This is a genomic window from Devosia sp. BK (assembly GCF_032907385.1).
In the GTDB taxonomy this organism is placed as follows: Bacteria; Pseudomonadota; Alphaproteobacteria; order Rhizobiales; family Devosiaceae; genus Devosia.
Genome location: NZ_JAIMBX010000001.1, coordinates 2,331,288 through 2,430,794, shown reverse-complemented (window position 1 = coordinate 2,430,794; position 99,507 = coordinate 2,331,288). Strand labels below are relative to the sequence as shown.

Sequence of the window (99,507 nt, the reverse complement as noted above, 5' to 3'; positions counted from 1 at the left end):
CTTAAGCAGTTGCGACAGGATTGGGATAGCGGCCTCGAAGGCGGGAGCCCCTTGCTCGGTCAACTCACCTACAGCCTGGGCCATGCCGTGCATCTTGAGGCTTTTGAGCATGATGATAACGGCGCCGGCGGCGGGGTTATGACGCATGGCGGGTCTCCGCGGCTTTGCGCAGCGCGTCATAGCGCTCGACATTGGCCTTTGGCTCATTGATCAGCACCAAAGCCTGAGGCGCATTGATGGTCGGCGGCGTAATGGCCTTGCCGTCAACCAGGCGATGCAGCAGGTTCAACACGTGGGTCTTGGTGGGGACGCCTGCGGTCAGCGCCATCTCCACAGCTACGAGCACGGCATTTTCGTCGTGCTGCAACACCAGCGCCAGGATCTCCACCATCTGGCGGTCACCGCCCGGCTTCTTGAGCAGGTGCTGTTGCAGCGTTCTGAAGGCCTCCGGCAGTTCGGCAAAAGGCGCACCATTGCGCAGAGCACCGGGTTTGCGCTGCACTACGGCTAGGTAATGGCGCCAATCATAGACTGTCCGACCGGGCTGATCATGGGAGCGATCGATGATGCGATGGTGCTCGCAGATGACCATGCCCTCGGCTGCGACAACGATCCGATCGGGATAGACCCTGAGGCTGACCGCTCGATTGGCAAACGAGGCCGGCACGCTGTAGCGGTTGCGGTCCAGATGCACGAGGCAGGTTGGCGTCACCCGCTTGGTATATTCGATGAAGCCGTCAAATGGACGCGATGTCGGCATGAGGCTCGGCACTTCCTCAGCCCAGAGATCGGCGATAGTGCCGCCCATCTTGCCATGGGCAGTCTGGGTCCAAAGCTCTCGGCAACGGGTCTCCAGCCAGTCGTTAAGCGCGTCCAGCGTTGGAAAGCGGGGGGATGGGCTGCCAAAGCCGGTGTCGAGCGTCCTGCACGTTCTTTTCGACCTGACCCTTCTCCCAGCCTGAGGCGGGATTGCAGAACTCAGGTTCAAACAGATAGTGGCTCGCCATAGCGAGGAATCGGGCATTTACGTCCCGCTCCTTGCCGCGGCCGACCCTATCGATGGCAGTGCGCATATTGTCATAGATGCCGCGCTGCGGAATGCCGCCAAATACCCGGAAGGCGTGGGTGTGAGCATCGAACAGCATCTCGTGGGTTTGCAGCAAATAGGCCCGGACGATGAAGGCTCGGCTATAACTGAGCTTGGTATGCGCCACTTGCAACTTGGTGCGCTCACTGCCGATGATGGCCCAGTCTTCGGACCAGTCGAACTGGAAGGCCTCGCCGGGGGCAAAGCTCAGCGGCACGAATGTCCCGCGGCCTGTGGTCTGCAGCTCACGCTGCCGATCCGCTCGCCATTCCCGGGCAAAGGCCGCGACGCGATTGCAAGATCCCTCGAACCCCAGGCCCACCAGGTCAGCATGAAGCTGTTTGAGGGTACGCTTTTGCTTGCGCGGCCTATTGGCTTCGGTCTTCAACCATGCCGCCAGCCGATCCGCAAAGGGATCCAGTTTGCTTGGTCTATCTGGGACCTTGAACTGCGGCTCCACGCCGTCGGATCGAAGATATTTACGAATGGTGTTCCGGGATAGACCGGTCCTGCGGCCGATCTCCCGGATCGATAGATGCTCTCGAAAATGCCAGCGTCGGATAACGCTCAGTAACGCCATGTCGATCACTCCACAGCCCCCGCTGAAAACAGCCAGGGCACGGTTGAAACATGGGTCAAATCTCGATGGAAATATCCCCGCCTAACGGGTCACTTCTCAGCGGCAATCAACAGGCAAACATTGCCAAGTGTTCGCAGGATACCGCCCTGCGCGATATCGACGACCTGCTCGGCAAGAAAATCCTGGCAAAAGAAGCTGCTGGAGGCCGCAGCACCAGTTACGTACTGGCAGGAACCGCGGCATAGTTGTCTGTCAGGTGACCTGACGTGAGTTATAGAGCGCCGTTCTATAACTCACGCGGGGGGCCTTCGGACTTTGTCCTGTCTTTGTCGCGATCTTTCTGCGCCTTTGGGGCACTCCGTTCAGGGCGATTGTCGAGCGCGATATGCACGAACGCGCTCATGATCCGCCAGACCGACTCCAGATATTCCCGCTTCTTTTCGACCGGCATATCCCAGTCCTCAAGATAGGGCATGAATTCCTCAGGGTCGAACACAGCTCTTGCGTTACGCTATAGTTGGCAGCGCAAGAGACGCTTGAGCGGCATTGCCTGAGCGGAGGCAAGACGCGGTAAAGTATTGCGGTGTAAGCTCCCGCCGTCTGCTGAGGGGGCCTCGCCTTATGGCGCAATCGACCGAACTCTTCCGCCCCGAGGCGATGCAATCGCTGGCCTCGCAGGGCATTTATAAGGATGCCCTGCGCGTTATGCGGCCGCGTCTGTGGGGTGCGGGGCTCGTCGTGGCTGCGGTGATCGTCGGCGGGCTTGTGTGGAGCGCCTTTTTCACCATTCCCGTTTCGGTCAGTGGACAGGGCATACTCCTCTCATCCGGCGGCGTTGCCGATGTGGTCGCCGATGCGGGCGGGCAGGTGCATGAACTGGTCGTTGCGCCGGGCAGCATCGTCTCGGCCGACATGATCATTGCCCGCATCGCCCAACCCGATGTCGCGCTCGAACTTACCGTGGCCCAAGGACAGTTGGCCGACGCGCAGCGGTTTCAAAGCGAACTGATGCGCTTTCAGGAACAGGACCTGTCGACACGCAATGCAGCGCGAGACGCGCGTTTCAAATCGCTTGAGCAGCGTGTATCGGCCATGACGGAGCGGCGCGATGCGTTGGTGGAACAGCGTGAAGATCTGAGCCGGCTTGCCGGGACCGGTATCGTCACGCGCGACCGGCTGATGGGGGCCAATCAGGAGATTTTGGTCATTAATACCCAGATTGCCGACGCCCAGGACGAGCTGATCAGCCTCCAATCGAACGCCGCCATCGAAGCCACCGCCGAAGAACGCGAGCGGCTTGAAGCGGGCAGGGCGGTGACGGAAGCGGAACGCCGGGTGACGAGCCTGTCCGAACAGCTCGATCGCATGGGTGTTGTGCGGTCGCCCTTCGCCGGCCGGGTTGTCGAAGCCAAGGTCAATGTCGGCCAGATGGTGCAGCCGGGAACAGCCGTCGTCACGCTTGAGCGCGCACGGCCGGATCAAGCAGAGCTGACGCCTGTCGTCATAGCCTATGTCGGCTCCGCCGATGGCAAAAAAATCCTGCCCGGCATGAGCGTTGAGGTTTCGCCATCGACGACGCGGCGCGAAGAACACGGCTTTATCCGCGGCACCGTGACCCATGTCAGCGACGTGCCCGCCTCGAGCGCTGGCATGATGCGCACGCTGCAGAACGATCGGCTCGTGCAGTCTTTCGTTCAAACCCTCGTTGCGCCTTTCGAGGTGACAATCGCGCTCGAGACCGATGCGAATGGCCAGCCGGTCTGGTCGTCGCCACGACCTAATCCGCCCCAGATCGACATCGGCACCCTGGCAGACATCCGCGTCACCACCCGCTCCACCTCGCTTCTGGCGCTCGCCATTCCGGCGCTGCGCTATAGTGGCGGGGAAACCTCTGCCCCCGGTGCCGCCCCGTGACCCTCTTGCGCCGCCGCACCCCGACAATTTTGCAGATGGAAGCGGCCGAATGCGGCGCGGCGTGCCTTGGAATCATCCTGGCGCACTGGGGAAGGTGGAAGACGCTTGAAGAGCTGCGCACCAGTTGCAACGTTTCGCGCGATGGTAGCTCGGCGCGCTCTATCGTGCGCGCAGCGCGGGCCGAAGGGCTCGAGGTGCAGGCGCTCAAGATGGAGCCGACACATTTGCGCCAATCGCCGCTACCGGCCATCGTCCATTGGGGCATGAACCACTTTGTGGTGGTCGAAAAATTCAGCCGCGGCAAGGTATTCCTCAACGATCCCGCGGTCGGACCGCGTGTCGTCAGCGTTAGCGAGTTCGACGAGAATTTTACCGGCATTGCTCTCCTGATGAAGCCGGGCAGCACTTTCGCCCGTCAGGGCAGCAAGCCTTCATTGCGCCAAGCGGTGGTGGGGCGCCTCAAAGGCAGCGGTGATGCTTTCGCCTTTACCGTTCTTGTGTCCGTGCTGCTCGTCGTGCCGGGCCTCCTCGTGCCAGTCTTTTCACAACTGTTTATCGACCAGATCCTCGTCAACCGGTTCGACAACTGGCTCCTGCCGTTGATTGCAAGCATGGCCGGCTGCGCGGTGCTGATGGCATTTCTCACCTGGTTACAGCGCGAAACGCTGCTGCGACTCGAAACGCGGCTAGCGCTGACTGGTGCCCTGCGGTTCGTCGATCACCTCATGCGCCTGCCGGTCGGCTATTTCAGCCAGCGGCATGCCGGCGAAGTGGCGAGCCGGGTTATGCTCAACGATCGCGTCGCGCAGTTGATGGCAAGCGAAGTCGGCCTCGTTATCTTCAATCTCTTTTCGGCAAGTGCCTATCTCGTCGCTATGACGCTCTATGCGCCCCCGCTTGCCGCCATCATCGCCATCTTCGCGCTCGCCAATTTTTCAATGCTCGTCTGGTCCTCGCGGCAACTTGCCGACGAAAACCGCCGGCTGCTGTCCACCAGCAGCATGCAGTCCGGCTTTGCCAAGCAGGGCATGCAGATGATCGAGAGCTACAAGGCGAGCGGCAACGAGCATTTGTTGCGTGAGCGGCTTTCTGCCATGCAGATGCGGGTGCTCAACCTGCGCCAGGCAATCGCCGGCGCGCAATTGCGGCTAAACGCCATGCCCGGCCTGTCGGCAGTTTTGCTTGGCGGCATCGTGCTGATCGTGGGTGGCAATATGGTGATTGCCGGCGAGATGACGCTCGGCATGCTCGTCGCTTTCCAGGCATTGATGGCAGGCTTTCTCGCCCCGATGACCCAGCTCGTGCAACTGGGCGGCAAGATCCAGGATGGCCAGGCCTATCTGCGCATTCTCGACGATACGCTCAAGCATCCCACCGCGCCCGAATTCGCTGCACCTGCAGCGGCAAAAACGAGCCGCAAGCGGTTGCGTGGCGCAATCACCCTTCGCAATGTGTCCTTTGCCTATTCCCCCGGTGCACCTCTCCTTCTCGACGACATCAGCTTCGAACTTCTCGCGGGCGAGCGGCTAGGCATTGTCGGGGCGTCCGGTTCGGGCAAGTCGACGCTTGGGGGCCTCCTTGCCGGGCTCTACCAGCCGACAAGCGGCAGCATCCTGATCGATGGCGTCGATATAGCGACGTTATCCCGAGACCAGTTGCGACAGTCCCTCGCCTTTGTGGATCAGCGCTCGGCAATCCTTGAAGCCAGTGTGCGCGACAATATCAGCCTCTTCGATCATAGCCTGCCCGATGATCGGATTGTTCAAGCCTCGCGACTTGCCATGCTGCACCAGGTGGTATTGGCGCGACCGGGTGGCTATGGCGCCATGCTGGCCGAAGGGGGCAGCGATCTGGCCGGGGGGCAACGGGCACGGCTCGAACTTGCCCGAGCGCTAGTGCGCGATCCGCGTATTCTCATCATGGACGAGGCGACAGCCGCGCTCGACAATGCCACCGAGGCACAGCTTTTCGCCAACCTCCGGCAGTTGGGCGCCACCCAGATCGTGATCGCCCATCGCTTCACCGCCATTAGGGAATGCGACCGCGTTCTTGTTCTCGATAAGGGGCGCATCGTGCAGACCGGGCGCCCCGACGAATTGCTGAGCACTTCGGGACCGCTCCGCGATTTGATGGCGGAGCCAGCATGAGCACTCAAGCCATCGAACGCGACGACATCGGCTCCGAACCGCAACCGCTGAGCGGTCCGCTCTTTCTGGAAGACCTAGGTCACTGCTATATCGTTGCTGGCGGCGATGTTGGGCTCTTTGCCTCGGACGCGGCTCAAAAACTTGCGCGCCTTCCCGTGGGTCAAATCCCGGCTGGGGGTCTGCTTTTTGGCGCGGCTCCAGGCCTTCTCGGGGAAGAAGGCCTGCTTGGGGTCGGCAGTCCCGATGCCAGAATATTCGAGCTGCCGCAGAACTGGCGCTTTCCGGCGCCCCCCGCCGCCTTTGCTGCCGGGCTCGGGATTTGGCTTACGACGCTTGCTAACGGGATCGGGCAGCGCATCGAGCCGCGACCACGCCCGGAACATCTTGTTTCGGGCAGCCGCTCATCTAGCGGGATCGTCGCCGGGATCGTCGGCTGCGCCGAGGGCATCGCCTGGATAGATTTGCCGAAGGGCGGCGGCCAGCTTTTTGGCATCGAGCCCGTGGAAGGCCTGGTGCCGCTGCCTGCCGGCGCCTGGCTCACCCTCGACAAGGGCGAAGCCTATTCGAGCCTGACTTGGGCCGAAGGCCTGGCGCTCGAGGGCTGGCCCGACGCGGTCGACTGCTTCAACACCGCCGTCAATGAACTCCTGCCCCTCGCACGTGGCTTCACCGAGGCCGATGAGTTCAATCGCATTCGCTCGCGCCAGGCGGCCGAGGATTTGGACGGCCGCCTCGTCCTTGACCGTTTTGCTTCGATCCTTGGAAACCGCACGGATCCCGGGCAGGAGGCCGAGAGCGACGGCCTAATCGACGTCTTACGGCTGATCGGCACCAAGCTGGGTGTGACCATCAAGCGCCCGAGCAAGTCGCGCCTTGCGCAGATGGATTTGGCGCCAAGTCTTGACGAAATTGCCCGCGCCTCGAACATCCGTCTCCAGGCCGTCGCGCTCGAAAACGCTTGGTGGACGAGCGAAAGCGGCACCATGCTTGGGCACCGTCTGTCTGGCGACCCCGTTGCCTTGGTCTGGAACCGCGGCTATGTGGCGCTTGACCGGACTGGCAAGGCGACCCGGATCAACCAACGCAACGCGTCCGAATTCGCTCGAGACGCCCAGCTCGTCTTTGCTCCGCAGCCGGCCAAGCTCAGCTTTACCGAGATGATCCTCTCAAGCACCGCCAATGGCTTGGGCGATATCATCGCGCTGCTTCTTGCCATTGCGCTGGGCAGTCTTATTGCCCAAGTTCTGCCCATGGCGACGAGCCTGGTTTTCGGGGTCTTGGTGCCCGGCGCCATGCACGATGCGCTGCTGCAAGTGGGCATTCTGATCGTCGTCATTGGGATTGCTGGTTTTGCCGTGCAACTTTCTGGCGATGTCGCCCGGCAGCGGCTGAGCGCACGGGGCGATGCGGCGGTTCACCGGCAGGTCTGGGACAGGGTGACAAGCCTGCCGCTTCCTGTGCTGCGCCGGTTTGCCAGCGCCGACATTGCTGCCCGCCTGTCCTCGGCGATAGCGGTGACCTCCGGCGTCCGTCAATTCGCCTTTGGCGCGGCGGCAACCCTGGGCACGGTGGTCTCGAGCCTTTGGGTCATCGCATCGAACAGCCTGCCGCTGGCGCTGCTTGCTGCGGTGCTCGTAGGCTTGCATGTCCTGGTGGCGAGCCTTGCAGGCTGGTTGCAGGCGCGCGCCTTCTCGCAGGGCGAGCAGATGATGGGAACGGCCGATAGCCAGATGGTGCAGATGGTCAATGCCATCACCAAGCTGCGCAGCGCGGCAGCGGAAGAGCGGGCGGTGATGCGCTGGGGCGAACGCTTTGCACTGCTGCGCGGCAAGCTTGTGAACTCGCGCCGGGTGATGAATTTTTATGAGAGCTGGCTTTCGGCCTACCCAATCCTTGGTTCTGCGGCCCTCTTTGCACTCGTCCACACCATGACAGTATCTACCCCTGCCGGGCAGCCCACCCTTTCTATGGCAGCGGTCGTCGCCTCGATCACCGCGTTCGGACTGATGTTTGCAACGGTAGGCTCTTTCATGCGCTCGGTGCTTTCGGTCGCCTTGCAAAAGCCGAGCTGGGTCTATGCCAAGGGGCTTTTGGAACAGCTACCCGAGCCGATGGCAGGGCTTTCCGATCCGGGCCGATTGGATGGCGATATCGAATTTGCGGCAGTCGCGTTCGAATATGCGCCGGGCCAAACGGTGCTGCGCAGCGTCAGCTTCCGTGCAGCGCCCGGCGAGATGATCGCGGTCGTCGGCGCCTCAGGCAGCGGTAAATCGACCCTCGCGCGCCTCCTTCTCGGCACCGAAAAACCGGCCGCTGGCGCTGTCTATATTGACGGGCATGATTTGCGCTCTCTCCATCCCAATGCGCTCCGAAGCCAGATGGGCGTCGTGCTGCAGGATGAGAAACTGCCGCCTGGCACCATTCTCGAAGTGGTGCGAGGCGTCACCGGCGCAAGTCTTGAGGCTGTCTGGACAGCCTTAGCCAAGGCAGCGATCGCCGAAGAAATTGCGGCCATGCCGCTTGGCCTTCACACCATGCTGACCGATGCGGGCCGGGCTTTGTCCGGCGGGCAAGTGCAGCGCCTAGCTCTGGCGCGCGCATTGCTGTCCAATCCGGCAATCCTCATTCTCGACGAAGCCACCAGTGCGCTCGACAATCGCACGCAGGCTCGAGCGATGCAGGCCATCCTCGATCTTCGGATCACCCGCTTCGTCATCGCCCATCGCATCAGTACGGTGCGGCACGCCCATCGCATCTTGGTGCTCGATGGCGGCATGGTTGTGGAGGCAGGTACCTATGAAGACCTGATCGCCGCCGATGGCGCCTTTGCGCGCATTGCCAAGGCACAGGCATAAAAAAGCGCGGAAACAAAGCTTCCGCGCTCAAAGCAGTTTTGAAACGGCTCAGACGCGGGTGATGGCGCGCATCTGCGCCGTTTCCGCGTCCTTGAGTTCCTTGATGAAATCAATAACCTTCTGCATCATCTCAGTTGTCTGCTGCATCACTTCTTGACGACTGTCAGTCACCTGCTGCTGATACTGGGCCTCTGCGGCGTCGACATGGCCACTAGCCTCATTCTGCTTGGACTCGAATTGGGACGTGTGGCCCATGGTTGAAGTCTGGCCCATGCCTGAAAATGCCTGGCTCATTCCCTGCATCTTTTCCAGGTCCACAGCGTGCTTTTGCTGGCTGAAAGACTGGTCCTGCATCATGCCCGCCTTGTGGGTCATCTTCTCGCTTGCCAGGTCGTTCTTGTCGAAAGCATCCTTCATATCGGCGTGGTCAAAGCCCTTAATCGCGTGCGAGGAACCAGCGATACCAACGCCAGCGCCGATCACCGATGTGATCATCTGCGTGATCGCGCCCTGCATCATAGTGCCTGCCTGATCTTTCATGTGCTCGGCGGCACTCATCAATTCTTTCGTCGCAGCATCGCGCGCTGCGAGACGATCGTTAAGCGCATCATGACGTTGGGATCCCGCCATTTCGACCATGAATTTTTCGAGCATCTTGACGCTTTCGCCGCTGATGCCACCGGGGAACTGCTTCTCGATCATCGCCAGCGCCGCCGCTTGCAGCTCAGCGTGTTCGTCTTCACGCGCATTTTTCGCGCCAACGCCGCCGGTGACCTGGTCGAGTTGGTCGTCATTAAGAGATATAGGTTGGTTGGACACAGTTTCCTCCTGGCTTTGTGCAGCCAAACATAATGCTGGATCTAGACGCCGCGCTTACTTGCGGCCGCAAGTCTTGAAGCCTCAACGACGCTTTCGACGCCGTTTATCGCTTGCGCTTGCGGGGCCATGATTTTGCTGAACATGGCCTCGAACTGGCTGATGACCTGCGCGCGCGCGCTTTCGGGCACTGTCTGAAGGTTCTCGAGGACAAATCCCTTGAGCGCGGCAGCATCCGTGGGGTCAAAGCCAAGGGCCTGCTTGAACTGGTCATTCATGTGCTGCGGGATTTTATCTGGCCCGAGACCCTGGGCCTGCGCGGCCGCAACGACGGAGAAATAGGCCCCAAGCCATTCCATCGAGGCCCCAAGCTTGTCGAAGGCGCTGTTGCTGCGCAGCTTATCCTGCGCCTCGTCAATCTTGCTTTGGGCTTCCTCGAGCTTGTCATGCTTTTCCTGAGCCTGCAGCTTCGCGACCTCATGGTCGGCCTCGATCTTGTGCTGCTGCGTGTTCAGGTCGGCATCGCGCATGCTCATGGCAATCCCGACCAACAAGGCGTCGTTATCGGTAGAAGCAAGCCCGGGCATAGTGGAGATGAACTGGTGCATGGAGGACTGCACGTCCTTGGGCGCCGGAGGCGATGCCTCGGCATCGGGTTGCCGCGAGGTTAGCTCAGCCAATTTGTGCGCCTCGGAAAGATCTTCCCGATCCCCCATCTTGCCAGTGCCACCGGTGATGGCTTCGAGATCCTCGTCCGTCAATTCCATCGGTGGGTTGGTCATTCTGGCCCCTGCTGATCGACGATTATCTTGTGCCAGAAAATCGGAAATCTTTCCATCCCAGATATTTCATCAATATTTCCCGATGAAATCGAGCGTGAAGCAAAACCTCAGTGATCGAAGTTAAGGCGCAGCTCGGCCCGGCCGGATTTCTCGGAAGATTGTACGCGGTCCGCGAGGCGGGTCACGAGCACCGATGAAAGCTGGAGCATGGCAAGATCGAGCGCTGCGTCATCGTCCTCCTCAAGAAGAGCCGACGCATCGATACTGCCGCCTGAGCGGATGGGCAGGGCGACGCCGAGATAAACGAGCCGGCAGGCAAGATTAAATTCATCGAAGCTGGCCTGGAGCGTCACCGGGCCTTTGACCACACCTGCTTCAATTAAGGCTTCGAGCGATTCGCCAAGGGCGATGCCGGCGCGCATGACGACATCCTTGCGCGCGCCCCAGGCCTTGCCATGATGCTCTAGAAAGTCCGTCGCGGCACGTGCGCCATCGCCATCGGGCAGGTCGATCGCAGCGCTTTGCTTGATGCCGATGCGAAAGAGCGCGTTGAGAGCGATTGCAGTCAACGATCCCACAGTAAGGCCGGATTCAACAATCGTCAGGCTCCAGGCGGGTGCCTGGTCGACCAATTGCGGCAGCACCATTACCGAGGTGCCGAGCACGACCGACAAGCCGACCACAAAGGTGCGTTGGGTGTTAAGGAGACGCGAAAGGATGAGGTCCATACCCGCAACGATCAGGAAGCTTGCCGTATAGATCAGGATGCCGCCGATCACCGGCGCGGGGGTGAAGGCTATCAAGCCCGATAGAATGGGAAGGAACCCAACCACGCAAAGCGCCCCGCCCGCCACGAAGCCCACATGGCGGGACATGATGCCCGACGAGTGCGAGAGGCCGATATTGGCGCTCGAAGAGCCGCTCGTCAGCTGGCCCGATAGACCATGAAGCACATTGGCGATGCCGGAGGCCATGATGGAACGAGACACCATAGGCATATCGGCCCGGCGCCATCTGGCATCGTTCAGCTTGTCGAGCGTCAAGGCACAGGCGAACTGGTCCATCGCCGAAAGCAGTTCGGTCAGAAAGATCGGGGCTATGGCAGCTGGGATCAGGACCGGCCAGGGCAGGGGTGTGCTGATGATCGGCACGCCCAGCACCGGCAATTCGGCAATGCCGCTGAACGCATCGAGATCGGTCGTCCCGGCGAGGAACGCAGCCGCAACCCCGCAAATCGTGCCCATCAGCACGGCCATGGTGCGCATCTGCGCGCTGCCCCAAACCGAAAGGGCGACTACAATGGCAACGGTGATCCCGGCAACGATCACCGCGCCGGATGAGACGACGTCTCCGTTGCCAAGACCCGTGCTCCGCTCGACGCCGCCCGCGACCATGGACAGCCCTAGCATCAACACCACGACGCCGATGACTTCCGGCGGGAAAACGGCACGCAGCCGCGGCAAAAACCGCGCCAGGAGGATCACCGCGAGGTTGGAGACAATGATCGCGCCCATGGCCGCGCCAAGGCCGAACTGTACGACCACCGCCACATAAGCGGCGAGCGATAGGGAATTTGGCATGGACACAAGCGGCACGCCGGGGGTGAAGCGCGTCCGCATTGCCTGCAGCATCGTACCAAGGCCAAGTACAAAAAAGCAGGACGCGACATAGTGTGCCGTCTGCGCACTGCCAAGGCCGATGCTTTGGCCCGCGATGACCGCATAGATGCCGAGCATCAGCGAAAGCGCTGCATGCTGCAGGCCGATCAAGATAAGCGTGCCAAGCGGCGGGCGCTCATCGAGCCCGTAGAGGATTTCCTCTGGCTTGTGCCGCTTGCCGCGCGGCGGCGGCATCAGAAGCGCACCGACCTGACGCGCCAGTTGTTCCCCTACCCCCAAAAGAACCGCCGGTCAGCTGATGACGAGTTCGAGTGCGGGGTAGAGCTTTTTCAAGTTCGGCAGGGATTTGGACTGCCACGGAACGCGGGTCGCGCCCTTGACCGTCAAACCCACATCGGCCCGCTTGCGCACCTCGATGGTGAATTTGGCGAGAAGGTTGATGCCGGACGAATTGAGGAACTCGAGCTCGGTGAGGTCCAGAACAATGGCGTCCGGCTTGGAATTGAGCACTTGTTCCATCAGTTCCAGAATGGGTGCATAGGCCTCAACGCCCGAAAGGCGCATAGTGCCTTCGTAATGGATGATCGAGCCCTCGCTCCAGACTCGATAATCGTTGGTCTTAGTTTCCATGATAAGGTGCGTTCCGAAAAGAATGTGTCAGTAAAGATTGAGACTGGCATATGTCTCGAGGCGGACGGCGTCTGCGTTGGGGGTAAAGACCCAACCCAGTTCGGCGCCATAATCGTTCATCAGCGTCAGCAGACCCAATCCCGATCCCGAAGAGGACGAAGCCGCCGCATTTGCTTCGATCCGCTCTATCAGCAAGTCGCCGGGATCGCGAGATGTCAGCTCGCTGAGGAGCAACTGGAACCGCGTTGCGACATCCTCCGCCACCAGATTGGTCACTTTGATTTCAAAGCGTGCATCTTCGAGCGAGCATTCGACCTGGATATTGCCCGGCTGGCGGAACTTGATCGCATTTTCCAGCAATTCGTTAGCCAGGTAGCCGATGCCGTGGCGCGTCTCGTTGAATTGGGTGCTGTTGCCCCGCCGCTGCAGCGCAAAAAACTCGCCTAAAAAATCCGAGGTGGTGGTGCAATGGTGCCAACTGAGATCGAGCGGCCCATCGGCGAGCTGCACGCGGTTGGCTACGGCCTCGGGGCCATTGGAAAAGCCGATGGTGCCGAATTGGACGGGAGCGCTCATTTGTGCCTCATGACCACGAGGGTGATGTCGTCATGCACCTTCTGGGTGCCGATAAAACTCATCAGGTCGCCGATAATGCCGGCCTTAATCTGCTCAGCACTGCCCTGGCGGTGCCGCAGGGCGCTGTCGAGCATGCGGTCGAACCCAAAAAGGCTGCCATCGGGCCCCTCAGCTTCGGTGACGCCATCGGTGTGCAGCACGATAAAGTCGCCGGTGGTAAAGGCGATCTCGAGCGTGTCGATGAACGGCCCAATCTCGCTTTCAAGACCGACAGGGAAGCCGAGATCCATGGTTTCCACTCGCTCGCTCGTGCCGTCGGCGCGGATCACCAGCACTTCTTCGTGCTGCCCGGAGAGGGTCACACGGTTGTCGTCATAGTCGAGGAATGCCAGCGACAAGTGCTTGTCGGTGCGGGTGCGCTCGATATTCTTGTAGATGGCGCGGTTCAGCACTTCGAGGAATTCGCGGGGGTTCGAATTGCCGCTTTCCTGCAGACCGCGGGCGACCGATTGTACCATCAGCATCAGCACGCCGCTTTCAAGCCCGTGGCCGGTGACATCGCCGATGCCGACCTTGACGCGCGAACCGGCGTGCAGCACGTCGTAATAGTCCCCGCCCACCTCGTCGGCCGGCGACATATAGCCGGCGATCTCGAGCCGCTCGACGGTGCCGAGTTCGTCTTCCTTGGGCAGGACCATCATCTGTATCTTGCGGGCGATATCGAGTTCGGCGCCAAGGCGGAAATTCTCCGATTCCAGCCGCTGGTTGAGCGTCGAAATCGCCAGGTTTGCCTTCTCTAGATCGCGCGTGCGCTCGGCAACCAGGCCCTCGAGATTTTCCGTGTGGTAGCTGATCTCTTCGGCCATCTTGTTAAAGGCGACGCCCACGGCCGCTACTTCGTCGCGCCCCGGAATAGCGACGCGGACCGAATAATCTTTATCCTGCAGGCGACGTGCCGTCGTTGCCAGAGCACGAAGGCCGGCCGTGATACGGCCTGAAACGGCATAGATGGCTGCCAGAACGACAAGCAGGCTTAGGAGGGCGACGATGAGCTGGTAGTTGATGATCGAGCGCGTCGCTTCGGAAATATTGCCCTGGGCGGAAATCAGCGAGTGATAGATGTCGCGCTCAGAGACGACGAAGCCAAGCGTCATGGTTTCGGCCGCGATGTTCTGGCCATTCCAGAGATTAGTGGGCGCAAGCTGGCGCAGGACGACGAGGTAAGGGACTTCTTCGCCGTCTTCTTGGAGGAAGATGTGACGCAGAACGGTATTCTGGTCGCCTGGCAGTTCCAGCTCGGCAATCGAAGTTTGGGTGCTTTGGCGCAGCGAGCGATCAAGCCCCGTCACGCCCTGGCCTTCGCGATCGCTCGCAACAAGACCAAGCGTGCGCTCGCCAAGCTGATTGGTCGCCAGCACATTGCCATTGGAAGTGGCGAGAAAGCCAAAGCCGGTCTCGGCGATATTGACGCTTTCGACCAGCGTCACCAATTGGTCGAGCGTCAGGTCGACAGCGACCCCGCCCGAAACATCGGATCGATCCGGCGTGTAAATGGGGATAAAGTAGGAGACGACCATGCTGCCCGTCGTCGCGTCGCGATAGGGCACGGTGGTGACGATATCGCTCTCGGTCGGGCGCAGGGACGGATTGGCGATCCAGCTCTGCCAGCCTTCATAGATGCCGGGAAAGAAAAAGTCCCAAAAGCTAGGACCTTCGTTATGCCCAGGATAGATCTGGTCGAGCGTCGTTGCCTGATCCGAATAGGGGACGGAGCGGGTGATGGAGGCCGCCTTTGAGCCGATGTAGTACATCTGTAGCTTGGGCGAACCGGTCGCCATCAGCGAGGGACCCAAAAGGTCCATTATGACGCTTTTCTCGATCTCGTTTTCAGCAGCCGGCGTCGGCCTGCCCGCTTGATCGAGAAGATAGCCCCAGACGCTGACGGCGGTCGGTGCCGTGGGCGCATTTTGCGCCCAATCGGCTGCGGCATTGTAGATCAACTGGTCCGACAGCGTCGGGTCGCGGCGCAAGGATTCCCCGATGGCCGCGCTGGTCTGCGGATTATCGGTGAGATATTGGATAGTGCTGCTTAGGGTCTGGAGTTGCGCCTGGACGCCATCGAGCAACAGGTCGGCGCGTTGCGCAGTGGTTTCGATATAGGTGCGCAGATATTCTTCGTTGACGCTGGTCAGCCCCTCACCAACCTGGCTCGCCACGTCTTCGGACAGGCGCTGCACGTTAAAAATGGCGACGCCAGAGCTGAGCAGCAGGTTGAACAGCACTGCCGCGCCCGCCACGAGCACGAACTTCGCGCGAAAACTCGACAGCGAAAAGCCCCCGCTGCTGGCAGGCTGGTTGATAACGGTCATAGCGGCTTTTGTCCCGATGCAACCCAGATCGGCCAGCCGGCATAACCCTTGGGATGAAGCGCTGCAAAGATGTGGTCGTCAAAGCCTTGGCAAAAGCGTTTGATGAAGTCCGGATCGTCGCCACGCATGGTCGCCATCTTGCCGGCAAACAGGTTCTTCCAGGCTTCGATGATGTCGGCAAAGTCCTGCGGGTCGCCATCCATATTGGTGACCATGAAGGATTCCATCTTTACATCCTTGAACCCAGTGTCGAGCATCAAGCGGCGGCTCTTAGGTCCGATCTCGATATCGTGGTTGAAGTGCGCCACGATTTTGGCGACTTCGTTATAGGTCCACTGGATGCTTTCGCCGCGCGGCTCGCCCAGGCAATGGGAATTCTTTTCGTTGGTCACATAGACCCGGCCGCCCGGCTTGCAGATGCGGAAGAGCTCTTTCAAGATCAGTTCGGGCCGGTCGAAAATCTGCAGCGAATGGCGGCAGGTGACGAAGTCAAATTGGTCGTCCTCGAGCAGCATTTCCGAAGCGTCGCCATAGACATATTCGATGCCGTCGACGCCGAAGTCCTTGGCGACCTGGCGGGCATAATCAAGGCTTGGCTTGGCATGGTCGAGCGCGACGAGCCGACCGGGCTCGAACTCCTTTTGCAAGAGGACGGCAAAATCGCCAATGCCGCAGCAAATATCGGCGACCGCCATGTCCGGCTTGAGGCCGTGTCGAGCCAACATCGAGCGTTCGTGGCGCCAGGTGAGCTTGGTCTGGGTGCGCAGCAGCGAGATGATAGCATCGTCTTCGACGAAGGCCTGGCCGGGATAGAAATCGGCGTCATATTGCTCGACGATGATATTATCGTTGACCGCAGAGAGGGTGCCGAACTTGCGGGTGGACCAGCCGACAACGCTCGAGGTGATCACCGAAATCTTGAGCCCGGGCTTGTTCTCGCACGCGTCGATCAGGAGGTCGGCAAGAACGCGAAAGCCGATATTGTTGAGCCTGACGAGGCGTTTGACATTGAGATAGAGCGTGCCGCGGACAGTGCGCAGCGATTGCTCAAAGAGCGCGGTACAGCCGGCAAGCTCGGCGGCGCTTTCTGGGCGCATGGCGCCGATGATTGAGAATTCCTGGTTGTTCTCGTCAAAGACGACATCGAACGAAGTTTGCGGGGTGGCCATCAGATCTTCGCCTTGTCAAGGGCCAGATCGGCCGTGATGTGAAGCATGTCTGGGATCTCGAGATCGAGGCTGAAGCGGGCGTCATAGTCGACCGCCAATTCGAACAGCCCAATGCTGAGATCGAGCGGCCCTTCGGAAAAGAGCGATGCCCGATATTGCTCGGGCGCATCGCTTTGGGTCAGCCTTGCCAGGGCCGTATCGTAGAATGCCTTGACCTCGGCATCGGCCGGCAGGCTCAACCGCACGCGGTCTATCTCGCCGGAACGCGCCACCGAGCAGGTGAAGCGTCCTGAAGGGGAATGGGTCCGAAAAATTGTTTCGAGCAGTTCGTTGATCGCCGAGGAGAAAAGATTGGCGAACAGCAGCGAGTCGGTGCGGTTGTGGCTGATCATGCGCGCGACATAGGACGATAGCCTGTCGCAATAGGCCCAATTGCTTCCGAATACCCCTATGTCCATATCCACGGACAAAAGTGGCTGGAACGTGTTCAGCCCGGCTTGATCTGCCCCAGCGCGCATGGCGCAATCCCCCAACTTTGCGGCACCCCGGTTAGGGCTAAGCCCTAAGCCGCATTCCGGCCAGATAAACTGATTTCACGCCACGGTGTTAAGACTTTTTCCTTAACAGTCTTGCGCATTTTTGTTTGGCATCATGCTGTTCCCGCCAATTTTACGCCATTCGCCGCGTGTTTTTCTCCTTGCGTATGATCGGGTTGTTTACCTCTATGGCTCAATTGGGCTGTAGATCTGTAACAGCTCGATAGGTCGGAAAGGCCGAGATCATGTCTGATAGGGCATCGGAAGCAGAAGAACTGTCCACCCAGCTTGCAAGCCTGCGAGCCGACTACGAGGATCTTAAGCTCCTTTACGACGCCATGATCGAGCATGGCGAAGCCGTGGAAGACCAACTCGCCGAAATCAATCTGGCGCTACAAAAGACACAGAAGCGCCTCGAGGCCGAGCTCGACGATGCGGCGCGCTATGTCATGTCGATCCTGCCCGAACCGCGGTCGACCATACCCTACGCCGATTGGCTGCTCGTGCCCTCGACCGAACTTGGCGGCGACAGTTTTGGCTATCACGACATCGACGAGGATCACCTCGCTACGTATCTGCTCGATGTGTGCGGGCATGGAGTGGGCGCAGCCCTGCTTTCGGTCACGGTCATCAATGTGCTGCGTGCCTCAGCCCTGCGCGGTGCCGAGTTCCGCGACCCTTCAAGTGTTCTCGAAGCGCTCAATGACGCATTCCCGATGGAAAAGCAGAACGATATGTTTTTCACCATCTGGTACGGCGTTTATCAGCGTTCCACCAGCACGCTGATCTTTGCAACGGGCGGTCATCCGCCTGCCATACACATCAAAGACGAGGGCAATGGCCCTCGGGCAGCTTTACTCTCAACGCCGGGCCGGCTCGCCATTGGTGCCCTCGAAGGCATGCAATATGCCGCGCGACAGGTTGCAATAGCGCCGGGGGACGTGTTGCTGCTCCTCAGCGACGGAACGTTTGAAATCGACGGGATCGGCAGCGACATGCTCAGCGTCGACCGACTGGCCGAATTTGCCCTAACCGACCATGAGCCTAAAGCCATCCATGCCTGGGTCCGCAGTTTTGGCGATGGCGGTCCCTTGCCCGATGACTTCTCTCTTCTTCGTCTCCGTTTCTAACAGCGCGCGGAAATTGCCATGCTGATCGAATTGGCCGTGAAGATGAGCGAACTGGATCGCCTTGCCGAAGCGGTAGAGCGCTTTTGCGAAGATAATGACGTGCCGCCAAAGGCAGCGATGCAGCTTAATCTCGTGCTCGAGGAACTGTTCACCAATACCGTCTCCCACGGCTATCATGGGCGCGGTTACGATGGCCTGCCCATCCGCGTTGCGCTCAAGCGCGAAGGGAGCAGTGTTCTCGTCGATGTGTCGGATGGCGGATCCGCCTTCGATCCGCTCGGCGCCTCGGAGCCCGATCTCGAGCTCGACGTCGAGGATCGTCCGATCGGCGGCCTCGGTATACATTTTCTGCGTACCATGATGACCGACTTGCGCTATAGCCGCGAGGGCGAGCGCAACCGGCTTTCATTCAGCAAGGCTTTGGACAGCTAGGAGTTTTCCATGAACATCACCCAACATCAGGACGGCGCCGTGCTGCGCGTGGAAGTGTCCGGGCGGCTCGATAGCAACACCGCACAGACCCTCGATGACGCGCTGGCTGGAGACGGCGTGCGCAGTCATCCCGCCCTGCTGCTCGATCTTGCCGACGTGCAATATGTCAGCTCCGCCGGGCTGCGCGTGCTGCTCAAGGCGGCAAAGGCAGCCCGTGCCGGGAAGACCAAATTGGCCTTATCCGGGCTTACCCCGCAGGTCACCGAGGTCTTCGAGGTTAGCGGTTTCAGCTCGATCTTCGACATCCACGCAACCGCGCGCGACGCCGTCGCCGCACTACAGTAAGCGCTAGCGCCCCATCTCCAAAGGGACGGGGCGTCGCGCGTTAGCCGGTAGGGTTCGCGTCCTGATTAGCGCATATTGCCGATGATGCTGGCCCGTGCGTCCTGCATTTTCGCAAGGAAATTTGTCATGACGTCGAATGCTTCGTTGCGCTTGTTAGAAAGGCTCTGCAGGCGCAGCATGTCCATTTGCTGACTGTTGCTCATCGAATCGAGTTCGCGCTTTGCCTCAAGAATTGATGACTTCAGCTCGCCTAGCGAGACCATTCCGTCCTTGTTGGCATCTACCTTGAGGTCATTGTTGAGAGATTCGAGCACGGCGCCGACTGTCGTATCGCCGAGCTTTGTCGCCAGCGACACCTTCTGATCATCGCCCTTGCTCGGCTCGAACAGGCTATTGATCCTTTCAAGCGCAACTTTATCCGCGTTGAGCTCGCTGACTTCGGTGTTGCGCTCCTGCACGGATTTGATCTGCTCGGACAGTTGTGTATCGAGCAGTGCGGCGCGGTTGGACTGAACGGCCATCATCGCCGTTTCGAGGTCCATCGAGCCAATATCTATATTCCCGATCGCGCCGGTCCGATTGCTGGAGCCGACGGCAGCAACGCCGCCATTGACGTTGTCGAGATCGGCATCGCTAAGCGGAACAGGCGTGTCGTTTGACATAAAGACTCCATGGGATTTGGTGTTGGGCATGATCGTGCTGGCCAGACGTAGCGAGAGACCAGCTGGGCGATCGATGGCATTCTGTGCGCCTGCTCAAACTCGTTCTGGCTCGATACCGATCATCATGAACCCGAAGCTGGTCGATTGCCAATACACAAGCGTCAGGTAGTTACTCCATCATTGACTGGTCTGGAATTCATGAAGTGTCTGCTCGCTAGGGGGAGTACCAAAGTCTATGGTGAGCTTCCGCCTTCGAACAATATCATGAGACACCCCTGGCCTCTCGCCGGTGACCAAAAGCGCCATCGAAGCGATGATTACCTCAAGGTTTCAGAGGGCTTACCGTCCCATTTCGACCATCGGTCCAGCGGCACCTTTGGGCTATTCTCGAGCACGATCATAATGCAACGAGTTGCTGCCCTACCGCCCAAAGGAAGCCAACAATGTCCTCGAGATCGTCTCTGTTGGCAAAAAAGAAGATCCGCAGAACAGCCAGATCGACGCACGGGAAAACCAATTCTTCTGACTGTCATAGGGCGAGGGTTAGCTGTTCCATGTTACTCGCTCGGTCCGGCGGTTCAAATCCAGAAATTGAGATGCCGAGCAACCGTATCCCTTTCGAGGTTGGGAACACTGGCGCCAATAATGCGTGTGCAGTGCGCTCCACGATTTCCCGGGTGCCCAGTGGCACTTGCTCGGTTCGGCTGCGGGTAATGATCTCGAAATCGGCGAACTTCACCTTCAGAGTGAGAGTTCGGCCATACAGGGCCTTCTGCTCTGCGTGTCGCCAGACTTTATCGATGATCGGCGAGAGTTTTTCTAAAGCCGCCGCGAGATCATGGACGTCATCGAAGAAGGTGTTCTCGCCACCCACACTCTTCCGAACGCGATCCGGCTTGACCCGGCGATAGTCGATGCCGCGCGCAATCCAGTAATAATACTCTCCACTTGATCGGAAATGCCGCTGCAGGAACTCGAGGCTTTGGGCTTCAAGATCCGCTCCGGTTTCGATTCCAAGCGCTTTCATTTTTGAGGCCGTCGCCGGTCCGACGCCGTGGAATTTGGCGACCGGCAAGGTTCGCACGAAGCCTTGCCCTTTGGCGGGTGGAATAACGAATTGGCCATTGGGTTTTTTGTGTCCCGAGGCCATCTTCGCCAAGAACTTGTTGTAGGAAATGCCGGCCGAGGCCGTCAGACCTGTGACTGCGAAGATCTTGGCCCGGATCTCTTCGGCGATCGCGCTGGCGATGGTCATGCCTTTCAAATTTTCCGTCACATCGAGATAGGCTTCATCGAGCGAAAGCGGCTCGATGAGTGGCGTGTACTCGGCAAAGATCTCATGAATCTGCGCCGAAACCGATTTGTAGACGTCGAAACGCGGCTTTACGAAAATCAGCTCAGGGCATTTCCGTGCTGCAGTCACCGACGGCATAGCCGATCGAACACCGAAAACCCTGGCCTCATAACTGGCGGCAGCGACGACACCACGCTGGCGCGCACCACCAACTGCCACAGGCTTGCCTCTCAGACTCGGATCATCCCGCTGTTCGACCGATGCGAAAAAGGCATCCATGTCGACATGGACGATTTTACGAATGCGCTCACTGTCCAGCGGGTTTTCCCCAAGCCGCTCCGAGCCGCAAGCCCCTGAATTCTCTGACATGATCATCCACCAAGAGTGCAACGCAGGGCAGTTCAAACCTACAGTCAGGCAAACTGCATTGACTCCAACCCGAGTCTGATAGAACAAAGAGGGAACATATTCCCTGTCTGCACGCTTGAAAAGGCGGGTGGAGAAATACGAACTAAAAAATGAACCAGGCCATCGACACCGCGATGATCGCCGAGCTTCGCGAGAAGATCGGACGCCTTGAAGGCAGGCCTGCCTCGCAACGGGTGGTCCTTCCATTTGGGGTCGATGTCATTGATCGGCACTTGCCGGGTGGCGGTTTGTCCCTAGGAGCCCTGCATGAAGTCGCAGGCGGCGGGAATGGCGCGATCGATGGTGCAGCGGCGGCCCTTTTTGCAGCAGGCATCGTCGCGCGAACCAAAGGCAAGGTTCTCTGGTGCGTCACGCGACAGGACCTCTTCGCGCCAGCGATTGCTCAGGTCGGGTTGAGCGCCAACCGGGTCATCTATGTCGAGGCTGGTGACGAGCAATCGGTCCTCGAGGCTTTCGAGGAGGGTATGCGGTACGGGGGGCTCGGTGGAATCGTCGCCGAGGTTGCCAAGTTGACGATGACCGCATCGCGCAGACTACAGCTGGCTGCAGAAACGTCAGGCGCCATTGGGATCGCGATCAGACGTTGGCGACGTCAAACGGAGGCAGCTGATTTCGGGCAGCCGACAGCGGCTGTCACCCGATGGCGCGTCAGCACACTGCCATCGCGTCCATTGCCGGTGCCGGGTGTGGGGAGAGCGCGCTGGCAGGTTGAACTCATCAGGTGCCGCGGTGCTGAAGCGGCAGATTTCGAAGTTGAGGCTTGTGATGGCAAGGGTCGTCTCTCTCTATTTTCCGACCTTCCCAACCGACCGGTTTCGACGCGTTCGGGGAAGCGCAGCGCCGCCGGCTGAAGAGCCCGTGGTGCTCGTAACGCGTCGCGGCAGCCGTCGCGAAATTGCGGCCCTCGATCATGCAGCCCTGTCCGTCGGGCTCCGCAAGGGCATGCCGGTGAGCAAGGCGCAAGCGATGATAAAGTCATTGCATGTTGCCGAGCTCGACGCGGCAGGCGACAGGGAGGCGATCGAGCGCTTGGCACTTTGGGCGTTGCAGCGCTTTTCGCCTCTTGTTGCCGCGGATCATCCAGATGGCATCATCATGGATATTGCGGGCGCCGACCATCTCCATGGCGGCGAGGAAATGGTGCTCGAGAAAATCCTGTCGCAGTTCAAAGCGGCAGAGCTTCTGGGGAAGGCAGCCTTGGCAGACACCTGGGGACAGGCCCACGCTTTGGCACGATACCACAAGCACCCTGCTGTCCTGGTTGAGCCGGGGCAGGGGGCTTCGATCATTCACGACCTGCCATTGCCTGCCTTGCGATTGCCGGAGGCAACAGTGGCGGCCCTAAGAGGGCTTGGCTTTAAAACTATCAAAGATCTCAGCGTCGCGCCACGAGCCACCCTGACGCTTCGGTTTGGCCCAGAAGTCGGCCGGCGTCTTGATCAGGCCATGGGGTTAGTCGGTGAACCCATTGAGCCAATGGAGCTGCCTGAAATCATTGAGGTCGTCCGACCTTTCGGCGAGCCGATTGGCGCTGCGGACACCATCGCAAAGTATATCGGCCAGTTGGTCGAGCGTCTGGTTGGCGCTCTCGAACTGAAGGGACTAGGAGCGAAGCGTGTCGATCTCCTGGCACACCGCGTGGACAACACCACGGTGACGGTCCGGGTCGGCACCGCCTTGCCGATCAGAGACACCAAAAGGTTGACCCGGCTCTTAACCGACAAGATCGAAAAAATTGATCCCGGCTTCGGCATTGAGCAATTGCGGCTGCGCGCCATTCAGGCAGAGCCACTCGATCCAACGCAGATGATCAACTCGCTTGTTGACGGTGATGATCAGGATGTTTCTGCCCTAATCGATCTTTTGACCAATAGGATGGGGCAGGGTGCGCTTTATCGCTTTGCGCCGATCGCCAGTGACATTCCTGAGCGGTCCGTCCAGAAGGTCGCCCCTCTTTCGCAGGAGGCGCTCAGCGATTGGCCAAGCAAATGGCCTCGACCGACAAGGCTCCTTCCCTATCCTGAGCCGATCGACACCATGGCATTGCTGCCCGATCATCCGCCGGTCTGGTTCACCTGGCGCGGCATTCGACGCCGGATCAAAGCCGCGGATGGCCCCGAGCGCATTTTTGGCGAGTGGTGGAAAACCGATTCCGAGATTGCCGCAGTGCGCGACTATTTTCGCGTCGAGGATGAGGCAGGTGAACGATTCTGGATTTATCGGGCCGGCGACGGCGAAGATCCTGAGACCGGCAGCCACAAATGGTATCTTCATGGCGTCTTCGGATGAGATACGCCGAGCTTCAGGTCACGAGCCATTTCAGCTTTCTGAGGGGAGCTAGCTCCGCCGAAGAGCTGTTCGCGACCGCCGCGATCCTTGGCATCGAAGCTTTGGCTGTTGTCGATCGCAACAGTCTTGCCGGCATCGTCAGAGCTCATGTGGCTGCCAAGACCACTGGCGTCAGGCTGATCGTTGGCTGCCGACTCGATCTCGTCGATGGGACATCAGTTCTCGTGTATCCGAGAGATCGCTTAGCCTATGGCCGGCTATGCCGACTTCTCTCGTTGGGTAAGGCCCGCGGCGGGAAGGGCAAATGCGATCTGCACTGGTCGGATGTCGCTACGTACAAAGAGGGATTGGTCGCGATCCTTGTCCCCGACGAGGCAGATGAGGCGTCGGCAATGCAGCTCCGGCGCCTCAAAGAAACATTTGGGGATGAAGGCTATCTCGCACTGACCTTGAGGCGAAGGCCCAACGACCAGCTCAGGCTCTATGAGCTCCAGACCATGGCAGACGCCTTGGGTGTTTTCACCATCGTGACGAACGACGTTCTGTTCCATGAACCGTCCCGCCGGATTCTGCAGGATGTTGTCACCTGCATTCGTACTGGCGCGACCATCGACGATGTCGGTTTTGATCGAGAACGCCATGCCGACCGCTATCTGAAACCGCCCGCCGAAATGGTTCGTCTGTTTCCGCGGAACCGGGATGCGGTCGAGCGGACCATCGCGGTGATGAACAAATGTCGCTTTAGTCTCGAAGAACTCGCCTATCAATATCCAGAGGAAGCCGCGATCCCGGGATTTACGCCACAGCAGGCGTTGGAAAAACTGACCTGGGAAGGCGCCGAGAAGCGATATCCAGAAGGTGTTCCGGAACGTGTCGTCGGCATCATCAAGCATGAGCTCGATCTGATCGAAAAGCTCAACTACGCGCCATATTTCCTCACCGTAAATTCGATCGTCGCCTTCGCTCGCAGCCGGGACATTCTCTGCCAGGGTAGGGGATCTGCCGCGAATTCCGCAGTATGCTTCGTGCTGGGGATCACCAGCATCGATCCTGACCGCAATGATCTACTGTTCGAGCGCTTCGTCTCCATGGAGCGCCGCGAACCGCCAGATATCGACGTCGACTTCGAGCACGAGCGGCGGGAGATCGTGATGCAGTGGGTATACGAAACCTATGGGCGCGACCACGCGGCGCTCACGTCAACGGTGATCCGCTATCGGTCAAAAGGTGCTCTTCGTGACGTCGGCAAAGCATTGGGGTTACCCGAGGATATGATCAAGCTCTTGTCGAGCCAGGTCTGGGGCTGGTCGAAAGACGGCGTCAGCCAGAAGCAGGCCGAAGAGCTGAACTTCAACCTAAGCGATCGCCGCCTCGTTCTCGCGCTCGAGCTGGCCAAGCAACTCATGGGCGCACCACGGCACCTAAGCCAACACCCTGGCGGGTTCGTCCTGACCAATGATCGGCTCGACGAACTTGTGCCGATTGAACCGGCACGAATGATCAATCGCCAGGTGATCGAATGGGACAAGGACGATATCGATGCCCTGAAATTCATGAAAGTCGACATCCTTGCCCTCGGGATGATGACCTGCATGAAGCGGAGCTTTGATCTCCTCGCCGAGCACAAGGGCATTGATCTCGATATGGCGACGATCCCGCCTGAGGATCCCAAGACCTATGCCATGATCCGCAAGGCGGACACTTTGGGTGTCTTCCAGATCGAGAGCCGGGCGCAGATGTCGATGCTGCCACGGATCAAGCCACGGACATTTTATGACCTCGTGATCGAAGTTGCCATTGTTCGTCCCGGGCCAATCCAGGGCGATATGGTCCATCCCTATCTTCGACGCCGCGAAGGCAATGAAGAGATCGTCTATCCAAAGCCAGAGCTTGAGAAGGTACTCGGCAAAACGCTCGGTGTGCCTTTGTTTCAAGAGCAAGCGATGCGGGTCGCAATCGAATGCGCGGGGTTCACGCCGGGCGAAGCCGATCAGCTCCGGCGTGCCATGGCGACGTTCAAGTTCACCGGTGGCGTCTCGCATTTCAGGGACAAACTGGTCGGCGGCATGGTCGCGAACGGATACGATCAGGACTATGCCGAACGCACCTTCAAACAGCTCGAGGGCTTTGGCTCATACGGGTTTCCTGAGAGCCATGCGGCGAGCTTTGCATTGATCGCCTACGCGTCCTCCTGGATGAAATGCCACCATCCGGAGATCTTCTGCGCTGCGCTGCTCAATAGCCAACCGATGGGTTTCTATGCCCCGGCCCAGATCGTCCGAGATGCGATCGAGCATGGCGTCGAAGTCAGACCGATCTGCGTGAACGCCTCTCGGTGGGACTGCACGCTGGAGGAGCTGGGCGATGACCGTTTTGCGGTCCGCCTGGGTTTTCGGATGATCAAGGGGTTGCCGAATGCGGATGCGGCCGCCCTTATCGGGGCACGTCCCAATCGAGGATATCAATCCATCGACGAACTTTGGCACCGGGCCGGGGTGTCAGCACGCACCTTGGTGCTTTTGGCGAAGGCCGACGCCTTTAATCCCTCCATGGCTGTGACACGTCGACAGGCACTCTGGAGCATTCGAGCGCTCCGCGATGAGCCGCTGCCATTGTTTGCTGCAGCGGCCGATGCCGAAAAGCGGTTTATCACCGAATTGTCCGAGCCAGAGTTCACGGTCAAACCCATGACGTCTGGGGGGGAGGTCGTTCAGGACTATTCGAGCGTCAGCCTCAGCCTTCGATCACACCCCGTGGCGTTCTTGCGTAATGAGCTCGCAAGCCGACGCATTCTTTCCTGCGCCGAGGCAATGGCGACACCGAACAACCATTGGATTTCAACGGCAGGGCTGGTGCTGGTTAGGCAAATGCCCGGCAGCGCTAAAGGGGTTATGTTCATTACCATCGAAGACGAGACAGGCACCGCCAATCTCATCGTTTGGCCCAAGGTCTTCGAACAGCACCGCCGGATCGTGCTCGGCGCATCGATGATGTCCATTTATGGCAAGCTGCAAAGAGAAGGAGAGGTGGTCCATCTCATTGCGAGGTCCATGACAGACATGACCGCTGAACTTGCAACCGTCGGTGGCAGGGATGGGCAGTTTTCCGTTCGACCCGGTCGCGGCGATGAATTCGCTCATGGCGGGTCATCCGGCGACTCCAGGACAAGAGAACGGGACGGGTTCCGTCAGCGCGATATCTTTGTGCCGGATCTGCACATCGACACGTTGAAGGTCAAAGGCCGAAATTTTCATTGACCGGCACAAGTGGCTAAGCCTCCTTGATTTGCGGGAATGGCCACCCTGTCCTCACTCATCACCATTCTCATAAAGGGGCAGCAGCTCATCCTCGAAAAGGCCACCGATCGCTTCGAACGGTTCGCCTGCCGCTTGAAAGTCGCCCAGCTTCAGGTTTGGGAAGACGAAGTATTTGCCAGCGACCTTCTCCTGTGTCGCGCCGAAAATAACCCTTTTGATCCCTGCGAAGCGCATAGCCGAAAGGCACATTTCGCAGGGTTGCAGTGTTGAAATCATCACGCAGGAGGATAGGTCGGTCGTGCCCATGGATTTGGCAGCCTCGGTGAGCGCGACCATTTCGGCGTGCTTGGTTGGGTCTGACTGCAGCCGAACCTCGTTCTCACCGCGGCCGACCACCTGACCATCAAGAACAATGGCCGCAGCAATGCCCGCTTTGCCGCTTTGTGCTCGTGCTTGAAGCGCACGATTAACAGCTTCGCGCATCGAGGCATTCTCGGCATTCGAGATCGCCTGCCTAGACAGGGCGCTATCGGATGCACGGTAACTGTCTTCCGTATGGTGGGCTGAACGAGAGGCATCAGATCCGAAACGCATTGGCAGCTCCAAAAATGTCATAGCGAAATCCGCAATAGCGATATGGGTTGCCTAGCGTGCATCAGGTGCAGCTTAGCCAACAGGATTCCGAAGAGGGGTAGGAACCAGTCAGCGTTGATGTGATCCAGCTTAGTACTTCGAGCGTTTGACAACATGCTGTCAAACCAAATGCGGTGGCCTAGATGCCTTCAAGAGACCCTGACGTGCGAAAATTGGCGCTAACAATTTTCGCGGCCAACAGCCAGCTGCTGCATGCCGGGAATCAACTTGTTGCGCATCTCGGGCTGAGTAGTGCGTGGTGGCAGGTTTTGACGGCGCTTCGAGCGTCAGAGGCGCCGCTGACCACAGCGGGCCTGTCACGCAAGATGGGCCTGAGCCGACAAGCTGTTCAGCGCATCGTGGATCTGCTCGAACTCCATGACTTAGTGAAGCTTCAGCCCAATGCGCGACATCAACGCGCGAAACTCGTGGTTTTGACCGAGGCCGGCTTTGCGGCCGTTGGACGAGCTGAAAGGGCCGTTGGCCCCATCGATAAAGTCATTGCCGACCGGCTTGGCGCCGAGCGAATCCGCAATGCGATCAACACCCTCGAAGAGCTCAACGATGTCATCGCGGGAAACTTGGCAGCGGAAGTGGAAAAGCTCTCAAAGAAAGAATGAACTGATGATTTTGGTTACTGGTGCAACCGGCGGCATTGGCGGTGAACTCTGCAAATTGCTCGCTGAATCTGGAGTTCCGTTCCGGGCCATGGCGAGAAAACCCGACCAGATCGACCGGCTGCGGGAGCGCGGCTGGGACGTGGTGCAGGCGGATTTCTCCAAGCCCAGTTCAATTGTTGCCGCAGCGAAGGGGTGTGATCAGATGTTCCTGATTTCCCCACCGACAGAGGAGCAGGTGCAGCGGGAGACCGATGCGATCGATGCCGCAAAGCAGGCTGGCGTGGCGCGGGTCGTCAAGATTTCTGCATCGGACAGTAATGTACGATCGCCGGTGCCCTGGGCGAAGTCTCATGCGCTCATCGACCACCATCTGCGGGCCAGCGGCCTCAATTGGACGATTCTGAAGCCCACGGCCTTCATGCAGAATTTTCTCTGGTTCAAAGAGCCGATATCCAAGGGATTTCTGCCGCAGGTGACGGGCAACGGGAGTGTCTCTTGGGTGGACACCAGAGACGTGGCGCGCGTGGCGAAGTCTGTGCTCATCCAGGATGGGCATGACGGCGCGACCTATTTCCTGACTGGACCTCAGACCCTCGACATGAAGACCATTGCCGGCCGACTCTCGGAACTGGTGGGGCACAAGGTTCGATATCTCAACCTGCCGACTCCTGCCTTCAAGGCCATTCTGCGCCTGGCCGGGAATTCGAACTGGATGGCGAGGGGACTGGTCGTTCAGTTTGCCGATGTCGTTGCTGGTCACCACGACATCGACCCAACTTTTGAAATCGAGCGGCTGACGGGGGCCCCCGCGCATGATTTCGAGAGCTTTGCCGCCGAGCATATTGGCGCGTTCAGAAAAGCGGCCTGATATTGGCGTGACGCTGAAGGGTGGCGGCTCATAATTCCCCCTCCAGCGTCATTCCTACGCTATTTGCGCAAAAAAGAGTCGGGTGAGGGCTGTTTTTAAATCCCAATTGAGGAGGCTATCTTTTCCAGTCGATCACTTACTCCCAGGACGGCAAAGGTTTAACATCAGAAGACGCTGGACACGCCACTGCGGAAACGCCGAGGATTCAACGGGATAATTCGTCGCGCGCTTTTTCCAGTTCTTCGGCGTAGCGTCGCAGCAGATGGCTCTCGGTGAGCGTGCCGATGACTTTCCGCCCAACCAAGTCCGAAACAACGACCAGGGCGTCCGCATTGCTCTTTTCGAAAAGGGCCTCAGCGTCCACTGCGCTCAATGCGGGATGGAGCATTACCTCTCCATGGCGAAGGATGTTCTTGACCGCTGCCGAATTGTCCGCGGTACCCTCGCCGTAGGCATCAGCCACATCGATCATCCAAGCATAGCTTCCATCGTCACGCAGGGCTATGACCCGTGTAGCTGATCCGAGCGGATAAAGCCGGCGGAACTCATCCAAGCTGATGAGCTCGGGTACCGACTTGGTATCACGTCGCATCATCTTGCCTACCGTCAGATTGCGCATCCAGCCCACGTCATGGGCGCTACGGATAGTTTCACCACGCAAGTGAAAGCGCCAAGTCGTAAAGGAATAGCCAAAGGTCTCGCGTACGAGCATTGACGACGCGACCGCGGCGACCAAAACAGCGATCGTGAGTGGCAGACTGCCGGAGGTTTCAAGCGCCAGAAACGCCATGGTCAGTGGCCCACCAACTATGGCAGCAGCTAGTCCCGTCATTCCCACCAGCATAAAGACTTCGGGATACGGGAGCAGTGTCGGATAGACCAGCTCCGTCAGCTGGTAAAACACTTGGCCGAGAACTGCACCGATAAAGAGCGATGCGAAAAACAGGCCACCGCGAAACCCCGAACCGAGCGAAATCGCCGATGCCAGAACTTTCAGGATGACCACGGAAACCGCCAGCGCGAGTGGAAACGGGGGTTGGGAGAACGCACTTTGGACTGCACCGTGCCCCGCAGACAGCACGGCGGGACTTACCAGCGCCAGCCCTCCAACCAACAGGCCTCCAATCGCAGGACGAGACCAGCTCGGAGCGCGAAGCCGCTGGAAAGCGACTTCCACCAGGCCGACCAGCCGCATGAGCAGTATGCCGATCCCTCCCATTGCCAGTCCGATCAACAAGATCAGCAGCACCTGGGGCATACCAATGTCCACCACCCGCGTGATCGTAACAATTGGCTCGCCATGGCCGAACAGCGATGCAACCAAGATGGCTGCAATGGACGCAGCAACAACCGGGCTAAGTGTGGAAATAGTATATGTGCCGATAATAAGCTCAAAGGCATAAAAGGCACCCGTCAATGGAGCGCCAAAGGCTGCTGCGATCGCCCCTGCCGCACCGCAACCGACAAGTTTTCGCATGTCGCCGCGGCGTAGCTGAAACAAGTCGCCAAGCTTGGATGCAACACCGCCGCCCATCTGGGTATAGGCCGCTTCCAGCCCGACGGACGCGCCGAAACCGTTCGAGATCAGTGTCTGTCCGGTAATGATGAAACTATCGAGCATGGAGAGCTTTCCGCCATGCAAGGCATTTGCTTCCACCAGATCGACATTGCGCGACTTGCGTTGGCGAAGCAGCAAGGCGATGGCACCCAGCACAATGCCTCCTGCTGCTGGGATAAAAGCAGCGTCGAAAGGCAAATGGTCCAGGGCGCTCAGGCGTTGGTTTGGTTCCAATTGATACAGCAACTGCTGTAGCCCGTAGGCAAGTTCACGCAGGATCAACACCATCATACCCGCCAGGGCGCCCACGATGACGGCCAGAAGCACCAGCCAGCCTTCCCGGCGACGGACCATGGTGCGAAGCCGCACGAGCGAGGCCTCGAGTCGTATGTTTGCGACCCACCAGCCTGTAATTCGGGACCAAGCTTCCCCGACGCTGGACATGGCAAAGATATGCCGCGCCGACGATGGCGAAGCATCAGGCTGCTGATCTTGGTTGGGAAGCTCGGGCATTCGCTATCGGTCTACCTTCATGTGAGAAGAGGATCAACCATTGCAGGTCACCAGCACCCTTTGGGCAGCGAATTCGGGTGTTCGAACCTGCTCTGGTGACAGCTAGACGACGGCCTCTACGGTTCAACGCCCGGATGTGGACTGGCTCCGCTTGTCTCCATGGACTGGATGTGACCGATCGATTGCGGTCATGGCATGTGGACATTGATTGTTCTTAAAGCCGCCCTTTGATCGGATTAGTTTTCCTAAAAGATACCGAGCTTGCCCAAGTATGAAATCCTTACTTCGGTGACAGCCTAACGCGTGGTGCGGACCCTGGCGCGGGCCAAAGGCACAAATTCGATGACAGGTGGCCCAATGTCCTTCAGGCCGGACTGCAAGGGTTTGCGCACGTTATAGCTGAAGGGCTTGGCGGCAGGACAACGGCTTATGATGATCCGGACGGCGGCCCCGATCTGAATGGCGCAAAAGTCTTGCCTTTGTTGTTGGCGAGCCACGCTCCACTCGACCTGACTATGATCATGCTCGGGACCAATGACCTCAAGCCAACCATCCACGGTCAAGCTGAGGGTGTGGCAGCGGGCATTGAGGTGCTGATCGACATCGTAAGAGCCCTTAAGGCCTCCATGAAGATCATGCTTGTCTCGCCGCCACACTTCACGGCGTCACCCAACCATGGAGGTCAACCCCGTGCTGGTCGTTCAACTGAGGAATCCCGCCGTGTCGCACCGCTACTGGAAGAGATAGCTCGTCGCCGACTTCTTAGATTTTTGATGCTTCGACCGTTACGATTGGATCAGCAGTCGACGGTGTCCACCTGGACAGGGAAAACACACGCGCATTGGGAATGGCGTTGATACCCGTGGTGCGAGACATACTTTCCGAGCCTTGATGCCCCGGCGAAATCTCAAGGTAGGTGGCCGCATTGGGCGCTTCTGACTCCGAAGCTGCCGTTCCGCTTACCACCCAATGTTACCATCAACAGGACGATCTTATGCAACCATACTGTCGATAATAAGGTGTTATCGACAGTATAGGTTGGAGCTGACGACGGAGTTGTCCGATTGATGCAGCCCGCATATCACCGTTTCAGGCACTCATCGCTGATTTGACGTTGAGCCAAGCACAAAGTGGGTCGCCCGTTTAAAAGCGTCAATCGAACTTCCGTTGCCGGGACGACTTGGTGGTGCCAACCCCATCGTCCATGCGAATGCTATGTCGTGACCCGGAGAATACAAAGCACCTCTCAAGAGGCACACTAAGCACTTAGTGCGGCCCTAGCAATCCGACGTTTTCGGCATTTGCTTGTTCAAGAGCATGCTCGTTCTGACTGAGCGTTTCATGTCCGCCAGTTGATCGAAGATTAAATTGTCCGACGCGCTGCCGTTGCTTGGTGCCGAATTGCAGGCCGCCGTCAGACAGGTAGCGAGCGAGTTTGGACAAAGCAGTCCGCAGATTGGCAATCTGATTAACAGACCAGCGCGGCCACTCTCCTTGACCCTTCTGGTGAGAGGAGCCTGGATCAGCCGACCGCCGAAAGAGGTGGCGATAGAGCCAATTCGGAATCCAGCCCGCGGTGGGCTGGCTTCCAAAGCGTGCTGCTTCTTGGAGCTCCGCGCCGCTCCTTGACTTCATCTTGTCAAGAGTGGCAGCTTTTGCGGTGTAGTATCGAGAATGTCCCCGGTCCGGCGTCGGTACCGGCTGGAGCACCCTTTCCAAGTCTGCTACAAAATCTGACGCATTGGCTTTGCTGTCCGGGCGAAGGCTCTCCTCGAAAAACGCCCGTCGCTTGCCTTCCAATTGGACAGCATAACTTGCATGCTTCCTCTGCGTCCGATTCAGCAAGGCCATTAGCGCGTTGGACAAGCCCTCCGTCTTTTCTGCCCGAAGCCGGCTTGTGTCTACGAAAAGTTGGGCGACATGGCGGTGGCGGGTCATTGCCACGTACATTGCTTCACGCGACATGGCATGAATGCTCGCGACATAGGCGCGATCCACGGTACGGCCTTGCGCAAAGTGCACCGTACCGGCGTAAGCGTGGCGGAGAAGGGGAAGGCAAGGATCGTGGACTTCCCGATAGCCAACCAGATCGCCTATGCCGCAGCTTAGCTGGTACCCATCAGCTTCGAACTCAAAGCTAATGAGTGGTGGCGGCCCGGCAACAGCGATTACCTTGGCGATATCGGCATTGCGGATCGTGCGTCCGGCCAGAACAACGGTCTCACCAAACACGATGCGATCGCCGACTGCCAGCCTTATGGTGCCAGCCTCTTTCTTCTTATTGCGTCCTCCGAGGCGCAGCGCCACACCCACCTCTATCAAATCGCCGCTTAATAGCCCGGCGCTCTGCATCCGGCTTCGGATTTCACGGTTGAGATCAGCAACATCTTCATTGCGGCTCGTGATGGCAAGACAAGAGGGGGCGGAGCCTTCCGGCGAGACTGCGCGATCGGCCAGCAAGTCGGTGACATATCGATCAGCGAGCGCTGTCAGCGTAGAGGATCTGCCTGAGATCCAGTCGATATGGCCACGTGCCTGATAGATCATAAGCGCATCATCCGTTTTGCCTTTGGCAAAGGCCATGCTAGCTGCGCGGCTCCAGGCCAGCTTCTGGCGCCGGATTTCCAGCATCCGTGATGTCCCGAGCAGACGGGCGAGGAGGCGCATCGGTGAACCGGCTGCGACGGGGGACAGCTGCATTGTGTCCCCGCTTAGGATCAGTTTGCACCCCGCATCCTGCACCGCTGTCACCAGGCGAAACAGATCTCTTGTGCCGGCCAAGCCAGCTTCATCCAGAATGATTACCGTCCGGTCGTTGAGCTGGATGCGCCCCGACTCGACATCGATCAAAAACCCGGCCAGAGCCCGTTTGCGGTCATCGCGTGTTTTGGTGTCCAGGGCCAAGACCTGTGCCGACGACCAGGACGGCCCCAGAGCCCAGACATCGAGGCGCGCGCTGCGGCTGGCCTCGGCCACGACAGAGAGCTTGAACGACTTTCCGCTGCCTGCGGACCCTTCGGTGATAGCTATCTGGTCGTCGTTGAGAGCATGGCGAACGGCGTCGCGCTGTTCATCTGAAAGGGTAGGACCGGCTGCAATGGCAGTCTCGACAATGTCAATCGGCACGAACCGACGCAGTGCCCGGCCTCCACGTGCCCGCCGCAACAACTCGAGTTCCATTTCCACTATCTCGCGGGTAGAAAATTGCGTGTTGCCAGTCGTCTCATTTCCCAAGAGAGCGACGACTTGATCTGGAACCGAGTGCAGCAGGACATTCTCGATTTCACCCGCGTCGCAATGGCCAATAAGTGTCTCCGCTACAGAGGCAAAGAGCCTGGACTTGGAAACTACGGCATTGTTTTCGAAGGTCGCGGCTATGGCTTCATTCACCCGCTCTGCTAGGGAACTATCAGGCTGCTCGGCTGGGCCACTCGGCGTCGGGAGGTCGCTATTCATGAACCCGGCATCTTGGAACTGCTTTATCCAGCGTGCTTCAAGCTGATCCGGGCGAAGTTCGATCGACTTCGGGGAGCGTGTGTTCAACGCGATCAAATCAGCCGCGGCCCGGTTGCGCGACAGGTCGACGCCCATCTCTTTTGCAGCGCGCTCAATGGCAGATCGGCGCTTGGAAAACTGCTGGATCAGCTGCCTCGGAACATTGCGGACCTCGAAGGCGCGTCCACGCCTGTCCAGGCTAAAGCCCATCCTTACGAGCCCGTGGGCAAGCTGCGTCTGGTAAATGGCTCCGACCAAAAGCTGGAAGCACTGCGCCCGAAAATTGTCGAGAGCACCTACTGAGCCATCGCGACGAACTGCCACATTTGGTACGAAGGCGTGCGAGTGCAGCTGAGGATCGTCGTCCCGGGACGTGAACTCGGTGAATATGGCGGCCACGAATGCCGCCGCGTTTTGACGGTCCTTGCCAGCGCTGCCGCGACGCGCATCGATAAGCGACCAGTCAAACAAGAATTGCAGCGCCCTGCGGACAGCCTGGTGGTGAAGCTCGACCAGTTGCCGGCGGATGGCTTCGTTGGAGAAGGCGAAGACGACCGATACCGACTTTGGTGGCGCAAAGTGGCAATCATAGCCTGGCATGCGAACGCCGCTGCCGTTTCGCATCACCAATGTTCCATCGGGCAGTACTCCCGCAGCTAGTTCGGTGAACGCCTCGATGTCGATCGGTGCGCCGTCCACGCAGTTGCTAAAGCGGGCGAGATCGGAAGCACTAACGCCGGTGGGCGTCCACCAGACCCCCTGCTTTCCGCCCCAATAATATTCCAGCTGGTCGCCCTCGGAGCCCGACAGATAGTACTCCACCGACCGTGCAGGCACGCATGAGAACACGATTACTCACCTTGCTCCGCATCTGCCATGTCCAGCGCATATCGGTCGGCAATGAAGTCGCTGATCGCGTCGATCTTGCCTGCCAACATCGCCAGTTCGGCAGTGCTGTGGATGGCGATGTCCCTTAAGAATTTGGTGGCGTCTTGGTTAAGGATCAGCTGGCGCATTGCCAAAGCAATGACGTCCTGATTGCTCATACCCACAGCCTTGCCAGCGGATTCGACTAGCTGATGCACCTCCGGGTTTAGCTGAACACGCGGCAGCGACTTAGCCATTGAGATGACCTCCTGGCATGTAAGAGACAAACATAGTCAGGAAGTTAGGCCGCCAGGTGGCCGCTAGAGCAGCACCGCAGGTGCGTAGTGTGTGAAAGAAAAAGCGACGGTTCGCCGCCGATACGATACTGTTACGATAATGATACGAAGGTGAGACGGTACTGCTATGGCGAAGATACCAAAAGGAAACAAACCGGATAAGATCACCGCAGCGCTTGAAGCACTGCTGGAAACGCGGCCCGATGCCGAGCCGACCCTGCTCAGCCAAGTTGCTAGGCAATTCGAACTCATCGAGAAGCTGCGTGTACAGGGACATAGCTTTGCCCGTATTGCTGAAGCTCTCCGGCAGGTCGACGTGGATATCTCTGAGAATACCCTGATGCAATATGTCGGTCGCCTGCGGCGGCAGGGATCCCAAGCGCGCGCTACGAAGCCAACGTTCGACGCAGTTATCAAGCCAACACACCGGAAGGCCATCTCGGTGCCTGCAGCCATCAAGCCTGCCGATCTGCCTTCCGCCAGGAGCGGGGCACGTAAGGGCGATGACATGGAGGCTTGGCTGACCGCTGAGCCGGATGAAACGCAGATTTGACATCACGGCTTGCCCCAGCGCCAGAGCAGGAGCCCTGAGATGACGAGTCCTAAGAGGCAACCCAGCGCACCGACTACAACAAAGGGGTGACGCCCAAAAAGTAGCGCAGGGGCGTTCATAAGTTTGTCGATCGAGTTAAGTTTCACGGCAGAAGCTGGCGTCAACCACAGTGTAGTACGGCAGGCGATACGTGAATTTTGGTGTGCCGCACGGGTAACGTCCGAGCCACATGCAGCCAGGTCACCCGGTAATTGCGGGTTACGCTCGATAATTCGCTGCCAGTCACCGGCAGCACCCTGTTCGATGACCTCAGTCCAGAACAGCGTGGCGTGAAGGTTTTCACGTTCGGCAAGAGACCAGCCCAAGGAAACCGAAACCAGCATCGAAATACAAAAGGTGAGTGCCAACCACGGCCAGTTCTTCCGCTGTTCGCGGCGAGCGAGTTCGTCCAAAGCTTTGGTGACCGCGCTCCCGATCCGGTCCCCGGTGATCTCGGCGGCACGCTCGATGGAAGCATCAAACTGAGGCTTCACTGCCGTTGCCGCTTTGTTAATAGCTTCACGAACTTGGGCGGGAACGGTGGTCATATACTCCTTGCTCGTGGTGAGGGCGGTAGTAACCACTTCTCCGACCACAAGATAGACATGGGCAGGCTCATCCTCGTTGAGGCCCATGGCGTTGGAGATGGTCCGCAAATAGTGCCGACGGTCTTCAGAGATACGAGCCGCATCGCATGCGCGGTCGAAAAAGGTGCGAGGGGGGCGCGTTTTCACTAGAACACCCAATCGGCAATGGTGTTCAGTTCGGCGATGAAGGCGTTACGAAAGGCCAGTAGGTTGCCACCCTCGGACACGGTGAGCTTGGGATGCGGGATGTTGACAGTGATGGGGAGATGCTCTCTGTCGAGCTTGGCCAGAACCGAAGGCTTGAGTGCGGGCAGGTTCATTTCCCGTCCACCCAAAGCCAGCAACTCCTTGCGGGTGCGGCTGCCAAACCAGACCCCAAAGTCCTCATTGTCCGACCCAAAGGCGCGATTAAGCACAGCAACGTGCCGCGCTTCACCACCAAACGCCCGCATATACTGCGCGACGCTGTGCATCGTAGAAATTTCGGGGGTGACGAGATGGAGCAAGGTCAGCTCATAGCCGTATGCAGCCACGGTAGACAAAAACGTGTCGAAACGACCATCCCGCCCACCATCAACGACCTTGGCCATGTCAAGCATGGCACCGCCAGGCAAATCGTGGACAAGAGTGGACGTACCGGTTGCAAGCGAGTTCAGCAGCTCTTCTCGCTGGCTGTCTAGCCGAAGGCTGTACCGGCCGGCGCCGATCAGGGGATCCTGCTCAGCCAAGAGCTTGCCGCTATGGTCGCGGGATCCGAGGGCTCGGTGGGTAGTTCCGATTAACGAGTCCCCGTCGTAAACAGCTACATCGTGACCCTGGTACCGACCAGTCTGAACCAGGCAGCGGGTTCCAAAGGACTTGCCGCACCCTCCTTTCTGGCTCGCTACTGCGATGATTTTTTTGGTGATCCTTGCAATAACCTTATCATTCATAGTCTGCCTCTCCTTCTGAAGATTGGTTGTCAAAGGGGCAGGGCTTCCGCTGCAATAGCTCTTCAAGCAGAGCATCTTCAGCACGTGCGGCTTCCAGCTCGGCCCTCAGCCGGACCACTAGCGGCAGCAGCTTACGTGCCTCTTCCAGACCGGCTTTGCGCATCACTGCTGCAAGAAGATCCAGATAGATCTCGCATTGTTGAACTGATCTGGCCTTTGGCCGCGGCGGGAACATCCGAAACCCTTCGACGATGGTTGACGTCGAGGAGCATACGGGTTGCGAAGATTCAAAAACTGGGGCACCCGCCGGCCCAAAATGGATCGTTTTTTAATCAAACCCGACAGATACTTGGCAATCCAACAATGGGGGTTTCGATGGGTATTTACGGTCCAGTGGTTTGTTACCAGGTGCCGCCGAGCGTTCGGACAAAAGCTGAACAAGAACTAGTTGACCTGCAGGCGGTGGCCGCCGCGTTGGACCAGCGCCCGCCGCCGATAATCGATTTCGACGACGGCTACGAAGGGAATAGATCGCAGTACATGCATCGAGATGTATCTGGAAGAATTCGAGTGCATGTTGAGAGGAATTTGCTCGAGCGGACCACCCTTAGAGAAAATATATTTAAGAAAGTTAGCCCAGGTTCATTTACTCTTCTAGTTCCAAACATTGATGCTTTATTCAGAGGATCTGTTTATCCGGCTGCTATGCTGGCAGCAATGAACCTATGGCACGGGATTCAGTTGTTATCTTTGCAATTAGAAACCGAGAGGAAGGGAGTGCTGTGGGAGGACTGCCTCACAGTTCAAGGACTCAAGGGTCTCTCGGCCTTAGAAGTCGAAAATCTAATAATGGCAAACAGTAGAATATGCCAAGATAAGTCTACAGTTTGGCTTGATGGCAATAGGCATTTATATGAAGACATAGAAGTGATAGAGAAAGCAGCTAAAAAACATCTAAGGAACAAAGATATGCTTGAAATACTATCGTCTGTTGAGATTGGTCCGAAAAACAAATCGGATAGACGGGATTATGAACCTTTCAGGCGTCGGCGTTGATCGTGGAGAACATTGTTTCGGTGGCGTATAAGGGGCAGGAAACGGCCTGTCCGCTCTGGGTGACCGCACAATGGAATCAGCCATTCGGTCCGGGGGTTCGCCAACGGCTCAGTTGGGGCCGAAAGCGATCTGTCCGCTATTGTTCGATCAGAACCAAAAGCAGACAAATCGTGAATAAGCGTTGAGGTTCAAAGCTCGCCCTTATCTGCTGGTCTGTTAATGTCCTTTAACAGGGCTATGTCCTGTTCGACTATCGTTTCTCAACCGCACCACCGTTCGTCTCTTGCGGCCGAGCTTTATCAGGGCGTCCGCGCTGATTTGCAGCAGGAGTAACGAACTTCGACTCCCATCTGCAACCGGCGCCGATCCTGTTTGCAACTTTATAAATGCCCACCCATATGATCTAACCTGACGTTGTGGAGTAGGCGGGCAATCCATGGCACGGGCGTTGATTAACAGCGGAATGTTGGAGTGGGCAATTGCTCGCGCCGAGATGCCCGTTGATACCCTTGCTGAGCGCTTGCATGTGCGGCCGGACCAGATAGAGCTTTGGCTCTCTGGCGAAGAACGCCCCACATTCGTCCAAGCCCAAAAGGCAGCCGCAATCCTCGCGATCCCGTTCGGCTACCTCTATATGCAGAAGCCGCCGAGGGAGGATGAGCCGATCCCGGATCTTCGGACCGTTGGCGGCAAAGTTGGACATTGGGATGTGAACCTGCGCAGCCTGATGACCGACATTCTTTACAAGCAGGAATGGTACAAGGACTTTCGCCAGCAAAATGGCGAAGAGGCGCTGCCGTTCGTCAAGAAGTTCTCCTTGGCCGACAAGCCTGAAGCGATCGCGGCCGACATGCATGCCGTTTTACACGGCGAAAGCGGACGGCCGCGAACCGGCACATTCGAGAACTATCTCCAAAGCATCATGCTAGCTGCGGAAGACGCCGGCATATGGGTGATGAGAACAGGTATCGTCGGCAACAACACCCATCGCCCGCTGGCTGTCAGCAACTTTCGAGGTCTTGCTGTTGCGGATCCGATTGTTCCGTTGGTTCTGATCAACGGGCAGGACAGCAAGGCAGCGCAGATATTCACGTTGGCTCATGAACTCGCTCATCTGTGGCTAGGCGAGTCTGGGGTCTCTAATGTCCAACTGGGCGACGACGACTACGGTGCGCATAGAAAGATTGAGCAGCATTGCAACAAAGTCGCTGCAGAGTTTCTGACACCTCGGGACGAGTTTGTCCTGAACTGGCGCCCCCATATGTCCCTCAACGACCAAGTGGACGGGTTATCCCGCCATTTCAAGGTGAGCCGCGTTGTCATCGCCCGACGAGCATACGACCTCGGCTACGTTGATCAACGGACCTACGCCGATTTCTACCTTCTCGAGCGGCGCCGCTGGAGCGATGTGAACCGAGACAGCGGTGGCGACTTCTTCAACACGCTCCCTGTTCGAAACGGTCGTCGCTTTACCAAGTCGGTTATCTCGGAAGCTATGCGAGGCACCCTGCTTTTGCGCCATGCCGGTTCCTTATTGGGAATCCAACCGGGCAAAATCAGAAAGATGCATGAGAGGTTGGCCACCTCGTGATCTATCTTCTCGATGCGAACGTCTTCATTGAAGCCAAGAACAGGTACTACGCGTTCGACATCGTTCCAGCGTTCTGGACATGGATGGACAATGTCGTCGCTCAGAACGTGCGGACCATCACCATGGTGAGAGACGAGCTCATGGTGAAGGACGATCCGCTTGGAGAGTGGATGCGAGATCGAAAGGATGCCGACTGGGTTCTTCCAGTCGATGATGAGGCCACTCAGCTCGCCTTTGCCGAGATCGTCGTTGAGCTTGGGAATTCGAGTTACCTTCAACCCGGGATCGACAAGTTCCTATCTGGTGCGGATCCATGGTTGATAGCGAAAGCCAAAGCGCTTGGTGCCACGATTGTTACCCACGAAGTGGCCGACGAACACATCCGCAAGCGTGTGCCAATTCCTAACCTTTGCGGATCGCGTTCGATTGTGTGCCTGAACACCTTCGAGACGATGCGCGATCTTCAGGCGAAGTTCGAGCACCACGGGTAGCCAGATGCCCCCGGTTCCGAAGCGGCATCACTTCGTCCCAGAATTCATAGTTCGAAACTTTCGAGGGCCTGACGGTCTCGTAGCGTTTTACGACAAGGAGAACGCAGGTGACGGAGTAGTTGATCGCAACCCAAGCAAAGTTTTCTATAGGGACCATCTATACACCAAAACCGATGCGAACGGGACGCGCGACGTCTCCCAGGAACTCGCGTTCAGTGCGGTCGAGAGCGATGCCGCGAAGGTCGTCCAGAAGGTTGTTCTCGCTGCCCGCGATGGGAGCTTGGCCAGTCTTTCGCCGGCGGAGAAGTATCAATGGGACATCTTCTTTTACGACCAGTGGCGTCGTGTTCCTGATATGAGGACCAGCTTATTCTCGCCTGACTACCTCGAAGAGTTGAAGGCCAGCGCCCTGAGCGATTTCGAACGTGACTATCGGCCGATGACCGACGAGGAGCGAGCGCACTTCTCAGATCATTCGGTTGTCGAACGAATGAACCAGTATGCCATGGTGGGGATGCTTGAAAAACGCAGCCCTATGATCTTGGATGCGCTCCGAAGGCGGGGGCTGGGCGTTGTTCGCTTAGAGAAGTCGAGCAAGAGCTTCATTTTGGGCAGCCGGCCCGTGGTCAAGTTGACACAACCAGGCCAGACTAGCCTTGACGATCCGACAGTGGAAATGTGGATGCCAGTTGCACCCGACGTGATGATTGGCATGGGTAAGCCTGGGCGCGAGGACGTGATGGCCTATGCCAATGATGCTTGGGTCCGCGGGTTCAATATGTCGGTCGTGAGCAATAGTTCTCAGATCGTCTCGTGTTCAGCGGCATTGATCAAATCTCTGCTGAAGCCGCGGTAGTACACAGAAAGCTGGCCACGAGGCCAATTTTTAAGAACCGCCACGTCCCAACGCCATAACATGACCCGACGCACCGGCACGTGTGATCTTCTCCCAATCTCGATGCACGCCGATTCACAAGTCGAAGCGTTTTTCGTGCTCGCGCTCCATAACAATACGGCGTTCAAGACTATGGTACTCGTCCTGCGCCCAAGTGGCTAACTGCGGGTTCTGGTTGTTGAACCAGGTCTTCAGAGGGGCGAAGTACAGCTCGAGCAATGGCACAATCGAGCCTGACCAGGAACTTGGGCGCAGGCGTCTGCTCAATGCGGCTCGAAACGTCGCCAAGTGGCCATACCGTTGTGCAACTTCGTCGAGCGCAGGATGCCAACCAGCTTGATTCTCACCTTTTTCGAGGACGGGAAAGAACGCCAGCAAGAATCCTGGACGATCTTCAGCGAGGTCCGCCCATGCAAGAAGCATGTCGTTTGGGAGTCCAAAAAGCAGCCCTGCTTCTGATCTACCCATGCCACCGTAGCGATCACTGCTGGGTGCAATCAGGCGTTCCATTCGGTTGAGGTCGATCGGCGTCGCCTTCTCATAAAAGCGACTGATATGGGCCCATATCACTTGCGGCATATCCTGTCTCAGGAGGACCACAATGCGCCTCATCGCTCCGGTCAAATCGCTGAACACATCGTAGTTTTCGGTCATAGCCAGACCAACTATGTGTCCAGCCAGTGCATCTGCGAGTTCGGTGTCAATGCCGATCACTGCACGAACTGCGTCGACCATCGTTTCAAGGATGTGCCGATCACGCCCCTTACCCTTTGTTTTGCCAAGCAATTGGGGGTGGGCCAATAAGCCTGCGACATTTCTGGCATGCTCAGGAGCCATGGGCTTGCCGTGTCGATACATAAGGGCAATTTCAAGAGCAGCCCATATGCCATCGGATCCTTGTCCAGCCAGCGCGGACATAAGACGACCAATCTCGTCGGCCTCCATGCCTTCAAGTCCTCGACCATATGACAGAACAACCGCGTGGGCAGGCCTAATTACGCCGCGCTCGATGTCTGTGATGACCTTCTGGAGCCTTGCAGTCTGCATCGGAAGGGCTGTGTAAAGGTCGATACTGGGTACCTTTTCCTGAAGCCTTTCATTTGCCTCGTTGAAGCACCGGTCCGCCAAGTCTTCGTCTGCGACGTTGATGCCGCTCAGCAGCCCCCTCAGCATCGGCATTGCCTTTTGATCTTGCTCCGCCTTGAGCAACGACGCGTCAAAAAGCTCCGATCGGTTCACACAAACCTCACCTAGCCTTGCTGCGAAGGCATGCACAGTCTTGAGATCAAGTGACGCCATCACGTCTACTGCCTTCAGCGCCAGTGGTGAATCCTGGGCAATCTGGTCTGCCACCTGCACAGCCATTCGGGCGGAATATTCAAAGTCGCTGGTATGATCGTCAGCATATCGTATCTCTGGATCGCGAATGTCGGATTGCCAGAACTGCGTGAAAACTATCGCACGTTCGATGAGGTCGGTTGGGAACAATCTATCATAGAGATCGCGCACAAACTGATCATGGTCAGGGTTGGCGCCGGAGCGGTCAAAGAAGAGCCAGTCGCCAACAGCTTCAATAGCTTCTGGCCATGTACCTTTTTCTTCAGCAGTCTTGGAAACAGCATCGGCCCATTCACGGTAGATTGATGAACCCATCATCATTCGGGTTGCGGAGGCCATAATAGCCTCACATCTCGCTTTCGCTGACGGTAGCTGGCTGCGAAGAGAAACTAGTCGTTTCAAGCCGTTTCGATAGAAGTCGTCAACTTCATCCCAGCTTTGCGGATGCCAGTCTTCCAAGGCGGGTCCGGAGCCGATTTGCCCGGCCTCACCAGCTCGTGAGAAACTGCTGCTAAACACCTCTGCAAGAACGTCGATGCAAAGGGCGCGCACATCAGCATCGCCGCTCGCCAACCCCTCATCCAAGATCGCAAAACGCATCGGCGGTGGTACTTCCGTTCCACTGAGATAGAGCCGGAAAAGCTGTTTGAACGTTGCCGATGCGCTGTCACCCCACTCCTCGGTTTCTATCGAACCAAGTTTCATCAGGAGCCGGGCAGCGGTACGAAAAGAGTGCGAGCGGAAAGCGAGTTTGGACAGGGCTTCAACCAAGTTCCGCCGCGTCGGAGCGTCCATTGTGAGTTGGTCCCGGCTCAGCGGGATCAGAACATCAGCGAGCCTGTCCGCGATCTTGTCCGGAATGACGTGTACCAAAGCGTCGAGGATCGATGAGCCGTAGGCACTCATAATTTCATCGGCCGTCTCAAGCCCGCGCCCGGAATGCAGAAAACGCAAAGCCATGTCGCGGACCAATGGAACTGTGTCGAGATCACGCCAACGCGACAACATCGAAAGCAACAGTTCATGATCGGCACTGTCGACGAACCGTTGAAATAGTGATGGTCTGATAACCTCTAACCGGCGCCGCGCGAGTTCCAGAGCAATGGGGGGTGGCTGAGCATTAAACCGACCTCGTTTAGTCCCAACCAACTCCTGCTGACGGGCTTTGGCGAGATGCTCGTACATCTCGTCGCCAGTCATGCGTGCGAGGCTTTGCGCCACGACGTCCAACTGCGCCGGCGCGCCGTCCCCTTCAATCGCAACGTTTTCAAATAGGCTCAGACACTGCAAAGCTCGGGTTTCGTCGGCCCCGATAATTGAAGCACCCTCGAGAATGCGTGTAACGATATCCCCGGCGGTTTCAAATATCGAGGGCCCACGGTCCATATTACCGGCCGCCAAAACCGCAAACCGCGGAAAGCCTCCGCAAATCTCTTTCAAGCGCATAAGCGCTGGACCTTCGATTTCTGGGCTTCGTTGCCTGATAATCTCCTCGGCCAGTTCGCCTTTGCTGTCCGGATAGACGGTGAAGTGCAGAACCTCGCCCTCCTCGAGGGGCATGATGTCAGTGTCAATAGTAATGACGCGCAATTTGCTCGTCGTTCCGGTGGCTATCTTGCCCAGTTCCACGGCGATGCCGCGCGGGCACTCATCAACAACGAGCAGTGCATGGCGTCCGGCGTCTGCCAGGACACTCGCCGTAGAGAGCAAGGTCGTGGTCGCCGTTCGATAGTCCACGTAGATCGCAGAAGCATTTACGATCTTGTCTAGGTGCGAGGCTGATGTCTGCAGTGACTGATACACAAACCGGCTTTTGCCGAGTCCCGAGGCCCCGGCAACGCGTACCACACGTCGGGATGGAGTGATGTGGTCGAGGATCGAAGCCCAAACTTTACTCGAGGAGATTAGATTGCTCGCACCATCATCTCCAACCTTCTTCTTCGCGCCTTTGGAAAAACGCTCACTGCTGTCCGCCACATATGGGTTCTGAACAAAGTCGTCTCGTGTTCCCCACCAGTCGAGCGTTCTAAAGCCGGCGAACACGTGCCCGTGCGTCTGTTCAGCTAGCCAGATTGCCACTGCGGGGTGGCGCTGTGCCCACTGTGCGATCTCATTGGCACCGTATATTTTGATAGCCGCCAACTTGGTTGGATCGCCACCAGCCTCCGTTATCCCCTCTCGGATACCGGCAATGCAGCTCTTCCGCTTTTGCTCGTTCAATGGATCGATCGTAAAGCCGATATAGCTGCCACCTGCTGCGATGATATCGGTGAGGCCGGGAGTTAGCGCGCGTGGCCCCTTCCCTCTTTGCGTGGACTTGACCCAGCACTCCTTCTTCCAGCCCGCCTTCGCGAGCCTGCCAGCCTTGCATTGGAACACATTATATCTGCCCGGAAGGTATTCCGTGTTTGCTGGTCCACCGGTCCAATTTATGAGGCCATCCACCCCACCATCGGCGACGGTAATCTGGAGTGGCACGGAGATGCCGCCCAAATGCAGATCCGCGGCCTGCGCCTCTGCATGCAATAGCCTGCCCAATAATAGCACCAGGCTATCGCTTTTGAGCTTTTCAACCTGATCGGGGTGAACTGCAAACATGGAAATTGCGCCGGCCTGCTGCCTCTTGTAGTCCTCTGCACAACGCGCATGCGGCGCAGAGATAAGGTGCGCAGATTTTTATCGATCGGCGACTTCCAGTCTCGCCCATAATGCGAATGACCACAGGTTGTTGTGGCCCTCCGGCTTCATCAGACTAGTCTTTGTCTCGTCCGTTCAGGCGCTTGAGATCAGCTTTTCAGCTTTGAAAAAACGCCGTCCTTATGATTTCAGCGATCCCTGTATTACGGACGCGCCTTCCCGGAAGGACTTAGGGCATAAAAAGGTAAAGGTAAGTGGGAGGGGGTCCCCCGACTTGCAGATCGTTCCGACGTTCCAACGTCCGCTTTCGGGACTGCGTGACGGTTGAGTGGATGGCCGGAATGGGGCGCATTGCCGATCGGCAGCTTCCGACCCCAAAGTTGCCATTTGTTGCGTCCTGCATGATCATCCAAAGCGGACACCGTTACGGGTGTGGCTCCCATAGTTCGTCGGGAAGCAGACGTGCCATAAGCAGTACGTCCACCGGCGTACCGTTCTTCACCCGTGCCCGTCGCTTTCGCCCTTCGTCCACGAAACCGAATGCCCGATAAAGCGCGGCCGCCACCGGATTGTCCGAATGGACGCTGAGTTCGAGGCGCAGGAAGCCGTTTGCATCGGCAGCAGCGACAGTGTCGACGAGCAGCTGCCTTCCAATTCCCCGGCCACGGAAGTCGGCCACCACGCCCATACCCAGCTCGCCCACATGGCTCTCGTGCCGACCGCGAGCACGAACAATGTCGCACCAGCCAATCACTTGCCCCTGCTCGTCGACGGCCACAAATTGCGGATTCTGGTTTTCGATGTTCTGCCGCACGAAGGCTGCGACAGCTTCGATGGGCGGGGCCCCATCGCTGCGAAGGAAATTCGACTCTCGCGCCACGGAGTCGAGCACTGCATGGAAGCCAGGGATATCAGCCTCCGTTATCTGTCGAACTAGCATTTTGGCCCCCTAAATCGACATCACGCTACAAGGATGCACTGCTGGTTTCGACCCCATATCGGTCATCAGCGAGCTTCGGTGCAACATCCAAAAGCTGCCGTCGTTAAACGAGTGCCTCGCCGCCAACATGGCGGCAAGGCAGTGCTAGCGTGTTAGGCCGTCATGCCGCCATCGATGGTGACCGCTGCGCCGTTTATGAAGCCGGCATCCGGGCCGGCAAGATAAGCAACCAGCGCCGCGGGTTCGGACGCGTTGGCCAACCGACCGGCAGGTACCCTCCCGATGATGAAGTCTTCCATACCCGATGTCATGTCGGTGGTCGTCGGCCCAGGCTGGATGGCGTTGACGGTGATGCCCCTTGGGGCAAATTCGTGCGCCAGAGCGCGCGTCATGGCGGTCAGCGCCGACTTGGACAGGCCATAGACGCTGGCGCCTGGCACCGCCGCGCTCACCGCGACATTGCTCGACACGTTAATGATGCGCCCGCCCGACTGCAGGTGGCGCCCAGCCTCCTGCATGGCGAAGAATGGCGCCCGCACGTTGATTGCCATGGTGCGGTCGAAGTCGGCCTGGGTGAAGTCGTCGATCAGAGCATGAACCAGCGTGCCGGCATTATTGACCAGAATATCCAATCCGCCGAGGCGCTCGACTGCCTGGCGAATGGCCGCCTGCAAACCTGCCGGGTCGGCGCTATCGGCCTTGATGGCGAAGGACAAGCCGCCGCCGTGAATGATCTCTTCGACCAAGGTTAGGGCGGCATCAGGACTGGCCGAATACGTAAATGCCACCTGGGCGCCTTGCTCGGCCAGCTTGCGGACAATGGCGGCGCCAATCCCACGCGAGCCTCCTGTTACAATGGCGCGTTTGTTGAGCAGAGGAAGATTTGCCGACATGGTTTGTCCTTTCGTCAGGCAGGGAGATGTAATTTCTGGACTGAGTAGTCCAGAATTGAGCAAACTTGTGGATGAACGCGGTTCGAGGCGCGGCTACATGGCGGAGAGTGCCTTTATGGCGAAGTCGGCAACGGCGGCCAGTTCATCGCGGCTGGCGCCCGCCTGTGCTCGAACCGTTAGACCCTGTAGCGTGGCATAGAGAAAACCAGCCGCTGCGGTCGCATTGACCGACTTGCTGAGGTCGCCCCGTTCCTTGGCTGCCTGGACGAGCCCGGCCAGCATGGTCTGGACGCTGGTCGCCGTGCCACGGGCCAGCGCGGTGACCTCCGGCTGGGCACTGCCGAGGGCCGTGGTGGCATTGATGCCCATACAGCCGCGGGCGTTTTCTTCGGCACTGCGCCGGGTGAAGATAGCAAGAAAACCGTGCAGCACGTCGAGCGGCGACGGATTGCCCCCCAGGTGATCGAAGAAGTTCTTGTTGTCGAGCTTGTGGTAGCAGCGCAGGCTTTCGAGGAACAAAGCCTGCTTGTCGCCAAAGGTGTCGTACATCGACTGACGGCCGATTTTCATGCCCTTGAGCAGATCGTCCGTTGACGCACCCTCGTAGCCTTTGGTCCAGAACACCTCCAGTGCTCCGGCCAACGCTGCGTCCCGATCGAATTCCTTGCTTCTAGCCATATCGATCAATTAGCTATTCTGGACTGAATAGTCAATAAAGGCATTTCGACTTGTTCCGCGCTTGGCTTCAGCTGATCGACGTGCCCGTCATGTCTTCGGAGACCTGCCACAGACGTTCGGCCAAGGCGGGATCGGCGGCCCACGGCGCGACGCCATTGCGGCCGGCTTCGGCATTGTTGATGGCGGCAATCTCGCAGTCTTCGAGATAGACACCGCCTAGACCTGACAAGAGCGGACTGGTGGCAGCCCACACCGATGTGGCGGCGGCCTGGGGCACGGTCTTCATGCCGCGTGCCGGATCGACGCGAAGCTCGCCCTGCTCGTCCCGCGCGTCGAAGCCGGCGATTTCCTCTTCGGACAGATGCCTAGCCAGCGCAGTGAGAACTTGGCCCGGATGAAGCGAGAAGGCCCGCACCCCACTTGCCTTGCCACGCTCGTCCAGCGCCATGGCAAACAGCGCATTGGCCGTCTTGGATTGGCCATAGGCGGCCCACTTGTCATAGGGGCGCGTGTGAAAGTCGATATCGTCGAAATCCACGCCCGCAATCTGGTGGCCGCGTGAGGACACGCTGACTACACGCGAATTGCCGCTCTGGACCAAAGCGGGCCACAGCGCGGCGGTCAGCCGGAAATGGCCAAGATGGTTGGTAGCGAACTGGCTTTCGTGACCTTCGGCGTCGCGCGATAGAGGCGTCGCCATGATGCCAGCGCTGTTGATCAGCATGTCGATGGCTACCCCGCTTGCCACAACGCGCTGCCCAAAAGCGGCAATGGACGCAGCGTCGGCCAGGTCAAGCTGGTCTACCTCTATGTTAGCGATCCCCTCTAGGGCGGCCCTGGCACGATCCGGGTCGCGCGCGGGGACCAATACCAATGCGCCGGCCCCGGACAGGGCGCGCACGGTTTCGAGGCCGAGGCCAGAATGACCGCCGGTGACAATGGCCCTCTGGCCGGACAAGTCGATGCCCCGAACCACTTCAGTGGCCGTGCTGGCGGCGGAAAAGGGTGAGCCGATTGGATGTTGACGCTGGGTCATCTGTGTCTCCACTGGTAATGACCCCAGATATTGCCTATTTCTATGGATAATCCAGTCAGCTAAATCCGAGATACTATCGTGATCGTCCAAACCATGCCCGGCGATGCCCTGTCGAGCATCCTCACCACCATCAATGCCGTGGCACTGTGCTCGATTAGCCTGCAGGCGGGCGGAGAGTGGGGCATCCGCTTCGCCGCACCTGCCAACATCAAGTTCAACGTAGTGCGCCGCGGCACCTGCTGGCTGCTCACCGCTGATCAGGCACCGATGCTGCTCGAGGCCGGTGATTGCTTCGTCGTCGCCAACACGCCGTTCGATCTGGCCAGCACGCCTGACGCCCGGATGCTGCCTGCCCATGATGTCTTCGCCGACTCCGGGATGGCGGCTCAGTTAGGCGATGGCGGCGATGTCGCCGTTCTGGGGGGTAGCGTGAGGCTCGACACCGTTGATGGTGTGGTGCTGTCCGAGGCCCTGCCGCCCATTCTGGTCATCAAAGGGGGCGCGGCAGCCCCCATCGGCTGGCTGCTCGACCAGCTGGATCGCGAGTGGGATTCAGGCGCGCCGGGGGCACAATTGATGTGCAATGACCTGTTGCGCCTCGCCTTCATCCACGTGCTGCGCGCCCATCTGGCCCAACGCGCCGCCGATGCTGAAGGATGGCTGAGTGGCCTGACCGACCGCCACATTGCTCCTGTCTTGCAGGCAGTGCACGCGGAGCCGCACCGCAACTGGACACTCACCGAACTGTCGCGGCTTGCCGGCCAGTCGCGGTCCAGTTTTGCTGCGCGGTTCAAGCAGCGCGTCGGCGTCGCGCCATTGGATTATCTGACGCGCTGGCGCATGCGGCTGGCCGCGGGCAAGCTGCGGCGCGGCGGCGAGCCGGTCTCCAGCATTGGCGCGGCGCTGGGCTATCGCTCAGACAGCGCCTTCGGCGCCAGCTTCCGCCGGATCTACGGTACGTCGCCTGCCCGCTATCGCAGCGATCACCGACAGAACGCTTCAGGCGCGACGCTCGAAAGGGCCTGAGACGCGTCACAAGCGGTCAGTGTTCAATGTGTGCCAGCTTGTCGGGATTGCGCATCATGTAGATGGCGACGATTTTGCCGTCCTCGATGGCGAAGGCGGTGGTCTGCAGGATAGCGCCCCGCTCGCGGCTGACATAGCCGGGCAGTCCATCGATCCATGCCGCACGAATGAACTCGGTCCAGTCGGGGCCAAGCTTGCGAGAGAGCCCCTCATACATGCGCAGCACGTGCTCCACGCCGATGATTGGGCGCAGGAATGCGAAAACCTTGCCGCCGCCGTCCGAGTGCAGCACGACATCGTCAGCCAGGAGGGCCCGCAGCGCGGTGACATCGCCCGTATGGGCCGCGGCAAAGAACGCCTGCGCAATACGATCGCCATCCTCTCGGGCAACAGGAAAGCGTGGGCGGGCCTGCTGCACATGCTTTCGGGCGCGTGAAGCGAGCTGACGCACGGCAGGCGCATCGCGGCCAAGCGTCGTGGCAATCTCGTCCAGCGGTTGGCCGAACACGTCGTGCAACAGGAATGCCGCCCGTTCGAGCGGGGACAGGCGTTCCAGCGCGAGCATCAGCGTCATGGTCAGCTCGTCGGTGTCGAGTTCAGGCTCTTCTGGTTCGATGATCGGCTCTGGCAGCCAACTGCCGACATAGAGCTCACGCCGGGCGCGGGCGGACTTCATCTCGTCGAGGCAGAGCCTTGTAACGATGCGGGCCAGAAAGGCGCCGACATTGTTGACGGCGGACTGGTCGGTCTTGGACCAGCGCAACCAGGCATCCTGCACGATGTCCTCGGCCGCGGCCCGACCGCCAAGCATGCGATAGCCGAGACGCACCAACCGGGGCCGGTGCGTCTCGAACAGCTCTGAGGCGAGGTCAGGCGTCACGGGCATCTTCTGGGAGGGGAGGAGACACGGCAAAGCCAACCTGCAGGCGGTTCCATGCATTGATGGCCCCGATGGCGAGGGTCAGGTTCACTTGCTCCTCCGGCGTAAACGCTGCCTCGAGGATCTCATACTCCGCCTCGTTGACGGAGGTTTCTGAGAGCCGCGTCAGAGTCTCGGTCCAGGCCAGCGCCGCTCTTTCACGGGCCGTATAGTGGGGCGCCTCGCGCCATGCGTTGAGGAGGTAAAGTCGCATTTCACTTTCGCCAGACGTGCGTAGGGATGTCGCGTGCATATGGATGCAGTAAGCGCAGCCATTAATCTGGGACGCGCGCAATTTGATCAGTTCGAGCAGGCCCGCTTCGAGACTACTCTGCTTGAGGGCTGCTTCAAGCGCCATCATGGCCTTGATAGCCGCGGGAGCCTTGGCGAGGTGATCGTCCAGTCTTGCTTTCATCGCCGGTCTCCTCAGCGCCCGGTCTGGCTGGCGAGCCAGTCTGCGTAGCCAATGGTGCCGAGACGGGCAGTGCCGCGCGGCAGCAGAGTGTCGTCGTCGAGAGTGGCGCCAAAATAGGGGGCCTCCGGTATCCCGATGACGGCACGGCTATCGCTAGTGTCGAGCAGATACTGGGTCAGCAGATCGGACATGCGGACCTTTTCGGGACCGGCGATTTCGAGCGTTCCATTGAGCGGTGCTGCCAGGGCAATATCGGCCATCACTGCGGCGACATCGGGCGAAGCGATGGGCTGGATGAAGGCGGTCGACAGGGTGATGGTCCCAGCCTCGCCGGCCGATTTGGCAATGCCACCCAGAAACTCGAAGAACTGGGTGGAATGGACGATGGTAAAGGGAATGGGCGAGGCCTTAACCAAGGCTTCCTGCGCCTGCTTGCCCCGGAAATAGCCGCTGGCGCCGAGGTCCTGCGTGCCCACGACCGAGAGTGCGACGTGATGGCGAACACCAGCCGCCTCTTCTGCGGCGAGCAGATTGCGTCCCGCGGTCTGGAAGAAGTCGAGCACGGCCGCATCCTCGAAGGAGGGCGAGTTGGCCAGGTCGAGCACCACGTCGGTGCCGACCATGGCTTGGGCAAGGCCCTCTCCGGTGATGGTGTTTACGCCCGAACTGGGTGAGGCGGCGATGACCTCGTGGCCCCGATCGAGAAGAAGGCGAACGGTCTTGGAGCCGATGAGGCCGGTGCCGCCAATAACGAGGATCTTCATGCTTCTATCCTGATGACTGACGCCATGCCGCAAGTGGCAGCGTCTTCGACAACAAGACGAGATGGCGGTGACGCCGTGTGACATCGGCGGCCGGAAGATTCTGCGCCGGCCGTGTCACACCGATGCCGACAATATCGTCCTGCATGCATCAACCCTGATCTTGAGGCCTCCAATGCATGTCGGAAAATCGTATCGGCCAGTCGAATTCGCGCTGTGGTCGCGCGGCAGCATTGCCTTCATGGTCGCAGTAAGCCTCTGTGCAATCGGGGTGTACAACATCCCCTCGATCGCCGGCTTCTCCGTGCCTTGGCCGATTGTCGTTGTTCTCGGCACGACGGTGTCATTGATGGCCGGCTTCAAGAACTCCCAGGTCCTGGCGCGCAGTGGTGAGGCGCTTCAGGCTTTCGCTCAGATATCCGCCAGCAGCCGTATGTTGTCGCGCTTCTGCTGCGATTTTACCGACGAAGCCACCAAGCAGGCGCTGGTCTATCGCCACATCGCCTGGATGACGGCATTGCGCTTCAGTTTGCGCCGCTCCATGCCCTGGGAGTCGATGGGGCGCAAAGCCAATGCGGAGTTCCGCAAGCGCTATCATATCATGGAAGACACGACGTCTCTCGTTGACGAGCTGGCGGCGTTACTGGGCCCTGAGGACGCGGCGAATATCCTCGATGGCGGTATGTTATCCGCGCCCTTGCAACTGCTCAACCAGCAGGGGCATCAGATCAACACGCTGTTTCGCGACAAGGGTCTGGCGCCTCAGGTCTATACCGAACTGCTCAAGCTGATGCGGGACTTACATGACCAGCAGGCGCGCTGCGACCGCATTAAGAACAGTCCGTATCCACGCCAATATGCCATCGTCAGTTCCATGTTCGTAGCCATCTTCTGCACGCTGCTGCCATTTGGCGCGGTGCCGGTCTTTGCCGAGATGAGCAAGCTCGGCGGAATCTGGAGTGTCATTTCGATCTGGCTGACTATACCGTTCAGTGCGCTCCTGGGTTGGATGTACATGTCTCTCGATCAAGTTGGAGAGAGCACCTCCAACCCCTTCGAAGGCGGCGCTAACGACGTTCCCATCTCTCAGATCTGTCGTGAGCTCGAGATAGAGCTACGGGCAGCTATGGGGGAAATTGACCTGCCGGCGCCGCTGCTGCCACGCAATGGCATAGCGACCTAATGGCCGGTACCATCATAAAGGCGCAGATGAGGGTAACTCAATGTCAGCTTTTCTTTTCGACGTGGTAAGCAGAATATCAACTCCCCATCCCGCGCACGTCAACGGGCGACCATTAAGCCCCCAAAGGGCACTTTTGATTTTATTCGTCGATGGCCAGGGACTTGGACAGCTAGCGGTAGACCGCGATTTCCTTTTGCAGCGTCGCTATCTTCGGCTTAGCAGTGGCGATGCTTTCAGTTTGCATATGGATCCGTATAGCTCGCGGCCGAAATGCGGCCGAGGTTATCGGGACTGCAAGTCTAGCAGTTCGGCGGCCACCCAACAGAGTAGCGCCCAGGCGGCGCCCAGCGACCAGCCGGCAATCACGTCGGTCGGATAATGCACCCCCAGATAGACTCGTGAAACGCCCACGGTCAGCGTGAGGAAAATGCCTGTGGCAAGACACAGGACGGCCAACTTGCGATTGGTACACAGCCGGGCCAGCAGCGCCGCCAGGGTCAGATAGACCACGGCCGAGACTGTGGCGTGGCCGCTCGGAAAACTCGAGGTGAAGACCCGCATGGCCTGGAGCATTTCCGGCCTGGGACGATCAAATACCTGTTTGAGTTCGGTTGAAAGCACGGTGCCGGAAACCACGGCGAAGCCAACATACCCCGCCGCGCGCGGACGCCGGATGATCAAAAGAGAAATCAGCACCATGGTCACGACGAGCCCGAGGATGGAAAAGCTGCCAAGAGAAGTGATGTCACGGCCCGCCTCCTCCAGCCAGGCGGGGCCGAATGGGTTCATGATGTCGCCATTGTCGCGGAACACCAGTGTCACCGCCCGGTCGAAGTTGACCGTGTCGCCCTCAATGACCTCGTCCGCGACGAAGCTGAACGGCCCGAGCAAGGCGGCCAGGGCAACAAAGGACATCAGTATGGTGCGTCGGGCGGGGGTGGGATGGGGGAACTGCATCCCAATTCTATGCCACGGCGCGGCCCGCTCGTCGCGCGGCGGGAGCAATTCTTACAGCGATGTATAAATCGCGACAGGTGGCCGTGAGGTCGCGGGTGGAAAACGTTGGCATCGATGTTCCAACCAACGAGCCCGACATGAAACTTTCTCACCTTGCCCTCGCCGCCTGCCTCTTTGCGCTGCCGGTCGCCGGCATGGCCAGCTTCGTCCTCCCGAGTGCCGCCGCGGCGACCGTGAGCGAACTGGGTGACCTGTCCGCCATGCGCGCTATTGTTGCCGACACCCAGGCCCTGGTTGCCGCCAAGGACGGCAATGCTGCCAAGGTCAAAATCACCGAATTTGAAACCGCTTGGGACCGGGCCGCCGGCGATCTGCGCGGCAAGAGCGCGCCCAAATGGGACGCCATCGACAAGGCCGCCGACGCCGCGCTTAACGCAGTTCGCAATGACGCGGCCACGGCCGACGCCACCCTGACGACCCTACTGGCACAGCTCGACAATCCGGGCGTCGCCGATGCCGCAGGTGTCGCCACGACCGATGTGTCGGGCAAGCCGCTGCCCTGTGAGGACATGCTCGCGCAATACCGCGCGGAACAGGGCAAGGGCCCGGTGCTCAACGACGCGACCAAGGCCAAGGTGTCCGAACTCGAGACCAAGGGGATCGAGCGCTGCAATGCCGATGATGACAAGCGGGCGGATGACTTTTTCGCCCAGGCAATCCAGTTGATGGGTGCGTGATGGAAACCGTAACCAAACTCGCCGCCGTGCCTGAAACGGCGATGGTGAATGGCGTCGAAGCCTATAACCGCGTGCCCCGCGTTACCGTCGACTTCTGGCTCATCAAGCTCATGGCCGTCACCGTTGGCGAAACCGCGGCCGATTTCCTGGCGGTCAATATGGGCATTGGCCTGCAAACTACCACACTGGTCATGATGGCGGTCCTGGTGGTCGCCTTGGGCCTGCAGTTCAGTCGCAAGCGCTACGTGCCCTGGACCTATTGGTTGGCCGTGGTGCTGGTCAGCGTCGTCGGCACTTTGATCACCGACAACCTCGTCGACACCTTCAACGTGCCGCTGCTGACGACGACGATCGGCTGCACCATTTTACTGGCCGCCACCTTTGCCGCGTGGTTCGCCAGCGAAAAGACCCTGTCGATCCACACCATCGTTACCACGCGGCGAGAAATCTTTTACTGGCTCGCCATTCTGTTCACCTTCGCACTGGGCACGGCCGTAGGCGACTATATCGCTGAGACGCTGGGGCTGGGATATCTGGCGACAGGGTTGCTCTTCCTCGCTATCATCGCCGTCATCGCCATCGCCCATCTGGTGTTCAAGGCCGATGCCATCCTGACCTTCTGGCTGGCCTATATCCTGACCCGGCCGCTCGGCGCCTCCTTCGGGGATCTGCTGTCGCAGCCGATGGAATATGGTGGGCTCGGCCTGGGGACGATCGTCACCAGCGTGCTGTTCCTCGCCGTCATTGCCGCTCTCGTCGCTTACATGACCCTGGTCGCGCCCAGGCGAGATGGCAGGATCACGGTCGCCTGACTGAGCCGGGGCGGCGGCCTGTGGCCGCCGCCCGCATTGACGCTGCGCCCCTTGTGACCGAGACTTGACCCATGCGTATCCTGTTCGTCGAAGATGATGCCCGCACCGCTGACTATGTGAGCCGCGGTTTCACCGAGGCGGGGCATGTTGCCGACGTGCTCAGCGATGGCCGCGATGCGCTGATGCACGGCATGAATGAGCGCTTCGACGTCATGGTGATCGATCGCATGCTGCCGGGTCTCGACGGACTGTCGCTGGTCAAGGCGCTGCGTGCCTCGGGCAATACGACGCCCGTGCTGTTCCTGACCGCAGTGGGCGGTGTCGATGATCGGGTGGATGGCTTGGAGGCCGGCGGCGACGACTACTTGGTCAAGCCCTTTGCCTTTTCTGAACTGCTGGCACGGCTCAACGCCCTGGCGCGCCGCCCGCCACCGACCGCCGAAAAGACCAAACTGCAGGTCGCCGACCTAGAGATTGATTTGATCCGCCACGCCTGTCGGCGCGGCGGCATTGCGATCGATTTGCTGCCGCGGGAATTTGCCCTGCTGACTTACCTTATGCAGAACGAAAACCGTGTTCTCACCCGCACCATGCTCCTCGAACGTGTATGGGATTTCCATTTCGATCCCCAGACCAGCGTGGTCGAAACCCATATCAGCCGGTTGCGCGCCAAGATCGACAAGCCCTTCGCCAAGCCCTTGCTGCACACCATCCGCAGCACCGGTTATAGCATCCATGCTTAGGGCCCTCTATCGCAGTACGGCGATCCGGCTGATCGCGCCGCTGGGCCTGGCCTTCATGGTGTTTCTGCTGCTGGCCGGCCTTGCCGCTTTTCTGCTTACTCAGGCTGAACTCAACGATCGCATGCGGCAGCAGCTCGAACAGACTTTTGCCGTGATCACCCAGTCCTACGCGGAAAGCGACCTCACCGACCTTACTGAACTGGTGCGCAGCCACGCGGCGGCCAATCCGCACGAAGAACGGGTCTTTCTGCTGCGCAGCGGCGGCGGGCAAAAGCTGGCAGGCAATATCGACCAGGCCCCCGGCGACACTGGCTGGGCTGTTGTGCCGGGTTCGGCGCTGGGTCTCGATGCCGACGACAGCTACCAGATCTATTCTGGCCTAGTCGCGAACAATACGCTGGTGGTCGGCGCCAGCTTTGAGGAGAACGACGCTGTCGGGGCCATCGTACGCAATAGCCTGGGCGTCGCCGGTATCGCCTTCATCCTCCTCATTGTCATGGTCGGACTGGTCATTGCGATCCGTGGTCAGCGGCGGATCGACGGTATCGCGGCCACCATGGATCGGGTCGGGCGAGGTGACTTGGCCTCTCGCATTCCGCTGCGCGGCAATCACGACGATCTCGATGATCTGTCTGCCCAGATCAACCAGGCGCTCGACCGACTCGCGGGACTCGTCGAAGGCATGAGGCAGGTCAGTGTCGATATCGCCCATGATCTCAAGACGCCGCTCAATCGACTGAGCTTCATCGTGCAGAACGCCATCGACGATGACGAGGCCGGCAAGCCTGTCGCTGACCTGCTGCAGCAGGCACAAGAAGAGTCGCACCAGATCAACACGACGTTCGATGCTTTGCTGCGCATTGCCCAGATCGAGTCCGGTGCCCGGCGCGCGCGCTTTAAAGCCATGTCGATCCAACCGGTGCTTGAAACGCTCTACGATGCCTATGAAGAGGTGGCGCAGGAACATGGGCAGACCCTGGTGTTCGTTGGCACGCCCTTGCCAACCATTGTCGGCGACCGCGACCTGCTCACCCAGTTGTTCGCCAATCTGATCGAAAATGCGATCCGCCATTGCCCGCCGGGAACGCAGATCACGCTGGCCGCCGCATCGGGGCCGGATCAGGTCTTCAGCGTCATCGTCTCGGACACTGGGCCGGGCATTCCAGAGACCGAGCGCGAGCGGGTGTTTCAGCGGCTTTACCGGCTTGATAAAAGCCGCAGCACGCCCGGCCATGGACTGGGTCTAAGCCTGGTCAAGGCTATCGCCGACCTGCATGGAGCGAGCATCGCAGTCGAAGACAACAAACCTGGCCTATGCATCACCGTGCGGTTCGTCCCTCAAGCCGAGACGACGCTCGGGTCCTAAAGCCTACACCACCACCGAAAGTTCAACGTCATGGAAGCACCACTCACGTCCTGGCTGTTCTGGGCCCTCCTGTCGGCAGGGTTTGCCGCGCTGACCGCCATTTTCGCCAAGGTCGGCATCGAGAACGTGAATTCGGATTTCGCCACCCTGATCCGCACGGTGGTCATCCTGATCGTCGCCGCCGGTATCGTGGTGGCCACCGGTCATTGGCAGGCGCCCGGATCGCTGTCTGGAAAGACATGGGGCTTCCTCGTGCTGTCCGGCGTGGCGACCGGCCTGTCCTGGCTGTGCTATTTCCGGGCCCTGCAACTGGGCAAGGCGGCACAGGTCGCGCCTATCGACAAACTCAGCGTCGTGTTGGTGGCTGTGTTCTCGGCGATCCTGCTCGGTGAGCGCCTGCCGTTGACCGGCTGGCTCGGCATCGGCCTGATTGCCAGCGGCGCTGTGCTGGTTGCGGTGTCGTGAGCGGTCTCGGCGTTGGCCAGAGTATCCTCGTCCGCTTTCCCGTGTGATTGACCGAAAGCTGACTGTCGCCTTTCCACCCCGTTATGGGCGTGCGAAACCGACCGAACTGGATCATACAAGCGTCGCAGCTCATGCCTTCAAAACAGCCGACCGTATTCTACAGCATCATTGGATTACTCAGCCCGCAAGTTGCTCATCCTCAACCGAAACACCCCAGGCGTTCATGGCATTCAGCACCCCACTCAGCGTCATGCCCAGTGCCGTCAGTTCATAAACGACCCGTGGCGGTGTTTCGGCAAAAGCAGTTCGGGTGACAATGCCGTGTTGCTCGAAACGTTTGAGACGATGGGTAAGCGTGTGGGCGCTGATGCCATCTAGAGCCGTTTTCAGTTCATTGAACCGGCGCGGCCCCACCAGCAGCTCTCGAACAATCAGCGTTGCCCAAGGACCATCCAGCAACAGTAGACATCGTTCGACCCCACATTCGGGAAGACAGTGATCCGCCATGTTCGCTCTCGCTTTCCGCTCAAAATAATTTTGCGCGACGTCCATTAGTGCATTTGACGTAACCGATGCACAGAATGCACTCATGCGCCTTTCTAACAGCTTAGCGAGATTATTCCTATGTCCTTCATCATTCACGGCGCCACCGGCGCACAAGGTGCTCCCCTGTTCGACCGCCTCAAAGCGGCAGGAAAATCCGTTAAGGCGGCGTCGCGAAATGCTGAGAACAGCGACCATACCGTTACAGCAGACGCCGCTTCTGCCGACTCGCTGACCAGCGCATACAACAAAGCAGAAGGCGTTTTTGTGCACCTGCCCCAGGCTCCAGAAGATCTGCGTCTCAGCTACGCCAACAATATCGTTGCGGCGATCCGCGCTGCGCAGCCTGCGCGCGTCGTGATTTCGACCAGCGGCGCGGTTGTCGACGCCCCAGATAGCCCGCTGCAGTCGCCTGCCGATTCCGCCATCATGACACTGATCAATGGTGTCAAGGACAGTGGCGTTTCAAACTCTGTGGTCGCCCCCCGGCTGTACCTTGAAAACCTGCTGCTGCCGATGGTTTCCGCACCCGTCACGGCCGAGGGCGTGTTGCGATACCCGGTTCGGTCCGATTATGCCGTTTCGTGGAGTACTCATGCCGACGTGGCCAAGGTGGCGGAACGACTGCTGATGGACCACACATTGACGGGCGTTGTCGGCATCGGCCATTTGCCGGGTCTGCTGGGCGCGGATCTGGCCGCCGGTTTCAGCAAGCATTTTGGCCGCGACGTGAGATTTGAAGCGCTGACACCTGAAGCGTTTGGGGATCTGATCGAGCCGTTCTTCGGCCCGGCCTTTGCGGGTGTCGTCGGCTTCTACAAAGCACATTGGCAGGCTCCGGCAAATACCATCGAGCCAAAGACCAGTGCGCAGACCTTGTTGGGTATCGAGCCTGACAACGTGCAAACCTGGCTCGCCCACGCTTTGGGCAGTTAACCCGTCACAATTGTCTCACCTTCCGTGCAGACACGGACGGCTTAGAGGACATTGTCGGGTGGGTTGCGCCTGTGCGGGTAAGCGTCCCGCACGGGCGCAATTGCTTACTTCACGTATTCATCGGATTTCACGACCTTGCCGTAAGCAAAGCCCAGGGCCGACATGAACGCCGCGTGCACCTGAGCTGCCGGAACGGTCATACCGTCGAACTCGGCGTCGCGGGTTGCGGCAGCATCTTCGACCACAGTCACGTTGAACCCGTAGTCGGCGGCGGCCCTGGCGGTGGCGTCGATGCACATGTGGCTCATGGCCCCGATGATGACCACATCCTTTGTACCCGCGGCGTCCAGCTTGGCCTTGAGGTCAGTGCCGCGGAACGCGTTCGGGAAGTTCTTAACGACGACCTGCTCACCGTGCTTGGGCGCTACGGCGGGGATGATCTCGGCTCCGGGTGTCCCGATGACGAAGAACGGCGAGCCTGCAGGGCTCTCATGCCGGACATGGATGACGGGAATGCCCTTGGCTCGAGAGGCTTCGATCACCCTGACCGCATTTTTTACGGCGACATCCACACCGACCAATGGCCAGGAACCGGATGCAAGGTAGTCGTTCTGTAAATCCACGACGATGACAGCTTTGTTGCTCATGATTGGGGTCCTTTCGATGCGTGTTTATGGACGCTCGCTGAAAACCACGCTATTGGCGGTACCGACAATTTTCGGGCTGAAAACGACAAATGAGCGACAACATCGAAATAGCGCTTCTCGAGTATTCCGGTGCTCAGGAAGCTGCCTTGCTCGGGCTGGCAGACTTGTTCGAGATGGCAAATCAGCCTGATCGACCTCAGCTCAGTGTGACAAGGTGGCGAGCTGAAGGCGATGAGCTAGTACCCGGCAGGAATACCGGGGCGCCGGTCGTCATGATCATACCTCCCGGCAAGCTGGGGCCGGTTGCTGCCAAGGTGGCTCGACCTGTGGCCTCGGCGTTGCGGCGGCTGCATGGCAGCGGCACCACATTGGCGTCCGTATGTGTTGGGGCTTTTATTTTAGGTGAAACAGGATTGCTGGACGGGCGATCCGCGACGACGCACTGGGGAACAGCCGAGGTTTTTCGATCCCGCTTTCCGAAGGTGGACCTCGACGTCGATCGACTGGTGATCGATGACGGAGACATCATGACTGCCGGAGGCATGATGGCGTGGACGGACCTGGGCTTGAAGCTGGTTGACCGATATCTGGGCACTACGGCCATGATGGATACCGCAGGAACTTTGCTGATCGATCCTCCTGGTCGTGAACAGCGCTACTACAGCTCCTTCGTCCCAACACTGACCCACGGCGACGCTGCCATCTTGGTGGCGCAGCATTGGCTTCATGCAGAATTTGCCGACAGCATCAGTCTTTCAGATATGGCCAGCAAGTCAGGCTTGGAGGAGAGAACCTTCCTGAGGCGGTTTCGGAAGGCGACGCACATGACTGCAACCGAGTACCTTCAACGATTTCGCGTCAACAAGGCCCGCGAGATGCTTCAGTTCGGAGCTGACGCCGTTGAAGCGATTGCATGGGCAGTTGGCTACAATGATGCCAGCGCCTTCCGGAAGGTCTTTTTTCAGATCGTAGGCTTGTCGCCGTCTGATTATCGGAGGCGATTTCGCGCCTAACGTATCTCCAGCTTTGCATCGCTCATGCGCTGACGGAAACTATTTGATGATCAATCGCCCGTCTGCTTTGTGGGATCTTTCGTCAAAACCGGTCGGACTGCATCCCACCCCGACACGGTCGCTCATTTCGTCGCATGGCAATGTCTGCTTTTATGAAAGCTGAAGGGAGGCCTGAGTGGCCGGAATGGGGCGCTTTCCAACAAACGGACGCTTAGCTAAAGCCGGCTAGCATCATGGCGATGCGCTTGCGGACGGCGGACGAGTGGCCGACTGTAGAAAGCGTGGTGTCACGGAACCAGCGCATCGCGGGGGAGCGGAGCGTGGCCATACGGGTGAGCCGGTCGGTTCGCTCGAGCACCTGGCCAGCAAGGGCGCGCCGTTTGGTGTCGTAGGTGTCCAACATATCCTTTTCGCCGTTGAGGAAACCTGCCAACGCCGTGGCCAGTGCTTCGGCATCGCGCAGGCCCAGGTTCATGCCCTGCCCACCGGCCGGGCTGTGCACGTGAGCGGCGTCGCCGACAAGGAGAAAGGGACCGGCGTGGAAGCGGTCGGCGAGCTTGTGGTGGACTTGAAAGCGCGACCCCCACAGCACCTCCTGCACACGGGCGCCGCTGGTGGGGCCACGCTGGTCAATGACACGCTGGACATCGGCGACTGTGGGCAAGGATGGCGCATCGGCCAGTTGGGCTACCACACGGTACCGCTGGCGGCTCATCGGCGCAACAACTAGGGTGCCTTGGGCGGCAAAGAACAGACCCACCTCGTGCTGGCCGATGGGCCAATCCATGTGGACGTCGGCCAACATAAAGGAGCCGTAGGTGGCCCCCGGAAAGGCAATGCCCGCCTGAGCACGGACGAAGCTTTTTTCGCCGTCGGCACCAACGACGAAACGTGCCTGGAGACTGTATTCCTCGCCTAGCTGGTCGAGCGTGGCGAGGACGCCATTGGCGTGCTGGTCCAACTGCGTGATCAGGGCCGGCCTAAGGATATCGTGCCCCATTTCCTGCAGCCGCGCGGAGAGGATGGCTTCGGTTTCGTCCTGGGGGATCATCAGGGCAAAGGGACTCTCGCCACCAAGAACAGAGAAGGCTACTTCGAGCAGGACTCGGTCGCGATCGCGGACCCGGAAATCGGGTGCCTTGATACCCTGTGCGATCAACCGATCCGCGACACCTAGGCGTCCGAGCGTTTGGAGGGTTGCAGCGTGGATGACAGCGGCGCGTGAGGTATTCTGCGCTGCGGGCAGGGCATCGACGATGCGGAAGTCCACCCCTACCTGGGCAAGGCCAATGGCAGTGGCAAGGCCGGCAGGACCGGCACCGACAATCAATACATCCGTTTGCTTGATCATGGCTTCTCACTCTCTATGTAAACGCTTGATTACATCTCGGGTGGCGCGTAAGTCAACAAGTGTTTACAAGGGGGCGACGATGCGGGATGCGACGGCGACACAGGAGCGGTTGTTGCTGGCGGCTCGCCGCCGCTTTGCCGCGCAGGGTTTCGAGCGGACCACGGTCCGCGAGATTGCTGACGATGCAGGGGTTAATGTCGCCCTGATCAACCGTTATTTTGGCGGTAAGGACGATCTGTTTGCCCAAGCGGTCGCGATCGACCTTCAACTGCCCGATCTCAGCGCAGTGCCGCCGGAGCGGATTGGGACGCGTCTGGTGGAACACTTCTTTCGCCGCTGGGAAGGCGAGCCAGCAGACGACCTGCTGCGCGTGCTGGTGCGGACGGCGGCCACCCATCCGGCAGCGGCAGCCCGCGTTGTTGACATCTTTAACAATCAGGTACGGCCGCTAGTTGCCGTGCTGGCGGGCGAGGGGGAAGCAGCGCAACGCGCCAGCCTTGTGGCGACGCAGGTGCTGGGGCTGGCCTATTGCCGGTATGTTCTGAGCCTGGGAGCGAACGAGCTTACGCTGGCGTCAACGCGTTTCATAATCGGCGAAACGATCCAACGCTACCTTTTCGCGCCGCTCGAAGCCTGATCTCTCTGGAAGAGAGGCATTGTAGTGCTGCACCTTCGCGCCACCCGGTAAAGTCACCGAGCACTGTGGCCGTCTGCCAAAGACATGGAAGCTCTCAACGTCAATCAAGCGGTCCGGAGAACAAACAATCGATGTAAACTTTAGGGAAGCCGGCGGGAGGAGTCGAATGACCGAATTGGGGCGCGTTTCAGTCGCCACTGATTTGGCAGAATGCGGCAGTGCGAGCGTTAGATTGTAGCTCCCATCACTCACGGTTGCGCAAATATTGTTCCATGTTGAAGCTCGGCAGCCAGTGCTCGCGGCGCACTGTCCATAATTCATACGTGGGCGTGAAACGATTGATTTCGTCTAGCGTCCCTAATGGCACCTCGACCTCATCCTCCCACCGAGCAAAAACCGAAGACCCACATACAGGGCAGAAATGGCGGTCTTTGAAGGAATGGACCATCCCGGTGATTAGCACTTGGTTTTGATCGAAAATGGCGGATGCATAGAACGCCGCTCCATGATGCTTTCGGCAGTCCAGACAATGGCAGACGCCGACGCGTTTAGGATATCCTGTCGCTATCAATCGCACTGCTCCGCATAGGCAGCCGCCCTCCACACTGTTCTCCATCCATACCTCCATTGCCCGGTGAACGAGTTCTCGCAGTGGCTCCAGCGCTAGCCGCGTCAAAGATGTCCGATCGCGCTTCTTACTGCGACCTGTAGCGGCTGAAGTCGCAACTATGAACAGCTGAAGGATCCATGACGGTCCGGTAGTTATACGTCGCGCAGTCGATATGGGTGCCGATGCTAATTCTGCTTTTAGACCGTTCAAGCACGCCTTTGCTCGGACCGTCGGAGCCGATGCCCGCCCGGTGAACGCACCACTCGATATCGAGTGCTTGCGTTGCTAGATAGGTCATCACCGCCTCATTATCGCGGTGTTGGCCATCGAAACTTCGACCAACAGTGTTTCTGAGCACCCACATGATTGGCGATAGCCGGCGTCCATGAGGGCGGCTGAACCCTCCAGCCTGATAAAGAAACCGTTTGACGCCGTGGCGTCGCATCGATGGGATTAGCTTCTCAACGAAAGCGGTGTTGATCTTGGCTTGCTCCTGAAGCTTTCGGTCGCCCAACATACAGACAATGAAGTCGACACCGGCAACAAGCGCATCAGTGTCGACAGCTTCGGTCACCGATCCGTACACCACCTCGAGATTGGGGCCGGCTATCAGCTTTCCTGGCGTCCTGACCAAGGCTCTGACCCTGTGTCCGTCAGCTAGGACTCGAGCGAGGAAGTGCTTTCCGGTTCCGCCAGTCGCGCCTAGCACAAGGAATGTCGCTTGCTTGAACATCGTGTTTAGCTCCGCTTGGTCAGGATTATCTTTCCACTGTCTAGTTCATGTAGACATCGCATAAGAGCCGGTTGTCAATGACAATCTTTCTGGTGTAAAGATTGGCTATGGCTTCTTACCATCATGGGTCGTTGCGGACGGCTCTGCTCTCTGCCGCCGAAAAAATTTTGCAACGCGAGGGGATCAACGCCCTGACCTTGCGGGCCGCCGCTCGTGAGGCTGGTGTCTCCCACACAGCGCCGGCGCATCACTTCAACGACCTTGCTGGACTGTTGAGCGCGTTGGCCGCATTGGGATTCAGCCGCCTTCATGATTTCGCACGCGCAGAGGCTGGAAATGTGGAAATCCCGGATCAACTTCTCGCCCATGCAAGGGGATACATCGCGTTTGCCCGCGCTCATCCTGAATTGTTCAAGTTGATGTTTCGCTCGGAGCGCTTGGATTGGGACCACCCTGACCTCGCAAGCGCCGCCGCACATGCATACTCGCTTCTGACGCCTGCGGCTGGTGAACGGCCGGCGCATATCGGGCATAGCCAAGACGCGCTCGCAGATACGATGGCGCGGTGGTCCTATGTCCATGGTCTAGCAATGCTGCTCATAGACGGGCGGCTATCGGCAGGCGTGAGCATGTCGCCAGGGGCCGATGAAGACACACTCATCGCCGATTTAATCAAGCGTCTGGAACTTCTAGAGGGGCGCGGCCGTGGATAAGACCGTCATCAGCTCTTGATATGTCGAAGCCTTAAGCTGCCGGTCTCTTTCCAACCCCCACTTAAGCCTTAGCGGCGGCCGACGCGGACTGGCAGCTTTCGGGAAATCAGAAACGCGGTCTGAATGGCGGGAATGGGGCGCGTTGCCGTCCGGCGGCTTGCGACCCCACAGCGGACATAGGTTGCCAATTCCACAAAGCCTGCAAGTTGCCGCTTGCCGCAGTTATCTTTGGGTCGCTAGAACAGTGTTGCCGTCCTGCGCGGTCAGAGCTACGTAAGAGGTTTCATGCGTTTCGTCGTGTCTTACTTGCTCTTAGGTGTTTTCCTAGTGGGTTGCGCTCGAATGCCTAACCCTATGGTTTCCGATATAGGGTCCTCCATTAGATTTACGGGCGCTACCAGCTTCACATATAGTCGAAGTGATCAAGCGCCGGTCCTTTGCGAACGAACTCCTGATAATTTTGACACGCCGTTCTTTGAGGGAACTGCACGGTGCGATGATGGCGTAACGAGGTCTTTCATGCGCTTCACTGCCATTTACTATGCAGCGACCCAAGTCGAGTTTGATGATCAAACGTTTACAGAGCCTGGGCAGGCGCCTTGGCGACAGCCGAGCGGCACTGTGAATCAAGATGCCGAAGAGCTTTGGCAACGGGTTCAGGCCGTCCAGAAAGGGCGTTAGAACCGATAGAATTCCCCCGACGGTGGACCGGCGACATTTGTTCTATCTGCTTCTTTCTTGGCCAAGTCTCACTCAACTTCTCAAGGGAAATCAACAACGTCCGGTTTTGTAGATCACAAACGGAAAGCAGCCATTCTGCAAACCACCCCTAAGTGGCGGTCGGCTTCTAACCCCAATTTTTCCGTTGGCAGCTAGAACTAGAAATCCCGAAAGTACCCACAGCCGATTGCATCAAGGATACCCTTCCTTCAACACGCGACCTTTGTTGAAGTCCAATCAAGCCCCGAGGAGTTGGAGTTTTGAATGGTGAGCGACACGAACGCTGTGGTGGTCAGGCGGATTTTCGAGTTGCCTGAGAATTTTGAACAATTCCTCCACGAGGCTGCTGCCGAGGGTTTTGACAGGCAGAAGAACTCTGGGGCGTGGCGCTTGTTGTCCTGGTCTGTGAAACATGCTGAACTTACAAAATGATGAAGGCAACCTTTCGTATTCCAGCCTATGTGGCAGCAGCGAGCGTGGGTTCTCTTACCATGGGCATGCTCCTCGGCCTGCCAATAGGTCTGTTTGGCATAATATTCGGAGCAGTTATGGCAGTGCCTGCCATTCCAGTCGTCATGCTTGCTATGTGGCCCGCGCTCATGCTTTGGTTATACTTGGCCAATCGTTTCGCATGGCAAACGAGATCGAATTATTTCTGGTACTCAGGAGCGTCTTCAGTCGTCACCGCAGGTGTTTTTCTCGTTCTTCGCCTTTTCGTCGGAGCGATCGAACCACCATCATTTCTTGTCCTGTTTGTCGGTACAGCATTGCTAATTTTTTGCGGCGGGTTGGCTGGTTTAGCCTATCGTGCTGTCATGCTGTGGGATCAAAACTCGGGCGGATTGACGCTCTTCTAGGATATGGCATGCGCCGTAAAAGCCGCTGTTTGTAGACTGCATCATCTGCGATGGGCGAAAGTGCCCATTTGTGGTGCAAAACGACTACACTCGGGCTGACCGCTTCCCAACCTACTAAAGTCGACGGCTGACAACGAAAGCGCCTGACGGGGCGATTGACGGATGAAACTTCGAAAGTTCGCAGCCGATGATTGGCCTTGGGTGCAGGAGTGGTTTCAGGATGCGCTTCTGAATCTCGAGCTCGGGCCGATGGACCAAGCGTGGTTGGAGGCGGTCCTTGGTGACCACAATGGAGTGCAACTGGTCGCGTCGATTGAAGACGTGCCGGTCGCTCTTATCGGATGTATTTGGGGCGCAGATGAACATCCCTCTCACTACATTACGGACATAGCCGTATCTCCGAAATTGCGCGGCCAGGGCTTTGGGCTCAGGGCGCTACAATTAGTGATGGCTTGGCCAGCACATCCGCCGACTTCCAAGTGGACCGCTTTCGTAAATCCGCAGAACCACCGGGCACAGTCGCTGCTCAGAAAAGCCTCATGGTTAGAATTTGGCATGTCCGACGGCATGTTGAAATTCGAAACCAGTTAGGTCCGCTTCCCTGCCGCAGATCCCAAAACCCGCCAGTCCGCATTCCACCCCGAAGAGACCGGTCTGCGGCCGACCCCTTGTCAGACATTTCGGCCAAATCTTGCCTTCGCTGTTTGCGGACAATCTCGGTCTAGACTCTGCTGTCCTCTAGGGTGAACTTGCTTAGCCTGACTTATTGGCCAAGCATCACGCGGGTTCACCGTCCGACTTTGGCAGGGGATCGACGACGTGGATGATACTCTCGGGCAACGGGCCTGTCCGAGCGAACTCTTCCAGGCGATCGATAAGGCCAGCACGCGCTTCTGTCCAACGGTCCAGCCATTTTGCCTGGTAACGCATTTTGATGTTCAGCGATCTCCAGGAAAAGTAGTGGGTGCAGTGGGGGACGAGTACTGACCCCTCAGGATTACAGATGATCCAGTTACCGCCTGATGTGGATCGATAAAGGGCTTCGCTCCCGCCGATTGAAGCAAAATCGCCGACATGATCCAGGCCCGTCGGCGCATCGCCGCTGGAATTCGGAATCAGCCTCGATTCCCAGGACTTGCCGCCGCCAAGTTCGTGTTCAACATACCAGTCGAGGGTGCGACAGCCGCCACTCGTTGGGCAAGACGGCCGAGCAAGTGCGGTCGCGGTATTGGGTGCAAGACCCTCGAATTCCATGTTATTACCAATGGAGCGCGGCGCGAAACCCGGCAACAGCCCTTTAAGATAAAGGTCTGACACTTCTCCTGGGGTGTGCTCGTCATTGCTTAGACCCATATAGATGTTGTTTGCTGGTATGATCATGCGAATGCCGGCAATCGTTGCGAGATAAAGTCTCGGGTCGGGCTGCCGTGGTTCGCCAGGCCCTGTCGTACAAATGAGATCGGCCGGACATTTGCCGCGTCTTGCTTCGGCTCGGTCCTTGAAGTTGTTTCCTATCGTTCCGAAAAGTCCGGTTACGGTCGCTGTCGCCACAGCGACTGACAGCACCGAAACAAGGGTAGCTGGCATGCCACCCGCAGGGCGTCTTGGCAGGACCGGGAGAGGAGGCATGGGGTTAGGCAAGACTCCGGCCAGCCTCGCAACCAACCAGCCTACTATCCAGCCGACCGGCAATATGGACGCGAGCACGAGGCCATATCCGACCCAAATGTCGTTACCCGAAGCGATCTCGCGGCAGAGGAGTCCGGCAGAGACGGCCGTTCCTGCCAGAAAGAACTGTCCGAACGTAAAATAGCCGACACATCGCGAAACGACGACTGCCAGGATCACAGTCCAAACAGTCGGCCAGATTGCGATCGGGGCGCCTATGTAAATGCCCATCCCAATGGCGAACAGTCCCGCAACAGGTTCGCGGGCTGCAAAGAACAAGGCGATCGGCACAGTGATGAAGGCCAGGTTGAAAACAAAGCAGAACGCGAGCAGCTTCGCCCAATCGTCCCACCTCATACGAAAGCGTGCAGCTGGAAAACGCATTCGTGGTCACCGTCCGCGAAATTTTGACTAGTCTGGCAGCAAGTCTCTCAGCCGCAAGGAGCAAAGGGGACTTTGGTTACCAAGGTGCAAGCAAGAAGCACGGCGAATTCATTCGCTGTCCACCGCCGACCCCTTTGCTGCCATTCGGGTTTTTAAGTGGCCTGCCCGAAAGCAGTCGCCATTTTGGTAGTAGCGGGCGCTCGAGACATGCCGCGTGATCTGTCGCGAAAGAATAGGTGGCGCAGGGCTGCGCCACCTGTCACGCGTATTGTTAGGATTGGCTCGGCTACTCGGTGGCTAACGCGTCGCTCGCTAGCGGATAGTCCACATAACCGGCTTCGCCACCGCCATAATAGGTGTCACGATCGCCTGGACTCAGCGCCAGGTTGTTGCGGAAGCGATCGACTAGGTCAGGATTGGAGATGAATGGCGCACCGTAGGCCACTGCGTCGGCGATACCATCCTCCACAAGCGCATTGCCGGTCTCGAAGCTGTAGCCGCCGTTGGCAATCAGCGAGCCGGCGTACATTGGCCTGAAATATCTGGCGACATCCTGCCCGAGCCGTTCGAGATGAGTGCCGGTCAGATCGTTGATCGGGTTCATCAACTGCAGGTAGGCAAGCTGACGTGTCGACAGTTGTCTGATCAGATATTCATAGGTCGCAAGCGTTTCGGGGCTGGCCACATAGGCGCCGACATTGTTGAGGCCGGGACTGAGCTTGATCCCGATGCGGCCAGGCGACCAGGCACCCGCGACAGCATCAACAATCTCCAGCACGATGCGGCTGCGGTTTTCCGCCGAACCACCGTAAGCGTCGGTCCTGCGGTTGAGGTTGTCATGCAGGAATGCCGGGATCAGGAAGGTGTTTATGCCATGGATCTCGACTCCGTCGAACCCGGCCAACTGGGCCAGGCGGGTCGCTTTGGCATAGTCATCAACCGTCCGGGCAATATCGGTCAACTCCATCGCCCGCGGCGTCACTGTGTCGGTGAGGCCAGTCGGCGTGAACGCCTGCAGGCCTGGGTTGACGGCAGAAGCGGCAAGCGGCAGGGCTCCATCGAGGAGTGCGGGGTGTGATGCCGGGCCGGTGTGGCCCAATTGAACGAAGATGCGTCCGCCTGCCGAATGGACCGCATCGGTCACCTGGCGCCAGCCCTCGCTCTGCTTCTCGGTATAGATGCCAGGCACGTTGATGAAGCCGACGCCTTCACGGCTTGGCCATGTACCCTCAGTGAGGAGCAAGCCAGCTGATGCGCGTTGCGCGTAATATTGCGCCTGAAGGGCATTGGGAATGAAATCCGGGTCATGCGTCCGGGCCCGGGTCATGGAGGCCATGATGATGCGATTGGGAAGGTCGATGTCGCCCAGCCGGATGGGATCCAGCAAAGAATGGGTTGAAGTGCTCATGTCTGCTCGCGATGCGGCGGGGCTGTCCATGGCCAGCGCCTCAGGAAGGACCATGCCCGACGACATCGTCGTGCAACCGAGATAAGACGATGCGCACTTTCAATCCAGTACCGACTATTTGGTAAGTATTAAATTGCGCGAGGCTACGATGAGCGAGAAAAATTTCAGCTGCGGGCTTGAGGCGGTGCTGGCAATCCTGGGGGGCAAGTGGAAACCCCTCATTGTCTTCCAGCTGGCCGGTGGCGCGAAGCGCACCGGCCAACTGCGGCGACTGGTCACCAATGTCAGCGAGAAAATGCTGATCCAGCATCTGCGGGAATTGACCGATGACGGCGTCATTTGCCGCATCGATTTCCAGACAGTGCCGCCGCGCGTCGAATATGAACTGACCGACTTCGGCCAAAGCCTGGCCAGAGTTCTGGCTCCTCTGTGCGAATGGGGAACGCGGCACACGGAGGAAGTGGCCATGATTGTGCAAAATCGTCAGCGCTCGGTAGCGGCGGCCTAACGGTGTGGACCTCTGTCAAGAAACCATGTCTGTATCTGGCCAAGTCCGCTGTTAAGCACATTGACCGCTAACCACCCCTTTTCACCATGGCTTGGCGTCAGCGGACCGGCTGCTTTTAGGAATTCGAAATGTTAGTCTGAACGGCAGAAATGGGGCGCTCAGCGGCCATAAGCCGCTTTTCCGGTTTGAAGATTGATGCAGCTTGCAAGTGAAATATTGGCCCTCCGCCCTTAAGCAAAGGGCCGGACATTAATTGAGATTAGCGCTGAAGAAGTCTGCGAACGAGCTTTCAACCAGCGCGCTCACTTCAGGCTGATCGCTGTAAAAACCATAGCCGTGGTCGGCGTTCGGGATGAGCACGATGCTACCCTTCGGGTAGGCCGAAATAACGGCTTCGTTCTCCGCCGGCAGGATAGTGACGTCTTTGTCGCCGTGAACAACAAGCATGGGGCCCTTGTAGGCGCCGATGCCGTCGAGCGGGCTTGATGCCAGCATCTCGTCGAACCACATGAGGCTCAACTGCTGCTTTTGCCCGTATTGGGTGGTGTAGTCTGCATAGCCTTTGTCGCTCTTGGCCTCCGCGTAGAGCCGTTCATATTCGGCCTCGCTCCCCGCAAGGAGCAGGAGCAAACTCTTGCCCGGATTGGCTGATGGTGCGAGCAACCCGACGGCATTATAGGGATTGTCCGCCGACTGCGCGATGGTAAGGGCGACGCGGCCGCCCATGCTGTAGCCGAGAATGCCGAGGCGATCGGGATCGACCGGATAATTGGCCAGAAGATGAGCCAGACTGGCATTGGAATCCGAAATCATGCTGGACAGCGACTGGTCGGTCCAGGGTGCCTTGCTGTCGCCCGTGCCCGCAAAGTCCATGCGAATGGTGACGATGCCGACTTTTGCCAACGCGTCGGCGAGCCTCGCAAAGCCGCCGCCTTCCTGCCGCCCGCCACCATGGCCGTGATTCATGACTACCGCTGGAAACGGCCCTGCGCCGTCCGGCACAACAACCGTTGCAGGTACGGCGCGTTCACCATTCATTATGGTGATATCAGTGCTCGTTTGCGCCTGAGCCGCCGATGCCAAGGCCATGGCTAAGGAGGCAGCAATCAAGAGACCCGTAGCAGACTTGAGCAGGTGCATGCGCGTGAGCTTTCAACTGGGATGTTTCGCCAATCGCTCAGATTAGTGACCTGCGGGTTGCCGGTGTCAAGCTTGCTGCACTGCAGGTCTGTCGGCGCATGCCGTGTGCGCGAGTCCGCTTTACAGCGTTGCTCGAAGTGTCGGCAATGTCCGGAATGGGGCGCAAACCTGCTCAACTACCCGCGCCAAACACCCGGTCGGTTTGCCTCTGTCTCGGTGAAGTTTAAAGATCGATCACGCTAACCGGAGGTGGGCTTTGAATCATCGTTTAACGACAGCAATTCGAATACATGAGGCTGCCAAAGCTGTGCTTCACAAGACCAGAACATTTCCTAATCAAGCGCTCAGCGGTCATGGCCAGTTGCCTGCTATGAGGGAAATGGGCGTCGAACCAATGCTCCTAGCTCTGTCGATGGAGCTAGCATTAAAAGCGTGGTTTGTTTTCGACTTCGATGACCCGGAACATTCCAAGTCGCATGATCTCTCCAGGCTGTTCTCGCGGCTTAAGCCCGAGAGCCAGAAAAAGCTGGGCGAGACGTTTAAAAGCACCGTTGCACCGCACCACCCCAATATTTTCCACGTCGATTACGGTATTGAACACTTGCTATACCAACACAAAGACGCCTTTGTGGATTGGCGCTATATGCATGAGTCCAAGTCGACGATGTTTGAGCGTAGTGCGTTCGAAGCTACGCTCGATATGGTTCTCAGGGAATTCGATAAGCGATATTACACGGTGCCGGCGCCGCTGCCGTGGCTATCTTGACGTTGCGAATGCCCTGTCGTTCAGGTGCGACATCCGCAATGAGCGGCGCTGTGAGCATCAATTGGATCGCGCAACAAAACTCGTATGGACGCTTAGGCGCGCTTCGTCTTATGTCCCAGTGAACTCAATCCATCGCAACAACGAAACGAAGCTGGGCCGTCACAGTCAACGCACCCATATTGGCTCTTTAGCTCCCTTCCGGGACCTCAAACCACGCACGGCTCCTTTTTGGCATGAGCCACTGGAGACCTCTCACCCAAAATGTGTGGAAATCATCCTTTCGCTTCAGAAGTTTAACTTCATGCAGCCATGATCTTTCCCCATGCGCCATCCTCCAATTTCATGGAGGTTGATGATGCAGAACACCCGCTCCCTGACCCCGCGAATGATCTCGGATTTCTGCAGGCTCAGGTTGAAATCCGTTCTCGATGACTCCGAAATAAATCTCATGACAAGCTATCTTGTCGGGCTAATCGAGCTGAAGTCGTATCCACCCTATAGAGGCAGCAAAGCCGATTGGGTCATGCTGGCCGAGGCCTCGGGGATCGAAGCAAACAGGCTCAAGGCGGCAGGGTCCAAGCTGCAGCCGGTTCTCGACGCGGTAGCGCGTTCCGTTGCCATGAGTGGTCATGCGGCTCTCACTCCCCCCAAGACTCGCTCGAAGCCAACCTTGAAGAGCTCATCTTCAGGCAACGGATCTCGAAGAGGGCCAGCGCCCAAACCGATTGTCGAATTCCCGGATCCGCTGCTCGGCGAATGGGAAGATCCAGCAGGCTTCAGCGACGCGCTCAATCTCCACATGCGCAGGCATGGAGACAGCGTCCGGCACCTTTATCTCTCGCTGGTGTCCAGAGGAGAGGCGCAGGATCAACGCACATTGATGAAATGGTGCACCGGCCAGCTGATGCCGATGACCGCACGCAGCTTCGTCGTCCTCAACAACATCGAACGGCGCTATCGTTTGCCGCTCGGCTACTTCAAGGCGAAACTGCCGCATCAAGCCCGTGCCATTCGCGGGGTGACGCTGGCGGGTCTTCCGGCTGCGGAACGACGGCGCCTTGCCTGGCATCTGCCGGACGATTTCCTGACGCGACCCAAGGCGGAGCAGGAGGAGATCCTCGCATGGGTTCGCCGGGTGATCATTTCCGGATCCACCGATTATCGTCAGTTCCAGGCCGCCGCGATGCGACATCGCTATGCGGTTCGATTCACAGCCTTTCAGAATGCACCGCGGCGGCCGGCACGGAAGCCGGAAGATGAACTCAGCGAACTCGACGACGAACTACGGTCGGCGGTGATGGACGCGCCGGCTGCACTCGATGCGGAGATGAATGCGCTGCTGCGGTTCAAGACCGCCACCCTTACCGCCTTCGGCTTCCAGCGAAACGGCGTCTGGAACGAGGAGACGGCATCCCAAAAAGTCGAGCACCTTGGGCTGATGTTCGGTGCGCTTGCCTCCGATCCGCGAAGCACGGTCAAGGGCGCTGGCGTCCCGCTCGAGAGCTTGTGCTTCGGCATGCTGATCTTCCCCGCCGTCTGGGACTGGTACCTGCAATGGCGGGAGCAGCGGCGCGGCTTCTACACCAAGTGGGAGGTCGACATGCTCAGTGTCGTCTTGAGCATGTCGCGCGCCGAGACGGGCTGGATACGCCAGACACCATCTCTGGCCGATCGGCTCCGGCCTATCCCCGGAATGATCGCCGAGGCTGACATCGATCGCGCGAGGTCCGACTGGGAAGCTGCGTGCGAACTCTTCCACAAGCATGCCCGACATCGAATTCGCGAAATTGAGCGTGTCGCTCGGGTCCACAGGGATCCGTTCGAGCCGATCCTGCCGATCCTCGAGGCTGCCAGCCCTGTCGGCGAGTATCGCAAGATCACCGACGAGATCATGAGGCTGATGCCCGACGAACGTCGCTACCCCCGGCAGGCGGCAGAGGCGGTGAGGTCGTTCCTGATGCTGCGGCTGGGCATGCACACGGGCCTCCGCCAGCGCAACCTGCGCGAGCTCCTTGTCTGTCCGCGCGGCGCCATGCCGACGTCCGAGCGCCACCTCGAGGACAGGAAACGTGGCGAACTCCGCTGGAGCAATCGCGACAACGGGTGGGAAGTGCTGATCCCCTCCGTCGCCTTCAAAAACTCGACCTCTTCGTTTTTCGGGTCGAAGCCATTCAGGTTGGTCCTGCCAGATCTGGCAGGGCTCTATGACGCGATAGAAGCCTACGTCGACCGCCATCGCGCCGGGCTCATCGGAGATGCAGACGACCCCGGGACTTTTTTCGTGAAAACCTGCAAACGCACCAGCGCTGACGCCTCATACAACCAGAACACCTTCTACGAAGCGTGGCGGCTGACGATTCAGCGATATGGGATCTACAACCCATGGACTGGCCGTGGCGCCATCAAGGGCCTGCTGCCTCATGGACCCCACAATATCCGCGATGTGCTCGCAACCCATATTCTCAAGCAGACTGGATCGTTCGAACAGGCTTCGTATGCAATCCAGGATACGCCAGACATGGTTGCAAAGCACTATGGCCGGTTTCTGCCTCAAGATAAGTCGGCAATAGCTGCGAAAATCTTGAATCAGGTGTGGGAGGCTGCCTGATATATACACCTGCGCCGAACATCCGAGTTTGAGGTTCGGCTGCGGCCGGCTTTAGCCAGCAGCTAAGGCGGTGATTATATCATGCTGCCGGCTATCGTCGCTGTTATCGTGGTGGATTGTTCCGCTCCAAGCGTCTTGTGCATGACTGTGGGATCGGGCTACCGCGTATGTAGCGGCTGCTTTTGGGATGTGCCGATTGACCGATCAATGGCGGGAATGGGGCGCAAGTTTCCCTGTGAGGACATAAGGGGCGCTCATCCAAAAACTTTGATGGCGTGCTCAGAAGCTCACGCAAGCCCTCTGTATCAAACGCGCTAAATATGATGATGTTAAACTACTGCTGGATCATATTTCAGCGCCATTCCCGCCAGTAAGTCCCGCTGCCAAGTAAGTCCGCCGCCGGATCCATAATTTGGGCGAGAGATCGTATGTCCAAACAATCCCATCCGAACCTCGTAATCAATGTCGGCTCGTTTCATGCGATCTTCGAAAGTATGCCGCAACCCGTAAAGAGTGTGCTCCTGGCTGGGTAGCAGGGCGTTTTCGTCGAGATATGAATTGATAGTCTGACACGCCGTCCCGGTCCTATCCATGTAGCGCGGGAAGCCACCGGGAAAGCGTTTGAACACCTCTAACGCAACGCCAACCAAGGGTATGCTCCGTACCGATGCAGAGCTCTTTACCTCATGAGGACCAAACTCCTTAACATCCGAGTTTTTGCGATCATTAGCTCGCCGAGGTCGGATCGAAATATGAGGAACTTCTGCATCGAGGATGATGGCGCTTGGCGTCAAGTTGCAGATCTCAGAAGGACGGCAACCTGTTTCGATAATGGCAAGAAGGATCGCTCTCGCTTCAGCGTTCAATCCAGCGAGCGGTCCAACGGTGAGAAACTTTTGCTCAAGCCAAGCGATGGGGAAGGGCGGACGAGGATCTGAACCATCCTCTGGGAAGCCAAGCGCCAGAAACGGGTTCAGCCTTTCCTTGTCATTGTGCTCGAATGAGAAATACTCTCGATAAAGCTTGCGCAGTTCCCCGATCTCGCGATTACCAGAGCTGGGGTGCATTGGCGCCACTTCGTCTTCTGGCATGATCCGATTGAGCCAGTACCGGTAGAACTTGACGGCGTCTCCACGTGTGATTTCCGCAAGCGGTTTGTCACCGACAATCTCGACGAACCGTGCGATTGCGCGCTTTGGAATGTTCTTCCAGATCCGGAGTTGATTGGGACTCTTGTTTGCCAGCGCCAACTTGCCTGGCCCTTCGACGTAGATTCTCAATGCATCTTCGAAGCGGTCTTCTGGCGGCGGAATGGTGCCGAGAACGGCCTGCTCCACTGCGCGTGGTGTACTCTCGGGGAGTATCGCCTCAAATCGGCTGGATAACTCCTCCCAACGCGCTTCTCGGCCAAGTTCTTCGGCTGAAACATACCCAACAAACCCCATGGCCTTTACCCGCTTCAGAGCTGCTGCGTACCGGCTTCTTGAGCGATCGACATGTTCATTGAGGGTCAACGCTGCCCAAAGTTCATCATCAGCGGCAGCCAGCAGGTCGCGGGCACGGCGGGCGACAGCCAAGTCGCGAGTGCCAAGAGCTTGCCTTATCAGAGGAGCGCGCGCGTCTAAGGCTAGGAGTGCTGTCGGTACGCGTCGGTAATAAACCCAGCTGTGACCGCGGCGCTTCAGGTACTGGTCAAGAAGGTCGAGTTTGCCCATTCGTCCGTACTCCAGAACGCCCGTGTAGCGCACAATGGAGCACGGTTTGTATCACACCTTCGTAAAGAGGTGCAACTTATTCTCCAGTTGCAATGGAGATAACTTAGTGTCTGCAGTATTTTATGGGTGATGGCGGAGAAGTAGGTGGAGCGGGTGAAGGGAATCGAACCCTCGTCATCAGCTTGGGAAGCTGCTTCTCTACCATTGAGATACACCCGCATTCCGGTGTTGACCCTAGATGCTGGAAATCGGGGTCAGCGTCAAGACGGTCTCAGGGGAACGGCTTGAAGTGTTTTGAAAGCTTGAGTGTCTGGGCTTGATAGTTCGAGCCGAGCGCCGAGCCATAGAGCCGGTCGGGCGTTTCCGCGAGGCTTTCGTAGATCAGGCGGCCGATGATCTGCTTGTGGCCGAGAAGAAACGGCACTTCACGGCTGCGCACTTCGAGGACCGCGCGGCTGCCTGTGCCGCCGGCGAGGGAATGGCCAAAGCCAGGATCGAAAAAGCCGGCATAATGCACGCGGAATTCGCCGACGAGCGGGTCGAACGGCACCATTTCGGCGGCGTGGCTCGGCGGCACATGCACCGCTTCATGGCTGACGAGGATATAGAATTCATCGGGATCGAGCGTCAGCTCGGGCCGGCCGCGGCTATAGAGCGGCTCCCAGAAATCGAGGACGTCGAGCGCGCTTTTCTTGTCGACATCGATCACGGCCGTATGGCGTTTGGAGCGGAAGCCGATGAGGCCATCGCGGCCTTCGCCCAAAAGATCGATCGAAAGCGCCACGCCGCCATCGACTGGCAGATCGCCGCCGATAACCAGCGTGTCGCTGGCATGCAGGGCCTGATGCTCGGATGACGAGAGACGCGTATCGCCGGAGCGGAAGCGCATTTGGCTCAGCCGCGACCCGGTCCGCACCAGGACGGGAAAGGTGCGCGGGCTGACTTCAAGATAGAGCGGCCCGTTATAACCCTTGGGCATTTGATCGAAACCGCGCGCGCGATCGCCGATGACGCGGGTGAAGACATCGAGCCGGCCTGTCGAACTCTTGGGATTGGCCGAGGCGCTGACGTCGGACGGGAGAGCAAGGCTTTCCTGCAGCGGCACCAGATAAACGCAACCACGCTCCAGCACCGCGCCCTTGGTCAGATCGATCTCGTGGAGTGTTAGCGCTTCGATCCGCTCGGCCATCGAATGGGCCGGGCCGGGCAAAAAGCTCGAACGTACGCGATAGGCGACATCGCCAAGCCGGAGATCGAGGCTTGCCGGCTGTACCTGATCGGCGTCGAATTCGCGTGTCGCAGTGATTGCGCCTTGCGCATGGAGCTTTTCGATCAGGCGCGCGGGAAAGACGCCTTGGGGCCAAGCCTCTTGCATGCTGCGCGCTCCGTCAAATCAGGGGTCGCTCTCCCTAGCAAAGCGCGGAGATTGACGCCACCGGCCAATTGCGGTTTAGTCCCAACCAGTGGTGATTTGGCCGGTCGCTTGCAGCCACTTTAAATAAGTCGCTAAAGACCGTTATTGGAACCGGCCGCCATTCGCGCGCCGGTTTTTTGTTTGAAGGCAGAGCCATGTCCAAAGAGAAAAATCCCCTCCTTGATCCAGCCAAGCATTCTGCGGCGACGCAAATGGTGCATGGCGGGGGGATGCGCTCGCCGTTCAACGAGACCAGCGAAGCGATTTTCCTTAATTCGGGCTATTCCTACCCCAGTTCGGAACATGCCGAATTGCTGTTCCAGGGCAAAATCCCGGGCGGCCACAACTATTCCCGCTTTGCCAACCCGACCGTCGACATGTTTCAAGAGCGCATGGCGCTGCTAGAAGGCGCGGAAGCCAGCCGCGCCTTTGCCTCGGGCATGGCTGCGGTCACCAATGCGGTGATGAGCCAAGTGCGGGCGGGCGATCATATCGTTGCCGCGCAAGCGCTGTTCGGCGGTTGCCGCTATGTGGTCGAAGACTACGCGCCGCGTTTTGGCGTCGAATCGACGCTCGTCGATGGCCGCGACCCCGCCAATTTTGAAGCGGCTATGCGCCCCAATACCAAGGTCGTCTTTATCGAGACCCCGACCAATCCGACGCTGGAACTGGTCGATATCGCTGCCGTCGCCAAAATCGCGCATGCCCATGGCGCCAAGCTGATCGTCGATAATGTCTTTTCGACCGCGCTCTATCAAAAGCCGCTCCAGCTCGGAGCCGATCTCGTCACCTATTCGGCGACGAAACATATCGACGGGCAGGGCAGGGTGCTCGGCGGCATCGTGCTCGGCTCGAAAGCGCTGATCGAAGGCGACGTCCACACTTTCCTTCGCCAGACCGGTGCGACGCTCAGCGCCTTCAATGCCTGGGTGCTGCTCAAGGGCCTTGAGACCTATACGCTGCGCGTCGAGCAGATGACCAATAGCGCCGAAAAAGTCGCCGAGGCGCTGGGCTCGCATCCGAAAATCGCGCGCGTCATCTATCCGCACCACAAGAGCCACCCGCAATACGATCTGGCCAAGCGCCAGATGACCCGGGGGTCGACGCTGCTGGCGCTCGAGGCCAAGGGTGGTCAGGAGGCTGCGTTCGCCTTATCCGACGCGCTCGCGGTGATCCTGATTTCCAACAATCTCGGTGACGCCAAGTCGCTGATCACTCATCCACGCACGACGACGCATGCGCGGTTGACCGAAGAGGTCCGGCTCGAAACGGGCGTGACGCCGGGTCTGCTGAGATTGTCGGTTGGTCTCGAAGATCCAAATGATCTGATTGCCGACCTGATGTATGCGCTGGATCAGGTGTGATGACCTCTACGTCCGGTCACCCCCACCTAGCCTCCCCCTCGAAGGGGGAGGGACAGTTTCGTGGTCGGGACACGATCAAGCTACACGCGCAGAAGTATTCCTCCCCCTTGCAGGGGGAGGCTAGGTGGGGGTCTTTGCGCGCATTCCTCGCGCTGGCGTTCTTCGCCCTCAGTGCCCCCGCCGTCGCCCAGCCCCTCCCCAATCACGCCGATCCCGACGCCCGCGAAATCCTGCCGATGCAGGGCGCCGTGCCGGCCATTCGGTTCCTCACCACGGCCGATTTCCCGCCGTTCAATTTTCGCGATAGCACCGGCGAATTGATCGGCTTCAATGTCGATCTCGCCAAGCGCATCTGTGCCGAGGTGAATATCGCTTGCACACTCCAGGCCTGGCCTTGGGACCAGGCGGCCAATGCACTGGCCGATAACCAGGGCGATGCGCTGATCGCCGGTCTGGCAGTCAGCGCGGAAAATGGCGAACGCTTCGATTTTTCATCGACCTACCTGGCCTTGCCGGGACGCTTCGTCACGCGCACCGACGACGCCGCGGTTTTTTCGGTGGCCGGTCTTAAAGGCAAGACCGTTGCCCTGCGCGAAGGCAGCGCCCATGCCCAATTCATGGCGCGCTATATGCCGGACGTGACGGTTGCTCCCTTCGCAACCGAGATCGACGCGCTTTCCGCGCTTCGCGATGGCAAGGCGGATGCCTATTTCGGCGATGCCATGCGCACCGCGTTCTGGCTCAATGAAAATCCCGATTGCTGCAGCTTTGCCGGCGAACCCTATTTCCGGCCGGAGCTCTTTGGGGAGGGGTTAACCATCGCTGTTCCCGCCGGGAACGACGCCATCCGGCACACCATCGATTGGGCACTCGTCCGCCTCAAGCAGAACGGCGCCCTCGATGAACTCTATCTGCGCTGGTTCCCTGTCGGGTTTTATTAAGCCGGCAGACGACGGTGGCGGGCGCGGGCCGCGACTTCGATTGCGGCCGTCGTCAACCGATCGATGCTGAGCTTGTCGCGGAGCATTTCGAGAAAGCGCAGCTCTTCTTGTTCGAGGTGGAGGTCGACCGCCGTCACCTCGACCGCAAGCGCATAGGCGGTATCCTCGAGCTTCTTGGGCAAGGCTGCCAAGGCATTGTCGAGCACGCGATCGAGGCCATCGGGCTCGTTCAGCATATCCGCGCAATCATTGGCGACCGCCATCAGCCTCGATTTATCAAAGCCTTCGAACACCGGCAGGCGGTCGATCAGGGCCTGGATGCGAAACAGTTCGCGCTCCGTCATGGTGCTGTCCGAGGACGCAGCGACAAGCATCACGTGGATCAGAGCGTCATGGGCAGTGGTCGTCATGGTGCTTTCCGGCAAAGAGTAAACAGGCACAAGAACTAGGTCTCCGGCTGCACTTTCGCAACCACCTGCGACATTGACGTCAAAGCGAGGGAATGCGACACCGCATGCCTTGCCTGTTTTCTCGTATTTTCCGAAAGGCCGTCAGCCCGTGTCGTCCGCTGCTTTGCCCGAACTTGACCCCTCCTTCTTTGAGCCTGCGCAGACCGCTCGCGCCTGGCCGTTTGAAGAAGCGCGCAAGATCGTCAAACGGCTCGAAAAGTCGGGCAAGGGCGAAGCCCTGTTCGAAACCGGCTATGGTCCCTCGGGCCTGCCTCATATCGGCACGTTCGGCGAAGTGGCGCGCACCACGATGGTGCGTACGGCCTTTCGCCTGTTGACGCGTGACCAGATCCCGACGCGACTTCTGTGCTTTTCCGACGATCTCGACGGCATGCGCAAGATCCCGGACACCGTCCCTTCCAAGGAAGCGATGGAGCCGCATCTGCAAAAGCCGTTGACCTCGGTGCCGGACCCGTGGACCAACGAATATGAGAGCTTTGGCCACCACAACAACGCCATGCTGCGCCGCTTCCTCGATACCTTTGGGTTCGATTACGAATTTGCGAGCGCGACGGACTATTACCGCTCCGGCCAGTTCGACCCCGTATTGCGCCTCGCGGCTGAGCGCTATCAGGCCATTATGGACGTCATGCTGCCGACGCTTGGCGCCGAGCGTCAGGCGACCTATTCGCCATTCCTGCCGATCTCGCCGATTTCTGGCCGCGTGCTTTACGTGCCGATGAAGGAAGTGAACGCCAAGGACGGCACGGTGACCTTCGCGGACGAAGACGGCCGCGACACCACGGTTCCGGTCACAGGCGGCCACGTCAAGCTGCAGTGGAAGCCGGACTTCGGCATGCGCTGGGCAGCGCTCGGCGTCGACTTTGAAATGTTCGGCAAGGACCACCAGACCAATCAGCATATCTACGACAAGATCTGCGCGATCCTCGGCGGCACTCCGCCCGAGCACTATGTTTACGAGTTGTTTTTGGATGCCGAAGGGCAAAAGATTTCAAAATCGAAGGGCAATGGCCTGACGATCGACGAATGGCTGACCTATGCGCCGACCGAGAGCCTCGGGCTCTACATGTTCCAGAAGCCGCGCGTCGCCAAGCGTCTGCATTTCGATGTCATACCGCGCGCGGTCGACGAATATTTTGCCCATGTCGCCTCCTACGAAAAGCAGGAAGCGGCAGCACGGCTCGAAAACCCGGCCTTCCATGTCCACTACGGCAATGTGCCCAAGGTCGACATGCCGATCACCTTCGCGCTGCTGTTGAACCTTGCAACGGCTTCGAACCCGGAAACGCCCGAAGTCATGTGGGGCTATATCTCGGCCTATGCGCCGGGGATTTCGGCCAAGACCCACCCGCATCTCGATGCGCTGGTCGGCTACGCCATGCGCTACTTCCGCGACTTCGTGAAGAAGACCTATCGCGCGCCGGACGATGTCGAACGGGCCGCGCTCGAAGGGCTTTCCGCTGCGTTCGCAGCGCTGCCCGCCGATGCCGATAACGAAACGATCCAGAATGCGGCGCTCGATGTCGCGCGCAATATCGAGCGTTATCAGGATCACACAAAGAAGGGCCCGACAGGCGGCCCCGGCGTGTCTGGCGAGTTCTTCCAGATGCTCTATCAGGTGCTGATCGGCCAGGAACGCGGCCCGCGCTTCGGCTCGTTTGCGGCGCTCTACGGGATCGAGAACACGCGGAAGCTGATCGACAAGGCGCTTGCCGGCGAACTGCTGAACTAGCGTGCTATCCCCTCCCTTCCTCCCCTTCGATGGGGAGGGAGTGGGCGTGACTCAGAACCCAGCCGCTACCCCAGAACTTTCCTGAAAAACACCACGCGCTGCGTTTCGGCAAAGCCCAGCGCGGCATGCATCGCAAGGCTTGCTGCATTCTCGGGCGTTGCATCTGAAGCAAATTCAGTGCAGCCTTGGGCGCGGCTCCAGCCTTCGACGGCGGCAATAAGCGCACGCGCCACGCCTTTGCCGCGCGCCTCCGGCACAACGAAAATCCCTTCGAGAAACGCTACAGGCGAAGTCTTGCAGCCGTTGACGTAGTCGCGCCGCAGCGCGGCCTCGGCAAAACCGAGCGCCGCGCCATCCGCACCTCGTGCGATCAGGTTGATCGTCTCCCCGGGATCTTTGAGCAGTTCAGCAATCTCGGCCGCGTGTTCACCATTGCCACCACTGGGCCAAAGCGCCGTGCGCATGGATGTCCAATCGCAGGCGTCACTCGGGACGGCGGGAGCGATCGTTACTGGCTGGCCCAGATGATCCGCGCGATCCATTCGATATCCTTCATGTTCAGTATCCGCGGATCATAGGCGGGATTCAGCGAATGAAGTTCAATCTGGTTGGCCGTCTGGCGATAGAGGATTTTGGCCATGACCTCGCCCTCGCGCGTCTTGACGACGACGCGATCGCCGCGCCGCACCTGTTCGGTGGGCGAAACCACGACCCGGTCCCCCTCGCGATAAAGCGGCTCCATGCTATCGCCCTGGATTTCGAGCGCATAAATGCCGGGATCGCCCGGCGTGGGCAGGCTGACCTCGTCCCAACCCTGTCCGGCTGGAAAACCTGCGCTATCGAAAAAGCCGCCGGCCCCCGCTTGGGCCAGACCGAGCAGCGGCACCGTGCGGTAGCGGGGGGCATCCATATGCAGAAACGTGCCGCCCGCGAGAAACGAATCCATCGTCTCTCCCGTCGCTTCGAGCACTTTGGCGATGCTTTCCGTCGACGGCCAACGCTCCCGCCCGTCCTTGCTCACGCGCTTCGAGACATTGAATGCCGTGGCGTCGAGCCCCGCCAATTTGGCGAGCGCCGACACCGATAGGCCATTTCTTTGCGCCACAGCGTCGATACCGTCCCAGAGGGCCCGATGTGAAAGCATGTCACAGCCGTAAAAAGGAGTTCGATTATAGACAAGGAAATTAGTCCTAAACTAGCCCTCTCAACTGGCCCTGTAAAGAGCCGATGCGCGCTTGCCGATCCGCTGCGCCTTGTCTAGTTTCGCGCCATGTCGACACCCGAACTGATCTATAAAATCACCACGCCCGCTGCTTTTGCCCCAGCCCGCGCTTCCGGCAATTTTGCCGGAATGCCGATCGATGCTGCAGACGGCTACATGCATTTTTCGACGGCGAGCCAACTCTCGGAAACGCTACGGCTGCATTTTGCCGGCCAATCGTGTTTGCTGCTCCTAGCGGTCAAAACGGTGGATCTGGGCGATAGGCTCGTCTGGGAACCTTCGCGCGGTGGCGAACTCTTTCCGCATCTTTATGGTGGGCCGCTCGACATCGCCGATATCCTCTGGGAAGAGCAGATCAGCGTTGCTGCGGACGGTTCGTGTCATTTGCCGGCCGGTGTCCAATGATCTTCTCCGCCTTCTCGCCACTGCTGCGCAATGCCGGTTTGGCCAATCTGACGCGCGACGCGCTGTTGCGCATGGACCCGGAAACCGCGCATGGCGCGACGATCACGGCGCTCCGCATGGGTCTTGCGCCGACGCAGGAGCGGCCCGATCCGGCGGAGCTCGCGACCAGCCTCTGCGGTCTCGACCTCAAGAACCCGATCGGCATGGCAGCCGGCTTTGACAAGAACGCCGAAGTGCCGCGCCCATTGGCGCTGATGGGTTTCGGCATGGTCGAGATCGGCACGGTCACGCCGCGCCCGCAGGCCGGCAATCCAAAACCCCGCCTCTTCCGCATTCCGGAAGCCGAAGGCGTCGTCAATCGCATGGGCTTTAACAATGAAGGCCATGAAGCCGCGTTCGAGCGCCTGAAAGGCCTTCGCGTCCCCGCAGCGCTCGGGGTCAATATCGGCGCCAACAAGGACAGCGAGGATTTCGTCGCCGACTATGTCGCGGGCGTCAAACGCTTTGCCGATCTCGCCGATTATCTGACGGTCAATATTTCCTCGCCCAACACGCCGGGTCTGCGCAATCTCCAGGCCGATGAGGCCCTGACGCGGCTGCTCGATGCTGTGCTTAATGCGCGCGCCAAGGCCAAGACCCGCGTGCCCACGCTTCTCAAGATCGCGCCCGACCTCGACGAAGCGGCGATGGATGCCATTGCGCGCGTCATCGGCGCGACCGATCTCGATGGCCTGATCGTGTCCAACACCACCATTTCGCGCGATCCGGTCGCTGGCCTCGAAAATGCCGATGAGATGGGCGGCCTCTCGGGCAAACCGCTCTTCACCCTCTCGACCCAGCGCCTCGCCCAGATGCGCCAGCGCGTCGGGGCGCTGCCGATTGTCGGCGTCGGCGGCATCCATTCGCCGCAGACCGCGCTCGCCAAGTTCGAAGCTGGCGCCAATGCCATCCAGCTTTATTCGGCATTGGTCTTTGGTGGTCTCGATCTCCTGGAGCGCATCAAGGCAGGTCTTGTCACGAGCGTGCGCGCCTCGGGCAAGAAAAACATCACTGATCTTGTTGGCACCAAGACCGATGCCTGGGCCCGCGGCGAGGCTTAAGAACTGACGCCAGAGCAGATCCGCGCCGCTTGTGCTTCCACATCGCGCGGATCGAGCGTCACCGTCAGGTCCTGCCGGAAAATGTCTTCCGAGATGATCCCCACGCATTCGCGAAAGGGACTCGGCTTCAGCACCACGGCGCTTGCAACGATTGCCGCTCCCGCGACGACGGCGAGCGCAATCGGCCAGGTCTTCACTGCGCCACGTCGAGCGTGATGATCACATCCGCTCGTCCCTGCGTGTCCATGACGCGATCGTAATTGGGCAGATCGTTTCTCTCGATATGGGCGCGGTTGCGCTCCTCGGTAAACAGCCCTTCTTCGCCATGGCGTTTCATCAACCGCGCGCGGACGAGGTCGCGCGGCACGGAGATGAACGCTGCATAATCAAGAAGTGGACGCACCGCGGCCCAATCGCCGTCGTCGAGCAACAGATAATTGCCCTCGACCACCAGCACCTTCACTTCTGGAGAAACCGTGAAGGCATCGTCGACGGTATCTTCGATCTTTCGCGAATAACCCGGGCCGCTCATGGCCTCCGTCGCCACCTTGAGCCGGCTGACGAACTGCGCGAAGTCGCCCGCTTCGAAGGTGTGCGGCGCCCCTTTGAAATCCGTCTGGCCCATGGTTTCGAGCTTGGCGTGCTTCATATGGAAGCCATCCATGGGCACCAGCGCCGCAAGCCCCGGCTGCGCCGCATTAAGCGCCCCAACCAGATCCGCCGCCAGCGTCGATTTGCCGACGCCCGGGCCACCCGCGAGACCCAGCGCTATGCGCCGGCCTTCCGCCTTATCGGCCAATTGCTGCGCAATGACCGTTAATTCGGTCAGCGCGTCGATCGGGGTCAGCGTCAGCTTGCCGGAGAGCATCAGCGCGCCCGCAACAGGCGAAGGACGATCCAGACCGGGATCACGATCGCGGCACCCGTTAGGATATAGGCGCCAAGCTGACGGAAAACGCCGCCGCCATCGCGCAGCACATCGCGGATTGCATCGGTCGCGCCACGCACGAGATCGGCGGCATCGAAGCCGAAAACGGTCATGAGAAAGCCGACGAAAAGCGAGATCAGCAGCAGCCTGATGGCTAGCGCCATCGGCCGGTCGCCCAAAAACCGTTCGAGCCCGGAACGCGGGTCGGGGCGTAGGTCTTCTGTCATCGGTTCGCTCCGTTTGGCAGGTTCAAGCCCATCATATAGGCTTTAGCCCGATTTGCAGTAGGTGCTTGTTGTCAACTTTCGCTTCCGCCGACACCCCCTCCCATCCTCCCCCATCAAGGGGGAGGTGCCGCATCGCGTTTGGCGCAAGATCTTTTCATGAGCACAATCCCTTCACCTCCCCCTTGATGGGGGAGGTCGGGAGGGGGTGACCTTGTCGGCGGAACTTCCACCTGTCATTGCCAACTGGTTTGCCAAGCGCGGTTGGTCGCCGCGTCAGCACCAGCTCGATGTGCTAGGGAGCTATCAATCGGGCGCGAGCCAGTTGCTGATCGCGCCGACCGGCGCAGGCAAGACCATGGCGGGGTTTCTCCCGAGCCTCACCGATCTCGTCGACGGCAACTTCGAGGGCCTTCACACTCTCTATATCTCCCCGCTCAAGGCGCTTGCGGTCGACGTCCATCGCAACCTCTCCAACCCCATTATCGAAATGGGCCTGCCCATCCGGGTCGAAGCGCGCACGGGTGATACTTCGGCCAGCAAGCGCGCCCGGCAGCGGCTCAAGCCACCACACATCCTGCTTACGACGCCCGAGCAATTGGCGCTGCTCATCTCCCATCCCCATGCCGAATTGATGTTTGGCACACTCCGCCGCGTCGTTCTCGACGAACTCCATGCGCTCGTGACCAATAAGCGCGGCGATCTCCTGTCGCTCGGGCTAGCCCGGCTTGCGCGTCTCGCGCCCGAGATGCGGGTAACAGCCCTTTCGGCCACCATTGCCCGCCCCGATCTCCTCCGCGATTGGATCGCCGAACCGGTCCCCAACCGACACACCGATCTCCTCCGCATGACCGGTGGCGCGCCGCCCGAACTCGCCATTCTCGAAACCGAGCAGCGCCTCCCCTGGGCCGGGCATTCGGCGGGCTATGCCCACCACGATCTCTACGAAACCATCAAGGCCCACAAGACGACGCTCCTCTTCGTCAACACGCGCTCCCAGGCCGAGATGCTGTTCCAAGGTCTTTGGGACATCAACGAAGACATGCTGCCCATCGCGCTGCACCACGGTTCGCTCTCGGTCGAGCAGCGCCGCAAAGTCGAAGCGGCCATGTCCGATGGCAAGCTCAAGGCCGTCGTCTGTACCTCGACGCTCGATCTCGGCATCGATTGGGGCGATGTCGATCTCGTCATCCAGATCGGCGCGCCAAAAGGCTCCTCGCGCATGCTGCAACGCATCGGCCGTGCCAATCACCGGCTCGACGATCCCTCGCGCGCGCTTCTCGTGCCGTCCAACCGCTTCGAAGTGCTCGAATGCGAGGCGGCGGTCGAGGCGGTTTCGGAGGGCCACCAGGACAGCGAGGACCCCCATCCCGGCGCCTATGATGTGCTTGCCCAGCACGTTCTCGGCATGGCCTGCGCCGAGCCCTTCTTTGCCGATGATCTCTATGCCGAAGTCATCCGCGCCTGGCCCTATCGCGATCTCGAGCGCAAAAAGTTCGATCGCATCCTCGATTTCGTCGCGACCGGCGGCTATGCCCTCCGCGCCTATGAGCGCTACGCCCGGCTGCGGCAAGACGAGGATGGGCGCTGGCGTCTGTCGCATCCTTCCGTCGCCCAGCAATACCGGCTCAATATCGGTACCATCATCGAAGAGCCCATGGTCCGCGTGCGCCTCATTCGCTCCAAGGAGCAAAAGCGCGGGCGGACGACGGGCCCGATCGGTTCAGGCGGTCGCGTGCTCGGGGAAATGGAAGAGTACTTTTTCGGCCAGCTTGTCCCCGGCGACACTTTCGTCTTTGGCGGCGAGATCGTCGCCTTCGAGGGCATCAAGGACAACGAGGCCTTCGTTTCCCGCGCCTTTGCCAAGGACCCCAAGGTGCCGTCTTATTCCGGCGGCCGCTTCCCGCTCTCGACCTATCTCGCGGAGCGCGTTCGCCGCATCATGGATACGCCCGACGAGTGGGATAAACTCCCCAATCAGGTGAGTGACTGGCTGCGCCTGCAGCGCGATTTTTCGGTCTTGCCGCGGCGCGATAGCCTACTCGTTGAAACCTTTCCGCGCGGCTCCAATCATTTCCTCGTCTGCTATCCCTTCGAGGGGCGTTTGGCGCACCAGACGCTCGGTATGCTGCTAACCCGGCGGCTCGAACGCATGCGTGCCCGCCCGCTCGGCTTCGTCGCTTCCGAATACTCCTTGGGCATCTGGGGGCTCGGTGATCTCTCGGCGCTGATCCGCACCGATCGTCTCTCGCTCGACGAACTTTTCGACGAGGACATGCTCGGCGACGATCTCGAATCCTGGCTCGATGAATCCGCGCTCATGAAGCGGACCTTCCGCAACTGCGCCATCATTTCCGGCCTCATCGAGCGCCGACATCCGGGCAAGGAAAAGTCCGGCCGCCAAATCACCATGAGTTCGGACATCATCTACGACGTGCTCTATCAGCACGAGCCGGACCATATCCTGATCGAAGCCACCCGCCGCGACGCCGCCCGTGGTCTCCTCGATATCGAGCGCCTGGGCCAGATGCTGGCGCGCATCAAATCCCATATCGTCCATAAGCCGCTCACGCAGATTTCACCGCTCGCGGTGCCCATCATGCTCGATATCGGCAAGGAACCCATTTTCGGAGAAGCCCGCGAATCGGCTATGGCAGACGCAGCAGAAGAACTCCTGCGCGAGGCCGTCGGCGAGATTTAGGTGTCGTCACTGAGGTCTGCGAGGCCTTCCGATCGGGTGACGAAGAAACCATATGCTCAGCGCTGCCTCCGATATTTCTCCGCTGGAGTCCCCCGTGCTGCGCTTCGCCGGCCACAATTTCGAGCCTCTCCCCTCCGGCGGCCTTTATTGGCACGCGCGGCAGACCCTGCTCGTGGCCGACCTGCATTTTGAAAAAATGGCGAGCTTTGCGCGCCGCGGCCAGATGTTGCCGCCCTATGATACCGGCATGACGCTGGCGCGGCTCGAAGCCGATCTTCGCCGCACCGGCGCAAAAAAGCTGATCTCGCTCGGTGACACCTTTCACCGCGCCGATGCCAGCGCCTTGCTCGGCGCAGCCGAACGGCTGCGGCTTGATACGATCGTCGAAACCATCGAATGCACCTGGCTTTCGGGCAATCATGATCCCGCCCCCCATGTCATCGGCGGCATGTGCTGCGCCGAACTCGAACTGGACGGGCTTTCGCTGACCCATGAACCGAAGCGGGGCAAAGCGGGTCTCGTCGCCGGCCATCTCCATCCCGCGGCGCGCATCGCTGTGTCGGGCCGCACCGCCCGCAGCGCCTGCTTTGTCCACGACAACCGCCTGATGATCCTGCCGGCCTATGGCAGCTCGACCGGCGCGCTCAACATCCTCTCGCCCGCCTTTGTCGGCCTCTTGCACTGGCCTTCGGTGGAAGTGACGATGCTGGGGCGTGACCGGACTTATCCAGTTTCGCCCAAGCGATTGGTGCGGGGCTAGGATCGGATTTTCCCCCTCACCGACCCGGCTCTGCCGGGCCACCTCTCCCCGAGGGGGAGAGGAATAAAGGGGGGCGCAGTACATTCTTCTCCCTCTCGGGGAGAAGGTGGCGCGCAGCGCCGGATGAGGGGGGAAGCCGTCGAGGGCGGCTACCGCCGGAACAGCACCCCGCCCAACCAGCCGGTAAACAACGCCAGCACGACGCAGGCAATGCCGTAGAGGAGCGGTGACTGTGTCGCCGACTGCGCGAGGAAGCGTTCGAAATCGATCTTGCGCACGGCAAAGCCCTCGGACTTGCGCGCGATGATCTGGCCGTTCTTGAACACATAGGTCTGGGCGATATAGGGCCCGGGCGGTGCGCTGCTCGGCAGGGTCAACTGCGCTGAATAGAACGTGTCGGACATGAACTGGACGCCGTTTTCCTGCACCCCGAACAAGCCATCCTGCGACATCAGCCGAATCAGTTCGCGCCCGAATTCGAGCGTCTTCATGAAGCCTGCCGGGTTCGGCGCCATGGCATGGGCTTCAGGCAGGATGTAATTCTCGTTGAGGAGGTTGATGTCGGCGATCTCGATCAGCCGCTTGCTCGAGAGCACATGGAAATAGCTCGGAAAGCGCTTGAACTCGACCTGCTCGGTATTGAGCCAGATGCCGAAATTATGCGTCATCTCGCGCGCGACCCGGTTCTGCGTCGGGCCAAGGATGACGACGACGACGTCGAACGGTCCCTGAACGACGCGCTCCGTCGATCCAGCATCGGGCGCAATCGTGCCGTAAAAAGTCAGCCGTTCGCCGTCAAAGCTCGAGGTGATCTGGATCGTGTCATTGGAAATGCCTGAGACGAGCCGCTCGGCTTGCACGGGCAGGACGGGAAGCAGCAGCGCCAGAAGAACAAGCCAAAGCCGTTTCATCGCGCCACTGCCATCGAGAACACATCGCTCGGGGTCAAGACCAGCGATAGCCCGAAGCGAATAGCGACGGCGAGGACGAGAAGGGCGAGAAGCCCGCGCAACTGTTCGCCGCGCAGATGCTGACCGGCTGCCGCGCCAAATTGTGCGCCGGCCGTGCCGCCCACCATCAGGCAGAAGGCGAGGAGAATATCGACGCTCTGGCTTTGCACGGCATGCATGATCGTTGTTGCCGCCATCATCGCGACGACCTGCGCCAGCGACGTGCCGATCACGACATTGCCGGGCACGCGCAAGAGATAGACGAGCGCGGGCACCATGACGAAGCCGCCGCCAATGCCGAGGAGCGAGCCGACGAAGCCGATAAAGAGCCCGATCAAGAGGACCGGCAGCACGCTGATATAGAGCCGGCTCTTCTTGAAGCGCACGCGCCAGGGCAGGCCGTGGATCCAGCTGTGCTGGTTCGGCTGACGGTCGCGCACGACGACGCCCTTGCGCTGCTTGAGGAGCGCACGCACCGATTCCTGCAGCATCAAGGTGCCGACAAAGCCGAGGAGCACCACGAAGCCGACCGCGATGACGAGATCGAGCTGGCCATTGGCGCGCAGAATCGAGAAGGTCGCTACGCCCCCGAAAGCGCCAAGAATGCCCGAGAGGATGAGGTACATCGCCAGATGCAGGTCGATGCCGCCGCGTCGATAATGGCTAAGCGCACCTGACGTCGAGGCAGCGACGACCTGGCCGGTCACAGATGCAACGGCGACCGACGTCGGTACGCCGGAAAAAATGAGGAGCGGGGTGAGAAGAAAGCCACCACCGACGCCGAACAGTCCCGACAAGAAGCCGACTGCCCCTCCGATCCCCACGAGGAAAAAGAGGTTCACGGAAAGCTCGGCGATCGGCAGATAGATCTGCAAGACCCTGGGTCCCGTCTGGTCTGGTGTTTGAGCCTGAAGCTAACGGTTAGACCGTCAACAAGTGGTCAAGGTTCCAGAAAAACAGGTCATAATTTTATCGATCCGTAGGATTTTTTGTGCACCGCCGTTTGGCTAGTTCGCCACAGGCGTCGCCATCAGCTCCCACACATTGCCCTCGGTATCCTCGAAATAGGCTGAATAGCCCCATTCCGATTCCGTGCCCGGGGTGATGATGAGGCCGCCACCGATCAGCACGCGCTCGAGGATCGCGTCGACTTCGTCGGCACTGTCAGCGCGGTGGCTGAGCACGAAACCGGGGGTGCCTTCGAGGGCCTCGGGCTTGCCGGCGGTCAGGGCGATCTGCTCGCGCGGGAAGAGGACGAAGGAAAAATCGTCATCGAAAAAGAAGGCGATGTGATCTTCACCCGCCCCGATCTGCTCATCGGGAATGTCGAACAAGGCGCGATAAAACACAAAGGCGCGTTCCAGCTCGTCCACTCCGATGGTGATGATGTTGATTTTCGGCTTCATGGCGCACTCCGGTTTCGCGGTGGCCTCGTCTAGGCTTTTTCTGCCCCGGTGGCAAAGAGCGCTTCGAATTGCCCTTCTTCGATGCGGGCAGCCGCGATGACAGCCTGGGTACGGCTATCGACATCGAGCTTTTGGAGGATGGCGGAGACGTGGGCCTTCACCGTCGCTTCGGAAATGGACAGTTCATAGGCGATCTGCTTGTTCATCAGCCCATCGCTGAGCATCATCAGAACACGGACCTGCTGCGGGGTGAGGGCCGCAAGCCGCTTCATCAGCGCAGATTGTTCGTCCTCGCCGGTCAGGGTCGTGCCCTTAGGTATGAATACTTCCCCCGCGAGCACTGTCTCGATCGCACGCCGGATCTCCGTCGGACCTTCGGACTTGTGAAGATAACCCGAGGCGCCAAGCTCGAAGGCGCGGCGCACGACGGTCGCATCTTCGACCGCGGAAATGATCATTACCGGAATATCGGGATATTGCGCCCGCACCAGCAAAAGACCCGAAAAACCCCGCACGCCCGGCATGTTGAGGTCGAGCAGCACTAGGTCGCAATCGCGGTCGGCATCGAGCGATTTGCTCAACGCGTTGAGGTCGCCTGACTCCTCGACATGCACGGTCGCATCCCCTCCCGCAAGCGTCTGGCGCAGGGCTGCGCGGAACAGCGGATGGTCGTCGACGATGATGATACGGCGGCGAGTCATGGGCGTTTGGAACTCCAGAAGCGATCAAATGACGAGAAAACCATCGTTTCAGGCCTTCAGCATTCGCATAATGCAGCGATGCTTAACGGGTTCTTTACCATGTTTTCCCAAAAGTAACCTTTAGACCTTCGTGCTGCTTCGGCTTGGCACCAGCGAGTTGACAGGGACTGCCCATGGCCCGCGCCTATCCACAATCGGACTACGCAGACGCCGCCCACGAACCGGGAGCTGGCGACTGGCAGGCATTGCGTGGCGAACTGGTCGCCCTGCTCGATCAAGTCGAAAGCCGGTTTGGCGCGAGCGCCTCGCCAGCCAATGGCCTCTCGACCCGCGTCAAGCACCTGCGCGATCAGGTCGGCACCCCAGACACCTCCAATCGCCGCCGCGAAGCACTGAAAAGCGTCAAGCGTGCCGTCGATCGCTTCAATCATCAGGATGACGATGCCGATGATCTGACAGCGGCCATCAACGAAATCCGCTCCCGCCAGGGGCCAGCCGGCGTTTCGCTCCTCGATCGTCGCCCGGCCGATATGCCGGACTATCGCGATCTCTCCGTGCTCGTCTCGGGCATCGGCGATCGCATCGGCAATCTCGAAGGCCAGTTGCGCACCGTCCGCAACGGCTCGGAAGAGGTGCGCGAAGTCGCAAGCCAGGTCGAGCAACTGACCCAGGTCGTTGAACTGCTCGCCGGTGCCGTCGGCGAAACCGGCCAGGTCAAGCGCTTGGAAAAGCAGATCGCGGCGCTCGGCGCCATGATCGAGCAGGGTCCGCGCGTCGATCTCAGCGCCGTCAATGCCCGTCTCGACGACGTGTCCAATACCGTCGCCAAGCTTGCCGAACTCCAGGCCCAGCAGATGGAACGTGAAATCGTGCGCGAAGAACGCGCCGAGGCCGCGCCCAAGGGCAAGTCCATGGCCAAACTCGAACCGGCCATGGCCTCGATCGAAGCCAATGTCCGCAGCGTCTATGATCGCATCGATGCGATCGAGCGCAATATGAGCATTTCATCCGGCGATTTCGAGCGCCTGACCGGCGAAATGGCCGCTGTCACCCAAGCCCTGCGCGATCACTCTATCAACCCCGACCTCATCGTCTCCCGCGTCGATGCGCTTGCCGATCGTCTCGAACAGAGTGGCAGTGGATCGGGCGACGTGCTTGCCCTCAAGGATGATATCGCCGCGCTCAAGCAGGCCGTCATCACCGGCATGGAGCCGCGCTTTGCAAAAATCGAAAGCCAGATCGAAGCGCTGAGCACCAAGGTCGTGCCGGTCGATACCGGCGCCGTCGAAAGCCAGCTCAAGCGCCTGATGGTCCGCATGGACGAAGCCGGCGCCCAACTCGACGGCCTTGCCCGGCTCTATCACGATGCCGGCGACAAGCCCGATTTCGAGCAACTCGCCACTCTCGTCGCCGAACGCACCAGCGACGCCATGAGCCGCAAGGCGCCTGCGCCGGTCGCCATGTTCGGCCCCGAAAGCCTCAAGACCATCGAAGATCGCATTTCGAGCCTCGTGCGCTCGGTTTCGAAGACCCCCGACGCCGACACTCTTGCGCAGCTCATCGCCGAAAAGGCGTCGGCCGCCGTCGCCAAGTCCGGCGCCACGGCGCCCGCGTTCAATCCCGAAGGGTTTGAAGCGCTCGAAAAGCGCATGACCGCTGTCTTCAACACCGCCGGCAAAGATACCGCCGAGCGTCTGGCGCGCCTCGAAGCGGCCCTCGCCGCGCGCAATGCTGCGCCGACCGCCGCACCGCGCGCCGAAGCACCGGCTGCTGCACCGGCCCCAAAAGCCCCGGCCTATGTCGAAGACGACGATCTCGACGTCCAGTCCTCGCGGCTTGACCAACTCCTCTCGCGCCTCGATGCGCGTCAGCGCGACGATGCCATGCCGGCCAATCCCGCGGACGAAGCGCCGCTGGTCGATCGTGGTTTCAAGGAAGCGCCAAAAGCCAAGGCTGCGCCTGCCGCTGCACCACGCCCCGCCGCCAAGCCAGCGCCCAAAGCCGAAGTGCGCCCCGAAACTCCCGCCTTCGATCCCGAAAAGGTCGAGCGTCCGCCGCGCCCGCAATCGAGCTTTGCAGCCGAAAAGGAAAGCTTTGGCGCGCCACGCGTCGATGCCGCTCCCGCTGTCGAAGCGCCGCAGACCAATACCAGCACCTTCGTTGCCGCCGCGCGCCGTGCTCAGCGCGCCCGCCAGGAATTGCCCGCTGCGCCCTCGGGGTCGGATTCGATCATCGGCCGTGCCCTGGCGCGCGTAAAGCCGCAGCCCAAGGCCGAAGCCGCTGCCGTCGAAACGCCCGTGGCGCCCAAGCCGGAAAAGCGCCGTCCGCGCCAGCCTGCGCCAGAAGTCGCCCCGCAAAGCGCTGAAGACACCAATGACGCTCAGCCAAGCTTCCTCGTTCGCCATCGTCGCCCGCTTCTGCTTGCGGCAGCCGTCGTGGCCGTGTCCATGCTGACGCTCAATCTCGTCATGCAGCGCATGCGCGAGGATACGGCGGCTCCTGCAGCGGTCGAATCGACCGCGACCGACGCCACGCCGGAAGTGAGCTCGCTCACTATTCCGGTTGATCCTGCACCCTCGACCCAAACCTCCGAACTGATCGCGCCGCGCGTCATCGACATGGTCGATGCCACCTCGGTCGGCGCCATCAATCCGGGCGATCGCATGTCGTTCTCGCGCGCCCCGGAAGTCACGCCCATGCCGCCGGCGCTCTTCGCCGAACAGGCCAAGCCGCTGTCGACGACGGCTGAATCCGTCATCGAGGAAAACCCAGTCATCGGCGCGGTCAATCCTGCTGTTCAGGAAACCTTCGATCTACCGCCTGAAGCCGTTGGTCCCGAGGCCATGCGGCAGGCGGCAGCCGATGGCGACGCTCGCGCCCAATTCGAAATCGCGGCCATTTACACCGAAGGCCGCGCCGTCCCGGCCGACCCCAAGGAAGCGGCCGTCTGGTACGAACGCTCCGCGGCCCAGGGCTTTGCCCCGGCGCAATACCGTCTCGGCAGTCTCTATGAAGCGGGCACGGGGGTCGACAAGGACCTCGATATGGCTCGCCTGTGGTATCAGCGCTCCGCCGATGCCGGCAATCGCATGGCCATGCACAATCTTGCCGCGCTCTATGCCAGCGGCCAGCTTGGCGATCAGCAGTTCAACCAGGCTGCGGAATGGTTCGAGCGCGCCGCACAGCGCGGCATGACCGATAGCCAGTTCAATCTCGGCATGCTCTATGCCCGCGGCCTTGGCGTCGAGCAGGATTTCGAAAAGTCCTATAAGTGGTTCTCGCTCGCCGCCAAGCGCGGCGACGCGGATTCGGCCAAGGCCCGCGACGATATCGCCAAATCCCTGACTGCGGATGCCGTCAGCCGCATCACTGCCGAAGTCGATGCCTGGAAGGCCGAGCCGATCGAGCTCGAAGCCAACTTTGCGCCCATTGGCACCTGGATGAAGGATTTCAATCCCGGCGACGCGATCACGAGCAAAGAGGTGATTGCCCGCGTCCAGGAAGTGCTGACGCGCCTCGGCTACGATATCGGCAACCCGGACGGCGTCGCCGGCCCCAAGACCGCCGAAGCGATCAAGACTTTTGAACGCGGCACCGGTATGAACGAAACCGGCAAGATCAATCCGCGCCTTCTTGCGGTCCTTGGCAGTCAACCTGTCTGAGGCGCAGCCAACAAAAAGCCCCGCGCAAGCGGGGCTTTTTGTATTGGCACGATGCTAAAATCCGCCGCCGGTCTTGAAGCCACCGTGTTTTCGCGTGCCTGCGCTGCCCGTGCGCGGTCGCGAAAATCCGCCACCACTGCTCGAGCCCCCGCCGCTCCAGCCGCCACCGAATCCGCCGGGCGCCCGCGGCTTGCGATTGCCCGACGATCCACCGCCGCCACCAAAGCTGTTGTCGGGCCAGTTGAAGCCGCCGCCGCCCTCCCAGGGCGAGCCGCCTTGCCGCGACGAAGAATTGCCTGCGCCCCATTCGCTGCCCGGCGCCCAATTCTGGCTTTTGCGCCACTGGTCCCAATAGCTCGCCGCCGAAATGCCACCGCGCAGGAAATCGTTGAGCAGATCGCCCACGAGCCTGTCCTCGCGGAACGTCGAACGCGGATCGTCGAACCGCTGCTTCTTGAATTCCCACTGGATGTCTTCAAGCTCACGCCGCCGCGCCGCAAGCGTCCGGGCGCGATCGCGAAGGTCGCGGCTTTCTTCTTCTTCTTCGCGCATGCGGGTGCGCGCATCATCGATCTGGGCGACGATCGTATCGTCCTGACCGGTGCGCGTGCGGCGCGCTTCGGCGAGAAGCGTCTGGATATCTTCTTGTCCCAGGGCAGCGGCGAGCGCGGCCGCGGCAGAACTCAGCACGGGATTGTCGCTGCCATTGAGTTCTTGCAGCGACTGGGCCGCGGCATCACGCTTGTCTTCGGCCTCGACGATCGCGGCATCGATCGCATCGACATCGGCTTGCGCCTTTGCCCGCGCTTCGCGCAGGGGTTTACCGCCCGCCGCATCCGCCGCGGCATCGGCAAAAGCGGCGAGCTCGGCTTCTGCCGCTTCCGCGCCCGCCGATTGCCGCTCAGCATGTTCGCGAAGGCGCAGCGGGATATCGTTGAGCATGGCATAGTTCGGCCGTGCCTTGGCAAAGCCGACTAGCCCCGCAACGAGCCCATCGAGATAGCGCGTGAGATTGCCGCCACGATAGGCACTGGTCCCAAAGCCATTGTCCCAGAGATAGATAAAGAGCGGATCGTCGCGATAGGGTTTGCCCTTTTCCTCGCGATCGGCTTCCGCCTGCTTGGTCTTGTCGAGCGACTGATCGGCAATTTCGGCCAATGCCGCTGCCGCCTTGCGTTTCTCGATATAGGCCGGATCAGCCTCGAGCCGCACTGCAACCTCGCGAAGGAGCGCGTCGAGCGCCTGCTGTTTTTCAGCAAGCACAGCGACGGCATTGGCACGCCGCTCGATCAGCGACACGCGCCCGGCCTCAAAGCCGTCGAGCGTTTTCTGCGCGCCTTCGATAGCCTTGCCATGCGTTTTCAGCGTCTCGCGGGCGCGCACTTCGGCACTCGAAATCCGTCCGTCCAGTTCGCGCTGGATCGATGGGTCGAGCCGCAATTGCGCAAGCTGGCGGAACAGCTCCGCCTCGCTTTCCTTGACCTTGGCGATGACTTCGGAGGAGCGCGCCAGCCGGCGGGAGATTTCATCTTCTTCGCGGCGAATATCGCGCATTGCCTCTTCAAGGCTGGCGAGAGCCTGTGGACCGCCTATGCTCATGCCATCACCACTGCGTCACGGTGCCCTTGAGCACCGGCATCTGATATTCCACCTCGAGGAAACCGTCCGATTTCCGGCCCACTTCATTGGCCTGGATGATGCCATCGTCGCGCTTGTCGGCGGCGACAGCATTATAGACGCCTTCCGAGACGC

The 99,507-nt window shown here is 59.4% G+C and carries 90 protein-coding genes, 1 tRNA gene, 3 pseudogenes and 1 riboswitch (1 of these 95 cut by a window edge); of the genes and pseudogenes, 42 read left to right on the top strand and 52 right to left on the bottom strand.

Features of this window, described 5'->3' with window-relative positions; all coding sequences use genetic code 11:
- Positions 1-147: pseudogene (locus tag DevBK_RS11880) on the bottom strand (ATP-binding protein); the annotation flags it as partial.
- A pseudogene (gene istA / locus DevBK_RS11875) lies at positions 137-1,667 on the bottom strand (IS21 family transposase). The pseudogenes istA and DevBK_RS11880, both read right to left, overlap by 11 nt.
- Before the next feature lie 50 nt (positions 1,668-1,717).
- Here istA and DevBK_RS11870 point away from each other — a divergent pair.
- A complete protein-coding gene (locus DevBK_RS11870; protein ID WP_317185563.1) occupies positions 1,718-1,912 on the top strand; it encodes a hypothetical protein in 195 nt (64 codons plus the stop codon).
- A 41-nt stretch (positions 1,913-1,953) separates the two neighbouring features.
- On the opposite strand, the gene DevBK_RS11865 is transcribed toward DevBK_RS11870, so the two are convergent.
- Positions 1,954-2,142 carry a hypothetical protein gene (locus DevBK_RS11865; RefSeq protein ID WP_061907519.1) on the bottom strand — a complete coding sequence of 63 codons (189 nt, stop codon included), beginning with the start codon at positions 2,140-2,142 and terminating at the stop codon, positions 1,954-1,956.
- Between the two features lie 146 nt (positions 2,143-2,288).
- Here DevBK_RS11865 and DevBK_RS11860 point away from each other — a divergent pair, with 146 nt between their 5' ends.
- Genes DevBK_RS11860 through DevBK_RS11850 form a run of 3 tightly spaced genes read left to right on the top strand, consistent with a single transcriptional unit; the run spans position 2,289 to position 8,583 of the window.
- Positions 2,289-3,581, top strand: a complete 1,293-nt coding sequence (locus DevBK_RS11860) for an NHLP bacteriocin system secretion protein (RefSeq protein ID WP_061907520.1) — start codon at positions 2,289-2,291, stop codon at positions 3,579-3,581.
- Complete coding sequence (locus tag DevBK_RS11855) at positions 3,578-5,728, top strand: cysteine peptidase family C39 domain-containing protein (protein ID WP_317185562.1); 2,151 nt, start codon at positions 3,578-3,580, stop codon at positions 5,726-5,728. Before DevBK_RS11860 ends, DevBK_RS11855 begins: the two co-directional genes overlap by 4 nt.
- A complete protein-coding gene (locus tag DevBK_RS11850; protein WP_317185561.1) occupies positions 5,725-8,583 on the top strand; it encodes an ATP-binding cassette domain-containing protein in 2,859 nt (952 codons plus the stop codon). The genes DevBK_RS11855 and DevBK_RS11850 overlap by 4 nt, the downstream gene beginning before the upstream one ends.
- A gap of 48 nt (positions 8,584-8,631) precedes the next feature.
- On the opposite strand, the gene DevBK_RS11845 is transcribed toward DevBK_RS11850, so the two are convergent.
- From DevBK_RS11845 to DevBK_RS11810, 8 genes are all read right to left on the bottom strand, one after another.
- Complete coding sequence (locus DevBK_RS11845; protein ID WP_061907523.1) at positions 8,632-9,402, bottom strand: hypothetical protein; 771 nt, start codon at positions 9,400-9,402, stop codon at positions 8,632-8,634.
- 41 nt (positions 9,403-9,443) lie between these two features.
- Positions 9,444-10,181 (bottom strand): hypothetical protein, encoded by a 738-nt coding sequence (locus DevBK_RS11840; RefSeq protein WP_061907524.1) that lies wholly within the window; start codon positions 10,179-10,181, stop codon positions 9,444-9,446.
- A 107-nt stretch (positions 10,182-10,288) separates the two neighbouring features.
- A complete protein-coding gene (locus tag DevBK_RS11835) occupies positions 10,289-12,034 on the bottom strand; it encodes a uracil-xanthine permease family protein (protein WP_061907525.1) in 1,746 nt (581 codons plus the stop codon).
- Positions 12,035-12,091: 57 nt separating this feature from the next.
- Positions 12,092-12,430: a slr1659 superfamily regulator gene (locus DevBK_RS11830; protein WP_061907526.1), complete on the bottom strand. Its 339-nt coding sequence runs from the start codon at positions 12,428-12,430 to the stop codon at positions 12,092-12,094.
- 27 nt (positions 12,431-12,457) lie between these two features.
- Positions 12,458-13,006: a slr1658 superfamily regulator gene (locus DevBK_RS11825; protein ID WP_061907527.1), complete on the bottom strand. Its 549-nt coding sequence runs from the start codon at positions 13,004-13,006 to the stop codon at positions 12,458-12,460.
- Complete coding sequence (locus tag DevBK_RS11820; RefSeq protein WP_317185560.1) at positions 13,003-15,375, bottom strand: SpoIIE family protein phosphatase; 2,373 nt, start codon at positions 15,373-15,375, stop codon at positions 13,003-13,005. The genes DevBK_RS11825 and DevBK_RS11820 overlap by 4 nt, the downstream gene beginning before the upstream one ends.
- Positions 15,372-16,544: a class I SAM-dependent methyltransferase gene (locus tag DevBK_RS11815; protein WP_061907529.1), complete on the bottom strand. Its 1,173-nt coding sequence runs from the start codon at positions 16,542-16,544 to the stop codon at positions 15,372-15,374. The genes DevBK_RS11820 and DevBK_RS11815 overlap by 4 nt, the downstream gene beginning before the upstream one ends.
- Positions 16,544-17,062: a ubiquinone biosynthesis methyltransferase UbiE gene (locus tag DevBK_RS11810; RefSeq protein WP_156463986.1), complete on the bottom strand. Its 519-nt coding sequence runs from the start codon at positions 17,060-17,062 to the stop codon at positions 16,544-16,546. Before DevBK_RS11810 ends, DevBK_RS11815 begins: the two co-directional genes overlap by 1 nt.
- A gap of 263 nt (positions 17,063-17,325) precedes the next feature.
- Between DevBK_RS11810 and DevBK_RS11805 the strand changes: the two genes are divergently transcribed.
- From DevBK_RS11805 to DevBK_RS11795, 3 genes are read left to right on the top strand one after another with little or no spacing between them, the layout of a single operon-like run.
- Complete coding sequence (locus DevBK_RS11805) at positions 17,326-18,210, top strand: PP2C family protein-serine/threonine phosphatase (protein ID WP_317185559.1); 885 nt, start codon at positions 17,326-17,328, stop codon at positions 18,208-18,210.
- Positions 18,211-18,228: 18 nt separating this feature from the next.
- A complete protein-coding gene (locus DevBK_RS11800; RefSeq protein WP_061907532.1) occupies positions 18,229-18,642 on the top strand; it encodes an ATP-binding protein in 414 nt (137 codons plus the stop codon).
- Between the two features lie 9 nt (positions 18,643-18,651).
- Positions 18,652-18,987: an STAS domain-containing protein gene (locus DevBK_RS11795; protein ID WP_061907533.1), complete on the top strand. Its 336-nt coding sequence runs from the start codon at positions 18,652-18,654 to the stop codon at positions 18,985-18,987.
- 65 nt (positions 18,988-19,052) lie between these two features.
- On the opposite strand, the gene DevBK_RS11790 is transcribed toward DevBK_RS11795, so the two are convergent.
- Positions 19,053-19,649: a hypothetical protein gene (locus DevBK_RS11790; RefSeq protein ID WP_156463987.1), complete on the bottom strand. Its 597-nt coding sequence runs from the start codon at positions 19,647-19,649 to the stop codon at positions 19,053-19,055.
- 529 nt (positions 19,650-20,178) lie between these two features.
- Entirely contained in the window at positions 20,179-21,312 is a 1,134-nt protein-coding gene (gene dinB / locus DevBK_RS11785; protein ID WP_061907537.1) for a DNA polymerase IV, read from the bottom strand.
- A 149-nt stretch (positions 21,313-21,461) separates the two neighbouring features.
- Between dinB and DevBK_RS11780 the strand changes: the two genes are divergently transcribed.
- From DevBK_RS11780 to DevBK_RS11770, 3 genes are read left to right on the top strand one after another with little or no spacing between them, the layout of a single operon-like run.
- The gene (locus DevBK_RS11780; protein ID WP_062630087.1) at positions 21,462-22,223 is read left to right on the top strand and encodes an ImuA family protein; all 762 of its coding nucleotides are present in this window, start codon (positions 21,462-21,464) and stop codon (positions 22,221-22,223) included.
- Positions 22,138-23,661 (top strand): Y-family DNA polymerase, encoded by a 1,524-nt coding sequence (locus DevBK_RS11775; protein ID WP_317185558.1) that lies wholly within the window; start codon positions 22,138-22,140, stop codon positions 23,659-23,661. The genes DevBK_RS11780 and DevBK_RS11775 overlap by 86 nt, the downstream gene beginning before the upstream one ends.
- Positions 23,658-26,918: an error-prone DNA polymerase gene (locus DevBK_RS11770; protein WP_317185557.1), complete on the top strand. Its 3,261-nt coding sequence runs from the start codon at positions 23,658-23,660 to the stop codon at positions 26,916-26,918. Before DevBK_RS11775 ends, DevBK_RS11770 begins: the two co-directional genes overlap by 4 nt.
- A gap of 51 nt (positions 26,919-26,969) precedes the next feature.
- On the opposite strand, the gene DevBK_RS11765 is transcribed toward DevBK_RS11770, so the two are convergent.
- Positions 26,970-27,512 carry a nucleoside deaminase gene (locus tag DevBK_RS11765; protein ID WP_317185556.1) on the bottom strand — a complete coding sequence of 181 codons (543 nt, stop codon included), beginning with the start codon at positions 27,510-27,512 and terminating at the stop codon, positions 26,970-26,972.
- 203 nt (positions 27,513-27,715) lie between these two features.
- On the opposite strand from DevBK_RS11765, the gene DevBK_RS11760 reads away from it, so the two are divergent.
- Both DevBK_RS11760 and DevBK_RS11755 read left to right on the top strand, forming a co-directional pair.
- Entirely contained in the window at positions 27,716-28,171 is a 456-nt protein-coding gene (locus tag DevBK_RS11760) for a MarR family winged helix-turn-helix transcriptional regulator (RefSeq protein WP_317185555.1), read from the top strand.
- On the top strand, positions 28,116-29,039 hold the full coding sequence (locus DevBK_RS11755) for an SDR family oxidoreductase (protein ID WP_317185554.1): 924 nt from the start codon (positions 28,116-28,118) through the stop codon (positions 29,037-29,039). Before DevBK_RS11760 ends, DevBK_RS11755 begins: the two co-directional genes overlap by 56 nt.
- A 205-nt stretch (positions 29,040-29,244) precedes the next feature.
- On the opposite strand, the gene DevBK_RS11750 is transcribed toward DevBK_RS11755, so the two are convergent.
- Positions 29,245-31,110 (bottom strand): chloride channel protein, encoded by a 1,866-nt coding sequence (locus DevBK_RS11750; protein ID WP_317185553.1) that lies wholly within the window; start codon positions 31,108-31,110, stop codon positions 29,245-29,247.
- A gap of 344 nt (positions 31,111-31,454) precedes the next feature.
- Here DevBK_RS11750 and DevBK_RS11745 point away from each other — a divergent pair.
- Positions 31,455-31,967 (top strand): annotated as a pseudogene (locus DevBK_RS11745) (GDSL-type esterase/lipase family protein); the annotation flags it as partial.
- Between the two features lie 409 nt (positions 31,968-32,376).
- Here DevBK_RS11745 and mobF read toward each other — a convergent pair.
- Both mobF and DevBK_RS11735 read right to left on the bottom strand, forming a co-directional pair.
- Positions 32,377-35,427, bottom strand: coding sequence for a MobF family relaxase (gene mobF, locus DevBK_RS11740; protein ID WP_317185552.1), 3,051 nt, complete (start codon positions 35,425-35,427; stop codon positions 32,377-32,379).
- A 29-nt stretch (positions 35,428-35,456) separates the two neighbouring features.
- On the bottom strand, positions 35,457-35,729 hold the full coding sequence (locus DevBK_RS11735) for a hypothetical protein (RefSeq protein WP_317185551.1): 273 nt from the start codon (positions 35,727-35,729) through the stop codon (positions 35,457-35,459).
- A 166-nt stretch (positions 35,730-35,895) separates the two neighbouring features.
- On the opposite strand from DevBK_RS11735, the gene DevBK_RS11730 reads away from it, so the two are divergent.
- The gene (locus tag DevBK_RS11730; RefSeq protein WP_317185550.1) at positions 35,896-36,321 is read left to right on the top strand and encodes a hypothetical protein; all 426 of its coding nucleotides are present in this window, start codon (positions 35,896-35,898) and stop codon (positions 36,319-36,321) included.
- A 2-nt stretch (positions 36,322-36,323) separates the two neighbouring features.
- Here DevBK_RS11730 and DevBK_RS11725 read toward each other — a convergent pair whose 3' ends face one another.
- Genes DevBK_RS11725 through DevBK_RS11715 form a run of 3 tightly spaced genes read right to left on the bottom strand, consistent with a single transcriptional unit; the run spans position 36,324 to position 38,114 of the window.
- Positions 36,324-37,094 (bottom strand): hypothetical protein, encoded by a 771-nt coding sequence (locus tag DevBK_RS11725; RefSeq protein ID WP_317185549.1) that lies wholly within the window; start codon positions 37,092-37,094, stop codon positions 36,324-36,326.
- On the bottom strand, positions 37,094-37,879 hold the full coding sequence (locus DevBK_RS11720) for a hypothetical protein (RefSeq protein WP_317185548.1): 786 nt from the start codon (positions 37,877-37,879) through the stop codon (positions 37,094-37,096). Before DevBK_RS11720 ends, DevBK_RS11725 begins: the two co-directional genes overlap by 1 nt.
- Positions 37,872-38,114, bottom strand: a complete 243-nt coding sequence (locus DevBK_RS11715) for a hypothetical protein (RefSeq protein ID WP_317185547.1) — start codon at positions 38,112-38,114, stop codon at positions 37,872-37,874. The genes DevBK_RS11720 and DevBK_RS11715 overlap by 8 nt, the downstream gene beginning before the upstream one ends.
- Positions 38,115-38,254: 140 nt before the next feature.
- On the opposite strand from DevBK_RS11715, the gene DevBK_RS11710 reads away from it, so the two are divergent.
- From DevBK_RS11710 to DevBK_RS11695, 4 genes are all read left to right on the top strand, one after another.
- Entirely contained in the window at positions 38,255-38,935 is a 681-nt protein-coding gene (locus tag DevBK_RS11710) for a hypothetical protein (protein WP_317185546.1), read from the top strand.
- A 436-nt stretch (positions 38,936-39,371) separates the two neighbouring features.
- On the top strand, positions 39,372-40,526 hold the full coding sequence (locus DevBK_RS11705) for an ImmA/IrrE family metallo-endopeptidase (protein WP_317185545.1): 1,155 nt from the start codon (positions 39,372-39,374) through the stop codon (positions 40,524-40,526).
- A complete protein-coding gene (locus tag DevBK_RS11700) occupies positions 40,523-41,017 on the top strand; it encodes a DUF4411 family protein (protein ID WP_317185544.1) in 495 nt (164 codons plus the stop codon). Before DevBK_RS11705 ends, DevBK_RS11700 begins: the two co-directional genes overlap by 4 nt.
- 4 nt (positions 41,018-41,021) lie before the next feature.
- Positions 41,022-41,873 carry a DUF4238 domain-containing protein gene (locus DevBK_RS11695; protein WP_317185543.1) on the top strand — a complete coding sequence of 284 codons (852 nt, stop codon included), beginning with the start codon at positions 41,022-41,024 and terminating at the stop codon, positions 41,871-41,873.
- A gap of 114 nt (positions 41,874-41,987) precedes the next feature.
- Here the strand turns inward: DevBK_RS11695 and DevBK_RS11690 are convergent, their stop codons facing one another.
- From DevBK_RS11690 to DevBK_RS11670, 5 genes are all read right to left on the bottom strand, one after another.
- Complete coding sequence (locus DevBK_RS11690) at positions 41,988-45,848, bottom strand: hypothetical protein (RefSeq protein ID WP_317185542.1); 3,861 nt, start codon at positions 45,846-45,848, stop codon at positions 41,988-41,990.
- Between the two features lie 463 nt (positions 45,849-46,311).
- The gene (locus DevBK_RS11685) at positions 46,312-46,827 is read right to left on the bottom strand and encodes a GNAT family N-acetyltransferase (RefSeq protein ID WP_317185541.1); all 516 of its coding nucleotides are present in this window, start codon (positions 46,825-46,827) and stop codon (positions 46,312-46,314) included.
- Between the two features lie 152 nt (positions 46,828-46,979).
- The gene (locus DevBK_RS11680; protein ID WP_317185540.1) at positions 46,980-47,720 is read right to left on the bottom strand and encodes an SDR family NAD(P)-dependent oxidoreductase; all 741 of its coding nucleotides are present in this window, start codon (positions 47,718-47,720) and stop codon (positions 46,980-46,982) included.
- 93 nt (positions 47,721-47,813) lie between these two features.
- Entirely contained in the window at positions 47,814-48,398 is a 585-nt protein-coding gene (locus DevBK_RS11675) for a TetR/AcrR family transcriptional regulator (protein ID WP_317185616.1), read from the bottom strand.
- A 67-nt stretch (positions 48,399-48,465) separates the two neighbouring features.
- Positions 48,466-49,434 carry an oxidoreductase gene (locus DevBK_RS11670; protein WP_317185539.1) on the bottom strand — a complete coding sequence of 323 codons (969 nt, stop codon included), beginning with the start codon at positions 49,432-49,434 and terminating at the stop codon, positions 48,466-48,468.
- Positions 49,435-49,512: 78 nt separating this feature from the next.
- Here DevBK_RS11670 and DevBK_RS11665 point away from each other — a divergent pair, with 78 nt between their 5' ends.
- A complete protein-coding gene (locus tag DevBK_RS11665; protein ID WP_317185538.1) occupies positions 49,513-50,460 on the top strand; it encodes an AraC family transcriptional regulator in 948 nt (315 codons plus the stop codon).
- A 16-nt stretch (positions 50,461-50,476) separates the two neighbouring features.
- Here the strand turns inward: DevBK_RS11665 and DevBK_RS11660 are convergent, their stop codons facing one another.
- The 3 genes from DevBK_RS11660 to DevBK_RS11650 are packed head-to-tail and all read right to left on the bottom strand — an operon-like array spanning position 50,477 to position 52,558.
- Positions 50,477-51,346 (bottom strand): sigma-70 family RNA polymerase sigma factor, encoded by an 870-nt coding sequence (locus DevBK_RS11660; RefSeq protein WP_317185537.1) that lies wholly within the window; start codon positions 51,344-51,346, stop codon positions 50,477-50,479.
- Positions 51,330-51,794 carry a carboxymuconolactone decarboxylase family protein gene (locus DevBK_RS11655; RefSeq protein ID WP_317185536.1) on the bottom strand — a complete coding sequence of 155 codons (465 nt, stop codon included), beginning with the start codon at positions 51,792-51,794 and terminating at the stop codon, positions 51,330-51,332. The genes DevBK_RS11660 and DevBK_RS11655 overlap by 17 nt, the downstream gene beginning before the upstream one ends.
- 11 nt (positions 51,795-51,805) lie before the next feature.
- Positions 51,806-52,558, bottom strand: coding sequence for an SDR family oxidoreductase (locus DevBK_RS11650; RefSeq protein WP_317185535.1), 753 nt, complete (start codon positions 52,556-52,558; stop codon positions 51,806-51,808).
- Between the two features lie 61 nt (positions 52,559-52,619).
- On the opposite strand from DevBK_RS11650, the gene DevBK_RS11645 reads away from it, so the two are divergent.
- Positions 52,620-53,738: a bestrophin family protein gene (locus DevBK_RS11645; RefSeq protein WP_317185534.1), complete on the top strand. Its 1,119-nt coding sequence runs from the start codon at positions 52,620-52,622 to the stop codon at positions 53,736-53,738.
- Between the two features lie 282 nt (positions 53,739-54,020).
- Here DevBK_RS11645 and DevBK_RS11640 read toward each other — a convergent pair whose 3' ends face one another.
- Positions 54,021-54,695, bottom strand: a complete 675-nt coding sequence (locus DevBK_RS11640) for a phosphatase PAP2 family protein (RefSeq protein WP_317185533.1) — start codon at positions 54,693-54,695, stop codon at positions 54,021-54,023.
- Between the two features lie 137 nt (positions 54,696-54,832).
- Between DevBK_RS11640 and DevBK_RS11635 the strand changes: the two genes are divergently transcribed.
- The 5 genes from DevBK_RS11635 to DevBK_RS11615 all read left to right on the top strand — a co-directional run bounded on the left by DevBK_RS11635 (position 54,833) and on the right by DevBK_RS11615 (position 58,818).
- The gene (locus DevBK_RS11635) at positions 54,833-55,432 is read left to right on the top strand and encodes a hypothetical protein (protein WP_317185532.1); all 600 of its coding nucleotides are present in this window, start codon (positions 54,833-54,835) and stop codon (positions 55,430-55,432) included.
- A gap of 41 nt (positions 55,433-55,473) precedes the next feature.
- The gene (locus DevBK_RS11630) at positions 55,474-56,244 is read left to right on the top strand and encodes a hypothetical protein (RefSeq protein WP_317185615.1); all 771 of its coding nucleotides are present in this window, start codon (positions 55,474-55,476) and stop codon (positions 56,242-56,244) included.
- Between the two features lie 71 nt (positions 56,245-56,315).
- Positions 56,316-56,987, top strand: coding sequence for a response regulator transcription factor (locus DevBK_RS11625; RefSeq protein ID WP_317185531.1), 672 nt, complete (start codon positions 56,316-56,318; stop codon positions 56,985-56,987).
- A complete protein-coding gene (locus DevBK_RS11620; RefSeq protein WP_317185530.1) occupies positions 56,980-58,353 on the top strand; it encodes a HAMP domain-containing sensor histidine kinase in 1,374 nt (457 codons plus the stop codon). The genes DevBK_RS11625 and DevBK_RS11620 overlap by 8 nt, the downstream gene beginning before the upstream one ends.
- Positions 58,354-58,383: 30 nt before the next feature.
- The gene (locus DevBK_RS11615; protein WP_317185529.1) at positions 58,384-58,818 is read left to right on the top strand and encodes an EamA family transporter; all 435 of its coding nucleotides are present in this window, start codon (positions 58,384-58,386) and stop codon (positions 58,816-58,818) included.
- Positions 58,819-58,995: 177 nt separating this feature from the next.
- Here DevBK_RS11615 and DevBK_RS11610 read toward each other — a convergent pair whose 3' ends face one another.
- Positions 58,996-59,409, bottom strand: a complete 414-nt coding sequence (locus tag DevBK_RS11610; RefSeq protein ID WP_200896918.1) for a winged helix-turn-helix transcriptional regulator — start codon at positions 59,407-59,409, stop codon at positions 58,996-58,998.
- A 33-nt stretch (positions 59,410-59,442) separates the two neighbouring features.
- Here DevBK_RS11610 and DevBK_RS11605 point away from each other — a divergent pair, with 33 nt between their 5' ends.
- Complete coding sequence (locus tag DevBK_RS11605; RefSeq protein ID WP_317185528.1) at positions 59,443-60,297, top strand: SDR family oxidoreductase; 855 nt, start codon at positions 59,443-59,445, stop codon at positions 60,295-60,297.
- A gap of 104 nt (positions 60,298-60,401) precedes the next feature.
- Here the strand turns inward: DevBK_RS11605 and DevBK_RS11600 are convergent, their stop codons facing one another.
- Entirely contained in the window at positions 60,402-60,944 is a 543-nt protein-coding gene (locus DevBK_RS11600) for a cysteine hydrolase family protein (protein WP_317185527.1), read from the bottom strand.
- An 89-nt stretch (positions 60,945-61,033) separates the two neighbouring features.
- On the opposite strand from DevBK_RS11600, the gene DevBK_RS11595 reads away from it, so the two are divergent.
- Positions 61,034-61,957, top strand: coding sequence for a GlxA family transcriptional regulator (locus DevBK_RS11595; protein WP_317185526.1), 924 nt, complete (start codon positions 61,034-61,036; stop codon positions 61,955-61,957).
- Positions 61,958-62,168: 211 nt separating this feature from the next.
- Here DevBK_RS11595 and DevBK_RS11590 read toward each other — a convergent pair whose 3' ends face one another.
- Positions 62,169-63,308: an FAD-dependent monooxygenase gene (locus DevBK_RS11590; protein WP_061909843.1), complete on the bottom strand. Its 1,140-nt coding sequence runs from the start codon at positions 63,306-63,308 to the stop codon at positions 62,169-62,171.
- Between the two features lie 79 nt (positions 63,309-63,387).
- Between DevBK_RS11590 and DevBK_RS11585 the strand changes: the two genes are divergently transcribed.
- Positions 63,388-63,945 (top strand): TetR/AcrR family transcriptional regulator, encoded by a 558-nt coding sequence (locus DevBK_RS11585; RefSeq protein ID WP_061909845.1) that lies wholly within the window; start codon positions 63,388-63,390, stop codon positions 63,943-63,945.
- Positions 63,946-64,189: 244 nt separating this feature from the next.
- Here the strand turns inward: DevBK_RS11585 and DevBK_RS11580 are convergent, their stop codons facing one another.
- The gene (locus DevBK_RS11580) at positions 64,190-64,561 is read right to left on the bottom strand and encodes a GFA family protein (protein ID WP_317185525.1); all 372 of its coding nucleotides are present in this window, start codon (positions 64,559-64,561) and stop codon (positions 64,190-64,192) included.
- Positions 64,562-64,640: 79 nt separating this feature from the next.
- A complete protein-coding gene (locus DevBK_RS11575; protein ID WP_061909847.1) occupies positions 64,641-65,288 on the bottom strand; it encodes an NAD(P)-dependent oxidoreductase in 648 nt (215 codons plus the stop codon).
- A 107-nt stretch (positions 65,289-65,395) separates the two neighbouring features.
- Here DevBK_RS11575 and DevBK_RS11570 point away from each other — a divergent pair, with 107 nt between their 5' ends.
- The 3 genes from DevBK_RS11570 (at position 65,396) to DevBK_RS11560 (ending at position 68,169) form a co-directional block, all read left to right on the top strand.
- Entirely contained in the window at positions 65,396-66,001 is a 606-nt protein-coding gene (locus DevBK_RS11570; RefSeq protein WP_317185614.1) for a TetR/AcrR family transcriptional regulator, read from the top strand.
- Between the two features lie 1,148 nt (positions 66,002-67,149).
- Positions 67,150-67,578 (top strand): hypothetical protein, encoded by a 429-nt coding sequence (locus DevBK_RS11565; protein WP_317185524.1) that lies wholly within the window; start codon positions 67,150-67,152, stop codon positions 67,576-67,578.
- A 162-nt stretch (positions 67,579-67,740) separates the two neighbouring features.
- The gene (locus tag DevBK_RS11560; protein ID WP_062629816.1) at positions 67,741-68,169 is read left to right on the top strand and encodes a GNAT family N-acetyltransferase; all 429 of its coding nucleotides are present in this window, start codon (positions 67,741-67,743) and stop codon (positions 68,167-68,169) included.
- A 186-nt stretch (positions 68,170-68,355) separates the two neighbouring features.
- On the opposite strand, the gene DevBK_RS11555 is transcribed toward DevBK_RS11560, so the two are convergent.
- Both DevBK_RS11555 and DevBK_RS11550 read right to left on the bottom strand, forming a co-directional pair.
- Entirely contained in the window at positions 68,356-69,630 is a 1,275-nt protein-coding gene (locus DevBK_RS11555) for a hypothetical protein (protein ID WP_317185523.1), read from the bottom strand.
- A gap of 286 nt (positions 69,631-69,916) precedes the next feature.
- Complete coding sequence (locus DevBK_RS11550) at positions 69,917-71,038, bottom strand: alkene reductase (RefSeq protein ID WP_317185522.1); 1,122 nt, start codon at positions 71,036-71,038, stop codon at positions 69,917-69,919.
- 148 nt (positions 71,039-71,186) lie between these two features.
- On the opposite strand from DevBK_RS11550, the gene DevBK_RS11545 reads away from it, so the two are divergent.
- Positions 71,187-71,546 carry a helix-turn-helix domain-containing protein gene (locus DevBK_RS11545; RefSeq protein WP_317185521.1) on the top strand — a complete coding sequence of 120 codons (360 nt, stop codon included), beginning with the start codon at positions 71,187-71,189 and terminating at the stop codon, positions 71,544-71,546.
- 249 nt (positions 71,547-71,795) lie between these two features.
- On the opposite strand, the gene DevBK_RS11540 is transcribed toward DevBK_RS11545, so the two are convergent.
- Positions 71,796-72,584: an alpha/beta hydrolase family protein gene (locus tag DevBK_RS11540; RefSeq protein WP_317185520.1), complete on the bottom strand. Its 789-nt coding sequence runs from the start codon at positions 72,582-72,584 to the stop codon at positions 71,796-71,798.
- 358 nt (positions 72,585-72,942) lie between these two features.
- On the opposite strand from DevBK_RS11540, the gene DevBK_RS11535 reads away from it, so the two are divergent.
- Both DevBK_RS11535 and DevBK_RS11530 read left to right on the top strand, forming a co-directional pair.
- Complete coding sequence (locus DevBK_RS11535) at positions 72,943-73,452, top strand: hypothetical protein (protein ID WP_317185519.1); 510 nt, start codon at positions 72,943-72,945, stop codon at positions 73,450-73,452.
- 355 nt (positions 73,453-73,807) lie between these two features.
- Entirely contained in the window at positions 73,808-76,060 is a 2,253-nt protein-coding gene (locus tag DevBK_RS11530) for a hypothetical protein (protein WP_410494055.1), read from the top strand.
- A gap of 329 nt (positions 76,061-76,389) precedes the next feature.
- Here DevBK_RS11530 and DevBK_RS11525 read toward each other — a convergent pair whose 3' ends face one another.
- The 3 genes from DevBK_RS11525 to DevBK_RS11515 form a co-directional block, all read right to left on the bottom strand.
- A complete protein-coding gene (locus DevBK_RS11525; RefSeq protein ID WP_317185517.1) occupies positions 76,390-77,775 on the bottom strand; it encodes a DUF6538 domain-containing protein in 1,386 nt (461 codons plus the stop codon).
- A 145-nt stretch (positions 77,776-77,920) separates the two neighbouring features.
- A tRNA-Gly gene (locus DevBK_RS11520) sits at positions 77,921-77,994 on the bottom strand.
- 52 nt (positions 77,995-78,046) lie between these two features.
- On the bottom strand, positions 78,047-79,150 hold the full coding sequence (locus DevBK_RS11515; protein WP_082511577.1) for a 2'-deoxycytidine 5'-triphosphate deaminase: 1,104 nt from the start codon (positions 79,148-79,150) through the stop codon (positions 78,047-78,049).
- Positions 79,151-79,228: 78 nt separating this feature from the next.
- A riboswitch (SAM riboswitch) is annotated at positions 79,229-79,304 on the top strand.
- Positions 79,305-79,344: 40 nt separating this feature from the next.
- Here DevBK_RS11515 and metZ point away from each other — a divergent pair.
- Positions 79,345-80,553, top strand: a complete 1,209-nt coding sequence (gene metZ, locus DevBK_RS11510) for an O-succinylhomoserine sulfhydrylase (RefSeq protein ID WP_061907614.1) — start codon at positions 79,345-79,347, stop codon at positions 80,551-80,553.
- Between the two features lie 134 nt (positions 80,554-80,687).
- On the top strand, positions 80,688-81,494 hold the full coding sequence (locus tag DevBK_RS11505; protein ID WP_317185516.1) for a transporter substrate-binding domain-containing protein: 807 nt from the start codon (positions 80,688-80,690) through the stop codon (positions 81,492-81,494).
- On the opposite strand, the gene DevBK_RS11500 is transcribed toward DevBK_RS11505, so the two are convergent.
- Entirely contained in the window at positions 81,491-81,904 is a 414-nt protein-coding gene (locus DevBK_RS11500) for a tellurite resistance TerB family protein (RefSeq protein WP_061907616.1), read from the bottom strand. The two genes, DevBK_RS11505 and DevBK_RS11500, sit on opposite strands and share 4 nt — an antisense overlap.
- A 148-nt stretch (positions 81,905-82,052) precedes the next feature.
- On the opposite strand from DevBK_RS11500, the gene DevBK_RS11495 reads away from it, so the two are divergent.
- Entirely contained in the window at positions 82,053-83,696 is a 1,644-nt protein-coding gene (locus DevBK_RS11495; protein WP_061908066.1) for a lysine--tRNA ligase, read from the top strand.
- A 65-nt stretch (positions 83,697-83,761) separates the two neighbouring features.
- Here the strand turns inward: DevBK_RS11495 and aac(6') are convergent, their stop codons facing one another.
- Both aac(6') and DevBK_RS11485 read right to left on the bottom strand, forming a co-directional pair.
- A complete protein-coding gene (gene aac(6'), locus DevBK_RS11490) occupies positions 83,762-84,238 on the bottom strand; it encodes an aminoglycoside 6'-N-acetyltransferase (RefSeq protein ID WP_317185515.1) in 477 nt (158 codons plus the stop codon).
- Positions 84,205-84,840: a helix-turn-helix transcriptional regulator gene (locus tag DevBK_RS11485; RefSeq protein WP_061907617.1), complete on the bottom strand. Its 636-nt coding sequence runs from the start codon at positions 84,838-84,840 to the stop codon at positions 84,205-84,207. The genes aac(6') and DevBK_RS11485 overlap by 34 nt, the downstream gene beginning before the upstream one ends.
- 126 nt (positions 84,841-84,966) lie before the next feature.
- On the opposite strand from DevBK_RS11485, the gene DevBK_RS11480 reads away from it, so the two are divergent.
- A complete protein-coding gene (locus DevBK_RS11480; protein ID WP_061907618.1) occupies positions 84,967-85,323 on the top strand; it encodes a DUF952 domain-containing protein in 357 nt (118 codons plus the stop codon).
- Positions 85,320-86,423 carry a quinone-dependent dihydroorotate dehydrogenase gene (locus tag DevBK_RS11475; protein WP_082460890.1) on the top strand — a complete coding sequence of 368 codons (1,104 nt, stop codon included), beginning with the start codon at positions 85,320-85,322 and terminating at the stop codon, positions 86,421-86,423. The genes DevBK_RS11480 and DevBK_RS11475 overlap by 4 nt, the downstream gene beginning before the upstream one ends.
- Here DevBK_RS11475 and DevBK_RS11470 read toward each other — a convergent pair.
- The 3 genes from DevBK_RS11470 to DevBK_RS11460 are packed head-to-tail and all read right to left on the bottom strand — an operon-like array spanning position 86,420 to position 87,578.
- On the bottom strand, positions 86,420-86,620 hold the full coding sequence (locus DevBK_RS11470) for a hypothetical protein (protein WP_317185514.1): 201 nt from the start codon (positions 86,618-86,620) through the stop codon (positions 86,420-86,422). The two genes, DevBK_RS11475 and DevBK_RS11470, sit on opposite strands and share 4 nt — an antisense overlap.
- Entirely contained in the window at positions 86,617-87,291 is a 675-nt protein-coding gene (locus DevBK_RS11465; RefSeq protein WP_317185513.1) for a nucleoside/nucleotide kinase family protein, read from the bottom strand. Before DevBK_RS11465 ends, DevBK_RS11470 begins: the two co-directional genes overlap by 4 nt.
- Complete coding sequence (locus DevBK_RS11460; protein ID WP_061907621.1) at positions 87,291-87,578, bottom strand: DUF6460 domain-containing protein; 288 nt, start codon at positions 87,576-87,578, stop codon at positions 87,291-87,293. The genes DevBK_RS11465 and DevBK_RS11460 overlap by 1 nt, the downstream gene beginning before the upstream one ends.
- A gap of 211 nt (positions 87,579-87,789) precedes the next feature.
- On the opposite strand from DevBK_RS11460, the gene DevBK_RS11455 reads away from it, so the two are divergent.
- Positions 87,790-90,276 carry a ligase-associated DNA damage response DEXH box helicase gene (locus DevBK_RS11455; RefSeq protein WP_410494054.1) on the top strand — a complete coding sequence of 829 codons (2,487 nt, stop codon included), beginning with the start codon at positions 87,790-87,792 and terminating at the stop codon, positions 90,274-90,276.
- A gap of 94 nt (positions 90,277-90,370) precedes the next feature.
- Positions 90,371-91,036, top strand: coding sequence for a ligase-associated DNA damage response endonuclease PdeM (gene pdeM, locus DevBK_RS11450; RefSeq protein WP_317185511.1), 666 nt, complete (start codon positions 90,371-90,373; stop codon positions 91,034-91,036).
- A 149-nt stretch (positions 91,037-91,185) separates the two neighbouring features.
- Here pdeM and DevBK_RS11445 read toward each other — a convergent pair whose 3' ends face one another.
- The 4 genes from DevBK_RS11445 to DevBK_RS11430 form a co-directional block, all read right to left on the bottom strand.
- Complete coding sequence (locus DevBK_RS11445) at positions 91,186-91,947, bottom strand: TIGR02186 family protein (protein WP_317185510.1); 762 nt, start codon at positions 91,945-91,947, stop codon at positions 91,186-91,188.
- The gene (locus tag DevBK_RS11440) at positions 91,944-92,861 is read right to left on the bottom strand and encodes a sulfite exporter TauE/SafE family protein (protein WP_061907625.1); all 918 of its coding nucleotides are present in this window, start codon (positions 92,859-92,861) and stop codon (positions 91,944-91,946) included. Before DevBK_RS11440 ends, DevBK_RS11445 begins: the two co-directional genes overlap by 4 nt.
- 132 nt (positions 92,862-92,993) lie before the next feature.
- A complete protein-coding gene (locus tag DevBK_RS11435) occupies positions 92,994-93,392 on the bottom strand; it encodes a VOC family protein (protein ID WP_317185509.1) in 399 nt (132 codons plus the stop codon).
- 29 nt (positions 93,393-93,421) lie between these two features.
- Positions 93,422-94,093: a response regulator gene (locus DevBK_RS11430; RefSeq protein WP_061907627.1), complete on the bottom strand. Its 672-nt coding sequence runs from the start codon at positions 94,091-94,093 to the stop codon at positions 93,422-93,424.
- Between the two features lie 173 nt (positions 94,094-94,266).
- Between DevBK_RS11430 and DevBK_RS11425 the strand changes: the two genes are divergently transcribed.
- A complete protein-coding gene (locus DevBK_RS11425; RefSeq protein WP_317185508.1) occupies positions 94,267-97,755 on the top strand; it encodes a peptidoglycan-binding protein in 3,489 nt (1,162 codons plus the stop codon).
- A 54-nt stretch (positions 97,756-97,809) separates the two neighbouring features.
- Here DevBK_RS11425 and DevBK_RS11420 read toward each other — a convergent pair whose 3' ends face one another.
- Positions 97,810-99,354 carry a hypothetical protein gene (locus DevBK_RS11420; RefSeq protein ID WP_317185507.1) on the bottom strand — a complete coding sequence of 515 codons (1,545 nt, stop codon included), beginning with the start codon at positions 99,352-99,354 and terminating at the stop codon, positions 97,810-97,812.
- A 4-nt stretch (positions 99,355-99,358) separates the two neighbouring features.
- Positions 99,359-99,507, bottom strand: the final stretch of a protein-coding gene (locus DevBK_RS11415; RefSeq protein WP_061907630.1) for a DUF6384 family protein. It continues 790 nt past the right edge of the window; only the last 149 of its 939 coding nucleotides appear in the window; its start codon lies beyond the right edge, outside the window; the stop codon is at positions 99,359-99,361.

Excerpts from the sequence above, each read along its gene's own strand:
- DevBK_RS11870 (WP_317185563.1), top strand. The coding sequence starts at position 1,718 with ATGGGTCAAATCTCGATGGAAATATCCCCGCCTAACGGGTCACTTCTC.
- DevBK_RS11865 (WP_061907519.1), bottom strand. The coding sequence starts at position 2,142 with ATGCCCTATCTTGAGGACTGGGATATGCCGGTCGAAAAGAAGCGGGAA.
- DevBK_RS11860 (WP_061907520.1), top strand. The coding sequence starts at position 2,289 with ATGGCGCAATCGACCGAACTCTTCCGCCCCGAGGCGATGCAATCGCTG.
- DevBK_RS11850 (WP_317185561.1), top strand. The coding sequence starts at position 5,725 with ATGAGCACTCAAGCCATCGAACGCGACGACATCGGCTCCGAACCGCAA.
- DevBK_RS11840 (WP_061907524.1), bottom strand. The coding sequence starts at position 10,181 with ATGACCAACCCACCGATGGAATTGACGGACGAGGATCTCGAAGCCATC.
- DevBK_RS11835 (WP_061907525.1), bottom strand. The coding sequence starts at position 12,034 with ATGCCGCCGCCGCGCGGCAAGCGGCACAAGCCAGAGGAAATCCTCTAC.
- DevBK_RS11830 (WP_061907526.1), bottom strand. The coding sequence starts at position 12,430 with ATGGAAACTAAGACCAACGATTATCGAGTCTGGAGCGAGGGCTCGATC.
- DevBK_RS11825 (WP_061907527.1), bottom strand. The coding sequence starts at position 13,006 with ATGAGCGCTCCCGTCCAATTCGGCACCATCGGCTTTTCCAATGGCCCC.
- DevBK_RS11820 (WP_317185560.1), bottom strand. The coding sequence starts at position 15,375 with ATGACCGTTATCAACCAGCCTGCCAGCAGCGGGGGCTTTTCGCTGTCG.
- DevBK_RS11815 (WP_061907529.1), bottom strand. The coding sequence starts at position 16,544 with ATGGCCACCCCGCAAACTTCGTTCGATGTCGTCTTTGACGAGAACAAC.
- DevBK_RS11810 (WP_156463986.1), bottom strand. The coding sequence starts at position 17,062 with ATGCGCGCTGGGGCAGATCAAGCCGGGCTGAACACGTTCCAGCCACTT.
- DevBK_RS11805 (WP_317185559.1), top strand. The coding sequence starts at position 17,326 with ATGTCTGATAGGGCATCGGAAGCAGAAGAACTGTCCACCCAGCTTGCA.
- DevBK_RS11800 (WP_061907532.1), top strand. The coding sequence starts at position 18,229 with ATGCTGATCGAATTGGCCGTGAAGATGAGCGAACTGGATCGCCTTGCC.
- DevBK_RS11795 (WP_061907533.1), top strand. The coding sequence starts at position 18,652 with ATGAACATCACCCAACATCAGGACGGCGCCGTGCTGCGCGTGGAAGTG.
- DevBK_RS11790 (WP_156463987.1), bottom strand. The coding sequence starts at position 19,649 with ATGTCAAACGACACGCCTGTTCCGCTTAGCGATGCCGATCTCGACAAC.
- dinB (WP_061907537.1), bottom strand. The coding sequence starts at position 21,312 with ATGTCAGAGAATTCAGGGGCTTGCGGCTCGGAGCGGCTTGGGGAAAAC.
- DevBK_RS11780 (WP_062630087.1), top strand. The coding sequence starts at position 21,462 with ATGAACCAGGCCATCGACACCGCGATGATCGCCGAGCTTCGCGAGAAG.
- DevBK_RS11775 (WP_317185558.1), top strand. The coding sequence starts at position 22,138 with ATGGCAAGGGTCGTCTCTCTCTATTTTCCGACCTTCCCAACCGACCGG.
- DevBK_RS11770 (WP_317185557.1), top strand. The coding sequence starts at position 23,658 with ATGAGATACGCCGAGCTTCAGGTCACGAGCCATTTCAGCTTTCTGAGG.
- DevBK_RS11765 (WP_317185556.1), bottom strand. The coding sequence starts at position 27,512 with ATGCGTTTCGGATCTGATGCCTCTCGTTCAGCCCACCATACGGAAGAC.
- DevBK_RS11755 (WP_317185554.1), top strand. The coding sequence starts at position 28,116 with ATGTCATCGCGGGAAACTTGGCAGCGGAAGTGGAAAAGCTCTCAAAGA.
- DevBK_RS11750 (WP_317185553.1), bottom strand. The coding sequence starts at position 31,110 with ATGCCCGAGCTTCCCAACCAAGATCAGCAGCCTGATGCTTCGCCATCG.
- DevBK_RS11735 (WP_317185551.1), bottom strand. The coding sequence starts at position 35,729 with ATGGCTAAGTCGCTGCCGCGTGTTCAGCTAAACCCGGAGGTGCATCAG.
- DevBK_RS11730 (WP_317185550.1), top strand. The coding sequence starts at position 35,896 with ATGGCGAAGATACCAAAAGGAAACAAACCGGATAAGATCACCGCAGCG.
- DevBK_RS11720 (WP_317185548.1), bottom strand. The coding sequence starts at position 37,879 with ATGAATGATAAGGTTATTGCAAGGATCACCAAAAAAATCATCGCAGTA.
- DevBK_RS11715 (WP_317185547.1), bottom strand. The coding sequence starts at position 38,114 with ATGTTCCCGCCGCGGCCAAAGGCCAGATCAGTTCAACAATGCGAGATC.
- DevBK_RS11710 (WP_317185546.1), top strand. The coding sequence starts at position 38,255 with ATGGGTATTTACGGTCCAGTGGTTTGTTACCAGGTGCCGCCGAGCGTT.
- DevBK_RS11705 (WP_317185545.1), top strand. The coding sequence starts at position 39,372 with ATGGCACGGGCGTTGATTAACAGCGGAATGTTGGAGTGGGCAATTGCT.
- DevBK_RS11695 (WP_317185543.1), top strand. The coding sequence starts at position 41,022 with ATGCCCCCGGTTCCGAAGCGGCATCACTTCGTCCCAGAATTCATAGTT.
- DevBK_RS11690 (WP_317185542.1), bottom strand. The coding sequence starts at position 45,848 with ATGTTTGCAGTTCACCCCGATCAGGTTGAAAAGCTCAAAAGCGATAGC.
- DevBK_RS11685 (WP_317185541.1), bottom strand. The coding sequence starts at position 46,827 with ATGCTAGTTCGACAGATAACGGAGGCTGATATCCCTGGCTTCCATGCA.
- DevBK_RS11680 (WP_317185540.1), bottom strand. The coding sequence starts at position 47,720 with ATGTCGGCAAATCTTCCTCTGCTCAACAAACGCGCCATTGTAACAGGA.
- DevBK_RS11675 (WP_317185616.1), bottom strand. The coding sequence starts at position 48,398 with ATGGCTAGAAGCAAGGAATTCGATCGGGACGCAGCGTTGGCCGGAGCA.
- DevBK_RS11670 (WP_317185539.1), bottom strand. The coding sequence starts at position 49,434 with ATGACCCAGCGTCAACATCCAATCGGCTCACCCTTTTCCGCCGCCAGC.
- DevBK_RS11660 (WP_317185537.1), bottom strand. The coding sequence starts at position 51,346 with ATGCCCGTGACGCCTGACCTCGCCTCAGAGCTGTTCGAGACGCACCGG.
- DevBK_RS11655 (WP_317185536.1), bottom strand. The coding sequence starts at position 51,794 with ATGAAAGCAAGACTGGACGATCACCTCGCCAAGGCTCCCGCGGCTATC.
- DevBK_RS11650 (WP_317185535.1), bottom strand. The coding sequence starts at position 52,558 with ATGAAGATCCTCGTTATTGGCGGCACCGGCCTCATCGGCTCCAAGACC.
- DevBK_RS11645 (WP_317185534.1), top strand. The coding sequence starts at position 52,620 with ATGGCGGTGACGCCGTGTGACATCGGCGGCCGGAAGATTCTGCGCCGG.
- DevBK_RS11640 (WP_317185533.1), bottom strand. The coding sequence starts at position 54,695 with ATGCAGTTCCCCCATCCCACCCCCGCCCGACGCACCATACTGATGTCC.
- DevBK_RS11635 (WP_317185532.1), top strand. The coding sequence starts at position 54,833 with ATGAAACTTTCTCACCTTGCCCTCGCCGCCTGCCTCTTTGCGCTGCCG.
- DevBK_RS11630 (WP_317185615.1), top strand. The coding sequence starts at position 55,474 with ATGGTGAATGGCGTCGAAGCCTATAACCGCGTGCCCCGCGTTACCGTC.
- DevBK_RS11625 (WP_317185531.1), top strand. The coding sequence starts at position 56,316 with ATGCGTATCCTGTTCGTCGAAGATGATGCCCGCACCGCTGACTATGTG.
- DevBK_RS11620 (WP_317185530.1), top strand. The coding sequence starts at position 56,980 with ATGCTTAGGGCCCTCTATCGCAGTACGGCGATCCGGCTGATCGCGCCG.
- DevBK_RS11615 (WP_317185529.1), top strand. The coding sequence starts at position 58,384 with ATGGAAGCACCACTCACGTCCTGGCTGTTCTGGGCCCTCCTGTCGGCA.
- DevBK_RS11610 (WP_200896918.1), bottom strand. The coding sequence starts at position 59,409 with ATGAGTGCATTCTGTGCATCGGTTACGTCAAATGCACTAATGGACGTC.
- DevBK_RS11605 (WP_317185528.1), top strand. The coding sequence starts at position 59,443 with ATGTCCTTCATCATTCACGGCGCCACCGGCGCACAAGGTGCTCCCCTG.
- DevBK_RS11600 (WP_317185527.1), bottom strand. The coding sequence starts at position 60,944 with ATGAGCAACAAAGCTGTCATCGTCGTGGATTTACAGAACGACTACCTT.
- DevBK_RS11595 (WP_317185526.1), top strand. The coding sequence starts at position 61,034 with ATGAGCGACAACATCGAAATAGCGCTTCTCGAGTATTCCGGTGCTCAG.
- DevBK_RS11590 (WP_061909843.1), bottom strand. The coding sequence starts at position 63,308 with ATGATCAAGCAAACGGATGTATTGATTGTCGGTGCCGGTCCTGCCGGC.
- DevBK_RS11585 (WP_061909845.1), top strand. The coding sequence starts at position 63,388 with ATGCGGGATGCGACGGCGACACAGGAGCGGTTGTTGCTGGCGGCTCGC.
- DevBK_RS11580 (WP_317185525.1), bottom strand. The coding sequence starts at position 64,561 with ATGGAGAACAGTGTGGAGGGCGGCTGCCTATGCGGAGCAGTGCGATTG.
- DevBK_RS11575 (WP_061909847.1), bottom strand. The coding sequence starts at position 65,288 with ATGTTCAAGCAAGCGACATTCCTTGTGCTAGGCGCGACTGGCGGAACC.
- DevBK_RS11570 (WP_317185614.1), top strand. The coding sequence starts at position 65,396 with ATGGCTTCTTACCATCATGGGTCGTTGCGGACGGCTCTGCTCTCTGCC.
- DevBK_RS11565 (WP_317185524.1), top strand. The coding sequence starts at position 67,150 with ATGATGAAGGCAACCTTTCGTATTCCAGCCTATGTGGCAGCAGCGAGC.
- DevBK_RS11560 (WP_062629816.1), top strand. The coding sequence starts at position 67,741 with ATGAAACTTCGAAAGTTCGCAGCCGATGATTGGCCTTGGGTGCAGGAG.
- DevBK_RS11555 (WP_317185523.1), bottom strand. The coding sequence starts at position 69,630 with ATGCGTTTTCCAGCTGCACGCTTTCGTATGAGGTGGGACGATTGGGCG.
- DevBK_RS11550 (WP_317185522.1), bottom strand. The coding sequence starts at position 71,038 with ATGAGCACTTCAACCCATTCTTTGCTGGATCCCATCCGGCTGGGCGAC.
- DevBK_RS11545 (WP_317185521.1), top strand. The coding sequence starts at position 71,187 with ATGAGCGAGAAAAATTTCAGCTGCGGGCTTGAGGCGGTGCTGGCAATC.
- DevBK_RS11540 (WP_317185520.1), bottom strand. The coding sequence starts at position 72,584 with ATGAATGGTGAACGCGCCGTACCTGCAACGGTTGTTGTGCCGGACGGC.
- DevBK_RS11530 (WP_410494055.1), top strand. The coding sequence starts at position 73,808 with ATGCAGAACACCCGCTCCCTGACCCCGCGAATGATCTCGGATTTCTGC.
- DevBK_RS11525 (WP_317185517.1), bottom strand. The coding sequence starts at position 77,775 with ATGGGCAAACTCGACCTTCTTGACCAGTACCTGAAGCGCCGCGGTCAC.
- DevBK_RS11515 (WP_082511577.1), bottom strand. The coding sequence starts at position 79,150 with ATGCAAGAGGCTTGGCCCCAAGGCGTCTTTCCCGCGCGCCTGATCGAA.
- metZ (WP_061907614.1), top strand. The coding sequence starts at position 79,345 with ATGTCCAAAGAGAAAAATCCCCTCCTTGATCCAGCCAAGCATTCTGCG.
- DevBK_RS11500 (WP_061907616.1), bottom strand. The coding sequence starts at position 81,904 with ATGACGACCACTGCCCATGACGCTCTGATCCACGTGATGCTTGTCGCT.
- DevBK_RS11485 (WP_061907617.1), bottom strand. The coding sequence starts at position 84,840 with ATGCTTTCACATCGGGCCCTCTGGGACGGTATCGACGCTGTGGCGCAA.
- DevBK_RS11480 (WP_061907618.1), top strand. The coding sequence starts at position 84,967 with ATGTCGACACCCGAACTGATCTATAAAATCACCACGCCCGCTGCTTTT.
- DevBK_RS11475 (WP_082460890.1), top strand. The coding sequence starts at position 85,320 with ATGATCTTCTCCGCCTTCTCGCCACTGCTGCGCAATGCCGGTTTGGCC.
- DevBK_RS11465 (WP_317185513.1), bottom strand. The coding sequence starts at position 87,291 with ATGCTCTCCGGCAAGCTGACGCTGACCCCGATCGACGCGCTGACCGAA.
- DevBK_RS11460 (WP_061907621.1), bottom strand. The coding sequence starts at position 87,578 with ATGACAGAAGACCTACGCCCCGACCCGCGTTCCGGGCTCGAACGGTTT.
- DevBK_RS11445 (WP_317185510.1), bottom strand. The coding sequence starts at position 91,947 with ATGAAACGGCTTTGGCTTGTTCTTCTGGCGCTGCTGCTTCCCGTCCTG.
- DevBK_RS11435 (WP_317185509.1), bottom strand. The coding sequence starts at position 93,392 with ATGAAGCCGAAAATCAACATCATCACCATCGGAGTGGACGAGCTGGAA.
- DevBK_RS11430 (WP_061907627.1), bottom strand. The coding sequence starts at position 94,093 with ATGACTCGCCGCCGTATCATCATCGTCGACGACCATCCGCTGTTCCGC.
- DevBK_RS11425 (WP_317185508.1), top strand. The coding sequence starts at position 94,267 with ATGGCCCGCGCCTATCCACAATCGGACTACGCAGACGCCGCCCACGAA.
- DevBK_RS11420 (WP_317185507.1), bottom strand. The coding sequence starts at position 99,354 with ATGAGCATAGGCGGTCCACAGGCTCTCGCCAGCCTTGAAGAGGCAATG.